The 111038-nt window shown below is 70.9% G+C and carries 113 protein-coding genes and 1 tRNA gene (1 of these 114 running past the window's edge); 69 read left to right on the plus strand and 45 right to left on the minus strand.

Annotated elements, in window-relative coordinates:
• The 4 genes from FK530_RS16400 to FK530_RS16415 all read left to right on the plus strand — a co-directional run.
• Positions 1–227, plus strand: a 227-nt coding sequence (locus FK530_RS16400; protein ID WP_316250495.1) for a pyruvate kinase alpha/beta domain-containing protein, incomplete at its 5' end; no start/stop codon positions are given.
• Positions 228–251: 24 nt separating this feature from the next.
• A complete protein-coding gene (locus tag FK530_RS16405) occupies positions 252–1142 on the plus strand; it encodes an acyl-CoA thioesterase (protein WP_146488067.1) in 891 nt (296 codons plus the stop codon).
• On the plus strand, positions 1139–1690 hold the full coding sequence (locus FK530_RS16410) for a hypothetical protein (protein WP_146488068.1): 552 nt from the start codon (positions 1139–1141) through the stop codon (positions 1688–1690). The genes FK530_RS16405 and FK530_RS16410 overlap by 4 nt, the downstream gene beginning before the upstream one ends.
• A gap of 6 nt (positions 1691–1696) precedes the next feature.
• On the plus strand, positions 1697–2425 hold the full coding sequence (locus FK530_RS16415) for a rhomboid family intramembrane serine protease (RefSeq protein ID WP_146488069.1): 729 nt from the start codon (positions 1697–1699) through the stop codon (positions 2423–2425).
• Between the two features lie 24 nt (positions 2426–2449).
• On the opposite strand, the gene FK530_RS16420 is transcribed toward FK530_RS16415, so the two are convergent.
• Positions 2450–3421, minus strand: a complete 972-nt coding sequence (locus FK530_RS16420) for a cytochrome c oxidase assembly protein (protein WP_146488070.1) — start codon at positions 3419–3421, stop codon at positions 2450–2452.
• A 135-nt stretch (positions 3422–3556) separates the two neighbouring features.
• On the opposite strand from FK530_RS16420, the gene FK530_RS16425 reads away from it, so the two are divergent.
• Complete coding sequence (locus FK530_RS16425; RefSeq protein WP_068533852.1) at positions 3557–3865, plus strand: helix-turn-helix domain-containing protein; 309 nt, start codon at positions 3557–3559, stop codon at positions 3863–3865.
• A gap of 7 nt (positions 3866–3872) precedes the next feature.
• On the opposite strand, the gene FK530_RS16430 is transcribed toward FK530_RS16425, so the two are convergent.
• Entirely contained in the window at positions 3873–4487 is a 615-nt protein-coding gene (locus tag FK530_RS16430; RefSeq protein WP_146488071.1) for an ANTAR domain-containing response regulator, read from the minus strand.
• Between the two features lie 59 nt (positions 4488–4546).
• Between FK530_RS16430 and FK530_RS16435 the strand changes: the two genes are divergently transcribed.
• Both FK530_RS16435 and FK530_RS16440 read left to right on the plus strand, forming a co-directional pair.
• Positions 4547–5662, plus strand: coding sequence for an alpha/beta hydrolase (locus FK530_RS16435; RefSeq protein WP_146488072.1), 1116 nt, complete (start codon positions 4547–4549; stop codon positions 5660–5662).
• Positions 5663–5699: 37 nt separating this feature from the next.
• Positions 5700–5773 (plus strand) — tRNA-Leu (locus FK530_RS16440).
• A gap of 10 nt (positions 5774–5783) precedes the next feature.
• On the opposite strand, the gene FK530_RS16445 is transcribed toward FK530_RS16440, so the two are convergent.
• Complete coding sequence (locus tag FK530_RS16445) at positions 5784–7682, minus strand: DNA/RNA non-specific endonuclease (protein WP_146488073.1); 1899 nt, start codon at positions 7680–7682, stop codon at positions 5784–5786.
• Between the two features lie 69 nt (positions 7683–7751).
• Entirely contained in the window at positions 7752–8477 is a 726-nt protein-coding gene (locus FK530_RS16450) for an SDR family NAD(P)-dependent oxidoreductase (RefSeq protein ID WP_146488074.1), read from the minus strand.
• A 57-nt stretch (positions 8478–8534) separates the two neighbouring features.
• Between FK530_RS16450 and FK530_RS16455 the strand changes: the two genes are divergently transcribed.
• Entirely contained in the window at positions 8535–9077 is a 543-nt protein-coding gene (locus tag FK530_RS16455) for a MarR family winged helix-turn-helix transcriptional regulator (protein WP_231706669.1), read from the plus strand.
• 107 nt (positions 9078–9184) lie between these two features.
• Here the strand turns inward: FK530_RS16455 and FK530_RS16460 are convergent, their stop codons facing one another.
• The 4 genes from FK530_RS16460 to FK530_RS16475 all read right to left on the minus strand — a co-directional run bounded on the left by FK530_RS16460 (position 9185) and on the right by FK530_RS16475 (position 13372).
• Entirely contained in the window at positions 9185–10492 is a 1308-nt protein-coding gene (locus tag FK530_RS16460) for a KasA/KasB family beta-ketoacyl-ACP synthase (RefSeq protein WP_146488075.1), read from the minus strand.
• 100 nt (positions 10493–10592) lie between these two features.
• A complete protein-coding gene (locus FK530_RS16465) occupies positions 10593–11315 on the minus strand; it encodes an MgtC/SapB family protein (protein WP_146488076.1) in 723 nt (240 codons plus the stop codon).
• Entirely contained in the window at positions 11312–12445 is a 1134-nt protein-coding gene (locus tag FK530_RS16470; protein ID WP_146488077.1) for a DUF7802 domain-containing protein, read from the minus strand. Before FK530_RS16470 ends, FK530_RS16465 begins: the two co-directional genes overlap by 4 nt.
• A gap of 3 nt (positions 12446–12448) precedes the next feature.
• Positions 12449–13372, minus strand: a complete 924-nt coding sequence (locus tag FK530_RS16475; RefSeq protein WP_146488078.1) for a metal-dependent hydrolase — start codon at positions 13370–13372, stop codon at positions 12449–12451.
• Between the two features lie 65 nt (positions 13373–13437).
• Between FK530_RS16475 and FK530_RS16480 the strand changes: the two genes are divergently transcribed.
• The 6 genes from FK530_RS16480 to FK530_RS16505 all read left to right on the plus strand — a co-directional run bounded on the left by FK530_RS16480 (position 13438) and on the right by FK530_RS16505 (position 19402).
• Complete coding sequence (locus FK530_RS16480; RefSeq protein WP_146488079.1) at positions 13438–14055, plus strand: TetR/AcrR family transcriptional regulator; 618 nt, start codon at positions 13438–13440, stop codon at positions 14053–14055.
• A gap of 98 nt (positions 14056–14153) precedes the next feature.
• Positions 14154–15599 (plus strand): ethanolamine permease, encoded by a 1446-nt coding sequence (eat, locus tag FK530_RS16485; RefSeq protein ID WP_146488080.1) that lies wholly within the window; start codon positions 14154–14156, stop codon positions 15597–15599.
• Positions 15596–16858 carry an HAD family hydrolase gene (locus FK530_RS16490; protein ID WP_146488081.1) on the plus strand — a complete coding sequence of 421 codons (1263 nt, stop codon included), beginning with the start codon at positions 15596–15598 and terminating at the stop codon, positions 16856–16858. The genes eat and FK530_RS16490 overlap by 4 nt, the downstream gene beginning before the upstream one ends.
• A gap of 25 nt (positions 16859–16883) precedes the next feature.
• Complete coding sequence (locus tag FK530_RS16495; protein ID WP_146488082.1) at positions 16884–18299, plus strand: ethanolamine ammonia-lyase subunit EutB; 1416 nt, start codon at positions 16884–16886, stop codon at positions 18297–18299.
• The gene (gene eutC, locus FK530_RS16500) at positions 18296–19111 is read left to right on the plus strand and encodes an ethanolamine ammonia-lyase subunit EutC (protein ID WP_146488083.1); all 816 of its coding nucleotides are present in this window, start codon (positions 18296–18298) and stop codon (positions 19109–19111) included. Before FK530_RS16495 ends, eutC begins: the two co-directional genes overlap by 4 nt.
• Positions 19112–19138: 27 nt before the next feature.
• Positions 19139–19402, plus strand: coding sequence for an Rv1893 family protein (locus FK530_RS16505; RefSeq protein ID WP_146488084.1), 264 nt, complete (start codon positions 19139–19141; stop codon positions 19400–19402).
• Here the strand turns inward: FK530_RS16505 and FK530_RS16510 are convergent, their stop codons facing one another.
• Entirely contained in the window at positions 19403–20167 is a 765-nt protein-coding gene (locus FK530_RS16510; RefSeq protein ID WP_231706670.1) for a helix-turn-helix transcriptional regulator, read from the minus strand.
• A gap of 76 nt (positions 20168–20243) precedes the next feature.
• Between FK530_RS16510 and FK530_RS16515 the strand changes: the two genes are divergently transcribed.
• Positions 20244–20741 carry a VOC family protein gene (locus tag FK530_RS16515; protein ID WP_146488085.1) on the plus strand — a complete coding sequence of 166 codons (498 nt, stop codon included), beginning with the start codon at positions 20244–20246 and terminating at the stop codon, positions 20739–20741.
• On the opposite strand, the gene FK530_RS16520 is transcribed toward FK530_RS16515, so the two are convergent.
• Entirely contained in the window at positions 20738–21238 is a 501-nt protein-coding gene (locus tag FK530_RS16520; protein WP_146488086.1) for an LppP/LprE family lipoprotein, read from the minus strand. The two genes, FK530_RS16515 and FK530_RS16520, sit on opposite strands and share 4 nt — an antisense overlap.
• 122 nt (positions 21239–21360) lie before the next feature.
• Here FK530_RS16520 and FK530_RS16525 point away from each other — a divergent pair, with 122 nt between their 5' ends.
• Both FK530_RS16525 and FK530_RS16530 read left to right on the plus strand, forming a co-directional pair.
• Positions 21361–22356: a glutathione S-transferase family protein gene (locus tag FK530_RS16525; RefSeq protein WP_146488087.1), complete on the plus strand. Its 996-nt coding sequence runs from the start codon at positions 21361–21363 to the stop codon at positions 22354–22356.
• A gap of 4 nt (positions 22357–22360) precedes the next feature.
• Positions 22361–23383, plus strand: coding sequence for a hypothetical protein (locus FK530_RS16530; protein WP_146488088.1), 1023 nt, complete (start codon positions 22361–22363; stop codon positions 23381–23383).
• 17 nt (positions 23384–23400) lie between these two features.
• On the opposite strand, the gene FK530_RS16535 is transcribed toward FK530_RS16530, so the two are convergent.
• The 3 genes from FK530_RS16535 to FK530_RS16545 all read right to left on the minus strand — a co-directional run bounded on the left by FK530_RS16535 (position 23401) and on the right by FK530_RS16545 (position 26359).
• Positions 23401–24624: an HNH endonuclease gene (locus tag FK530_RS16535; protein ID WP_146488089.1), complete on the minus strand. Its 1224-nt coding sequence runs from the start codon at positions 24622–24624 to the stop codon at positions 23401–23403.
• A gap of 101 nt (positions 24625–24725) precedes the next feature.
• Positions 24726–25541, minus strand: a complete 816-nt coding sequence (locus FK530_RS16540) for an alpha/beta fold hydrolase (RefSeq protein WP_146488090.1) — start codon at positions 25539–25541, stop codon at positions 24726–24728.
• Positions 25538–26359 carry an aminoglycoside phosphotransferase family protein gene (locus tag FK530_RS16545; RefSeq protein ID WP_146488091.1) on the minus strand — a complete coding sequence of 274 codons (822 nt, stop codon included), beginning with the start codon at positions 26357–26359 and terminating at the stop codon, positions 25538–25540. The genes FK530_RS16540 and FK530_RS16545 overlap by 4 nt, the downstream gene beginning before the upstream one ends.
• Before the next feature lie 94 nt (positions 26360–26453).
• On the opposite strand from FK530_RS16545, the gene FK530_RS16550 reads away from it, so the two are divergent.
• On the plus strand, positions 26454–26876 hold the full coding sequence (locus tag FK530_RS16550; RefSeq protein ID WP_146488163.1) for a nitroreductase family deazaflavin-dependent oxidoreductase: 423 nt from the start codon (positions 26454–26456) through the stop codon (positions 26874–26876).
• A gap of 1 nt (position 26877) precedes the next feature.
• Here the strand turns inward: FK530_RS16550 and FK530_RS16555 are convergent, their stop codons facing one another.
• Positions 26878–28356, minus strand: coding sequence for an MFS transporter (locus tag FK530_RS16555; protein ID WP_146488092.1), 1479 nt, complete (start codon positions 28354–28356; stop codon positions 26878–26880).
• Positions 28357–28463: 107 nt separating this feature from the next.
• Between FK530_RS16555 and FK530_RS16560 the strand changes: the two genes are divergently transcribed.
• Positions 28464–29126, plus strand: coding sequence for a TetR/AcrR family transcriptional regulator (locus tag FK530_RS16560; RefSeq protein ID WP_146488093.1), 663 nt, complete (start codon positions 28464–28466; stop codon positions 29124–29126).
• Positions 29127–29196: 70 nt separating this feature from the next.
• Positions 29197–30981 (plus strand): phosphocholine-specific phospholipase C, encoded by a 1785-nt coding sequence (locus tag FK530_RS16565; protein ID WP_146488164.1) that lies wholly within the window; start codon positions 29197–29199, stop codon positions 30979–30981.
• Here the strand turns inward: FK530_RS16565 and FK530_RS16570 are convergent.
• The 3 genes from FK530_RS16570 to FK530_RS16580 form a co-directional block, all read right to left on the minus strand.
• A complete protein-coding gene (locus FK530_RS16570) occupies positions 30956–31942 on the minus strand; it encodes a MerR family transcriptional regulator (protein ID WP_146488094.1) in 987 nt (328 codons plus the stop codon). The genes FK530_RS16565 and FK530_RS16570 overlap by 26 nt on opposite strands.
• Before the next feature lie 16 nt (positions 31943–31958).
• Complete coding sequence (locus FK530_RS16575) at positions 31959–32591, minus strand: HEAT repeat domain-containing protein (protein WP_146488095.1); 633 nt, start codon at positions 32589–32591, stop codon at positions 31959–31961.
• A gap of 82 nt (positions 32592–32673) precedes the next feature.
• Entirely contained in the window at positions 32674–32859 is a 186-nt protein-coding gene (locus FK530_RS16580) for a YegP family protein (protein WP_146488096.1), read from the minus strand.
• 191 nt (positions 32860–33050) lie between these two features.
• Between FK530_RS16580 and FK530_RS16585 the strand changes: the two genes are divergently transcribed.
• The 8 genes from FK530_RS16585 to FK530_RS16615 all read left to right on the plus strand — a co-directional run bounded on the left by FK530_RS16585 (position 33051) and on the right by FK530_RS16615 (position 41657).
• Positions 33051–34223, plus strand: a complete 1173-nt coding sequence (locus tag FK530_RS16585) for an SPFH domain-containing protein (protein ID WP_231706672.1) — start codon at positions 33051–33053, stop codon at positions 34221–34223.
• 86 nt (positions 34224–34309) lie between these two features.
• The gene (locus tag FK530_RS16590; RefSeq protein WP_231706673.1) at positions 34310–35455 is read left to right on the plus strand and encodes a TFIIB-type zinc ribbon-containing protein; all 1146 of its coding nucleotides are present in this window, start codon (positions 34310–34312) and stop codon (positions 35453–35455) included.
• Positions 35456–35479: 24 nt separating this feature from the next.
• Positions 35480–35914, plus strand: coding sequence for a hypothetical protein (locus FK530_RS16595; RefSeq protein ID WP_146488098.1), 435 nt, complete (start codon positions 35480–35482; stop codon positions 35912–35914).
• A gap of 68 nt (positions 35915–35982) precedes the next feature.
• Positions 35983–38658, plus strand: coding sequence for a DNA polymerase I (gene polA / locus FK530_RS16600; protein WP_231706676.1), 2676 nt, complete (start codon positions 35983–35985; stop codon positions 38656–38658).
• 198 nt (positions 38659–38856) lie between these two features.
• Positions 38857–40134 carry a reverse transcriptase family protein gene (locus FK530_RS16605; RefSeq protein ID WP_146488099.1) on the plus strand — a complete coding sequence of 426 codons (1278 nt, stop codon included), beginning with the start codon at positions 38857–38859 and terminating at the stop codon, positions 40132–40134.
• Positions 40135–40240: 106 nt separating this feature from the next.
• Positions 40241–40600, plus strand: a complete 360-nt coding sequence (locus tag FK530_RS25885) for a hypothetical protein (RefSeq protein ID WP_158645117.1) — start codon at positions 40241–40243, stop codon at positions 40598–40600.
• Positions 40601–40611: 11 nt separating this feature from the next.
• Positions 40612–41220 (plus strand): HAD family hydrolase, encoded by a 609-nt coding sequence (locus tag FK530_RS25890; protein WP_158645118.1) that lies wholly within the window; start codon positions 40612–40614, stop codon positions 41218–41220.
• A gap of 92 nt (positions 41221–41312) precedes the next feature.
• Positions 41313–41657 carry a helix-turn-helix domain-containing protein gene (locus tag FK530_RS16615; protein WP_146488101.1) on the plus strand — a complete coding sequence of 115 codons (345 nt, stop codon included), beginning with the start codon at positions 41313–41315 and terminating at the stop codon, positions 41655–41657.
• Between the two features lie 10 nt (positions 41658–41667).
• Here FK530_RS16615 and FK530_RS16620 read toward each other — a convergent pair whose 3' ends face one another.
• The 3 genes from FK530_RS16620 to FK530_RS16630 all read right to left on the minus strand — a co-directional run bounded on the left by FK530_RS16620 (position 41668) and on the right by FK530_RS16630 (position 43476).
• On the minus strand, positions 41668–42066 hold the full coding sequence (locus tag FK530_RS16620; protein ID WP_146488102.1) for a hemophore-related protein: 399 nt from the start codon (positions 42064–42066) through the stop codon (positions 41668–41670).
• Between the two features lie 40 nt (positions 42067–42106).
• A complete protein-coding gene (locus FK530_RS16625; protein WP_146488103.1) occupies positions 42107–42460 on the minus strand; it encodes a hemophore-related protein in 354 nt (117 codons plus the stop codon).
• A 230-nt stretch (positions 42461–42690) separates the two neighbouring features.
• The gene (locus FK530_RS16630) at positions 42691–43476 is read right to left on the minus strand and encodes a class I SAM-dependent methyltransferase (RefSeq protein WP_146488167.1); all 786 of its coding nucleotides are present in this window, start codon (positions 43474–43476) and stop codon (positions 42691–42693) included.
• 166 nt (positions 43477–43642) lie between these two features.
• Between FK530_RS16630 and rpsA the strand changes: the two genes are divergently transcribed.
• The gene (rpsA, locus tag FK530_RS16635) at positions 43643–45127 is read left to right on the plus strand and encodes a 30S ribosomal protein S1 (protein WP_068568982.1); all 1485 of its coding nucleotides are present in this window, start codon (positions 43643–43645) and stop codon (positions 45125–45127) included.
• Between the two features lie 72 nt (positions 45128–45199).
• Here the strand turns inward: rpsA and FK530_RS16640 are convergent, their stop codons facing one another.
• Genes FK530_RS16640 through FK530_RS16660 form a run of 5 tightly spaced genes read right to left on the minus strand, consistent with a single transcriptional unit; the run spans position 45200 to position 50487 of the window.
• Positions 45200–46306 carry an ABC transporter ATP-binding protein gene (locus FK530_RS16640; protein ID WP_146488104.1) on the minus strand — a complete coding sequence of 369 codons (1107 nt, stop codon included), beginning with the start codon at positions 46304–46306 and terminating at the stop codon, positions 45200–45202.
• 32 nt (positions 46307–46338) lie between these two features.
• Entirely contained in the window at positions 46339–47178 is an 840-nt protein-coding gene (locus tag FK530_RS16645; protein ID WP_146488105.1) for a carbohydrate ABC transporter permease, read from the minus strand.
• Complete coding sequence (locus FK530_RS16650; RefSeq protein WP_146488106.1) at positions 47178–48125, minus strand: carbohydrate ABC transporter permease; 948 nt, start codon at positions 48123–48125, stop codon at positions 47178–47180. The genes FK530_RS16645 and FK530_RS16650 overlap by 1 nt, the downstream gene beginning before the upstream one ends.
• Positions 48122–49507: an ABC transporter substrate-binding protein gene (locus FK530_RS16655; RefSeq protein WP_146488107.1), complete on the minus strand. Its 1386-nt coding sequence runs from the start codon at positions 49505–49507 to the stop codon at positions 48122–48124. The genes FK530_RS16650 and FK530_RS16655 overlap by 4 nt, the downstream gene beginning before the upstream one ends.
• Positions 49504–50487, minus strand: a complete 984-nt coding sequence (locus FK530_RS16660; protein ID WP_146488108.1) for a sugar-binding transcriptional regulator — start codon at positions 50485–50487, stop codon at positions 49504–49506. Before FK530_RS16660 ends, FK530_RS16655 begins: the two co-directional genes overlap by 4 nt.
• Before the next feature lie 99 nt (positions 50488–50586).
• Between FK530_RS16660 and FK530_RS16665 the strand changes: the two genes are divergently transcribed.
• Positions 50587–51612, plus strand: coding sequence for an NAD(P)-dependent alcohol dehydrogenase (locus tag FK530_RS16665; RefSeq protein WP_146488168.1), 1026 nt, complete (start codon positions 50587–50589; stop codon positions 51610–51612).
• The gene (locus FK530_RS16670) at positions 51609–53093 is read left to right on the plus strand and encodes a mannitol dehydrogenase family protein (RefSeq protein ID WP_146488109.1); all 1485 of its coding nucleotides are present in this window, start codon (positions 51609–51611) and stop codon (positions 53091–53093) included. The genes FK530_RS16665 and FK530_RS16670 overlap by 4 nt, the downstream gene beginning before the upstream one ends.
• Here the strand turns inward: FK530_RS16670 and FK530_RS16675 are convergent.
• A complete protein-coding gene (locus FK530_RS16675) occupies positions 53090–54511 on the minus strand; it encodes an FGGY family carbohydrate kinase (protein WP_146488110.1) in 1422 nt (473 codons plus the stop codon). The two genes, FK530_RS16670 and FK530_RS16675, sit on opposite strands and share 4 nt — an antisense overlap.
• 93 nt (positions 54512–54604) lie before the next feature.
• On the opposite strand from FK530_RS16675, the gene FK530_RS16680 reads away from it, so the two are divergent.
• Positions 54605–55867, plus strand: coding sequence for a hypothetical protein (locus tag FK530_RS16680; RefSeq protein ID WP_146488111.1), 1263 nt, complete (start codon positions 54605–54607; stop codon positions 55865–55867).
• A 9-nt stretch (positions 55868–55876) separates the two neighbouring features.
• Entirely contained in the window at positions 55877–56773 is an 897-nt protein-coding gene (gene coaE, locus FK530_RS16685; protein WP_146488112.1) for a dephospho-CoA kinase, read from the plus strand.
• Here the strand turns inward: coaE and FK530_RS16690 are convergent.
• Positions 56749–57309: an SWIM zinc finger family protein gene (locus FK530_RS16690; protein WP_146488113.1), complete on the minus strand. Its 561-nt coding sequence runs from the start codon at positions 57307–57309 to the stop codon at positions 56749–56751. The two genes, coaE and FK530_RS16690, sit on opposite strands and share 25 nt — an antisense overlap.
• Position 57310: 1 nt before the next feature.
• A complete protein-coding gene (locus FK530_RS16695; RefSeq protein WP_231706674.1) occupies positions 57311–58903 on the minus strand; it encodes a DEAD/DEAH box helicase in 1593 nt (530 codons plus the stop codon).
• A 188-nt stretch (positions 58904–59091) separates the two neighbouring features.
• Here FK530_RS16695 and FK530_RS16700 point away from each other — a divergent pair, with 188 nt between their 5' ends.
• Positions 59092–59874, plus strand: coding sequence for a TetR/AcrR family transcriptional regulator (locus FK530_RS16700; protein WP_146488115.1), 783 nt, complete (start codon positions 59092–59094; stop codon positions 59872–59874).
• Here FK530_RS16700 and FK530_RS27300 read toward each other — a convergent pair.
• On the minus strand, positions 59861–60670 hold the full coding sequence (locus FK530_RS27300; RefSeq protein ID WP_410468457.1) for a ribonuclease FAU-1 family protein: 810 nt from the start codon (positions 60668–60670) through the stop codon (positions 59861–59863). The genes FK530_RS16700 and FK530_RS27300 overlap by 14 nt on opposite strands.
• A gap of 101 nt (positions 60671–60771) precedes the next feature.
• Between FK530_RS27300 and FK530_RS16710 the strand changes: the two genes are divergently transcribed.
• The 3 genes from FK530_RS16710 to FK530_RS16720 all read left to right on the plus strand — a co-directional run bounded on the left by FK530_RS16710 (position 60772) and on the right by FK530_RS16720 (position 64617).
• Positions 60772–61803 carry a TRM11 family SAM-dependent methyltransferase gene (locus FK530_RS16710; protein WP_146488116.1) on the plus strand — a complete coding sequence of 344 codons (1032 nt, stop codon included), beginning with the start codon at positions 60772–60774 and terminating at the stop codon, positions 61801–61803.
• 54 nt (positions 61804–61857) lie between these two features.
• Positions 61858–64020 carry an excinuclease ABC subunit UvrB gene (gene uvrB / locus FK530_RS16715; RefSeq protein ID WP_146488117.1) on the plus strand — a complete coding sequence of 721 codons (2163 nt, stop codon included), beginning with the start codon at positions 61858–61860 and terminating at the stop codon, positions 64018–64020.
• 153 nt (positions 64021–64173) lie between these two features.
• A complete protein-coding gene (locus FK530_RS16720) occupies positions 64174–64617 on the plus strand; it encodes a universal stress protein (RefSeq protein WP_146488118.1) in 444 nt (147 codons plus the stop codon).
• An 8-nt stretch (positions 64618–64625) separates the two neighbouring features.
• Here the strand turns inward: FK530_RS16720 and FK530_RS16725 are convergent, their stop codons facing one another.
• The 4 genes from FK530_RS16725 to FK530_RS16740 all read right to left on the minus strand — a co-directional run bounded on the left by FK530_RS16725 (position 64626) and on the right by FK530_RS16740 (position 69073).
• Positions 64626–66941: a HelD family protein gene (locus FK530_RS16725; protein WP_500486567.1), complete on the minus strand. Its 2316-nt coding sequence runs from the start codon at positions 66939–66941 to the stop codon at positions 64626–64628.
• 79 nt (positions 66942–67020) lie between these two features.
• Positions 67021–67293 (minus strand): hypothetical protein, encoded by a 273-nt coding sequence (locus tag FK530_RS16730; RefSeq protein ID WP_146488119.1) that lies wholly within the window; start codon positions 67291–67293, stop codon positions 67021–67023.
• Entirely contained in the window at positions 67290–68468 is a 1179-nt protein-coding gene (locus FK530_RS16735) for an FAD-dependent monooxygenase (RefSeq protein ID WP_146488120.1), read from the minus strand. The genes FK530_RS16730 and FK530_RS16735 overlap by 4 nt, the downstream gene beginning before the upstream one ends.
• A 38-nt stretch (positions 68469–68506) precedes the next feature.
• Positions 68507–69073 carry a CGNR zinc finger domain-containing protein gene (locus FK530_RS16740; RefSeq protein ID WP_146488121.1) on the minus strand — a complete coding sequence of 189 codons (567 nt, stop codon included), beginning with the start codon at positions 69071–69073 and terminating at the stop codon, positions 68507–68509.
• Positions 69074–69175: 102 nt separating this feature from the next.
• Here FK530_RS16740 and FK530_RS16745 point away from each other — a divergent pair, with 102 nt between their 5' ends.
• Positions 69176–70345 carry an epoxide hydrolase family protein gene (locus FK530_RS16745; RefSeq protein WP_146488122.1) on the plus strand — a complete coding sequence of 390 codons (1170 nt, stop codon included), beginning with the start codon at positions 69176–69178 and terminating at the stop codon, positions 70343–70345.
• Between the two features lie 94 nt (positions 70346–70439).
• Entirely contained in the window at positions 70440–71483 is a 1044-nt protein-coding gene (locus tag FK530_RS16750) for a DNA polymerase IV (protein ID WP_146488123.1), read from the plus strand.
• A 4-nt stretch (positions 71484–71487) separates the two neighbouring features.
• Here FK530_RS16750 and FK530_RS16755 read toward each other — a convergent pair whose 3' ends face one another.
• Positions 71488–72144 carry an MBL fold metallo-hydrolase gene (locus FK530_RS16755; RefSeq protein ID WP_146488124.1) on the minus strand — a complete coding sequence of 219 codons (657 nt, stop codon included), beginning with the start codon at positions 72142–72144 and terminating at the stop codon, positions 71488–71490.
• 48 nt (positions 72145–72192) lie between these two features.
• On the opposite strand from FK530_RS16755, the gene uvrA reads away from it, so the two are divergent.
• The 3 genes from uvrA to nrdH all read left to right on the plus strand — a co-directional run bounded on the left by uvrA (position 72193) and on the right by nrdH (position 77380).
• Complete coding sequence (gene uvrA, locus FK530_RS16760; protein WP_146488125.1) at positions 72193–75051, plus strand: excinuclease ABC subunit UvrA; 2859 nt, start codon at positions 72193–72195, stop codon at positions 75049–75051.
• Positions 75052–75095: 44 nt separating this feature from the next.
• Positions 75096–76901 (plus strand): gamma-glutamyltransferase family protein, encoded by a 1806-nt coding sequence (locus tag FK530_RS16765; RefSeq protein ID WP_146488126.1) that lies wholly within the window; start codon positions 75096–75098, stop codon positions 76899–76901.
• 227 nt (positions 76902–77128) lie between these two features.
• Entirely contained in the window at positions 77129–77380 is a 252-nt protein-coding gene (gene nrdH / locus FK530_RS16770; protein WP_146488127.1) for a glutaredoxin-like protein NrdH, read from the plus strand.
• 82 nt (positions 77381–77462) lie between these two features.
• On the opposite strand, the gene FK530_RS16775 is transcribed toward nrdH, so the two are convergent.
• Together FK530_RS16775 and FK530_RS16780 are read right to left on the minus strand one after the other, a co-directional pair.
• Positions 77463–77807: a hypothetical protein gene (locus FK530_RS16775; protein WP_146488128.1), complete on the minus strand. Its 345-nt coding sequence runs from the start codon at positions 77805–77807 to the stop codon at positions 77463–77465.
• An 83-nt stretch (positions 77808–77890) separates the two neighbouring features.
• A complete protein-coding gene (locus FK530_RS16780; RefSeq protein WP_146488129.1) occupies positions 77891–78277 on the minus strand; it encodes a recombinase RecA in 387 nt (128 codons plus the stop codon).
• 328 nt (positions 78278–78605) lie between these two features.
• On the opposite strand from FK530_RS16780, the gene infC reads away from it, so the two are divergent.
• From infC to FK530_RS16805, 5 genes are read left to right on the plus strand one after another with little or no spacing between them, the layout of a single operon-like run.
• Positions 78606–79196, plus strand: a complete 591-nt coding sequence (gene infC / locus FK530_RS16785) for a translation initiation factor IF-3 (protein ID WP_191834189.1) — start codon at positions 78606–78608, stop codon at positions 79194–79196.
• 47 nt (positions 79197–79243) lie between these two features.
• Positions 79244–79438 (plus strand): 50S ribosomal protein L35, encoded by a 195-nt coding sequence (rpmI, locus tag FK530_RS16790; RefSeq protein WP_068531598.1) that lies wholly within the window; start codon positions 79244–79246, stop codon positions 79436–79438.
• Between the two features lie 53 nt (positions 79439–79491).
• Entirely contained in the window at positions 79492–79872 is a 381-nt protein-coding gene (gene rplT / locus FK530_RS16795; protein ID WP_146437342.1) for a 50S ribosomal protein L20, read from the plus strand.
• A gap of 15 nt (positions 79873–79887) precedes the next feature.
• On the plus strand, positions 79888–80685 hold the full coding sequence (locus FK530_RS16800) for a TrmH family RNA methyltransferase (protein ID WP_146488130.1): 798 nt from the start codon (positions 79888–79890) through the stop codon (positions 80683–80685).
• Positions 80686–80741: 56 nt separating this feature from the next.
• Positions 80742–82118 carry an acyltransferase family protein gene (locus FK530_RS16805; RefSeq protein ID WP_146488131.1) on the plus strand — a complete coding sequence of 459 codons (1377 nt, stop codon included), beginning with the start codon at positions 80742–80744 and terminating at the stop codon, positions 82116–82118.
• Positions 82119–82206: 88 nt separating this feature from the next.
• Here the strand turns inward: FK530_RS16805 and FK530_RS16810 are convergent, their stop codons facing one another.
• Complete coding sequence (locus FK530_RS16810; protein ID WP_146488132.1) at positions 82207–83694, minus strand: nucleobase:cation symporter-2 family protein; 1488 nt, start codon at positions 83692–83694, stop codon at positions 82207–82209.
• A 138-nt stretch (positions 83695–83832) separates the two neighbouring features.
• On the opposite strand from FK530_RS16810, the gene FK530_RS16815 reads away from it, so the two are divergent.
• Together FK530_RS16815 and FK530_RS16820 are read left to right on the plus strand one after the other, a co-directional pair.
• Positions 83833–84105: a hypothetical protein gene (locus FK530_RS16815; protein WP_126197464.1), complete on the plus strand. Its 273-nt coding sequence runs from the start codon at positions 83833–83835 to the stop codon at positions 84103–84105.
• 20 nt (positions 84106–84125) lie between these two features.
• Positions 84126–84530: an MmcQ/YjbR family DNA-binding protein gene (locus FK530_RS16820; protein WP_126197465.1), complete on the plus strand. Its 405-nt coding sequence runs from the start codon at positions 84126–84128 to the stop codon at positions 84528–84530.
• Here the strand turns inward: FK530_RS16820 and FK530_RS16825 are convergent.
• Positions 84499–84918 (minus strand): DUF5360 family protein, encoded by a 420-nt coding sequence (locus tag FK530_RS16825; RefSeq protein WP_146488133.1) that lies wholly within the window; start codon positions 84916–84918, stop codon positions 84499–84501. The genes FK530_RS16820 and FK530_RS16825 overlap by 32 nt on opposite strands.
• The gene (locus FK530_RS16830) at positions 84915–85247 is read right to left on the minus strand and encodes a DMT family transporter (protein ID WP_146488134.1); all 333 of its coding nucleotides are present in this window, start codon (positions 85245–85247) and stop codon (positions 84915–84917) included. The genes FK530_RS16825 and FK530_RS16830 overlap by 4 nt, the downstream gene beginning before the upstream one ends.
• A 69-nt stretch (positions 85248–85316) precedes the next feature.
• Between FK530_RS16830 and FK530_RS26330 the strand changes: the two genes are divergently transcribed.
• The 3 genes from FK530_RS26330 (at position 85317) to pheT (ending at position 89600) form a co-directional block, all read left to right on the plus strand.
• Complete coding sequence (locus tag FK530_RS26330) at positions 85317–85946, plus strand: TetR family transcriptional regulator (RefSeq protein WP_205124216.1); 630 nt, start codon at positions 85317–85319, stop codon at positions 85944–85946.
• Positions 85947–86021: 75 nt separating this feature from the next.
• Entirely contained in the window at positions 86022–87077 is a 1056-nt protein-coding gene (gene pheS / locus FK530_RS16840; RefSeq protein ID WP_146488135.1) for a phenylalanine--tRNA ligase subunit alpha, read from the plus strand.
• A 54-nt stretch (positions 87078–87131) separates the two neighbouring features.
• Complete coding sequence (gene pheT / locus FK530_RS16845) at positions 87132–89600, plus strand: phenylalanine--tRNA ligase subunit beta (RefSeq protein WP_146488136.1); 2469 nt, start codon at positions 87132–87134, stop codon at positions 89598–89600.
• Between the two features lie 68 nt (positions 89601–89668).
• On the opposite strand, the gene FK530_RS16850 is transcribed toward pheT, so the two are convergent.
• A complete protein-coding gene (locus FK530_RS16850) occupies positions 89669–91501 on the minus strand; it encodes an FAD-dependent oxidoreductase (RefSeq protein ID WP_146488137.1) in 1833 nt (610 codons plus the stop codon).
• A gap of 139 nt (positions 91502–91640) precedes the next feature.
• Here FK530_RS16850 and FK530_RS16855 point away from each other — a divergent pair, with 139 nt between their 5' ends.
• The 5 genes from FK530_RS16855 to FK530_RS16875 all read left to right on the plus strand — a co-directional run bounded on the left by FK530_RS16855 (position 91641) and on the right by FK530_RS16875 (position 96485).
• Entirely contained in the window at positions 91641–92843 is a 1203-nt protein-coding gene (locus FK530_RS16855; RefSeq protein WP_231706675.1) for a helix-turn-helix domain-containing protein, read from the plus strand.
• A 93-nt stretch (positions 92844–92936) separates the two neighbouring features.
• A complete protein-coding gene (locus FK530_RS16860) occupies positions 92937–93707 on the plus strand; it encodes an acetoin reductase (protein WP_146488139.1) in 771 nt (256 codons plus the stop codon).
• Positions 93708–93727: 20 nt separating this feature from the next.
• Positions 93728–94921, plus strand: coding sequence for a GAF domain-containing protein (locus tag FK530_RS16865; protein WP_146488140.1), 1194 nt, complete (start codon positions 93728–93730; stop codon positions 94919–94921).
• Positions 94922–94948: 27 nt separating this feature from the next.
• Positions 94949–95608 carry a PIG-L deacetylase family protein gene (locus FK530_RS16870; RefSeq protein ID WP_166443303.1) on the plus strand — a complete coding sequence of 220 codons (660 nt, stop codon included), beginning with the start codon at positions 94949–94951 and terminating at the stop codon, positions 95606–95608.
• Positions 95609–95708: 100 nt separating this feature from the next.
• Positions 95709–96485, plus strand: a complete 777-nt coding sequence (locus FK530_RS16875; protein ID WP_146488142.1) for an enoyl-CoA hydratase/isomerase family protein — start codon at positions 95709–95711, stop codon at positions 96483–96485.
• A gap of 18 nt (positions 96486–96503) precedes the next feature.
• Here the strand turns inward: FK530_RS16875 and FK530_RS16880 are convergent, their stop codons facing one another.
• Positions 96504–96725 carry a hypothetical protein gene (locus tag FK530_RS16880; RefSeq protein ID WP_146488143.1) on the minus strand — a complete coding sequence of 74 codons (222 nt, stop codon included), beginning with the start codon at positions 96723–96725 and terminating at the stop codon, positions 96504–96506.
• Positions 96726–96879: 154 nt separating this feature from the next.
• Between FK530_RS16880 and argC the strand changes: the two genes are divergently transcribed.
• Genes argC through argH form a run of 8 tightly spaced genes read left to right on the plus strand, consistent with a single transcriptional unit; the run spans position 96880 to position 105542 of the window.
• The gene (gene argC, locus FK530_RS16885; RefSeq protein ID WP_146488144.1) at positions 96880–97914 is read left to right on the plus strand and encodes an N-acetyl-gamma-glutamyl-phosphate reductase; all 1035 of its coding nucleotides are present in this window, start codon (positions 96880–96882) and stop codon (positions 97912–97914) included.
• On the plus strand, positions 97911–99140 hold the full coding sequence (argJ, locus tag FK530_RS16890; protein WP_146488145.1) for a bifunctional glutamate N-acetyltransferase/amino-acid acetyltransferase ArgJ: 1230 nt from the start codon (positions 97911–97913) through the stop codon (positions 99138–99140). Before argC ends, argJ begins: the two co-directional genes overlap by 4 nt.
• Complete coding sequence (gene argB, locus FK530_RS16895) at positions 99137–100042, plus strand: acetylglutamate kinase (RefSeq protein ID WP_146488146.1); 906 nt, start codon at positions 99137–99139, stop codon at positions 100040–100042. The genes argJ and argB overlap by 4 nt, the downstream gene beginning before the upstream one ends.
• Before the next feature lie 5 nt (positions 100043–100047).
• A complete protein-coding gene (locus tag FK530_RS16900) occupies positions 100048–101229 on the plus strand; it encodes an acetylornithine transaminase (protein ID WP_146488147.1) in 1182 nt (393 codons plus the stop codon).
• Entirely contained in the window at positions 101226–102164 is a 939-nt protein-coding gene (gene argF / locus FK530_RS16905) for an ornithine carbamoyltransferase (protein ID WP_146488148.1), read from the plus strand. The genes FK530_RS16900 and argF overlap by 4 nt, the downstream gene beginning before the upstream one ends.
• Positions 102161–102646, plus strand: coding sequence for an arginine repressor (locus tag FK530_RS16910; RefSeq protein WP_410468456.1), 486 nt, complete (start codon positions 102161–102163; stop codon positions 102644–102646). The genes argF and FK530_RS16910 overlap by 4 nt, the downstream gene beginning before the upstream one ends.
• A 35-nt stretch (positions 102647–102681) precedes the next feature.
• A complete protein-coding gene (gene argG, locus FK530_RS16915) occupies positions 102682–104103 on the plus strand; it encodes an argininosuccinate synthase (protein ID WP_146488150.1) in 1422 nt (473 codons plus the stop codon).
• A gap of 8 nt (positions 104104–104111) precedes the next feature.
• The gene (argH, locus tag FK530_RS16920) at positions 104112–105542 is read left to right on the plus strand and encodes an argininosuccinate lyase (protein WP_146488151.1); all 1431 of its coding nucleotides are present in this window, start codon (positions 104112–104114) and stop codon (positions 105540–105542) included.
• A gap of 59 nt (positions 105543–105601) precedes the next feature.
• On the opposite strand, the gene FK530_RS16925 is transcribed toward argH, so the two are convergent.
• The 4 genes from FK530_RS16925 to FK530_RS16940 form a co-directional block, all read right to left on the minus strand.
• Positions 105602–106219, minus strand: a complete 618-nt coding sequence (locus tag FK530_RS16925; RefSeq protein WP_146488152.1) for a TetR/AcrR family transcriptional regulator — start codon at positions 106217–106219, stop codon at positions 105602–105604.
• A complete protein-coding gene (locus FK530_RS16930) occupies positions 106216–106974 on the minus strand; it encodes an ABC transporter permease (protein ID WP_205124217.1) in 759 nt (252 codons plus the stop codon). The genes FK530_RS16925 and FK530_RS16930 overlap by 4 nt, the downstream gene beginning before the upstream one ends.
• Entirely contained in the window at positions 106971–107702 is a 732-nt protein-coding gene (locus tag FK530_RS16935) for an ABC transporter ATP-binding protein (RefSeq protein WP_146488153.1), read from the minus strand. The genes FK530_RS16930 and FK530_RS16935 overlap by 4 nt, the downstream gene beginning before the upstream one ends.
• Positions 107703–107786: 84 nt before the next feature.
• Positions 107787–108575: an SDR family NAD(P)-dependent oxidoreductase gene (locus FK530_RS16940; RefSeq protein WP_146488154.1), complete on the minus strand. Its 789-nt coding sequence runs from the start codon at positions 108573–108575 to the stop codon at positions 107787–107789.
• A 107-nt stretch (positions 108576–108682) separates the two neighbouring features.
• On the opposite strand from FK530_RS16940, the gene FK530_RS16945 reads away from it, so the two are divergent.
• The 4 genes in view from FK530_RS16945 to FK530_RS16960 are tightly spaced (at most 9 nt apart) and all read left to right on the plus strand, a layout consistent with a single transcriptional unit that may run on beyond the window.
• A complete protein-coding gene (locus FK530_RS16945) occupies positions 108683–109174 on the plus strand; it encodes a DUF4334 domain-containing protein (RefSeq protein WP_146488155.1) in 492 nt (163 codons plus the stop codon).
• Positions 109171–110244, plus strand: coding sequence for an NAD(P)-dependent alcohol dehydrogenase (locus FK530_RS16950; RefSeq protein ID WP_146488156.1), 1074 nt, complete (start codon positions 109171–109173; stop codon positions 110242–110244). Before FK530_RS16945 ends, FK530_RS16950 begins: the two co-directional genes overlap by 4 nt.
• Positions 110245–110253: 9 nt before the next feature.
• Positions 110254–110460, plus strand: coding sequence for a Trm112 family protein (locus FK530_RS16955; protein WP_146488157.1), 207 nt, complete (start codon positions 110254–110256; stop codon positions 110458–110460).
• Positions 110457–111038 carry the 5' portion of a DNA-3-methyladenine glycosylase gene (locus FK530_RS16960; RefSeq protein ID WP_146488158.1) on the plus strand. The gene runs 3 nt beyond the window's last position, so only the first 582 of its 585 coding nucleotides appear in the window; the start codon lies at positions 110457–110459; its stop codon lies beyond the right edge, outside the window. The genes FK530_RS16955 and FK530_RS16960 overlap by 4 nt, the downstream gene beginning before the upstream one ends.

Consider the following 111038-nt stretch of genomic DNA (forward strand, 5'->3'; position numbering starts at 1 on the left):
TGCCGGAGGTGCGTAGTCAGTTGGCGTTGTCGTGGGGGACGGAGACCTTCCTGGTGGACGGCGCGGACAGTACTGACGCGATGATCAAGCAGGTCGACCACTCGTTGGAAGGCATCGGCCGGTACTCGAAGGGCGATCAGGTCGTCATCGTCGCGGGTGCGCCCCCCGGGACGATCGGCTCGACCAACCTGATCCAGGTGCACCGGATCGGCGAGGACGACCACTAGGAGCCGCCCAGTAGGCTTCGCGTCATGACGGAGACACTCACCGACTTCGACGAGTTCCTCGGCACCCTGGATCTGGCGCAGGCGGGGGAGGACCGGTTCCTCGGTCGCCACCCCGCCAAGACCGCCTCCCGGACCTTCGGCGGCCAGATCCTCTCGCAGGCGATCGTCGCGTCGGGCACCACTGTTCCGGGCGCACGGGACTCGTTGTTCCTGCACGCGGCGCACACGCACTTCATCAACGGCGGCGAGACGAACGCCGACCTGGAGTTCGTGGTGCGGCGCCTGCGGGACACCCGCAACGTCGCGAACCGTCTGGTCTCCGTGGAGCAGGACGGCACCGTGCTGGCCCTGATGCAGCTCGCGTACCAGACCGACGGCCGGAACCCCCTCGTGCACGGCGACCCCGCGCCGCAGGTGCCGGGCCCCGACGGGCTGCCGAACATCCAGGACACCCTGGAGGGCTACGAGGACGTGGTCACGATGTTCGTCGACGCGCCGCAGCCGATGGACATGCGGTTCACCAACGATCCCGCGTGGATCGCGAAGGGCAAGGGCCTGATCCAGGAGGACAACAACGTCTGGATCAGGACCGCCGGGCCGCTGCCCGACGATCAGGTCATCCACGACGCGGCGCTGGCCTACGCGTCGGACACCACGATCCTCGACTCGATCATCACCCGCCACGGCCTTTCCTGGGGATTCGACCGGATCATGGCGGTCACCCTCAACCAGTCGCTGTGGTTCCACCGCCGCGTCCGATTCGATCAGTACAACCTGTATTCCTCGCATTCCACGGTCGCCGACGGCGGCCGCGGTATGTCGAACGGGCAATTCTTCGATTCGGAAGGCATTCTGGTAGCAAGCACCACCCAGGAGGGTGTGCTCAAGTACTTCCCGTCGAAGGGGGCGAAGTGACGAGCCAGGACACGCAGCAGCGTCCGATCCCGAACGTGCCGGAGGGCACGCCCGGCCGCGATTGGCGTGCGGACCTGCCCCCGGCGCTGCCGTCGGGCGCGCAGCAGCCGTGGCGCCGCCTCGGCCCCGGATCCCGCGCGTGGGTCGCCATCGTCACCGCGGTCGCGTTGGTGCTCATGGCCATCGCCGGTGTCTTCGCGCTGTCCTTCGGCTTCGCGACCACGGCGTTCGAGCGGAACGGCGTGGTCGTGCTGACCCCGTCCGAGTACGTCGCCACCACCACGTCCTGCTCCGGCGCCCGGGACGCCGCCGGCGTCCGTGAGGGGGCGCGGATCGTCTTCAAGAGTGGGCCCGACAGCTTCGGCACGGACCTCGGCAAGGGCGTGCTGCGCTCGGGCCGCTGCGTCTTCCCGTTCACGCTCTCCTCGGTGCACGCGGACCCCGATGTGAACTACGCCGTGACCGTCGGCGACGCCTCGGCGACTCCGGTCGCGGGCAGCGAACTCGCCTCCACGTCGGGCACCCTCATGGTGTCCCTCGCGGGCTAGCCGCCGGTGACCGCACTCGGATCGACGGTCCGCCGCGACTGGCAGCCCGTCGTCACCTACTCGCTGATCGCGGTCAACGTGATCGCCTTCGCGTTCAGCGCGAAACAGTCGGGCAGCATCGACAACAACATGGCCTCGTACGAGGTCGCGCGCCTCGCCCTGTCCGAGCCCGCCACCGCCAACGGCTGGTGGTGGACGGCGGTGACCTCGGGTTTCCTGCACTTCGGGCCGTTCCACCTGCTCGTCAACATGTTCACGCTGTACGTCTTCGGACGTAACGTCGAGCAGGCACTCGGGCGAGCGCGGTTCGGTGCGATCTACGCACTCTCGCTGCTCGGCGGCAGTGCGGCGGTGCTGTGGTTCGGGCTGGAGAACACGATCACCGTGGGCGCGTCGGGCGCGATCTTCGGGCTGATCGGGGCGGAGCTGGTGCTCTTCCTCAAGCTCAAGCTGAACCCGACGTCGCTGCTGGTCCTGATCGGCGTCAACGTCGTCGCCTCGTTCACCTTCTCCGCCATCTCCTGGCTGGGCCACCTCGGTGGCTTCGTCATCGGCGCCGCCGTGACGGCGGGTTTCGTCTACGGGCCCGAGCTGCTGCCCCGGGACAAGCGCACACGGCAGCAGGTGGAGGGCATCGGCTGGGCGTGCGCGGGTGTCATCGCGGCCGTGGTCGTCGCCGCGATCGCCGTCCGGTTCGGTACGTTCCCCGGCGCGCAGGTCTACTCGCTGCGCTAGCCGCCCTCGTCACTGACGGGCCCGTCAGTGGCCCCGGTTCATCTCCCGCAGGCGCGCGTTGTAGGCGGCCAGGGCGGCCTCGTCGTCGTCGATGTCCACGTCGTCGCCGCCCTCGCCCATGAGCTGACCGCGGCGCGCCGAATCGAGCCACGAGCCCATGCCGCCGCCGCGCTTGCCGGTGGCCTCCGCGGTGATCCACTGGAAGGCCACGACGAGCAGCAGGATCATCATCAGGCCGTCGCCGCCGAACCACATGATCGCGCCGGCCGCCGACTGATCCTCGAGCCCGGTGGGGCCCCAACCCAGGCGCGACGCGGCGTAGCCGGGAGCCAGCTCGGTGGTGGTCATCATGAGCGTGACACCGACCAGGGTGTCCGGGCCCATCGCCAGCAGGAACGAGGCGAAGCGCAGCGGGTGCGAGAGCTTGGTGGGCCCGCACAGTTCGTTCCCGATGAGCGGCAGCATGAAGATCCAGCCGACCACGAAGTAGCCGGTGTACTCGAGCTGCTTGAGCCACGGATTGTCGAGCGCGAGATCCTGGAACCCGGTGAGGTGCGTGCTGATCAGCGCGAAGGCGTACAGCGGCAGGCCGACGATCGGGCTGGTGATCAGTCGTACCACCCGGTGGCCCAGGAACGCCCGCACGCGCCGGTCGCCCGTCTCACCCGTCGCCGTGGCCAGCAGCCGGATCGGCTCGGCGAGCACCAGGAACATGGGCACGACCGTGATCAGAACCAGGTGCACCACCATGTGCGCCCAGAAGAGGTGCTTGGCGAGCTCGGCCATCACGCTGTTGACCGCGAGCACGAGGAGCGCCATCGCGACGAACCACGACAGGATGCGGGAGATCGGCCAGGCGACTCCGGCGCGCCGCGCGCGAATCGTGCCGTACACGTAGAGGATGGAGGCGACGACCATGAGCCCCGTCACCACGGGTGTGAAGACCCAGGTGTGAAGCACGTCCGGCGACTGGGTCGCCACAGCTGAGGGAGACATCGATGCCCGTTGTACCACCCCTGGCAAACTAATCCAACCGGCGTGTAACAAACCACGGCGGACGGTCGATGTACGGTCGAACGCCCCTATCAGCTGCCTGGGTACCCGCCCCGGGCTAGAACTCACGGAGTAGAGATGCCGAAGGTCCCCGAGCCCACGCCTCAAGAGGTCCGCGACTTCCTCAGCCCGATCTCGCACTGGTCGCACCTGAAGGCGAACGCTGAGGAGCAGTACCGCAAGACGATCCTCGCCGCGTACGCCGCGCGGATCCCGATCGTGCACATCGCGCGTTACACGGGGACGTCGCCGCAGGCCGTCAAGAAGGTCATCGACCGGCAGAACGACAAGGCCACGGGCGACGCGCCCGCCTTCCAGAACATGCCGCGCACCGGGTACTACCGGGGCCAGCAGCTCCCGCCGTCGCGGTCGGTCCGCGCGGTCTGACCGACCGTCAGGGCGCTCCCGCCGAGTCGGAGGGAGTGCCCAGCGTGTCGATCACCAGGTGCGCGACGGTGCGCATGTCGGTGCGGCGGTCCATCGCCGTCCGCTGGATCCACCGGAACGCCTCCGGTTCCGAGACGCCGTGCGCCTGCATGAGGATGCTCTTCGCCCGGTCCACCAGCTTGCGGGTCTCCAGCTGACCGGAGAGCGTCGTGACCTCCTTCTCGAGCGCCTTGAGCTCGGCGAACCGGCTGATGGCGATCTCGATCGCGGGCACGAGGTCGGCCTTGGTGAAGGGCTTGACCAGGTAGGCCATCGCGCCCGCCTCGCGGGCCTTCTCGACGAACTCGCGCTGACCGAAGGCGGTCAGCATCACGACGGGGGCGATCCGCTCGCGGGCGATGTCCTGTGCGGCGTCGAGCCCGGTGCGGACCGGCATCTTGACGTCCATGATGACGAGGTCGGGCAGCAGCTCCCGGGCCTTCTCCAGGGCTACCTGGCCGTTCTCGGCCTCGCCGACCACGTCGTACCCCTCCTCCCGCAGCATCTCGGTGAGGTCCATGCGAATGATCGCCTCGTCCTCGGCGACGAGCACGCGGTGCGGGGTGGGCTCGGTGGCTTTCATCAGGGGGTACGTTACCGGGCCGCGGAGATCGGGCCCGCCGCGCGCGGTACTGTGAGCCCATGAACGTATTGAGCCTGACTCAATTGCGCGAGCGCGCCGGCAATCTCTGGGCGCTGACCTTCGGCGAGGGTATCCGCCCCGTCGAGCGCACTCCGCACGTCGTGGTGGCCGACGGTGCGCATCGCACGCTCCGCCGATTCGGCTCGGATTCCGATCGTGATGGTGCTGCGATTCCCGGCGCCGCGCCGGTGCTTCTGGTTCCGCCGATCGCCGCGCCCGCCACCTGCTACGACCTCTCGCCCGAGACCTCCGTCGTTGCGCACCTGGTGGCGGCGGGGCGCGTTCCGTACGTCATCGACTTCGGCGAGATGGGCTACGGCGACCGTGGGCTCGGCTTCGAGGACTTCGCGCTCGACATCATCCCGCAGGCCATCGCTCGGGCCCTGGAGGACTTCTGGGGTGGGGAGGTGCCCGACGGTGCCGGCGTCGACCTGTACGGCTGGAGCCTGGGCGGGACGCTGTCCTTCCTCACCGCCGGTGCGTCGACCGACTCGATCCGCTCGATCGTCTCGATCGCCACGCCGCTGAAGTACGCCGCGCAGCCGCCGTACCCGCTCGTGACCTCGCTGATGAAGCCGATCGATGGTTTCGGTCCGGGCGCGCTCATCGCGCTCCTCGGCGGCATCCCCGCGCCGATCGTGCAGGTGGCCTACCGCGCGACGTCGTGGGACCGGGAACTGAAGAAGCCCAAGTTCGTGCTCGAGAACCTCGGCGAGCCCGAGAAGCTCGCGCGCATGGAGGTCATCGACCGTTTCCAGCGGACCTTCCCCGGTTACCCGGGCAAGCTGGCGACCCAGCTGTGGGAGCGCCTGATCTTCCGCGGTGAGCTCGCCGCCGGCGAGGTGCACCTGGGGGAGCGGACGATCGATCTGCACTCCATCGACGTGCCCATCCAGCTGTTCGGCTCGCACCGGGACGCCCTGTGCGCGTGGGAGACCGCGCGGCACGGCGTGGATCTGTTCACCGGTTCGCCGCGGGTGGAGTTCGCGACGGTCGAATCCAGCCACCTCGGCCTCGTCGCCGGCCCCGACGCCGTCCGCGAGACCTGGCCCGTGATCGACGCCTTCCTCGCGTCCGTGGACGCCGAGTCCGAGGCCGCCGACCCCGCCCGGTAAGCTGGCTCGGCTGGCCGTTTCCGACGGTCCGCCGGACGCCCCCGTAGCCCAATTGGCAGAGGCAACGGATTCAAAACCCGTCCAGTGTGAGTTCGAGTCTCACCGGGGGCACAGCGAAGGTCTACCAGGCGATGTCGCCGACGCTGGCGAGCGGCTGGTGCTCAGCGAGACTCTCCGGTGCGTTGTAGGTGTCGCCGCCGTGGAGGTCGTCCGCGAAGCGCAGCTTGGTCCGCTCCTCGATGGTCGCCAGGCTCACCTGGTAGGCGCGGAACTCGTCGAGATCGAGCGCCTCGAGCCGGTCGAGGTTCTGTGTGAGCAGGAATCCACGGGCGACGAGCTTCCCGTCGCTGACGAAGGCGACGACCTTGAAGAACTCGCGGGGGAGTGCGACGCCCCGGTAGGTGCGGTCGTCGTCGCCGAAGACCGGCCCGCCGAAGACGCTGACCTTCAGGTTCTCCGCCTCGGCGTCGGTCAGGACGGCGTTCTCGATCAATCCCCAGATGCCTTGGCGGGCACTCTGGTTGAAGTCCTCGACCTGGGGGGAGATGTTGGTGTAGTAGAACGAGTCGGTGTTCGCCTGCTCGGCTTCGGCGGTGCTGCCCCAGGTCAGGTCGGCGCGGCGCGCAACGTGTCCGCGGTCGATGCGGTTGCCGGAGTACAGCTCGTTGCCGACCTGCGTGTCCGCCGGGAGGCGGGGGTCGAGGACGAACTTCGATCCGCTCCGTTCGATGTTCTTGAGAGTGGTGCCGTCGATGTTCCAGGCGACCCAGCGGGTGAGGCGGCGCGACCGGCTCTGCGTCAGCGAGAAGTGCGTGTAGTCGATGATCGGGCTGCCGTCGACCTCGACCGCGTCGTCGGCCACGCTCGCATCCACCCCGGGCACCGGCACCGCAGCACCGAGGAAGTCGGGGTCGTATCCGGCGCCGATCCGAGCCGCACCCGCGGCCTGCGCCGCGGGGGCACCGTCGGGCGGCGTGAGGGTGATGCCGAGCTTCGTGAACACGGACTTGCCGAGGCACGCGAGTGCGTGGTCGTCGGGGCTGCCGGCGGCTTCCCCGCCGAAGTGCAGGCCGGCGAAGACTCCGGTGGGGCGGCCGTTCGCGGCTTTGAACAGCCACACGGCTCCGGAGTCGCCGCCTTCACTGATCTGGTTGTCGGGCGCGGGGTTCCGCGGGTCCGGCCCGATCTCGAAGCCGCCGATCTGCTGTTCCCCGACGCTGCCGCCGTAATCGATCTTCACGACGACGTCGATGCGGCGCACGAGGCCGTGGGTGACGCCGGTGGTGCGGCCGCTCTTGATCACCTTGTCACCCAGCTCGGGCTCGCCGAGCTCGGTGGGCGCGACGGTCAGCCCGAGCGGTTCGGGAGCGTAGCCGCGGTCCTCGATGGTGGCCACGGCGCAGTCGCCGGCGGCGCCGAGATGCGAGCGGTACAGCGCCCCGAGGCGATTGTCGTCGACCCGGTCATCGTCGTACGCGCCCGGCTGGACGACGGTGTCGCCGATCTTCCCGTCGGGGCCGTTGAGGACGTGCCAGTTCGACAGGACGAGCGGGGTGCCGTCGGTGCGGTCGTAGACGATCGCACCGATGGTGCCCGCGGAGACCTTCACGTTGCCGACGCTGATGCCCGGCCGGATCGGGTCCAGGCGGGCCTTCGCCTCTGCCGGTGCCGCCTCGGGTTCGGCGACGATCCGGTACGAGGCCTCGTAGCTGCGCTCGAGCACATCCGTGGGCACCGCGACACCGTCGACCTCGACGGACTCCGGCAGCAACGAGGTCCCCAGGCTCTCGAGCGCCTCGGGCGCGACCTTCCGGCGCACGGTGAACTGCACTGCGACGGTGTCGGTCGGCTTGCCGTCGACGACCTTGTAGCCGATCCCCACCGAGGTCACGTTCGGGTCGGCCAGGTAGTCGGTGGCGCGTGCGCGGACGAAGCTGCGCAGCGCCTCCGCGGACGCGCGAGACGCGTCCTTGGCCTGCTTGGTCGACGGTGCTGCGGGCTTCCGTTTGTTTCCGGCCATAACTTCGACGGTAGGCGAAATCACGGAACACGGCCGGGTGAGCGAGAACGCGAGCCCCCCGGGGCGGCCTCAGCGGGAGGGGCACTCGCCCCCGTTGACCGCGAAGGTCTGCGCGGTGATCTGGCGCGCGTCCGGGTGTGCGAGAAATGCGACCGTGTTCGCGATGTCCGCCGGAACGCCGGCGCGCTTGGTCATCGCTGCGTCGATCAAGGAGGCGCGGCGGGCGTCGGTGAGGGCATCCCGGAAGAACTCGGTGCGGGCGATGTACCCGGGGGAGACCACATTGGCGGTGATCCCGCGCTCCCCGACGCGTCGGGCGAGGCCGATGTTCCACGACGCGAGACCCGCTTTGGCGGCCCCGTACGACTCGGCTCCTTTGTCGGCGGCGATCGAGCCGATGGAGATGATGGCGCCGCCGCCCGTCATGGTCGGTAGCACCGCCTCGGTCATCAGGACGGCGCTGACGAGGTTGCTCTCGAGGTTGCGCCGCCACGCTGTCGCGAGCGCGGCGAGGTCACCCGGTTCGGGGTGGTCGAAATCGGTGTTGCCGCCCGCGTTGTTGACCAGGACGGTCGTCTCGGTGATCTCGCGGTCGACGAACGCCTGGATCGCCTCGGGATCGGTGCCGTCGAGAGTCGCGGCCCGGACGGTGCCGGTGATCTCGGCTGCTGCGGCGGACACGACGTCGGCACGGCGGCCGGTGATGACGACCTCCGCACCCTCGGCGGCGAGGCGCGCGGCGATCGCCCGGCCGATACCGGTTCCGCCGCCCGTGACGATTGCGATGGTGGACATCTCGATCCTCCTGCACTAGATTACGTTTAGACCTAAACGTAGACGGAATGGTGCGCGGTGACAAGAGAATTGAGCGAGTCCGATCCGGTCGACGCGATCGCCCTCGCATGGCAGCGCGAACGCCCGGACCTTCCGGTTCAGTCGATCGGCGTCATCACGCGAATCTGGCAGGCCGCCAAGATGCTCGGCGACGAACGGACGCGGCTGCTTCGCGAGCAGGGGGCGGACACGGCGACGCTGGACCTGCTGTCGACCCTCCGTCGGTCCGGGCAGCCCTACCGGCTGACCACTCGGGAGCTCGGGCAGGCTGCGATGGTGACGGCGGGCGCGATCTCGCAGAGGGTCGAGCGCGCCGAACGCGCGGGTCTCGTGCGTCGCGCGAACAGACCCGGAAGCCGCACGGTCGACGTGGAACTCACCGAAGCCGGCCACCGTGAGGTGGACCGACTCGTGACGGAGGTTCTCACCCGCGAACAGTCCCTCCTCGCAGGATTGTCGCCGGACGGTATGAGCGACCTCGCCGAGTCGCTTCAAGACCTACTGGAGCACCTGCACGGCGAATTGGGCCGGACGAGACCGAGTCAGGTCGGAGACGGATAGGTACCGCAGGGTGGGGTGCCCGCGGAGCGTGTGCATCCGTGCCGGGACCGAACGACGCCGCCCGCCCTGAAAGCCAGGGCGGGCGGCGTCGTCAGAAGAGTTGCGGCTCAGTACTTGCCGAAGGCGAGTGCCACGTCGTGGCCGCCGAAGCCGAACGAGTTGTTCAAGGCGTACTTGTAGTCACCCTTGCGCGCCTCGCCGTGCACCACGTCGAGCTCGATCTCGGGGTCCTGGTTGTCCAGGTTGAGGGTCGGCGGGATGATGCCGTCGCGGAGCGACAGCACCGTCAGCGCGGCCTCGAGGGCGCCGACGGCACCGATCGAGTGGCCCAGCGCGCCCTTGGGGGCGTAGATCGCTGCGTCGGTGCCGACGACCGCGTTGATGGCCTTGGCCTCGGCGGTGTCGCCGATCGGGGTCGCGGTGGCGTGCGCGTTGATGTAGTCGATGTCCTCGCGCGTGAGGCCGGCCGTCTCCATGGCGCGCTTCATGGCGCGAGCGGCGCCGCCGCCCTCCACGTCGGGGGAGACCATGTGGTAGCCGTCCGAGGTGATGCCGGCGCCGAGCAGGCGCGCGATGGGCTTCGCGCCGCGGGCGAGGGCGTGCTCCTCGGTCTCGATGATCATCAGCGTCTGGGCCTCGCCGAAGACGAAGCCGTCGCGGTCCTTGTCGAACGGGCGTGATGCGGCCAGCGGATCGTCGTTGCGGGTCGAGAGGGCGCGCATCATGGCGAACGGGGCGATGACGGGGCTGTCGATCTTGCCCTCGATGCCGCCGCAGACCGCGATGTCGGCGTCGCCGAGCACGATCTGGCGCCAGGCGTGCGCGATGGCCTCGTTGCCGGTCGAGCAGGCCGAGACCGGTGCGATGGCACCGGCGCGGGCGCCGATCTCCAGGGCCGAGACCGCGCAGGCGCCGTTGGGCATGGCCATCTGCACGGTGAACGGCGAGACCTTGCGGACGCCGTGGTCGCGCAGCGCGTCGACGGCCTCGACCATCGACTCGCCGCCGCCGAGCCCGGTACCGACGACCGCGGCGAGGCGCGTCGGATCGACGTCGGGGCGGCCGGCGTTGTCCCACAGCCGCTTGGTGATCACGTGCGCAGCCTGCTCCACGTAGGACATGCGCCGCTTCGACACGTGCTGCTTGCTGATGTCGCCCGCGTACTTGCGGTCGGGGCGCTCGGGGACCTCGGAGGTGGGATCCTCGAGCAGCTGGCCGCCGAAGCGGACCGGGAGGTCGGCGATGTCGACGCCGATGAAATCGCCCTTGAGCTCGCGAATGCCGCTCTTGCCGGCCAGAAGGCCCGCCCACGTGGACTCGGTGTCGGTGCCGATCGAGGTGGTCATCTCGATCGCGGTGACGACGACGTTGGGGAACTGTCCGCCGAGCGTGCTGAAACTCCGGATGTCTGCCATGCCTTCCATGAAACAGGATCGAAACGTCCATCCGGCTGTTCTCAGGTGAGAACTTCACAGCCGTCTCTTGTGGGATCGTCACGAACCGTTCGGTTCACCCTCAGTCCTCGTCCGCCCCGCGGTCGATGCGCAGCACGCCGTCGACGCCGCCCAGAGCGGCGCCCGCCTCGGTCACACCCCGCCCCACCAGGGATAACGCGACGGTTACCTCGTGGCCGTCGTCAGCGTCATCGGCGGGGCCGTCGACCACCGTGAGCGACGCCACACTCCAACCACGCCGCGAGCACGCGCCGAGGAGTTCCCGCAGAACGCCGGCCCCGTCGCGGTAGGTGACGGTGAAAGCGCGCTCGGCGGTGCCCCGCGCCGCGACCATCCGCCCGACGGGGGTGAAGCCGAGGACCGCCACGAAATGCAGGACGGTCACGGCGACCGCCAGGATCTCGAGCCCGGCCCCGGCCGCCATGCCGATCGCGGCGGTCTCCCACACCGCTGCGGCGGTGGTGAGCCCCCGGATCGCGCCCCGCCGCGTGATGATGAGCCCCGCGCCGAGGAAGCCGATGCCCGAGACGATCTGCGCCGCGACGCGGGACGGGTCGAGGATGACCGTGTCCGGGTCGAGAACATTGCCGAAGCCGTACTTGCTGACCAGGAGGATCAGCGCGGACGTGGTCCCCACGATGGCCTGCGTGCGCAGGCCGGCACTCTTCCCGCGGAACTCGCGCTCGAGCCCGACCACGGTCGACAGGGCGAACGCGAGGACGAGCTGCTCGATCTGGCGCCACCCCTGGCCGGCGCTGATCCATGAGTCCGCGAGCGTGCTCACACCTCCATGGTGCTCCCGATCGGCTCCGATGCAACCGGTTCTCGGCCGCGGATACGGAAGGTCAGGGCGACCGCGCCGGCGCCGATCACGAAACAGAGCAGCGTGAAGGGCAGATTCCCGATCGGGTCCCCGGCCGCCGTGACGCCGTTGTTCGCGTCGAAGAAGTCGGGGAGCGCCGCGATCCAGAGACCCGCGAAGACCACGAGGTAGAGCGTGGCGTACGTCTGGACCAACGGGTTCCGGTGCGCCGGGATCGACGGTGCGCCGGGGGCGGGGGACAGGCACCGTCGGACCGCGTAGAGCGCCGCCGCGGCCATGACGGCGAGCTCCAGCGCGTAGACGGTGCCGCGCACCGTGTCGCCGGCGAGGCCGATGACCGTCGCCGGGAGGGGGAGGATGAACGTGCCCACCGAGGCCGCGAGGCCGATGACGACGGTCCGCCACACCAGCTGCGGGCCCGTGAACCGGGCGGCGTCGACGTGCCGCCCGACCATGAACTGCACGCACAGCGCCAGCGACATCGGCCAGAGCGCGGCGAAGACCACGACCGAGCCCATCGGAACGGACGCGAAGAAGGGCAGGTTGATCGGATTGTCGGGCGCCCACTCCCACCAGCGCAGTTGCGGCCCGATGTGATCGAAGATCTCGTAGAACGCCCCGTGCACCAGCCCGACGGTGCACGCGCCCAGGATGATCCCGCACCGCCGGAAGACGCCGAGCATGCGGACGATCTCGAAGGACATCGTGGCCATCAGGGGGTAGATCGCCACGATGTACAGCGGCAGCCTGCCCCACAGGAACTCGACGGTGAAGAGGTTGTGCGCGAACATCGTGTCCACGTAGTCCTCGATGCCGAAGGCGCCGGGGAAGTACAGCGGCGGCTCGATGACGAAAAGGTAGGCGGTCGCGCCGAACCACACGGCGAGGTTCGTCGCATCGCCCCGGCGCCAGCGCCGGAAGGCGTGCACCAGCATCAGCACCGAGCCGACGATGATCGTCAGCTCCAGCACCGGCAGGGTCCAGTTCTCCAGCTGGAACGGGCTGCGGACCGAGACGAGGCCGCCCGTATCGTCGCAGGTGAAGCCCATGCGGCGCGCGAGGGCGTCGAAGGTGGGGGTGCACATGTCCATCGGTCAGGCCCCGATCGCCGCGTCCGAGGTGTACCACCGGGTGCAGTCGACGCCGTCGTCGTAGCGGCGCAGCCACTCGCCGGCGAGGGCCGGCAGATTCTCATGCGCGGGATCGTGCAGGGGCATCTGGCTGCGGATGATGCCCTTCATGGCGACGGCCTGTTCCGCCTTGGGGAGCACGTCGAAGGCGCGGGGCATGGCGCCCTTCGTCAGGTGCGGCGCCACCGCGACCAGCATCTTCTGCTTGAGCCGGTAGCGGCCGAACATCGAGAGTGCGTCGACCTTGCGGTCCTTGAGCGGCACGTGCTGGTTGAAGCCGGCGCAGGCGATCCGGATCACCTTGAGCACGTGCGCGAAGATCGACGGTGCCATCCGCATCCGGTACACCTCGCTGCCCACCAGCGCGTTGTAGATGATGAGCGCGGAGCTGCGGTGCTCCACCTCCTCGACGAAGTGCCACAGGAACATCGACGCCACCCGGTCGTCGCCGGGGCGGAACAGCGCCTCCTCGTTGTCGAGCATGAGCTTGAAGACCGGCGTGAACGTGGCCTCCAGGTCGGCCGTGTAGGCCAGCCGGTAGTCCGTGGACGTCGCCTCGGTGAGGAGGTCGAACTCGCCGATCACCGCGTCGAGGGTGTTCTCCAGGCCCGGGTACCGATCGATCAGCGCCTGCACGTGTCGACGGTGCGCGGTCGAGTGATGCCCCTCCTGCTGCATGAACGCGGTCGCCTCGGCGGCCACCTCGGGGTCGGGGAACTCCTTGCGCACCTGCAGGATCAGCTTGACGATCATCTTCTCGAAGCCGACGGCGAGGAAGGAGACCGCGTTCATCATCGACGAGAAGGCGGGGTTGTCGGGGTTCCACAGGAAGGGCACGGGAGCCTCGTCGAAGTGGAAGTCCATCTTGCGGGGGTGCAGGTCGGTCATGGCGTCAACATACACATAGAACACGTTCTGTATGGTGAGAACGCGCGAAGCTGTAGCCTGGGGCGATGGCACGCAGGGGATGGGGTGGCTCGCCGCCGGCCAGCGACGAGGAGGCGTCCGCACGCATCGTGGCGGCCGCGGTGGAGATCATCGGCGACCGCGGCACCACGTCGATCGCGGAGGTCGCCGACGCGCTCGGTGTGATCCGGCAGACCGTCTATCGCTACTACCCGACCGTCGACGCGCTGCTCCAGGCGGCGGCGGTCCAGTCGGTCGGCGCCTTCCTCGATCGACTCGCGGCGCACGTGCGGGGTATGCGCGACCCCGCGGAGGCGGTGGTCGAGGGCATCGTCTTCACGCTCGATCAGGTACCGCGGGCGCCACACCTGCGTCTGATGCTCGCGGGGGAGCACTCGCACACCGAGGCGATCGCGTCCGGCCAGGCGATGACCTTCGGCATGACCATGATCCGCCGCTTCGACGTGGACTGGCCCGCCCACGGTTACGACGAGGCGCGGCTGCGGGAGCTGGTCGAGTTCCAACTGCGCATCATGCAGTCCTTCTTCATCTCCCCGGGCGACCCGCCCCGCACGCCCGACGACCTGCGTGCCTACCTCCTCCGGTGGGTTGCGCCCGCCGTCATCGACCTGCGCTGCAACCCTGCTGCAACTCTTGACTCGTAGTGTTCCAGATCACACCGACACGATCCGTCGGTGAAACACGCCGATACCGCCCCGGAAACACGCCGGGAACAGGATCGACCGTGATCAGGAAGGCCCACATGAGTACTGAGCGCCAGGCGCCGCACCAGCTCCACCACGACGGTGTGGACGCGACCATCGAGTCCGACGACTACCTCGCCAAACGCACCCTCCGGTCGGGTTCCGCCGGCTGGGTGCTGCTGGCGGGGCTGGGCGTGAGCTACGTGATCTCCGGCGACTACGCCGGCTGGAACAACGGACTCGCGCAGGGCGGCTGGGGCGGCCTCGCGATCGCCGCCGTGATCATCGCCGGCATGTACCTCGCGATGGTGCTCGGCATGGCCGAGATGTCCTCGGCGCTGCCCGCAGCCGGCGGCGGCTACACCTTCGCTCGGCGTGCGCTCGGCCCCTGGGGCGGCTACGCCACCGGCATCGCGATCCTCATCGAGTACTCCATCGCCCCCGCGGCGATCGCGACCTTCATCGGGGCGTACGTCCAGTCGCTCAACCTGTTCGGGATCACCGACGGCTGGTGGGTCTACCTGTTCGTCTACGCGCTCTTCATCGGCATCCACCTGACGGGCGCCGGCGAGGCGCTCAAGGCCATGTTCGTGATCACCGCGATCGCCCTCGTCGGCCTCGTGATCTTCGCGATCTTCGCCATCGGGAAGTTCGACGCCCACAACCTCACCGACATCGCCGTCACCGATGCCGCGGGCGCCTCGAGCTGGCTCCCGCACGGCTACCTCGGCATCTGGGCCGCCGTGCCCTTCGCGATCTGGTTCTTCCTCGCCATCGAGGGCGTCCCGCTCGCCGCCGAGGAGGCGCGCGAGCCCGAGAAGAACGTGCCCCGGGGCATCATCGTCGCGATGCTGATGCTCGTCGTCACCGGCGCGACGGTGTTCTTCCTGGCGCCCGGCGCCGTCGGAGCGCAGGCGATGTCCACCTCCGGCAACCCGCTGGTCGAGGCACTCGGGGACGGCACCGCCGCCAAGGTGGTGAACTACATCGGCCTCGCCGGCCTGGTCGCGAGCTTCTTCTCGATCATGTACGCCTACTCGCGCCAGACCTTCGCGCTCTCGCGGGCCGGCTACCTCCCGAAGAGCCTCTCGGTCACCAACGCCCGCAAGGCACCGGTCCTCGCGCTGATCGTGCCCGGCGTGATCGGCTTCGCGCTGTCCCTCACCGGGGAGGGCGCGATGCTCCTCAACATGGCCGTCTTCGGCGCCGCCGTCAGCTACGTGCTCATGATGATCAGCCACATCGTGCTGCGCCGCCGCGAGCCCGACATGCCGCGCCCGTACCGCACGCCCGGCGGCATCGTCACCACCTCGTTCGCCCTGGTCGTCGCCTGTATCGCCGTCGTGGCGACCTTCCTCGTCGACCCCACGGCCGCGGGCCTGACCCTCGCCGCGTTCGCCGCCTTCCTCGTCTACTTCGGGGTCTACAGCCGACATCACCTGGTGGCGAACTCGCCCGACGAGGAGTTCGCCGCCCTCGCCGATGCCGAACGGGACCTGCAGTGAGCCGCGCCCGCGCGGCGCTGCTCGCCGCCCTGCTCGCCGTCGCCCCGGCTGCCGTCGCCTGTTCCTCGAGCGACGCGGACTCGAAGGCGGCCGAGTGCCGCACCCTGGCGTCCGACAAGGGCTGGTACGGCGACAACCACGATCGCCTCCAGAACCTCATCACCGAGCGCGGCCACTGCGGCACCACGCCCGACGGTGCCGCCCCCGTCGCCCTGTTCGACTGGGACAACACCGTCGTGCGCAACGACATCGGCTCGGCGACCGCGTACTGGATGATCCGCACCGGCAAGATCCGCCAGCCCGCGAACGGCGACTGGCGGACCACGAGCCGCTACCTCGTCCCCGAGGCGGCGCAGGCCCTCGCCGAGGCGTGCCCCACGGCGCTCGCCGCTCCCGGCTCGCCACTGCCCACCGACCGGGACACCCGCTGCGCCGACGCGCTCGTCGCGGTCGTCGACGACGGCGAGATCGGCGGCAAGGCAGCCTTCGCCGGCTACGACCACCGTCGGATGGAGCCCGCGTACGCCTGGGTCGTCCAACTCATGGCGGGATACACCGAGGCTGAGATCGAGGACTTCGCGAAGAGCGCCCGCAGCGAGGCGCTCGCCGCGGCGGAGGGCTCGAAGCAGCGCGTCGGGACCACGGAGGTAACGGCCTGGGTGCGCTACTACAGCCAGATCAAGGACCTGATCGGGACGCTGGTGGACAACGGCTTCGACGTGCGGATCATCTCCGCCTCCGCGCAGCCCGTCGTACGGGCGTGGGCGCCCGAGGTGGGGCTCGCCCCCGACAAGCTGATCGGCATCCGCCCCGTCGTCACCGACGGGAAGATCGTTCCGCACCTGCGCGGATGCGGCGACGTGCCCGACGGCGACGACTCGATGATCAACTACATCGACGGTAAGCGCTGCCTGGTCAATCAGGAGGTCCTCGGCATCACCGGGGCACAAGCCTGGCAGCAGGCGCCGGAGGCTCGGCGGCAGGTGCTCTCCGCCGGGGACTCCGTCACCGACATCACCTTCCTCGGCGATGCGACCGGCCTGCGGCTCGTGATCAACCGCAACGTCCCCGAGCTGATGTGCACCGCCTACGCGGACGCCGACGGCAAGTGGCTCGTCAACCCCATGTTCATCGAGCCGAAGCCGCAGGCGAAGCCCTACGCGTGTGCCGCCGCCGGCACCGACGCCGCGGGTGCGAAGGTGCCGGTCCGCGGCGCCGATGGCGCCCCGCTGGGCTCCGTCGCGGATACCGTCTACTAGAAGTCACGTCTGAATCGGAGCAATCATGATCCGCAGCCAATCCGTCCGCGGGGAGACTTTCACCTTCACGTCGATGGCCGACCTGCTGGCCAAGGCCACGCCGCTGCGCTCGGGCGACGAGCTGGCCGGGTGCGCGGCCTCCTCCGACGCCGAGCGCGCCGCCGCGAAGTGGGCCCTCGCCGAGGTCCCGTTGACCGCGCTGCTCGAGGAACTCGTGGTGCCCTACGAGTCCGACGAGGTCACGCGCCTCATCATCGACACGCACGACCGGTCGGCCTTCGCCCCGATCGCGCACCTCACCGTCGGAGACCTCCGGGACCTCCTCCTGCGTATCTCCGTCGCCGACGATGCCGGTGCCCGACTCGCCGCCCTCGGCCCCTCCCTGACGCCGGAGATGGTAGCGGCGGTGAGCAAGCTGATGCGCAACCAGGACCTCATCGCCGTGGCCCGGGCAGTCCGCGTCACCGCGGGTTTCCGCACGACGGTCGGTCTGCCGGGCACCCTCGCAACCCGGTTGCAGCCCAACCACCCCACGGACGATCCGCGGGGCATCGCGGCCGCCACCCTGGACGGCCTGCTGCTCGGCTGCGGCGACGCGGTGATCGGGATCAACCCCGCCACCGACTCGCCGCACGCCACCTCGGACCTGCTGCACCTGCTCGACGAGGTGCGCACCCGGTTCGACATCCCGACCCAGTCGTGCGTGCTCAGCCACGTGACCACGACGCTGGGGCTCATCGAGCAGGGCGCTCCGGTGGACCTGGTCTTCCAGTCGATCGCCGGGACCGAGGGTGCCAATTCCGCTTTCGGCGTGACGATCCCGCTGCTCGAGGAGGCGAACGCGGCCGCGCGCGAGCTGGGGCGCGGCACCGTCGGGAACAACGTCATGTACCTGGAGACCGGGCAGGGCTCGGCGTTGTCGTCGGGCACGCATATCGGTACCGACGGTGCGCCCGTCGACCAGCAGACGCTCGAGACCCGTGCGTACGCGGTCGCGCGGCACCTCGATCCGTTGCTCGTCAACACCGTGGTCGGCTTCATCGGGCCCGAGTACCTCTACGACGGCAAGCAGATCACGCGCGCCGGACTCGAGGACCACTTCTGCGGCAAGCTCCTGGGCCTGCCGATGGGCGTCGACGTCTGCTACACCAACCATGCCGAGGCCGACCAGGACGACATGGACGACCTGCTCACGCTGCTCGCCGTCGCCGGGGTCTCCTTCGTCATCACCGTCCCCGGCGCCGACGACGTGATGCTCGGCTACCAGTCGCTGGCCTTCCACGACGCGCTGTACGTGCGCCGCGCGCTCGGCCTGCGCCCCGCGCCCGAGTTCGACGCCTGGCTCGCGCGGCAGGGGATGACCGATGAGTCCGGCGGCCTCCGCGACATCGCCGTCGAGGCGTCCCCGCTCCGCGAACTCGCGGCGGGAGTCGGGCGATGAGCTCACCCGAGCGCGCCGACGGCGCGGCCCGTCGGCCCGCCGACGGCGCCTTCTGGGACGCCCTGCGCGCGACCACCCAGTCCCGGATCGGCCTGGGGCGCACCGGCGATGCGCTGCCGACCCGCCGAGTGCTGGAGTTCTCCGCCGCCCACGCCGCGGCCCGCGACGCCGTGCACCAGCCCCTCGACGCCGACGACCTCGTCGCCCGCGCCCGCGACCTGGGACTCGGCGAACCCGTCGTCGTCACCAGCCGCGCGGCGGACCGCGGCGAGTACCTCCGCCGTCCCGACCTCGGCCGGGAGCCCGCGGACCTCTCCGGCGTGTCGACGGTGACCGCCGGTGCCGACGTCGCTCTCGTCCTCGCCGACGGCCTCTCACCGAAGGCGCTGACCGATCACGGCACGGCGCTGGCGGGAGCGATCCTCGCCGCCCTGCCGCCCGACCTGACGGTGGCGCCGCCCGTCATCGCGACGCAGGCGCGCGTGGCACTGGGCGATCATGTGGCCCGGGCGCTCGGCGTACGCACCCTGCTCGTGCTGATCGGGGAACGCCCGGGCCTGTCGGTCGCCGACAGTCTGGGGATCTACCTGACCCACCGCGCCGACCCCGAGGACTTCGGGGCGGGCGTCACCGACGCGCATCGCAACTGCATCTCCAACATCCACCCGCCCGAGGGACTCGGCTACACCGACGCCGCGCGGATCGCGGCGGGCCTGGTCGTCGGCGCGCGGCGGCTCGGGCGTTCCGGAGTGGATCTCAAGGACACCTCGCGGGCGGAACTGGAGGGCCCTGACCAGCGCGGACTAGACTGAGGTCAGTCCGAAAGAAGGAGTCGGAAGATGATCGGCAAGCGGATCCAGCAGAACATCGACGCGGTCACCCGCATCGCGGCCGATTCGGTACGCAAGTCCGGAGAGATCGTCGAGGGCGCCGGCGAGGCGCTGAAGGGCGACGTGATGGGCGGCGTCAGCCGGATGGCGACCGGCGCGGCCGACATCGCGACCTCCGCCACCGCCGAGGGGGTCAAGCTCGCGGGCGAGAACCTCTCCGCCGCACGCGAGGCCTCCGATGCGGTGGCCGACAAGGTGACCCGGAAGGACTGATCACAGCGCGGTCCGTCGGTACCCGCCGGGCGTGAAGCCGAGGACCTTGCGGAAGTCCCGGACCAGATGCGGCTGATCGGCGTAGCCCAGGTCCGCGGCGATGTCCGCGATCGCGATGTCCGGCTCGGTGCTGAGCAGGTGCGCCGCCTGCTGCAACCGGCGCCGGTGGATCAGCGCCAGCGGGGTCAGACCCACGTACCGGCGGGTGAGGCGCTGCGCCGTCCTGGGAGAGACGCCGATCGCCGCGGCCGCGTCCTCGACGGTGATGATCGACTCGTCCTCCTCGATGGCGACGACGAGTCGATTGGCGAGCGCCGCCTCGTCGGGCACCGTCGGAACCCTTGCGGTGAGCCAGGATTCGACGGTGCGGCAGGCCCCCGTGATGTCGCCGCGTGCCATCGCCGCGGCGACATCCGTGTGCAGGTCCGGTGCGTCGACGGTGGGGTAGTCGTCCAGGACCGCACGGGCGTCGTCAGTGACCGCGGGCGTCGCGGCTGGGCGCAGGAGCGCGCCCACGGCCCATCCCGTGCCGACGAGGTCGCGGTGCGAGCGCTCGGTCGTCGCGCCGGCGAGCCCGACGAGGTCCGTCTCGACAACCAGGTTGAGGGCGGGGAAGGCGAGTACGTCCTGGCGCGACGTGCGGCCGGGCGCGATCTCCCACTGCGAGATCCAGAACCAGCGCACGAGCGCATCCACTCCCGGTGACGGGGCACGGCGCTCGAAGGTCGGCAGCTGCGCCGGATACAGGATGCCGCGGGGGTTCACGGATCGATCCTAGGCGCGAGGGATCTGTCGCGAATGTTCAATCGGCGGTGCGGTGCGCCCTCATAGCGTCAGTGGCATGACAGAGAACACCACCGCCGCGAACGGCGAACACACCACCGACGGCGTCCCGAACTCCTTCTCCTCGCTGACGCCCTTCCTGGCGATCCCGAACGCGAAGGGCGCCATCGACTTCTACGTCTCCGTGCTCGGGGCCCGCTCCCTCGGCGTCACCGAGATGGGCGGTGTGGTCGTCCACGCCGAGCTCGACTTCGGGCACGGGCGCCTCCAGCTCGGGGAACCGAACGAGCAGTTCGGCCTCATCGGGCCGCCCGAGGGTGACGCCGACTGCTACTCGCTGGGGCTCTACTGCAGCGATGTCGACGACGTGGTGGCCCGCGCCGAGGCCGCGGGTGCCACGATCCGCGAGCCCGTCGCGAACTTCGTCTCCGGGGACAGGTTCGCCAGTATCCGCGACCCGTTCGGCGTGCGCTGGTCGATCATGACCCGCGTCGAGGACCTCAGCGACGAGGAGAGCGCCGCGCGGGTCGAGGAGTGGGCGGCGGCCCAGGGCTAGTCCGCGACCTGCGGCGGGATCGGATCCAGTGGCTGCGGGGTGTCCTGCGGCATCGTCTGGAACCGGACGTCGGCCGAGCCCGTGGGATTGGCATTGGCGTCACCGGGGTTCAGCCACTTGAACCGCACGGTGATCTGGCCGGGGCCGTTGCTCCCGACCACCGAGGTGAAGGCGTCTCCCTTCGGCGTCGGCGTGCCGGCGAACTTCTGGTGGTCGAAGAGCAGGATCTGCACGGGCGAGCTGCCGGTGCCGCGGTCGGTGTCGAGACGCACCCAGTTGAGGGTGCAGTCGACCGAACCGCCCATCGCCGTCACGCGCCACGGGACACCGAGCAGCGGCGGCGCGATCGTCCGGATCGCGCCGTCGATGCGGTCCTGCGGGAGCTCGGGGCAGGCGAGCGGCGCGGCGCCGGCCGCGCCGGTCCCGACGGCCGTGGATCCGACACCGGCGGCGACAGCCGCAGCGGAGAGGGCGAGCGCGATCAGAGGCTTGCGCATGGCTTCGTTCCTTCCATCACGGGAGGTCGACGCGGGGCTCCATCGACGGGCACTGCTTGTATCGGGTAACGATCCGTCGACGTTACCTCGCAGGAGTGCCCGCTGGTCATTAGCCTGAGGTCATGAGCGAGGAACAGGGCAGCTACGTCACCGAGAACCAGCCGTACGAGCGCGACACCCGGTACATCGAAACCCGCATCACCCGCGACGGTCGGGACGGATACCCCGTCGAAGCGGGCCGCTACCGGCTCGTCGCCTCGTACGCCTGCCCCTGGGCCACCCGCACCATCATCGTGCGGCGGCTGCTGGGCCTCGAGGACGCGATCTCCCTGGGCATCGCCGGCCCCACGCACGACAAGCGGTCGTGGACCTTCGACCTCGATGAGGGCGGGCTCGATCCCGTACTCAAGATCCCGCGCCTGCAGGACGCGTACTTCAAGCGGGTCCCCGACTACCCGAAGGGGATCACGGTGCCCGCGATCGTCGACGTCCCGACGGGCGCCGTGGTCACCAACGACTTCCCACAGATCACGATCGACTTCTCGCTCGAGTGGACCGACTTCCACCGCCCCGGCGCGCCGCAGCTCTACCCCGAGGACCTGCGTGGCGAGATCGACGAGGTGAACAAGCTGGTCTACCGGGACGTCAACAACGGCGTCTACCGCTGTGGTTTCGCGGGCTCGCAGGAGTCTTACGACGCCGCCTACGACCAACTCTTCTCGCGTCTCGACTGGCTCACCGAGCGGCTCTCGACGCAGCGGTACCTCGTGGGCGACACCATCACCGAGGCCGACGTGCGGTTGTTCACCACGCTGGCCCGGTTCGACCCGGTGTACCACGGCCACTTCAAGTGCAACCGGGAGAAGCTCAGCGAGATGTCGGTGCTGTGGGCCTACGCCCGCGACCTGTTCCAGACGCCCGGCTTCGGCGATTCCACGCACTTCGACCACATCAAGCGGCACTACTACGAGGTGCACCGCGACATCAATCCGTCGGGCATCGTCCCGAAGGGACCGGACCTGCGGAACTGGTTCACCGAGCACGGCCGGGAGAAGCTGGGCGGCAGCCCCTTCGGAGCAGGCACCGCACCCGCGCCGCTACCGGTTCCCGCCGGCTGAGTCCATGACCGAATGGATCGAGGTTCTGAAATCGCTGGTGGACGGCCCGGGTCTGCCTGTGCACGGGATCGTGCGTACGCGGAACGCCGAAGCTCTCGGCAGGACCGAAACGGTCGGGTTCATCGGGGCACCTCCGATGTGGGTCGGAATCGGGGGAGACGACGTCAGGGTATGGCGAGACGGCCGCCGAGTCCGGGTAGAACTGCCCGACGGGTCCCCCTACTTCATTAGTGACGGAGTCACCTCCTGGCAGTTCGACGATGCCGAGACGCCGCCGACGTTCGTCGGTGCTGATCGCGTGTATTACCACGGCCCGGGCGCGGAGCTGCTGATCTCCCGCAATGCGCAGGACTGGTTGCGTGGCGACGATTTCACGCAGCCGACGCGTCCGGTGGCAGAGATCGAGTTCCTCGGGAGGGACTGCTGGTCAGTGGAACTGGCACCGCCGCCGCACAAGCCTGCGCCGCTGCAGATGATCGTCGACCGGCAATCAGGGGCTGTGCTGCAACAGGGGAGCGAGGAGTTCGACGTGTCCGTCGAATTCACCTCGCTCGATGTCGGCGGCCAAGTCGATGATTCGCTGTTCACGTGGGACGGTGCTGCCGTGTCGTTGGACGAGCGTCGTGCGGTTGACGCGCGCGCGGAGCGGGCCGCGTACGAGGAAGCGCAGGCTGACCGCCTGGCCTGGCTCGAGTCCGATCTAGGCGCACGCTCGCTCAACATCCGCGTACCCGTCGAGCTCGCGATCACCGATGTCTACGAACTCGATGAGGGGGACGGCAGCTACTTCGTGCGGATCAGATCCGGATCGGGCGCACACATCGAGGGATGCCTGTGGCGACGGCCGCATCAGCCGGGACGGTGGCGGATCGACAGCACCGATCACACGGTCCATCATTGGTCAGCGGCCGGCTTCGACTGGGCCGTCTGGTTGTACGGCCTCGATGTCAACGGAGACGTGCTTGTCCAGCTTCAGGAGCAACTCCATCCGTCCGAATCGGCCACCGGTTCGTACAGCTCGCGCTGACCACCTGATTCACGCGGTCACGCTGCCAGATCGGGTGCCGTGGATCGGTGCACATGCCCGGTGGGAGTGCGTGTTTCGACGGTGTGCCGTCCGCTCGGGTCGGGGATGACGGTGCTGTGCCAGCCGGCGGCTTCCTTGGCGTAGTTGCACGCTGCGCACAGTCCCTGGCCGTTGTCGAACTCGGTGGGGCCTCCGGCGGCGTGGGGGACGATGTGGTCGGTGTGGGCGATGGGTGCGTCGCAGTACGGGGTGCGGCAGTACCGGTCCCGCGCGCGGATCATCTCCGCCAGTCCGTCGGGGAAGCACCGCTGTCGCGAGTCCATCGCGACCACTGCCCCTGTCTCAGGGGAGATGTAGAGGCGTTTGACCCAGGCGAGACCCGCCGCGGTGGCTTTGCCGACGAGGTTGCGGGCGATCTCCGCGGGTATGGTGCCGCCGCCGTCGAGGTGCCCGGTGCCGGGCTGACCGCCGAGGAGCACTGTGGCGGGGACGGTCAGGTTCACCGTGACCGGTTGCCCGGTGGCGGCCTCGCGGCCGGTGATCCGGGCGAAGGCGGTGTCGGCCATGATCTGCCCTCGTGTGCGGAGGTCCGCGCCGATGCCGATGCGGGTGTCGGCGTGCTTGCGCAGGGCTGCGTAGACGCCGACGCCCTGCGCGACCGGCAGCAGCAGTGACACCCGGGCCATGCCCTCCGGGAGGGGGCGGATAGTGACGGTACGGTCCTTCTCCGCGGCGGCGTTGCGGTCGATGGTCGCCTGTGCGTCGAGCTCGTAGGCGAGCTTCTTCACCAGGTCCGAGATCCGGCCCGGCCCGCATCCGGCCAGGGTGGCGGGGTCGGCGCACAGCAGCTCGTCCGCCCGCTCCCGATCGCAGATGTCCAGATGCGACAGGCCCGCCACCAGGATCGGGATCGCCTCCGGCGCCAGATCACCGCTATACAGTCGGGCGCGGGCGTGGGGCATGGTGCGTTCCAACTCCACCGCCCTCGCCAGGAACCTCGCGGCCGTGTGCGGCGACATGTGCAACGCCAGCCCGATCTCCGCGGCCACGCCCTGCCGCCACCGGTCCTGCGGCAGTCCGGCCGCGACCCGCTCACACACCCGCTCCCGCAGCAGCTCCGCCGCCAACCGGTACTGCTCGAACACCGTCCGACAGCGCTGTCCCTCCATCGAACGCAACCGCTCCACCACCGACACTCCATCAGGAGGCGGGTCTTCCTCTACCGCAACGATTTCATCCATACCCGGACGCTACGCCGACCCCCTGACAAGTTTTCGAAATCGCAAGAGTCGTGGAACTGGAAGCCGAAAGTCGGAGTCGTCGCTTCCCGGCCGATCGGGGCTCACGCTGGCCGATTGTCTCCACACTCGTCGTGGCGGTCGAGGAACCAGAGGATGGCCTGCGCTGCGGCGTCAGGCTCCTGCTCGGTGGGGTAGTGGCCGGACTGCTCCAGCACCACCCCGGTGACGTCCGCGGCCACGGCGCGAAGGCCCTCCTCGACGGCGGTGCTCATGGCGTAGCGACCGCCGAGCGCGAGGACGGGCGTGCGGATCAGCCGGTCCCGCAGGCGCGCGACATCGGCGAGATCGCTGGAGCGGCTGCGGTAGTGCGCGAGCCCGGCCGCGTGCACGACCGCCGGCCGGTAGGCGTCGACGTACGCCGCGAGCGCGGTGGCCTCGAGCCCCGCGGGTCCGGCGCTCTGTCGGAGGAAGGCGCCGTAGTAGGCGTCCTCCCGGCCCGGGACGAGGGTCTCGGCGAGGCCCGGGGTTCGGTTGAACGCGCCGTGCCAGTCCGGATAGTGCGCGCTCCCCGGGGCGGGCACGTTCACGTCGATACCGGGCAGGATCTCCTCTTCGACGACGAGGGCGGCGACCAACTCCGGCGCAGCCGCGGCCAGGTGCACGGCGACCGTGCCGCCCCAGTCGTGGCCGACCACGGCGCACCGTCGAACGCCCTCCGCCGCGAGCCGATCACGCAGTCGCGCCGCGAGCGCGCTCTTGCGGAAGTCGACGGCACCGTCGGCCCCGGCACCGAGACCGGGCAGCGTCACGGGGAGCGGATCGAAGCCCGCGTCGCGCAATCGCGGCACCAGGCCCCGCCAGTGCGCGTCCGTGACGGGCCAGCCGTGCAGTAGGACGACGGGAAGGGCGTCGGTCATGAGGCCGAGCCCAGGTGGGTCGCCGCCAGGCCGGCGACGTCGAAATCGCTTTCGCGCCTGTCGGTCTCGCCGTCCTCGTCGAACCACGCGGCGGACAGGCCCGCGAAGGCGAGCACCCACCGAAGCAGGCGCTCGCGCGGCAGCCCGGACTCCGCGACGATCACGTCGAGCTGCCGGGCGAACCGTGCGGGATCCGCCGCCGTCGGCAGGTCCGGGTTGGTGAGCAGGTTGGCGTAGTCGTAGCCGCGATCCCCGACGACGCACTTCGGATCGATCGCGAGCCAGCCCCGCTCGCCGAAGTCGAGGACGTTGTCGTGGTGCACGTCGCCGTGCAGCACCACCTCGTCGCGCGGATCGGCGAGCAGGGACTCGGCGGCCTCCCACGACCTGCGGTACCGCGGGTCTGCGTCGCGCACCTGCGCGAGCGAACCGAACCAATCCCGCAGCGGAACGAGCACGGTCGCGGGAGCGCCGGGACGCGACCGGTGCAGGTGTTCGACGGTGCCGCACAGGATCCGGGTCGCCTCGTCGTCGCGCCCGCCGAGCGCCATGTTCATCAGATCGCCGGTGCCGGTCGCTCGCTCCATGAGCACGGTGTCGCCCTCGTGCGCGAAGACCTCGGCGGCACCGTCGCCGCCCCACCACCGCAGGACGGCTGCCCCGGCCCGCTCCTCGGCGGTGTTCGCGCGCTTGAGCATCGCGGCCCTGCCATCGAGGCGGACCGGCAGCAGATCGCTGCCGGGCGTGGCGAAGGGCGCACCGTCGGGGGAGAGGCTCCAGCGATCGAGTACGCCGCGCCAGGAATCGAGGGGATCCACGGCTCCCGACCCTAGCCGGGCGCATGATGGTCGGATGAGCGACAGGGACGAGACGTCGGTGGCGATGGCGCGGGTACGGGCGCATGATGAAGCCGTGAGCGACTTCAATCAGGGCATCATCGACGAGTTCCGCGCGAACAACGGCACCGTGACGGCGATGGGCTTCGGCCGCGCGCTGGCCCTCGTGCACAGCGTGGGCGCCAAGTCCGGCGAGCCGCGGGTCAACCCGCTCGCCGCGATCCGCGACGACGAGGGCTGGCTCCTGCCCGCCTCCGCGGGCGGCGCGCCCAAGAACCCGGCCTGGTACCACAACCTCAAGGCGCACCCGGAGATCGAGATCGAGTACCCGGATGAGAACGGCGGCATCTCCACGGCGCAGGTCACCGCGACCGAACTGACCGGTGCCGCGCGCGACGAGGCGTGGGCCCGGTTCAAGGCCCGCTCGTCCGGCTTCGCGGAGTACGAGGAGAAGGCACAGGGCCGGGTGATCCCGGTCTTCCGATTGACCCCCCGCTGACTCAGACGCTCACCGGCTCCGGGGCCGGACGCCGGTCGCGCATCACGACGAACGCGGCGATCGCGGTGGCGACCAGCAGGACGCTGGACACGCCGACGGTCGTGGTGACCGCGTCGACCCAGGCGGACCGGGCGGATTCGGCGAGCGCGGGCGCATCGGGGCCGGTCAGCTCATCGACGCGGGCGAGAGTGTCGCCCAGCGTGCGCGACATCCCGTCGTGGCGGGTGAAGACGGCCGTGGCGACCGAGCCGAGTACGGCGAGTCCGAGGGCGGTGCCCAGCTCGAAGCTCATCTCGGACATCGCCGAGGCCTGGCCCGCCCGCTCCGGCGGCGCCGCGTCGAGCGCGACCGCGGAGACGAATGTGAACAGCGTGCCGTAGCCGACGCCCGCGACTACGGTGCCCAACACGTACAGCCACGACGGGCCGTCCGTGCCGAGCCCGACGAGCAGCAGCTGTCCGGCGGCGGCGAACAGCAGCGCCGTCACGAAGGTCGCGCGCCGGCCCAGGTACTGCTCGATCCACGGCGCCCGCATCGAGAAGTAGGCGACGACGGCCGCCGCGGGCAGGCCGAGCAGCGCGGCGGCGAGCACGTCGAAGCCCACGACCGACTGCAGGTAGATGCCTGTGAGGTAGGACATCGAGCCCAGCGTGGACATCGCGAGGATCGTGCCGGCGATCGCCATGGCGAAGACGCGGTTGCGGAACAGGTCGAACGGGATCAGCGGGTACGGCGTGCGGCGCTGCTGCGCGATGAAAGCCACGAGCATCACCGCACCCGCGGCGCCGATCGCGACCGTGGAACCGTGCACGCCGTGGCCCGCGGCCGACTTGACGGCGTAGACCAGTGGGAAGATCGCCGCCATCGACAGAGCGACGCCGACCAGATCGAAGCGCGCGCTGGAGCTGTTCCGGAAGTCCGGGATGAGGAGCGGCCCGGCCACCAGGAAGGCCAGGAAGACCGGCGCGTTGATGAGGAACACCGAACCCCACCAGAAGTGGTGCAGGAGAACGCCGCCGATGACGGGGCCGACGGCCATGCCGAAGGAGAAGGCGGCGGTCCAGATACCGATGGCGACCCCACGGGCCTTCGGATCGCGGAAGATGTTCGCGATCAGCGCGAGGCTCGCGGGCAGCAGGGTGGCGCCGCCGACGCCCATGAGAGCGCGTGCAGCGATCAGCAGGTCGGGCGACGGTGCGAACGCCGCGATCACGGACGCGATGCCGAACAGTCCCGCACCCCAGGTCATGAGGCGGCGCCGGCCCCAGCGGTCACCGAGGTTGCCCATGGTGATGAGGAGGCCGGCCAGCATGAAGGGGTAGATGTCCAGGATCCATAGCTGCTGTTCCGGGCTCGGATGCAGCGCGCCGGTCAGGTGCGGCATCGCCAGGTACAGCACCGACGCGTCCATCGAGACCAGGAACACCGGCAGGAGCAGTGCGGCGAGACCGGCCCAGGCACGGCGCGGGGTGGTGGACACTTCGAACTCCTCGGGGTGACGACGGCATGCGCGTACGGTGTACGCAGAGGCGGCTGGGTACACTGTACGCAGAATCGCCGATCACGGTCAACGGAGAAAGGGAGCGGGTGTCCGAGACCACGCTGACCCGCGAGGCCATCGTGGCCGAGGCCGTACGCCTCGCCGACGAGGGAGGCCTCGAGAAGGTCTCCATGCGACGGATCGCCGACGCGCTCGGCGCGGGCGCGATGTCCCTGTACCGGCACGTGCCCGACAAGGACAGCCTCGTGCGCGAGATGGCGGCCACCGTCGGTGCGGAGTACCTGTACCCGGCCGAGCTGATGGGTGACCCGGACTGGCGGACCCGCGCGCACGCCGCGGCGGAGGCCGACATGCGGCTCTACCTGCATCATCCCTGGGTGCTGCTCGCGCACTCGATGCCGCGCGCCGCGATGGCGCCGTCGGCGGTCTCCTGCTTCAACTGGCTCGTCGAAGCCTTCACGCACCTCACGGGCACCGTCCCCGAGGCCGCCGAGCTCACCCTGCACGTCTGGAATCACGTCCAGGGCGCCGGCGTCGGGGCCGTCGGCCGGCTGCTGCTGGCTCCGGGCTCGTCGCTGGAGGGCGCCGGCTTCGTCGCGGACCTCGCCGACAACCCCGTGATCGAAGAGCTGCCGCTGCTGCAGGAGCTCGTCGCGGTCGACCGTCCCGATCTGTGCGCCGCCATGCCGCTGCTGCACTCCGGCGTCGAAGCCCTCTGCGACGGATTCGCGCAGCGCTACCGGCGCTGAACCGTCGATCGCCGTTCAGTGTCGCGCCACCGCCGATTCAATCCGATGGGCCAGCGTGGCATTCGTGAGCATGGCGAATCGACGCACCTTCCTCAGGGGAGCCCTGGGCGGCGGTATCGTCGCCGGTATGGGCCTGCTCCCGTCGTCGTTGACCGAGGCGCTGGCCGAGCCCGCACCGTCCGGCGGGCTGGGCGGTCTCGAGCACGTGATCTTCCTGATGCAGGAGAACCGCTCGTTCGACCACTACTACGGCAGCCTGCGCGGCGTGCGCGGTTTCGGTGACCCCGCCGCGATCCGGCTCCGCTCCGGCCACGACGTCTTCTTCCAGCCCACGCGGTCCGGTCTGACGGTGCCGCCCTTCCCGGTCCGCGGCGCCGCCGACCGGCAGCGGATGGACGCGGAGAACATCGACGCGCTGGACCACACCTGGAAGGGCGGCCACGCGGCGCTCGCGGACGGCTGGCACGACGGCTGGATCGCCGCCAAGACCGACTCGACGATGGCGTACTACGAGCGCGAGGACATCCCCTTCCACTACGCGCTCGCCGACGCCTTCACGATCTGCGACCACTACTACTGCAGCTCGCCGACGTCGACCTCGCCGAACCGGAACTTCTTCTTCTCCGGCACCACGGGCTACGAGCCGCTCACGGGCGAGCGGGCGGTCGAGAACACCGCCTACGACCGCGGCCATCCGGGCTACGACTGGCCCTGCATCGGCGAGATCCTGCAGACCGCGGGCGTGCCCTGGCAGGTCTATCAGGAGTGGGACAACTTCACGGACAACAACATCGAGTTCTTCCGCCGGTTCAAGACCGTGTCGAAGGCCGTCTTCGGCGACTTCGGCACCGAGATCGACGACTTCTACCAGGGCCTGCGGCGCCTACCCGCGACGGAGGCTCACCGTCGGTCCGGGGAGGTCGACGCCCGGGCGCGGGCGCTCCCGCAGACCGACCGCGACCTCTTCTTCCGCGGTCTGCGGCGTACCGCCACAGGCACCCTCACCGACCGGATCACGGCCGACATCGCCGCGGGAACCCTTCCCGCCGTCAGCTACGTCGTCGCGCCGGAGCGCGAATCGGAGCACCCCAGCGGCTCCTCGCCCCGAGCCTCGGCGAACCTGGTGTACCGGATCCTCGACGCCCTGGGCCGCAACCCGGAGGTGTGGCGGAAGACCGCGCTGTTCCTGCTCTACGACGAGAACGACGGTTACTTCGACCACGTTCCACCGCCGCGCCCGCCGCGCGACCACGCCGACGAGTGGGTGGGAGACCTGCCGCTCGGACTCGGGGACCGCGTCCCGATGACGGTCGTCTCGCCGTGGACCGTCGGCGGCAACGTCGCCTCGGAGACCTTCGATCACACGTCCACGCTGCGCTTCCTCGAACGCTGGCTGGGCATCGCGGTGCCCGCGATCTCACGCTGGCGGCGCACCGTCTGCGGCGACCTCACCAGCGCTTTCGACTTCCGCGCCCCACAAGTGCTTCCGACGCAGTCGCGCCCCCGCTCCGTCGGATCGCTCAGCCCGCGGTGGAAGCCGCACGCACCGGCCGTCGGCCGGCGCCCCGCCCAGGAACCCGGCGACCGGCCGGCGCGGCCCGTGCCCTACGTCCCCGGAGCCTCTGCGGTCCCGGTGGCCGACGGTGTCCGCGTGCGCCTGACCAACGCGGGGACGCGGAGCGCGCACTTCATCGTCTTCCCCTACCACGCGCCGGATTCCGTGCCGTTGCACGCGGACGTCCTCGGTGCGGAGGAGGTCGTGGTGCCCGCGCCCGGAGGGCGCTTCGACCTGCTGGTGCTCGGCCCCGCGGGCGAGCACTGGACGTTCGTCAGCGATCCGTCCGCCGCAGGATGAAGCCCGCGGTCCCGGCGATACGGGGATCGGGGTCGCGGGCGAGTACACGCAGCGCCGCCTCGGCCCCGGCAGTGGGGACCTCCGCGAGCGCCTGCACCACGCGCTGTCGTACCGCGTAGTCGTCGGTGCCCGCGGCCATCGCCGCCAGCTCGGCGCTGATCGTCTCGGGTGCGGGCGCCGCGACGGCGATCACTCCGAGCGCCTCCGCCGCGTCGACGTCCTTCTGCCCGGTGCGCACCATCGTGAGCAGCTCCGGCGCGGCGGCCGGGTCGCCACGCCGCCCGAGGGCCACGGCCGCGAGCAGTCGCACCGCACCGTCCTCGTGAACGAGCGCCGTCCGCAACGCGTGGTCCTGGCCGGGAATCTCCGCGAGCGCCTCGACCGCGCGGTGCCGGACCTGGGGGGCGGGGGAGTCGAGCGCGGCGACGAGTGAGGTGAGGTCCGCCCCGTCGGCGCGCGCGAGCGCCCAGCGCAGCGCCCCGGCGACGTTCGTGCTCTCCTCGTTCAGGAGCGCCCCTGCCAGCGCGTCGGCGGGAGCGCCGGCCCCCGCCGTCAGAGCCGCGCGCTGCCGGGCGCCGGGGGAGCCGGTGTCGAGCTCGGAGAGCAGCGCGACGACGGCGAGCACCTGTTCCCAGTCCGACGGACCCGTTCCGGCGACGTGCTGCAGCCGTTCCAGGAGCTCCGATTCGAGGCGGATGCGCTCGCGGCTCCGCTCGATCATGTCCGCGACGAGCCGGTCCGGCGCGAACGAGGGATCATCGAGTGCGCGCCCGATCTCCTTGAGCGACAGTCCTAGTGAGCGGAGACTCTCGATGTGGAAGATGCGGCGGATGTCGCCCTCGGAGTACTCCCGGTACCCCGACGACGACCGCTCCGAGGGGTGGACGAGGCCCAGTGCCTCGTAGTGCCGCAGCATGCGCGCGCTCACGCCCGAACGGCGCGCCACCTCGCCGATCCGCATACCCACCGCTCTCCGTTCACTCCGTGCGGCCGAGCGCCGCCACCCGCTGCGCCTCGTGGATCGCGCTCGCGAATCCGGCATCGGGATCGTCCAGAAGCCGCAGGGTCTCCGCGATGTGCCAGCGGACGTCGTCGGTCGTCGCGGGCGCGGTGTGCAGCGCCTGCACGCCCTCCTCGCCGAGGCCGAGGATCGCGCGACTGAGGCTGCGCCGGGCCTCGGCATCGCCTCGCCCCAGCCTGCCGACCAGGGCCGCGGCGGCGGACCGTCGGGCGGCCGAGTCCGGGGCGAGGGCCACGGCCGTACGCCAGGCGGCCTTCGCGACCTCGGCGTCGTCGTCCGCGGCGAGAGCGAGCACCTCGCCGAACGCCGCCGCGGCCTCGGCACCGCCGACCTTCGACAGGGAGTGCAGCGACTGGCTGCGGGCCTGCGGGACGGCGGACGTCAGCTCGGCGCGCAGCAACGGCACCGTCGTCGCCGCGGGCAGCCGGGTCAGAGCCCAGGTCAGCATGTCGCGGACGAAGAAGTCGGGCTCGACCGCGCACCGGGCGACGAGCTCCGCGGCGTCGACGGTACCGGGGTTCGTCCCCGCGTCGAGCGCCGCGCGCAGCCGGATCGAGGCGTTCTGATGATCGAGCAGGGTCCGGGCCATGGTGGCCACCTCCGTTCCTTCGTCGGTGGCACCATGGAAGACCCTGTCACGATGTCAAGGTCAAGAGTCGCTGGTCAGCGACTCACTCCTTGTCGGTGTCGACCACCTTGGCGCCCTCGGCGGCACGCTGCACGGCGGCGGCACCGTCGTGGGCGCCCTTGCGGGTGGCGTAGGCCTGGCCCGAGGCCACGACCTCTCCGTTGCCGGCCTTGAGCCGGAACCGGAACTTGCCGGCGTTGTCCTCGTACACCTCGAACTTGCCTGCCATGTGGAGCACCTTTCTCGTGGTGATCCCCGTCGTCGGGGCCGGATGCAGCGTATGACGCCGCCCACGGGAATGTGAGGTGAAGCGATCGACACGCCGAGAGTCGATCGCCGCGATCTGAACGCCATCAGCCGGCGCTCAGCCGTTCCCAAGCCGCGTGGCTATCGTGGGTGCGACGGCAACGAACGACAGGGGTGGCAGCGCAGATGGGGATCATGGACCGGGTCCGAGGCGAGCTCGTCGACATCATCGAGTGGTTGGAGGACAACCGCTCGACCATGGCGTGGCGGTTCCCGCGCTACAACAACGAGATCAAGAACGGCGCGCAGCTGATCGTGCGCGAAGGGCAAGAGGCGCTGTTCGTCTACCGCGGCCAACTCGCCGATCGCTACGGGCCGGGGAACTACCAGCTGGTCTCGGAGAACATGCCGATCATGTCGACGCTGCAGGGCTGGCCGCACGGCTTCAAGAGTCCGTTCCGCAGCGAGGTCTACTTCGTCAACACCCGCCCCATCACCGACCTGCGTTGGGGCACGGCGAATCCGATCACCATCCGGGACCAGGATTTCGGCATGGTGCAGGTGCGCGCTAACGGACTCTGCGTCGTGCGGGTGGTCGACTCGCCGACCTTCCTGCGTCAGGTGATCGGCACCGACTCCAACGTCGACTCCGACGAGATCGCCGAGCTACTGCGCCGCACCATCACCACGGCGTTCTCCGAGATGCTCATCGAGACCGGCGTGGGCGCGATCGACCTGCAGGCCCGGCAGCGGGAGCTCGCCGCGAAGCTGCAGGAGTACGTGCAGTCGAAGGTCAATCAGCAGTACGGGCTCGCCTGCGAGGCGATCGAGCTGAACATCTCACTGCCGGACGAGATCACGCAGGCGATGACCCGCGGTGTCGCGCGCGGCGTGGAGGAGAAGGGCTACTACGGGAACGTCGGCGACATGAACCGCTTCCAGCAGGGCCGCGCCGCCGACGCGATGCTCGGCGCCGCGACCAACGAGGGCGGCGGCGGTGCGGGGGACTTCCTCGGCGCCGGGATGGGCATGGCGATGGGCCAGCAGTTCGCTCAGAACTTCCAGTCGCAGCAGGGCCAGGGCGGGGCCGCGCAGGGCGTCCCGCCGCGGACACCGGGCGGGCCGCAGCAGGGACCGCCGCCGTTGCCCAACGCGCAGGTCTTCCACGTGGAGCAGAACGGGCAGTCCGCGGGGCCGTTCCCGATCGAGCAGCTGCGCGGCATGAACCTCACTCCGCAGACTCTGGTGTGGTCGCCCGCGATGTCCGAGTGGACTCCAGCGGGACAGGTGCCCGCGTTGGCGCCGCTCTTCGGGCAGACCCCGCCGCCGCTTCCGCCCCGGTCGTAGCGATGTCGGTGCCGCCGCCGCTGCCCGGGCAGCAGCCACCCCCACCGCCCGGAAGCCGGCCGCGCCCGCCGGTTCCCGGGCCGGCCGTGCCTTCGCCACTCGTGCCCGGCGTCCCGTCGGCGAACGACCGCGAGATGCTGCAGGTCACGGAGCAGACGCGCACGTACCCGTGCGGGAACTGCGGCGACGCGCTGATCTACGACCCGGCGATCGGTCAGCTGCGCTCGCCGAGCTGCGGCAGCACGTATCCGGTGCTGCTCGACACACGCAAAGCGCTGATCCCGCACCCGCTGGGCCCCACCATGAACGCGCTGTACGCGCGGGCCGCATCCACCGAGCAGGTGCGGGTCGTGGACCACGAAGTGGTGTGCCAGAACTGCGGCGGACGCACGCTGTTCAGCGGCACCCTCACCGCGGTGCGTTGCCCGTACTGCAACACCCCGATCCAGCGGACCGATGTCCAGGTCGCGCCCGCGCGGCTGCCCGTCGACGGCATCCTGCCGCTCCGCATCGGCGAGGATCGGGCTCGGCAGAACATCGAGGCCTGGGTCAACAGCCGGTGGTTCGCGCCGCGCGAGTTCAAGAAGTACCGGGTACTGGGCTCGTTCACGAGCGTCTACCTGTCGTACTACAGCTACGACGCCGAAGTGACGACGGACTACTCGGGTGCGCGCGGCGTCCACCGGACGCGACGCGACCGCGACGGCAACATCGAGACGTACACGGACTGGTGGCCGGTGAGCGGGCGCGTGCACGACAGCATCCGGCAGCTCGCGGAGTCCGCCAACACCGGTCTCGACGGCGACCGCGTGCGCGATCTCGAGCCCTGGCCCACGGAACAGGCCGTGACGTACACGCCCGAGTTCGTGGCGGGCCACCTGGCGCGCACGTACGACGGCGACGCGGCGCAGGTCTTCGAGGCGCAGGCCCGGCCGCGGATCGAGGGCATCATCGAGCACACCGTGCGTCGCGACATCGGCGGCGACGAGCAGCGCATCAGCCGGATGAACCCGGCCTACCAGTCGATCGACTTCCTCTACCTGCTCATGCCGGTCTGGCTCCTCACCGTCACCTTCGCGAACAAGCCCTTTCAGGTGTTCGTCAACGGCGTGACGGGAGAAGTGCAAGGTCAGCGTCCGTGGAGTGCGATCAAGATCGCCTTCGCGGTCACCCTCGGGTTGCTGCTCGTCGGGCTGGCGGTGTACCTGTACATGCAGGCCCGCGGCGGGTAGCCGCCGCGGCGGAGGAGGTAGGTCGTGTCCTGGATCATCGTGGTGCTGCTCGCCGTCGTCGTGCTGGCCGTGCTCGCGGCCACCGGTTTCGCCATCGCGCTCGTGCGCAACAGCCGCCGGCAGCAGCAGGCCGAGGCCGCCATGCCCTTCCCGTCCCGCGCCCCGCTGTCGTGGTCGGGCTCGCACGTCCCCGAAGCGCGGCTGCACCGCCGCATCCGGACGGCGCTGCGCGCGTTCGAGCAGCCCGCCGGCGCGCTGTCCGCGGCGCAGTTGGACGCGCAGGTGACTCTGACCGTCGCGGCCCAGGAACTCGACGACCGGCTCGTGGCGATCGCCTCGCTGCCCGAGACGGAGAAGACCGCGGCGATCGAGGCCGCCACCGCGGACGTCGCCGACCTCGAGAAGCGCATCGCCGACACCGTCGTCGTGCGGCCCCAGCTGCCGCCCACGACGACCTGACGAAAGCTGTCGGGGGCCATCACTAGACTGCCGGTGTGACTTCTGCGAACTCCTCGACCAAGCCCACGATGCTGCTGATCGACGGGCACTCGATGGCGTTCCGCGCCTTCTTCGCCCTCCCGCTCGACGGGGGACGCTTCCGCACGAAGTCGGGGCAGCCGACCAACGCCGTGTACGGCTTCACGTCGATGCTGATCAAGCTCCTCAAGGAGGAGGCTCCCGGCTACGTCGCCGCGGCCTTCGACGTCTCCCGCCAGACCTTCCGCGCCGAGATGTACCCGGAGTACAAGGCGCAGCGCTCATCCGCACCGGACGACTTCCGCGGCCAGGTCGACGTGGTGAAGGACGTCCTCGCCGCGATGGGCATCCCCACCATGGCGCAGGAGGGCTACGAGGCGGACGACATCATCGCCACGATGACCACGCAGGCCCAGGCGCAGGGTTTCAAGGTGCTCATCGTCACGGGCGACCGGGACGCGCTGCAACTGGTCAACGACGACGTCACGGTCCTCTATCCGCGCAAGGGCGTCTCCGATCTGACCCGGTTCACCCCGGAGGAGGTGGAGTCGAAGTACGGCCTGAGCCCGTCGCAGTACCCGGACTACGCGGCCCTGCGCGGCGACCCGTCGGACAACCTGCCGGGCATCCCGGGCGTCGGCGAGAAGACGGCCGCGAAGTGGATCCGCGAGTACGGGAACCTCGAGGGTCTGGTCACGAACGTCGACAAGGTCAAGGGCAAGGTCGGCGATTCGCTGCGCGAGAATCTCGCGACGGTGCAACTCAACAGGCAGATCACCGAGATGGTGCGCGATATGACCCTGCCGTACGTGCCGGAGGACCTGGCGCTGCAGCCGTGGAACCGCGAGGCCATCCACCAACTCTTCGACGATCTCGAGTTCCGCGTCCTGCGCGAGCGCATCTTCACCGAACTCGCCAGCGCCGAGCCGGAGGCCGACGAGGGCTTCGAGATCTCGGGCGGCATCGTTGCGCCGGGCACCGTCGCCGAGTGGCTCGCCGAGCACGGCGCTTCGGGCGAGCGGTCGGGGCTTGGCGTGATCGGCCCGGAGGTCGTGGTCGACGGCGACGCGGAGGCGGTCGTCATCGCCGCACCCGACGGCGAGGGCGGGTACATCGAGCTGTCGTCGCTGACCCCGCACGACGAAGCGGCGCTCGGCGCCTGGCTGGCGGACGAGGCACAGCCCAAGGCCGCGCACGAGGCCAAGTGGGCCATGCACGCGCTCGCGAGCCGCGGCTGGACCCTCGGTGGTCTGACGTCGGACACGGCGATCGCCGCCTACCTCGTGCGACCGGGCCAGCGGACCTTCAACCTCGACGACCTCTCGGTGCGGTACCTGCACCGGGAGCTGCGGGTCGAGGCGGCCGGTGACGATGCACAACTGTCCCTTCTGGACGACCCGGACGATTCCGCGGGGGAGAAGGCGCAGCAGGCGATCCTGCGGGCACGCGCCGTCGCCGACCTCGCCGCCGCGCTCGACGACGAGCTGGACAACATCGAGTCGCGCCCGCTGCTCGCGGAGATGGAGCTGCCCTTGCTCCGCGTCCTCGACGTCATGGAGGGCACGGGCATCGCGGTCGACACCGCACACCTCGAGGCGCTGCACAGCGAGTTCAGCGAGCGGATCCGCGCCGCGGAGGCGGCAGCGTTCGAGGAGATCGGGGAACAGATCAACCTCGGCTCGCCCAAGCAGCTGCAGGTGATCCTGTTCGAGAAGCTGGGCCTGCCGAAGACGAAGAAGACCAAGACCGGCTACACCACCGACGCGGCCGCACTCGAGGCGCTGTACGAGAAGGAGCCGCACCCTTTCCTGCAACACCTGCTCGAGCACCGCGACGCGATGCGGCTCAAGGTCACGGTCGAGGGCCTGCTCAAGACCGTCGCCTCGGACGGCCGGATCCACTCCACGTTCAACCAGACGGTGGCAGCCACCGGCCGGCTCTCGTCGACCGACCCGAACCTGCAGAACATCCCGGTGCGTACGGAGGCCGGTCGTCAGATCCGGCACGCCTTCGTCGCGGGCGAGGGCTACGAGACGCTGATGACGGCGGACTACAGCCAGATCGAGATGCGCATCATGGCGCACCTGTCGGGCGACGCGGGACTCATCGAGGCCTTCAACACCGGCGAGGACCTGCACAATTTCGTCGGTTCGCGCGCCTTCGGCGTCCCGATCGACGAGGTCACCCCCGACATGCGCCGCCGGGTGAAGGCGATGTCCTACGGGCTCGCCTACGGGCTCTCCGCGTTCGGCCTGGCCGCGCAGCTGAAGATCTCGCGGGACGAGGCGAAGGAGCAGATGGAGGCGTACTTCTCCCGCTTCGGTGGCGTGCGCGACTACCTGCAGGACGTCGTCGTCGAGGCGGGCCGCAACGAGTTCACCGAGACGATCTACGGCCGCCGTCGCTACCTCCCGGATCTCACCTCGACCAACCGGATGCGCCGGGAGGCGGCGGAGCGGATGGCGCTCAACGCGCCGATCCAGGGCAGCGCCGCCGACATCATCAAGGTGGCCATGATCCGCCTGGACGAGAAGATCCGGAACGCCGGCCTGAAGTCCCGCAAGCTTCTCCAGGTGCACGACGAACTCGTGCTCGAGGTCGCGGCGGGGGAGCGGGAGCAACTCGAGGTCCTCGTCCGCGACACGATGGGCGGCGCCGCCGAGCTCTCCGTGCCTCTCGAGGTCTCGGTCGGGTACGGCCGCAGCTGGGATGACGCAGCGCACTAGTACGCCGGGCCTGTGGCAATCTGGAATCATGCGACGTCGCTCGGGTGAGGCGGGATCCGCGCGATCCGTCCCAGCGGTAACCGCTGGGAGCACTGCACAGTCACTCCCTGCGTCCCGCGCCGGCCTGTGCGCTTCGCGCACCTCGCGGCGCTCCGGGACTCTGTTCCAGGTCACCCGAGCGGCGTTCGCATCCCGCGCATGACGGCCGTCGAGATCGTCCGGGGGCTGCCGCGGGCACAGCGGTACGCCGTCGCCGGCCGCGTCGTCTCCCTGACGGAGGACCTCTGGGCCGCCGACGTGATCGCGCCGCTGATCCGCGGCGCGGTGCCCGACGAGCTGGTGGATGCCGCCGTGCAGGCGCTTCTCGCCGGGCACCCGGAGCCGCCGGTCAGGTTCGTCGACGGCGACGTCCTCCAGTCTGGCCCGGGTCCGCTCGTGGCCGCGCTCGACGGGGTCCGCATCGTCGTCGCGCTCGAGCCCGCCGGCCCGGGCGACGTGCCCGGTCTGGCTCTGCCCGATGTCGCGGCGGTGACGCGACTGCTGGATCTGACCGTCCCCGAATTGGAGTGGTTCGCCGACCACGGGATGTGGTTACGGCACGCGCGGCCCCCTCTGCGGCATTACCGCGTCTCACGGATGGACAAGCCGGCCGGCGGGATCCGGATGATCGAGGCTCCCAAGCCGCGGCTCGCCGAGGCGCAGCGGCGGATCCTGCGCCGGGTGCTGGACCCCGCCGGCGCGCACCCGGCGGCGCGCGGTTTCCGGCCCGGCGGCTCGGTCCTCGCCTACGCGGCACCCCACGTCGGCGCGAGGTCCGTAGTCCGGCTCGACCTCCGCGACTGCTTCTCGACGGTGACGGTGCCCCGCGTCCGGAACGTCTTCCGTCGGTTGGGCTACTCGGCCCCGGTGGCGGGCGTCCTGGCGGACCTGTGCACCGTATCGACACCCGCCGACGAGCTCCACGGCCTCGACCCGTGGCAGGCGGCGACGATGCGATCGCGACATCTCCCGCAGGGCGCCCCCACCTCGCCCGCGTTGGTGAACCTCGCACTCCACCGGCTGGACGCACGGCTGACCGGTCTGGCCCGCGCGCAGGGCGCGCGGTACACCCGGTACGGCGACGATCTCGCCTTCTCCGGCGCGCTCGACCCGGCGCTGATCGCCGCGGTGGTACCGAAGATCGTGGCGGCGGAGGGTCTGTCGGTGAATCCCCGGAAGACCCGGATCATGCGGGCGGGCGCGCGGCAGGAACTCGCGGGCCTGGTGGTGAACGCCCGCGCCCAGATCCCGCGCTCCGAGTACGACGCTCTGCGCGCCCTGCTGCACAACGCGGCCCGGTCCGGCGGCGAGATTCAGAACCGCGACGGGCACGACGACTTCCGCGCCCACGTCTACGGCCGGATCGCCTGGGTCGCGCAGGGCAACGACGCCCGGCGCGAGCGCCTGCTCGCCATGGCCGCGCGCGTGCGGTGGTGAGCATCCGCGGCCCGGCGCGACCGCGCGGAGAATGTCGGTGGCGTGTGGCATCTTCTCCCGCATGACCGATCGAACACTAACCCTTCTCGGCCTGCGGATACCGCGCATGCCGAAGCCGGACCCGATGCGGGTCGCCTGGTACGCCCAGATCCCGGTCGCCGCGGTGATGTTCGCCGCCGCCCTGTCTCCGGTCCGGTTACCGTCGGTCGTCATCGGTGTCGGCATCGGCGCCTGCGTGTTGGGCGTGGCATCGGTGTTCCTCGCGTGGCGCCGCCGTCAGGTGTCGTCCTTCGCGGCGCCCGTGGCGGCCACGGTCGTCGCGCAGGCGCTCCTGAACGCCGTCGTCTTCGCGTCGATGCCCTTCCGGGGCGGTGGCCCGACTACGGAGAGCCGGATCCTCTGGGGATTCTGCGCGGTCGTTCTCGTCATCAACAGCGCCTTCACCCTCGGCACCTGGCGCCGGTAGCGTTGGGCGCTGTGTTCACCATCGGCTTCGACCTGGACCTGACGCTGATCGATTCGCGGCAGCGCATCCTGACCGCCGCCCAGCGCGCGTTCGCCGACCTCGGGCACGCGGTGGACGATGCGCCGCTACTGCCGCACATGGGCGTTCCGATCGACGTCGTCGCGCGTGAGGTGGTACCGGGTATCGATGGCGAGCGGTTCCTGCGGCGCTACCGTCTGCACTACGACACGGACACGACCACTCCGGTGCCCGTACTCCCGGGCGCGGAGGAACTGCTCGCGGCCATCCGGGCGGCAGGCGGAACGTCGGTGGTCGTGTCGGCGAAGCAGCAGGCGGCGGCCGAGCGGGCGGTCGCGGATGCGGGACTCGACGTCACCGCCGTCGTGGGTGGCCACTTCGGTGAGCGCAAGGGCGAGGCGCTACGGCGTTTCGGGAACGTCCGCGCCTACCTCGGAGATCACGTCGAGGACGCGTCGGCGGCCCGGGCGGCGGGGTGCCCCTTCATCGGCGTCACGACGGGCGAGTTCGACGACGACGCCCTCACGCGGGCCGGGGCGGCGTGCACCGTCGGGCATCTGGCGGACGTCGTCGCCCTGCTCCCGGGGTACGCGCGCCGCTGAAACCGTCCAAGAGCTGGACATTCACCGGCGGATTTGATATTGCATAACCTATGGGGCAGACAATCGGGGGGACATCGGACACCGTATATCCGATGAAGGCGCGGAAGATCGAGTGGAACACCTACGGGGACTCACTGGCCCGCCGCCTGGTGACGATCCGGAAGGCGCGGGGCCTGTCACAGGAGAAGCTCGCCGAGCTGGCGGGCCTGCATCGCAACCAGATCTCGAACATCGAGCGCAACGTGAGCTCGAACGACGGGGTCTCGGACCCGCACATGTCCACCGTGTACCGCCTCGCGGCGGCGCTGGACGTGCAGCCCGCGCTGCTCATGCCGGACATCGACCGTCGCGTCGCGAACCGTTCCCCGGAGCAGGCGTCGGGAAAGGCGATCGCGACGGTCGAGGCGGCGCTGCGCTCGGCCCTCGCCGAGGGCTGAGCGGACGGGCCTACTTGGCCTTCGCGGACGAGCAGGTGCGGTACGCGTCGGCGACGGCGCGCTGCACGTTGGCCTGCTCGCCGGCCAGGCTCATGGCGGAGCCGGTGCCGCGGAACGCGAGGGCTGCCACGCGGACCTGCCGAGCCAACCCGTCCGACGCCGCGATGTCCGCGAACTCCTGCGGTCCGCCCGCGGCGTCCTCGAGTCGCTTCGCGAGGCCGGGCGACGAGCGGTCGATCGCGGCCCGCAGCTGTCCCACCGTGCACGAGGTACCCGGCACCGCGCGGGCCGATGCGGCGTTCGGCTTGGGGGCGGGCTTCGGCGTCGGGGCGGCGGCGGCGAGCGGCGCGCCGGCCAGGGCGATCGCGCCGAGGACGGCGGCGGTGGCGGCGGTGCGGCGGAAGGTCATGCGGAGGTGCCTTTCGGTGGCGACTGTCGGAGGTGTGGGATCAGTACTTGTCGCAGGTGGCGATGACCTTGGCGATCTTCGCGTCGACCTCGGTGCGGTTGGCCTTGTAGTACGCGGCCGCGGCCGGGTTCTCCTTGGTCAGCCGGTCGATGATCTTCTGGCGATCCTCGGGCTTGGCGGTGAGGAGCTCGACGGCCTGGTCGCGGCCGCCGGGAGTCGCGTCCATGACCGCGATCGCCTCGGGGGCGATGACCTGGGTGGCGCGCTCGACCTGCGCGACGGTGCACTTGGTTCCGGGCACCTTGTCGTTGGGCGCGGCCGAAGCGACGGCGGGGGCGAGCGCGAGAACGCCCGCGAGGGCGGCCACAGCGGCGGAGATGCGGATCCGGTTCATGACTTCCCCTATCGGGCGGTTGACGATTGCCCCGCGAGACTACCGGTTCGCCGGGGGCCGCGAAAGCGCCGTGACAGGCAAAACCAACCCGATGCGGACCGACTGAAACCCGGGTAGGTGCTGTGGTTGCCCGCCGGTTCCGGAGACTGCGCGATGTCGCTGAACTGGGCGTTCACCCGGGTACGGCAGGTCCGGCCCGGTGCGTTCGTCCATGCGGTGAGTGCTACGAATCAGTCCGGCTTCACGCAGACGAAGATCGCCGTTCCGGGGAAGATCTCGCCGCGGAGCGGGCTCCACTGGCCCCATTCCTGAGTGAATCCCTCCGGCCACTCCGGTTCGATCACGTCCGCGACCCTCAGGCCCGCACCCACGATCTCCCGGATCCGGTCGCCCATCGTTCGATGGTGCTCGACGTAGGTGGGGACGCCGTCGTCGTCCGTCTCGACGTAGGGGGACCGGTCGAAGTAGGACAGGGTCGCGACGAGGCCGTCCGGCCCGGGGTCGTCGAGGAACATCCAGCGCATCGGATGGTTCACCGAGAAGACGAAGCGGCCGCCGGGGCGCAGCACGCGGTGCGCCTCCGTCATCACGCGCGCGGAGTCGGCCACGAACGGGATCGCGCCGAACGCGGAGCAGACGATGTCGGCGGCGCCGCCGGCGACCGGAAGGTTCTCCGCCCCGGCCTGGACCAGGAGCGGGTTGGTGCCACGGACATGGGGAAGGCCGCGGCGCAGCATCCCGGCCGAGATGTCGACCCCGAGGACGGTGGCGCCCTGCGCGGCGAGCCAGCGCGCGCACGGGGCGCTGCCGCAGCCGATCTCCACCGCGAGGGTGCCCGGTCCGACGGGGCCGAGGAGCCCGGCCTCGGATTCGCGCAGCCCCTCGGGGCACCAGACGAATTCGCCGTCGGCGGTGTCGACGCCCAGGAACGCTGCGTGTTCGGCGTGGTAGGCCTCGGCATCGGAGTCCCACCACGAGCGGTTCGCGGCCTCGGAACCGGCGCTGTCCCGGCGCATGTCCGGTTTGGGGCGGTGGGACACGGGAGTGAACCTCTCGACGGTGGGGGTGGAGAGGGCGGTTTGCCCAGGTTGCACGCGGTGGAGTAGCCTGGACTCCGCGTGTGCCCATGCGTGCGCGATCTCGACCCACACTACTAGCACCCTGTCCGGAGCAACTTACCCAATGCCCACCACCACCGTTACGTCCCCGCAGGTCGCCGTCAACGACATCGGCACCGCGGAGGACTTCCTCGCCGCGATCGACGCCACGATCAAGTACTTCAACGATGGCGACATCGTCGAGGGCACCATCGTCAAGGTCGACCGTGACGAGGTCCTGCTCGACATCGGTTACAAGACCGAAGGTGTCATCCCCTCCCGCGAGCTGAGCATCAAGCACGACGTCGACCCGTCCGAGGTCGTCAACGTCGGCGATGCCGTCGAGGCCCTCGTCCTCACCAAGGAGGACAAGGAAGGCCGCCTGATCCTGTCGAAGAAGCGTGCGCAGTACGAGCGCGCCTGGGGCACGATCGAGGAGCTCAAGGAGAAGGACGAGGCCGTCAAGGGCACCGTCATCGAGGTGGTCAAGGGTGGTCTCATCCTGGACATCGGCCTCCGCGGCTTCCTCCCGGCCTCGCTGGTCGAGATGCGTCGTGTGCGCGACCTCCAGCCGTACATCGGCAAGGAGATCGAGGCGAAGATCATCGAGCTCGACAAGAACCGCAACAACGTGGTCCTGTCGCGCCGTGCGTGGCTCGAGCAGACCCAGTCCGAGGTCCGCAGCGAGTTCCTGCACCAGCTGCAGAAGGGCCAGGTCCGCAAGGGCGTCGTGTCCTCGATCGTCAACTTCGGTGCCTTCGTGGACCTGGGCGGCGTCGACGGCCTCGTGCACGTCTCGGAGCTGTCCTGGAAGCACATCGATCACCCGTCCGAGGTGGTCACCGTGGGCGACGAGGTCACCGTCGAGGTCCTCGACGTCGACCTGGACCGCGAGCGCGTCTCGCTGTCGCTCAAGGCGACCCAGGAGGATCCGTGGCGTCAGTTCGCCCGGACCCACGCCATCGGCCAGATCGTGCCCGGCAAGGTCACCAAGCTCGTCCCGTTCGGCGCGTTCGTCCGCGTCGAGGAGGGCATCGAGGGCCTCGTCCACATCTCGGAGCTGGCCGAGCGCCACGTCGAGGTCCCGGACCAGGTCGTCTCGGTCGGCGACGACGCCATGGTGCGCGTCATCGACATCGACCTCGAGCGTCGTCGTATCTCGCTGAGCCTCAAGCAGGCCAACGAGGACTACACCGAGGAGTTCGACCCGTCGAAGTACGGCATGGCCGACAGCTACGACGAGAACGGCGAGTACATCTTCCCCGAGGGCTTCGATCCCGAGACCAACGAGTGGCTCGAGGGCTTCGAGAAGCAGCGCGAGGAGTGGGAGGGTCGCTACGCCGAGGCGGAGCGCCGTCACAAGATGCACACCGCGCAGATGGAGAAGTTCGCGGCCGACGAGGCCGCCGAGGCCGCTGCCGGTGGTCCGGCCGCGGGTGGCGCGAACTACTCGAGCGAGTCGTCCTCGAACGACCGCGGCGGCAACGAGGCCCCGCAGAGCACCGGCGGTTCGCTGGCCAGCGATGCGCAGCTCGCCGCTCTCCGCGAGAAGCTGTCGGGCAACGCCTGATCCGCTTCGCCGCACAGCCGGGAACGCCCCGCATCCTCCTCGAGGATGCGGGGCGTTCCCCGTTCGCGGGCCCTAGTTGAGGCGGTCGCCCGTGTCGGGATGGAAGAGGTGGACCGCCGGCTCCACCTGAGCCAGTCGCACCCCGTCGCCGATCCGCGCGGCGGTGCGTCGCGGGCACCGCGCGACGAGCGTGACCGGGGCGCCGTCGACGGAGGTCACGTCCGGATCCTCGACCCGCGCGTAGACGAAGGTGTCGCTCCCGAGGTCCTCGGTGATGGCGACGGTGCCCCCGACGCCCGCGTCCGGCCCGGCGAGGCCGAGGCTCTCCGGCCGGATGCCGACGGTGACCCGCTCCAGCCCGGAGGTGCGGACCGCGGCCTGGGCATCCGCGTCGAGGTCGACGGTGCCGCCGGCCACCGCGATCGCCCCGTCACGCACGGGCGCCGTGAACAGGTTCATCGCGGGCGAGCCGATGAAACCGGCGACGAAGGCGTTGCGCGGCCGGTCGTAGAGCTCCGCCGGTGTCGCGAACTGCTGCAGCACGCCGAACTTCAGCACCGCCACTCGGTCGCCCATCGTCATGGCCTCCACCTGGTCGTGGGTGACGTACACGGTGGTGGTGCCCAGCCGCCGCTGCAGCGCGGCGATCTGCGTCCGGGTCTGCACCCGGAGCTTCGCGTCCAGGTTCGACAGCGGCTCGTCCATGCAGAAGACCTGCGGTTCACGGACGATCGCGCGGCCCATCGCGACGCGCTGCCGCTGCCCGCCGGACAGGCGGGCCGGCTTGCGGTCGAGGTAATCGGTGAGGTCGAGCAGTTTCGCCGCCTCGGCGACCTTCCGCTTGCGCTCGTCGAGCGGGACGCCGCGCATCTTCAGCGCGAAGCCCATGTTCTCGCCGACCGTCTTGTTGGGGTACAGCGCGTAGTTCTGGAAGACCATCGCGATGTCACGGTCCTTGGGGGCGACGCCCACCATGCTGCGGCCGCCGATGGAGATCGCGCCGGAGTCGATATCCTCGAGGCCGGCGAGCATACGCAGCGCCGTGGACTTGCCGGAGCCGGACGGCCCGACCAGAACGACGAACTCGCCGTCGGCGATGTCCAGATCGAGGGAGTCGACGGCGAGGGTGTCGGCGCCGGGGTAGACGCAGCACGCCTGGTCGTAGGTGATGGAAGCCATGTCTCGCTCCTAGATTCGGATGTGGGGTGCGGCTACTTGATGGCGCCGAAGGACAGGCCGCGGACCAGTTTGTTCTGGGCGATCCATCCGCAGATGACGACGGGGAGGGCGGCCAGTACGGACGCGGCGGAGAGCTTCGCCCAGAACAGGCCCTGGCCGGACATGAAGCCGGTGAGCGCCACCGGCATCGTCTGGGCGTTGACCGCGGTGAGGTTCACCGCGAAGAAGAACTCGTTCCACGAGAAGATCACGCAGATCAGCGCGGTAGCGGCGATGCCGGGGGAGATGATCGGCAGGATCACCTCGCGCACCGACGTCCACAGTCCGGCACCGTCCATCCCCGCGGCCTCGAGCAGTTCGCTCGGCACCTCGAGGAAGAACGAGCGCATCATCCACACGGCGATCGGCAGGTTCATCGCGGTGTAGAGGATCACGAGCGTCCAGATGTTGTCGAGCATGCCGATCCGGCCGACGATCACGTACAGCGGGATGATCGCGGCCACGATCGGCAGCATCTTGGTGCTGATGAAGAAGAACAGCGCGTCCTGCGTCTTGCGCACGGGCCGCAGCGAGAGGGCGAACGCCGCGGGCACACCCAGCACCAGCACGAGCGTCGTCGAGATGATTGTGGCGAAGACCGAGTTGAGCAGCGGCACACCGATACCCGAGTCGAAGACGGCCTTGAACTGGTCCAGCGTCGGAACGAAGAAGACGGTCGGAGGCCGGGTCGCCGCGTCGCTCTCCTGCTTGAACGCCGTGAGCACCATCCAGAGCACGGGGAAGAAGAAGCCGATGGCGATGATCCAGGTCAGCGCTGTGAGGGCTCCGCCCTTGGGGTTTCGCCGCCGGCGGGGGACGATGGTCGTGGACATCAGGCTGCTTCCTCTCCGGCGCCGAAGCTCTTGAAGATCAGTCGGATCGCGAGTGTTGAGACGACGATCGTGCCGACCACGGTGACGACGCCCATCGCGGCGGCCTGACCGATGTCGAAGCCCAGGAAGGCGCGCTGATAGATGTAGAAGGGCAGGTTGGAACTCGCGACGCCCGGACCACCCGAGGTCATCATGTACACCGCGTCGAAGGTGTTGACCAGGTAGATCGCCCCGAGGACCGCCCCGAGCTCGATGAACCGCCGCAGGTGGGGCAGCGTCAGCTCCCGGAACAGGCGCACGCTGGTGGCGCCGTCGACCCGTGCCGCCTCCTGGACGTCGCGGGGCATGGACTGCAGGCCCGCGAGGATCAGCAGCATCATGAACGGTGTCCACTGCCAGACGAGCTCGGCTACCACGGACGCCAGCGGGTACTCGGAGAGCCAGTCGACGTGAATGCCGAGCGGGCTCAACACCCATGCGAGGAGGCCGTTCGTGGGGGAGAGCAGGCTCGTCTTCCACAGCAGGGCGGCGGCCACCGGAGTCACGAGGAAGGGGGTGATGAGCAGCGTGCGGACCACGCCGCGCCCCAGGAACTTCCGGTCCAGCAGCAGGGCCAGGATCAGCCCCAGGATCACCGACAGGACGACCGTGCCCACGATGAGCAGCACCGTGTTGAGCGTCACCGTCCAGAACTGGGTGTCGCGGAAGACCTCGACGTAATTGTTGAGCCAGTTGAACTTCCGCGAGCCGGGACGCACCAGGTTCCACGACTGCGTGGAGTAGTAGAGCGTGACCAGGAAGGGGATCTGCGTGACGATCACCATGAAGACCAGTGCCGGCAGCAGGGGGCCGCGCCGTCGCCACGCCTCGGCGCGGGTGATCCGGTCGCGCTTGGAGCGCAGGGGTGTCGCCGGCGGCGCTGCAGTCGGCGTGCTGGTCGTGGTCATCGTGCTGCTCCCGTCCGGTCCTGGCTGTCGCGATAGCTCTTCCCGACGACCTCGGCGTACTTCTGGGACTGGGCCAGCGCGTCGGCGACGGAGATCTGTCCGGCGATGGCGGCACTGATCTGCTGACTCACCCGGGTACCGAGGTCCTGGAACTCGGGAATCGCGAGGAACTGGATACCGGTGTAGGGCACGGGCTCCAGCGTCGGACGCGATTGGTCGGCGGCGAGCATCGAATCGAGCGTCTGCTTCGCGAAGGTCGACGACAGCTCCTTGTAGGCGGGAAGCTCATAGGTGGACAGGCGGCTGCCGGGGGGTACGCGGCTCGCCCCCAGCTTGTCGGCGACGCCGGCGATGTACTGCTTGCTCGTCATCCAGGAGATGAACTTCCACGCGTCACCGGCGCGGGTGCTCTTGGCGGGGATGCCGAGCGACCAGGTGTAGAGCCAGCCGTTGCCGGACTTCGCCATCCGCGGCGCGGGGAGATATCCGACCTGTCCGGCGATCTTCGAGGTTTCGGGGCTCTCGAGGGAGGAGACCGCAGCCGTGGAGTCGTACCACATGGCGGCCTGCCCCTGCGCCAGCAGATTCCCGCACTCCTGGAAGCCGGTGGAGGCGGCGCCCGCCTCGCCGTAGTCGCGCACGGTGTCGACGTAGAACTGCACCGCGTCCCGCATCTGCGGGGAGTCGAACTGCGGGTGCCACTGCTCATCGAACCAGCGACCGCCGAAGGCGTTGATCACGGTGTTCAGCGGCGCCAGCACCTCGCCCCAGCCCGGCTTACCGCGCAGGCAGATGCCCGCCACGTCGCGCGAGTGCAGCGTGCGGGCCGCGTCCGCGACCTCGGGCCACGTCGGCTCGGCGGGCAGGGTGATGCCTGCCTTCGCGAACATCTGCTTGTTGTACATGAGGAACGAGGACTCGCCGTAGAAGGGCACGGAGTACATCCGCCCCTGATACGAGAGCGCCTCGCGCAGCGTGGGGATGAAGTCGCCCGGATCGTACGACGGATCCCGGTCCATCAGGGTGGACAGGTCCGTGAGCCAGCCGTTCTGCGCCCACATCCGCGTCTCGTAGTTGCTGATCATCACGACGTCGAACTCGCCGCCGCCGGTGGAAACCGACGCGGTGATCTTGGCGCGCGCCTCGTTCTCGGACAGCGTGATGAACTTGAGTTTCACGCCGGGGTTGGCGCGTTCGAACTCGGGGGCCAGGCCCACCGCGTCCGTCATCTGCGAGTTCGACACCATGGCCACGGTGACGGCGGAGTCGCCCCCGTCGGTGAAGACACCCGCGCCGGAGCAGCCTGCGAGCAGTGCCGTCACGGCGGCGAGGCCACCTGCGGCCGCGGCGCGGCGTCGAGCGGATCTGCGGATCACGGTCATCCCTTCTGTTCGGTGAGCAGCCACTGCGCGGTCGGGCGGTCCGTGACCAGGGCGGTCGCGAAGCCGCCCCGCAGGGCGCCCAGGATCGATTCCCGGCGGTGTTCGCCGCCGGAGGTGAGAATCGCTGTGGGGCAACGCCGGATGTCCTCCAGCGGTACAGAGACCGTGCGGTCGACGAGCGACGAGGCGACCGGCGTCCCATCGAGTCCGTAGAAGCGACCGCCGATCTCGCCGACGGCCCCGAGCTCGTGGAGCTCGCCCAGGACCTCGGTGTCGATGTACGCGCCCTCGAAGAGAGTCGTGGAGGTCGAGACGGAGCCGACGCCGAAGAGCATCACCTCGGCGGAGCGGGCCGCCTCGAGCGCCTGCGAGACGATGGAATCGCGCTCGAGCGCGCGGACCGTGTCCGGGTCCGCGAACAGCGGCGCCACGAGCCGGACGGGCCGAGCGCCGAGCCGTTCGGAGAAGCGGCCGAGGGCGTGATCGACGCCGGTGTGGTACTCGACCGAGGTCATCGAGCCGTCCATCTGCACGACCCGGGCGCAGGTCGCGCCGCCGCCGAGCGCGTCCGCGACCGCCACCTGCTCAGGACCCCACGTGAAGCCGAAGGTGTCCGTCGGCTGCAGGCGACGGGTGAGGACCGAAGCGCCCGCGCGGCCCAGTGCGGCGTCTCCCGAGGGCGTCCCGTCGGCGTCTTCGGCGATGATCAGCGCCTCGGCGAGCCCGAACGCGGCCTCCAGGTCGCGTTCGAGGCCGGGATGGATCGAGTCCGCGAGGTGCGCCGGCGCGGCGACGGTCACGGTCACGAGGCCCTGCGCGCGGGCCCGGGCCACGAGGCGCCCCGCGGTGGGGCGGGAGACGCCGAGGCGTTCGGCGATCTGCGCCTGCGTCAGGCCCTCCAGGTGGTACATCGTGGCCGCGCGCACCAACAGGCGCAGATCGTGGCCGGGTTCCCCGGGGGTCCGCTGCGGTGATGTCACGCGATGCTCCGTCGATATCGTGAGCAAATGCTCACTAGCGGTGATAATGCTCACTACGCTAGCATCGAGAGTGTGACCCAGGCAACAGTTCCGAACGAAATGCGCGCCAGCGTGCTGTACCCCGGGGGCCGGATGACCCTCGAGACGAGGCCGGTCCCGAGACCCGATCCCGGGGACGTCCTCATCGAGGTCGCGGCGGTGGGAGTGTGCGGATCCGACACCCACTACCTGCGCCACGGCCGGATCGGCGCCTTCGTGGTGGAGGCGCCGCTCGTACTCGGGCACGAGGCGTCGGGCCGCATCGTGGCGGTGGGGCCGGGCGTCCCGGCGGCGCGGATCGGCGAGCGGGTCTCCATCGAACCGCAGCGCCCCGATCCGCACAGCGCCGAGTCGCTGCGCGGCGAGTACAACCTCTGTCCGGCCATGCGGTTCTACGCGACGCCTCCGGTCGACGGCGCGCTCGCCGAGTACGTGACCATCGGATCGGCCTTCGCCCACGCGATCCCCGACACCGTGTCCGACGAGGCGGCCGCGCTGTTCGAGCCGCTGTCCGTGGGTATCGCGGCGCTCCGGAAAGCGGCGGTCGGTCTCGGCGGCAGCGTTCTCGTCGCCGGCGCCGGGCCGATCGGACTGCTGTGCGCGCAGGTCGCGCGCGCGTCCGGGCTGACGCGGATCGTGGTCACCGACCCGGATCCGGCGCGGCGACGTGCGGCGGAACGGTTCGGCGCCACGATCGCCGCCGTGCCGGGGGAGGCCACCGTCGGGACGGGTTTCGACGCCTTCATCGACGCGTCCGGTGCGCCACCGGCGATCCGCGCGGGCATCCCCGCCGTCCGTCCCGGCGGTCGCATCGTGCTCGTGGGCATGGGCGCCGACGATCTGGCGCTGCCGGTCTCGCTGATCCAGTCCCGCGAGCTGGTCCTCACCGGCGTGTTCCGCTACGCCAACACCTGGCCCGCCGCGATCGCGCTCGCCGCGGCGGGCCGCGTCGATCTCGACGGCATGGTCACGGGCCGATTCGCCCTGGAGGACGCCGAGGCCGCGCTCAACGCCGACCGCGACCCGGGCGGCATCAAGGCCGTGGTGCGCCCCGGCGCCGCGCCGCACACCGAGGAGGAGTCATGACCGCACCCGTCGCACTGACCGCGGCCGCGCTACCCGTCATCCGGGGCGCATCCGTACCCGCGTACGACCGCGCCGCCGTCCGCCCCGGCATCGTTCACTTCGGCGTCGGAGGCTTCCATCGTGCCCACCAGGCCGTCTACGTCGATCGGCTGCTCGCGGCCGGGGCCGGCGCGGCGGGCTGGGGTATCTGCGGCGTCGGGCTACGGCCCGCCGACGCCGCGATGCGCGACGCCCTCGTGCCCCAGGACGGGCTCTACACGCTGACCCTCAAGCATCCCGACGGCGCTGTGGAGACCTCTGTCGTCGGGGCGATCGTCGACTACCTGTACGCCCCCGACGATCCCGAGGCGGTCGTCGAGCGGCTCGCGGCGCCGGAGACCCGCATCGTCTCCCTGACGATCACCGAGGGCGGGTACAACTTCTCCGCGACCACCGGCGATTTCGACACCGAGAACCCCGACGTGCGCCACGACCTGGAGGCGAACGGCGCGCCGCGCACCGTCTTCGGGTACGTCACCGAGGCCCTACGCCGGCGGCGCGCGCGGGGCGTTCCGGCGTTCACCGTGATGTCCTGCGACAACATCGAGGGCAACGGCCATGTCGCGCGACGGACGTTCACCGCCTTCGCCCGGCTCGCCGATCCGGGGCTCGCCGCGTGGATCGAGGGGACCGTCCGGTTCCCGAACTCCATGGTCGACCGGATCACGCCCGCGACGCCGGACGCGCTGCGCGCGGAGGTCGCTGCGCGCGCGGGAGTGGACGACCGCTGGCCGGTCGTCGCCGAGCCGTACACCCAGTGGGTGCTCGAGGACGATTTCGGCGCCGGGCGCCCGCACTTCGAAGACGTGGGGGTGCAGGTGGTCGACGACGTCGCTCCCTACGAGCTCATGAAGCTTCGTCTGCTCAATGCGGGGCACCAGGCGCTCGGACATTTCGCCCGCCTCCTGGGCTACGAATTCGTGCACGACGCGGCCGCCGATCCCGACGTCCGGACGCTGTTGCGGCGGTACATGCAGGATGAGGGCCGTCCGACACTGCGGCCGGTTCCGGGGATCGATGTCGACGACTACATCGACACCCTGCTGGAGCGGTTCTCCAACCCCGCGATCGCCGACACCGTCGCGCGCCTGTGCCAGGACGCCTCCGACCGGATTCCCAAGTGGCTCGTGCCCGTGATCACCGCGCGCCTCGACGACGGCGCCGCCGCCCCCCTGGTGGCGGCGGTGGTGGCGGCGTGGACGCGCGGCTGCGAGGGGACCGACGATGCCGGCGCGCCGATCGTCCTGAACGATCGCCACGCGCCGGATCTCGCGGAGCGCGCATCCCGCTCGCGGAGCGAGCCGCTCGCCTTCGTCGCGGTGCCCGACCTCTTCGGGGACCTCGCGCACCGGCCGGGCTTCACCGAGCCCTACCTGGCGGCGCTCGCGTCGCTGCGGGAGCGTGGAGCGCGCGCGACGTTGCGGGCGCTCCTGGCCGGCTAGCTCGGTCGGCGCTCCAGGACCAGGCCCATCGCCCTCCGGTAGCGGTGGTAGACCTCGTGCGTGGGGGCGGCGGAGAAGGTCTCGGCCGTGGGCCGCGGCCAGGCGGGTGCCGGTCCGTCGCCCCGGAGCGCCCACGCCGCCTGCCGCGCCGCACCGCGGGCGACGTACTCGCCGTCCGCGGGGAAGGCGACGTCGCGGCCGAGGATCGCGGGCGCGATCGCCCGCACCGCTGCGGAGCGTCCGCCGCCGCCCACCAGGAGGATCCGCTCCACCACGGTGCCCTGCGCGGTGATGGCGTCGAGGCAGAACCGCAGCGAGCACAGCAGGCCCTCCACGGCGGCCCGGGCGATGTTCTCCCGGGTGAGGTTCGCGCCGGTGACGCCCTGCAGCGCTCCTGTGGCGTTCGGCAGGTTGGGGGAGCGCTCCCCGGCGAAGAACGGGACGAGGACCAGGCCCTCCGCGCCGGGCGGGGCGGCCTGGGCGAGTCGTGCGAACTCCTCGAGGTCGGCCCCCAGCATGCGCGCGGTCGCCGCGAGCACCGGCGCGCCGTTCAGGGTGCACACGAGCGGGAGCTGATGCCCCGTGGCGTCCGCGAACCCGGCGACGATGCCCGACGGGTCCCGCGGCGCGGTCCCCGTCACGGCGCTCACCACGCCCGACGTCCCGAGGGAGACGATGCAGTCGCCGGGCCGGGCGTCGAGGCCCAGTGCGGCACCGGCGTTGTCGCCCGCGCCCGCGCCGAGCAGTGTGCCCCGGCGCAGCGGACCGTCGCCGATCCGGACCGGCACCGAGTCGGCCGGGCCGAGTACCCGGGGCAGTGCGGGGCGGCGCCCGCGGAGGGTGAGTTCGAGGATGTCCGTGCGGTACTCGCCGCTCGCGGCGCTGAAATAGCCGGTCCCCGACGCGTCGGAGCGGTCGGTGACGAGGGAGCCGAGGTCGCCGCCGCCGAGTCGCCAGGTCAGCCAGTCGTGCGGGAGGCAGACCGCCGCGGTCGCGTCCGCGTGGTCGGGCTCGGTGTCGGCGAGCCAGCGCAACTTCGCCGCGGTGAACGCGGCTACCGGTACCACGCCGACCGCGTCGGCCCACTGCTCCGCTCCGCCGAAGTCCGCGACGAGCTGATCCGCCGCGGTGGACGACCGGGTGTCGTTCCACAGCAGTGCGTCTCGCACGACCGCGCCGTCCCGGTCGAGGCACACCATGCCGTGCTGCTGCGCACCCACGGAGGCGGCCGCGACGTCGTCGAGACCGCCCGCGGATCGCGCCGCCGCGGCGAACGCCTCGAGCCACGCGGCGGGGGCGACCTCGGTGCCCGGCGGATGCGGGGCGGACCCGGAACGCACGACCTCGCCCGAATCCGCGTCGCACACCACGACCTTGCAGGATTGGGTGGACGAATCGACGCCGGCGACGAGGGGCATGGACGCGATCCTCTCAGACCGCCGAGCGGCACATGCACGTATCGCCATGGTGATCTTTGACAATGATTTTCATCACCGATTACACCTGTCGTCATGCCCAAGCACCTGCACCTCGCCGCACCCCTTCTCGCCGCCGCAGTCCTGGTCGCCGGATGCGGTTCCTCCCAGCCCGATCCGGCACCGTCGTCCGCCGCCTCCGACGGGTCCGATGCGGACGCCCCCGGGGGCGCGACCGAACAACGCCGTGCCGCACCGCGGCTCGCGATCACCTACGAGGGCGGGGTGCAGATCGTGGACGCGGGAACCCTGCGGGGGATCGCCGACATCCCCGGTGAGGGCTACCTCCGAGTGAATCCGGCGGGCGACGGGCGCCACGCCTTCCTGTCCGAGGGCACCGGCTTCCGGCTGCTCGACCTCGGCGCGTGGTCGGTGCCGCACGGCGATCACCAGCACTTCTACACCGCGGCGCCCCGTCGTACCGACATCCGGATCGAGGCACCCGAGCCCGGTCACGTGGTCCGCCACGACGGCCGCACGGTGCTCTTCTCCGACGGCACCGGCGCGGTCACCTCCATCCCGTCGGACAAGATCGGTGACCCGAACGCACCCCGCGCGACGTACACCGCCCCGAAGCCGCACCACGGCGTCGCCGTCGAGCGCGCCGACGGCTCGATGCTCATCACCCTCGGTGATGAGAAGACCCGCACCGGCGTCGCGATCCTCGACAAGGACCGCAAGGAGATCGCGCGCAACGAGGAGTGCGCGGGCGTGCACGGCGAGGGTGCGGCCGAGGGCGGCGTCGTGCTCTTCGGCTGCGAGGACGGCGTACTCATCGTGCGCGGCAATGAGATCGTCAAGACCGCGGCGCCGACCCCGGGCTACGCGCGCACGGGGAACGTCGCCGCCACTGAGGCGCACGCCGTGGTGCTCGGCGACTACAAGGTGGACAAGGCCGCGAAGCCGGAGCGACCCACGCGGGTCAGCCTGATCGACACCCGCACCGGCGCCGTGAAGCTCGTCGACCTGCCCGCCTCGTACAGCTTCCGGTCCCTCGCGCGGGGCCAGTTCGGCGAGGCGCTCGTGCTCGGTACCGACGGGGTGCTGCGCATCCTCGACCCGGAGACCGGTGCCGTCGTGCGGGAGGTCAAGGCGACCGCGCCGTGGACCGAGGACGCGAACTGGCAGGAGCCGCGGCCCGCCGTGTTCGTGCTGGGCTCCACCGCGTTCGTCACGGAGCCCACCACCAAGACGATCGTCGCGATCGACATCCCGTCGGGGAGCGAACTGCGCCGCGGCACCCTGGAGCACACCCCCGACGAGGTGTCGGGCGTCACCGGGGTCAGCGCGACTCACTAGTGTGAGGGCATGTTGCGGATCGGACTCACGGGCGGCATCGGCGCTGGCAAGTCGACGGTGGCGAAGGAACTCGCGGCGCTCGGCGCCGTCATCGTGGACGGCGACAAGATCGCTCGCGAGGTGGTCGAGCCCGGCACACCCGGCCTGGCCGCCCTGGTGGAGGCATTCGGGGAGGGGATCCTCGCCGAGGACGGCAGCCTGAACCGGCCCGCCCTCGCGGCGATCGCCTTCTCCGACGACGAGTCCCGCGCGAAGCTCAACGCGATCACGCACCCGCTGGTGGGCGCCCGCTCGGCCGAGCTGATCGCGGCTGCCGGACCGGACGCCGTGATCGTGCAGGACATTCCGCTGCTCGTCGAGAACAAGGTGGCGCCGATGTTCCACCTCGTGATCATCGTCTGGGTCGACGCGGAGGAGCGGGTCCGCCGCCTCGTGGGCTCGCGCGGGATGGCGGAGGACGACGCCCGCGCCCGGATCGCTGCCCAGGCCACCGACGAGCAGCGGCACGCCGTCGCCGACGTCTGGCTGGAGAACACCGGCACCGAGGACGCCACGCGGTCCGCGGTCCGCAGCCTCTGGGCGGACCGGATCGCGCCCTTCGCGGCGAACGTCGCCGGGCACCGTCCGGCCGCCGGTGCCCCGCGCGTCGCGGATCCCGCCTACGACGAGCGGTTGGTCGGCCGGCTGTGGGTCACCCTGGGCGCCGACGCCGCCTCCGTCACGGCCGACGGTGCCGTGGCCTCGGTGCTGCTCGCCGACGGCGTGACCGTCGACGCGGTCACCGACAAGCTCGGGGATGCGGGCTTCGCGGCGACCGGCGCCGGAGCCGGCGAGTTCGCGGGCTCCGACCCGGGGCGCGCCGTGACCGTGCGGGTGCGGCCTCAGACCGGTTCGGGTACCGCGTAGTAGTCCCGCACGTGCAGCGCCGCGAGCGGCGTCCAGCGCGGCGCCGGGCGCTCGGCCTCCGCCTCGCCCGCCGGTGCCGATGATCCGTACGACTGGAGCATCAGGGCGGTGACGGGTTCGTGATCGACGAGCGTCGCCAGCGCGTACGCCGCGGCGAGCACGTGCACGCACATGGTGCTGCGTGCCCTGCAGGAGCAGTCCGCGGCCTCCAGCGCGGGAGCGGGGCGCAACCCGCGCGCGATCAGCGCCGCGTGGATCGCGTCGTCGGGCTCGGTGCGCGACCCCAGCGCGTCGCGGAGCGCGGTCGCGACCGCCGGTGCCATCGGGGCGAATTCGAGGTGCGCCACCGAGGCGCTCGCGCCGCTGTGCACCAGGGCCGTGACACGCCGGTCGTCCAACTGCAGCGTGACGCCCCCGTTCCGGGCGAGCATACGGGCCCGGGGAGCGTGGGTGTTCGGGCTGCTCGCCGTGATCGGCTCCGCGATCCGGACGAGGTCGGCGCCCCAGGTCGTGAATCCGAAGGGGTTCGTGGCCATCTCAGTTCTCCCGGTTCCGACGCAGGACGTCCATCAGGCGCTCGTCGTCGAGCGCGGCCAGTTCGGTGACGATCGACCCGTCGTCGGCGTGCACACCGAGAAGCGCCTTGCGGCGGTGCATCTCGTCGATGTGCTCTTCGATGGTGGTCGCCGTCGTCAGCGTGGTCACGGTGACGGGCCGGTCCTGACCGATGCGGTGCGCGCGGTCCGTCGCCTGCGCCTCGACCGCCGGATTCCACCATCGGTCGTAATGCAGTACCTCGCTCGCCCGGGTGAGGGTGAGGCCGGTGCCGCCCGCCTTGAGGCTCATCACGAGGATCCCCGGACCGGCACCGGACTGGAAGTCGTCGGCGATCGCGGATCTCTCGGCGAGGGACAGGCCACCGTGGAAGAACGGGACCGTGGTCCCCAGCACGGAGCCGGCGGCCGCCGCGAGCAGCTCGCCCGTCTCCCGGTACTGGGTGAAGACCAGAGTCGGCCGGTGCGCCGCGACGTTCGCCCCGAGGATCTCCATCGCGACATCGAGCTTGCCGGACCGTCCCGGCTCCCAGGACGGCGCGGCACCGTCGAGCAGGCCCGGATGGTTGCAGATCTGCTTGAGTCCGGTGAGCACCGCGAGGAGACGGCCGTGGCGCTCGAGCCCGCTGCCGAAGCCGTCGTCCGCGGCGCGGGCGAGGACCGCGTCGTAGCGGCGCGCCTGCTCGTCGGTGAGGTCGCACAGCACGGGGTTGTCGATCTTCGGGGGCAGGGCGCCGGCGGCGCGGTCCTTGGTGCGGGCCAGCATCACCGGTGCGACGGCGGCGCGCAGGCGTCGCAGGGCACCGTCGTCCCCGGATTCGACGGCCCGGGTGAAGCGGCGCCGGAAGACCGCCTTCACAGGGAACATTCGCGGCGCGACGACCCGCAGGATCGCCCACAGGTCATCGAGCGAGTTCTCGATCGGCGTGCCGGTGAGGGCGATCCGGAACCCGGCGTCGAGATCTCGTGCTGCGCGCGACACCTGCGTCCGCGGGTTCTTCAGGGTGTGTGCTTCGTCGAAGACGACCGCTGTCCACCGGGTGGTCGCGAGCTCCGCCGCCGAGAGGCGGAGCCGGGCGTAGGAGACGACCGTGACCTCGCCCTGCAGCGCCGGCGCGAACCGGGCGATCTCCCGCCGCCAGTTGGTGGCGAGGCTCGTGGGGCACACCACCAGGTGGGGCCCCGGGCCGAGGCGGGTGAGCGCGCCGATCGCCTGCAGGGTCTTGCCGAGGCCCATCTCGTCGGCGAGGAGCGCGCCGCCGTGATCGTGCAGCGTCCGCAGCAGCCAGGCGACGCCGGCGGACTGATAGGGGCGCGGCTTCGCGTCGAGGTCGCCGGCGAGCGATGCCGCCGTGGCGGCGGTGTCGGCGAAGGCGCGGACCGCGTAGGCGGCGGACGTGACGGCGGTCCCCGTCGGATCGGGCTCGGCGTGCGCCGCGATCGGCAGCAACGCCTCCTCGCCGCGGCCCCGCGCGCTCCACGCGGTGAGCGAGGCGGACGGTCGTGCCCGCTCGGGCAGGGCCGTGACGTCGACGACGTCGCAGCGCACGTCCCGGACGGCGAGCGCGCCGTCCACGGGAACGACCAGCGGGAGAACGGTGCTGCGCGCCGGATCGTCGAGATGGTGCGAGGACCAGAGGGCGAACTGGTGGAGGTCGGGGAGGTACGTGACTTCGAGGCTCAGGGCGTGTCCTTCGCGGGAGTCTAATAGAGTACGTTGTACGGAGTACTCGAACAGTGTACACAGTACGGAGAATGATGTCGATGAATCCCGAGGACGAGGGTCGCGCGCTGGTCAGGCTCCTGTGGAGGTCCGAAGCGGAGGAGCCCGTCCGGGCCCGCAAGGGGCCCAAACAGCGGCTGACCGTCGACGAGGTGGTGGACTCGGCCATCGATCTCGCCGACGCGGAGGGCCTCGGCGCGGTGACCGTGCGCGCCCTCAGTGCGCGCCTGGGAGTAGGGCCGATGAGCGTCTACACCTACGTGCCGACCCGCGACGTGCTCGTGGCCCTCATGGTGGACGCGGTCGCGCTCGCGCAGCCTCCGGTCGAGCGCCTGGCGACGCTGCGCGACTCCCTCGTGGCCGCCGTCCGGGCGCGGCGGGACGAGTACCTCGCGCACACGTGGCTGCTCGACGCGCCGTCGTGGCGCGACGTCCTCGGGCCGGGACGGATCGGGCAGTACGAGGCGCAGCTCGCGCTGCTCGAGGAGCTACCGATCAGCGATCTCGAACGCGACTGGCTGATCGTGCTGTTGGAGAGTTTCGCCGCCGGCGCGGCGCGCAGCTCCGGTGCGCGCGGGGCCGCCTCGCGCCCCATGACCGACGCGCAGTGGTGGGAGGTCGTGGGTCCGGAGCTGGCGGCGATCATGCCGCCCGGCCGGTACCCGCTCGCGGGGCGTGTCGGCACCGCGGTTGGCGAGCACTACAGCGCGCCCGGCGATCCCGACGCCGGCTTCGCACTGGGGCTCGAAGTGCTGCTCGACGGCCTCGAGGCGCGGATCCCGGGTCTGCGGGAGGGGACCGCGCGGGACCTCAGCGCCACGTGATCGGCGCGCCCTCCGCGGCGAGCCAGGCGTCGACGCTGTGCCCGTGCGCCGCCGTGCCGGCGACGGCTCGCGCTGCCGCGTGCACCGCGCGCTCCGCATCCGGCGCGCTCACCAGTTCCGCGGCGGACGCGGCGAGCAGCTCGTCGACGTCGATCAGCTCGATCGGCCGGCCCGGGTGCTCGACCAGGTCGAGGTACCAGTCCTCGGTGTGCCAGACGTTCCCGTCGCGCCACACGCGGGCGACGTCGAGGTACACCCGCTGGTCGCGCTCGTTGCCCCGCGTGAAGTGGAAGACCGTCGCGCGCAGGTCGAACGCGGGCAATAGCCAGGACTCGATGGCATCGAAGCGGGGGTGGTCCGCGCGACGGAAGACGTACAGGCCGAAGGGCGTCTCCCGGAACTCCTCGACCTCGCGGACGAAGCCCTTGGGGTCGGTGTTCGTCATGGCCGGCGGGTCGAAGACCTCGCGCTTGGGCGGGTGCACCGCGCCGTCGTCGAGCGCGGCGTCGTCCGCCAGGCGCAGCACCAGCGTGACCTCGGTGCTTCCCCGAGGCCGGCCGGCGACGGCGCCCGACGGCCGGAACCCGTGGCGGCGCAGCAGCGCGCCGAGCTCGTCGTCATGCGAGCGCACGAGGATCCCGTCGAGGCCGGACGCCCGCTCGCGGGCCGCCGCGAGGAGCGCGGGCACGGCGTCCTCGGCCGCGTCGAGCACGGTCAGGTCGAGCCAACCGCCGCCCACCGCGCCGATGGCCGCCGCCCCGTCGACGGTGAGCTCGAAGGTCTCGTCCGTATCCATTCGTCCACGATACGACCCCTCGCGGGGATTCCCGGACGGCCGCGTCGCCCGGGGGCCAGCGTGGGACTGCCGGCCTGGACACCCCACGTACGATCTCAGCCGTGCCCCAGTACCTGCTCCTGACCGCACCCGCCGCCAACCGCGTCTACGCCGAGGCCGCGGCGTCGATGGTGCGCGCCGAGCTGACCGTGCTCAGCCGCGCCGCGCTGGCCGGCCGGGTCGGCCCCGTCGAGACCGCGACCGTCGCCGGCGTCGAATACCTCGCCTTCGAGGCCGACGAGCTGACCGCCCGTGACTTCGCCTTCCTCGGCCTGGCATCGGCGTTCTACGCGCTGTACGAGGCCGACGGTGAGCTGTTGCGTCCCGTGGCGGTGCCCTCGCCCGACCGGTATCCGTCGGATCTGCTCACGATCCTCAAGTACCAGGGCAAGACGAACGAGCAGTTCACGCGCCTCGTGCTCAACGTGACCGCGGCATCGACCGCCCGGCCCGGCGGACTGCTCGACCGCACGCTGCGCGTGCTGGACCCGGTGTGCGGCAGGGGCACGACGCTGAGCCAGGCCGTCATGTACGGCCTGGACACGGTGGGCATCGACGTCGACACCAAGGACTTCGAGCTCTACAGCTCCTTCTTCACCACGTGGCTCAAGGACCACCGGTTCAAGCACGCGGCGTCCACCACGCCGGTGCGGCGCGAGAAGTCGGTGATCGCCAAGAAGTACGAGGTGGACTTCGCGGCGGAGAAGGCCGACTATCTGGCGGGGAAGAAGCAGTCCCTGACCTTCTACGCCGCCGACACCCTTGTGACCTCCCAGCTGGTGAAGCCCGGCACCGTCGACGTGGTGATCGGGGACCTGCCCTACGGCGTCCAGCACGGCAGCCGCGGCCCCCGCGGACTGGTGCGCAACCCGCTCGATCTGCTCGAGGCCGCGCTGCCGGGCTGGGCCGGCAGGTTGCGCACCGGCGGCGCCATGGGACTGGCGTGGAACACCCGCGTCGCGCCCCGGGTGCGGGTGGCGGAGCTGCTCGAGTCCGCGGGCCTGACGGTGCTCGACGGCCCCGGCTACGACGATCTGCGGCACCGCGTGGACCGGGCGATCACCCGGGACGTGATCGTCGCGCGCAAGGACTGAGGGAGCGCCGCCGCTCGCGGCGAACTTGTCGGTGGGGCGGCCTAGGCTGGTCCCATGGCATTCGCGGCAGAGCAACCGGTGGTGGCGCACTCCGAGCATCGGCCCATCGGGGAGATCGAGCGGGCGTCGGCCGAGTTCACGGTGGTCAGCGAGTACGAGCCGGCGGGCGACCAGCCCACGGCCATCGCCGACCTCGAACGCAGGCTGAAGGCGGGCGAGCGGGACGTGGTGCTGCTGGGCGCCACCGGAACGGGCAAGTCGGCCACCACGGCCTGGCTGATCGAGAAGGTGCAGCGGCCCACGCTGATCATGGCGCCGAACAAGACCCTCGCGGCGCAGCTGGCGAACGAGTTGCGGGCGATGCTGCCGCACAACGCGGTCGAGTACTTCGTCTCGTACTACGACTACTACCAGCCCGAGGCGTATATCGCGCAGTCCGATACGTACATCGAGAAGGACTCGTCCATCAACGACGACGTGGAGCGGCTCCGGCACTCCGCCACCTCGTCGCTGTTGTCGCGGCGGGATGTCGTGGTGGTCGCCTCGGTGTCGTGCATCTACGGTCTCGGCACCCCGCAGAGCTACCTCGACCGGTCGGTCCAGCTCGAGGTGGGGCAGGAGGTCGACCGGGACGCGCTGTTGCGCCTGCTCGTCGACGTGCAGTACAGCCGCAACGACACGGCCTTCACCCGGGGCTCGTTCCGCGTCCGCGGCGATACCGTCGAGATCATCCCCTCCTACGAGGAGCTCGCGATCCGGATCGAGTTCTTCGGAGACGAGATCGAGGCGCTGTACTACCTGCACCCGCTCACCGGCGACATCGTGCGCCAGGTCGACGACCTGCGCATCTTCCCCGCCACGCACTACGTCGCCGGTCCCGAGCGGATGGCCCGTGCGATCGAGGGCATCGAGGCCGAGCTCGAGGAGCGTCTGGCGGAGTTCGAGCGCCAGGGGAAGCTGCTCGAGGCCCAGCGGCTGCGGATGCGCACGCAGTACGACGTGGAGATGATGCGCCAGGTCGGCTTCTGCTCCGGCATCGAGAACTACAGCCGGCACATCGACGGGCGCGAAGCGGGCTCCGCGCCGGCCACCCTCATCGACTACTTCCCGGAGGACTTCCTCCTGGTGATCGACGAGTCCCACGTGACGGTTCCGCAGATCGGTGCGATGTTCGAGGGCGATGCATCGCGCAAACGCAACCTCGTGGACTTCGGCTTCCGGCTGCCCTCCGCCGTCGACAATCGCCCGCTGACCTGGGAGGAGTTCGAGGGCCGGATCGGGCAGACGGTGTACCTGTCCGCGACGCCGGGCCAGTACGAGCTCGGCCAGACCGGCGGCGAGTTCGTCGAGCAGGTGATCCGCCCCACGGGGCTGGTGGATCCGCAGGTGGTCATCAAGCCGACCAAGGGGCAGATCGACGACCTCATCCACGAGATCCGCGATCGCACCGAGAAGGACGAGCGGGTCCTCGTCACCACCCTCACCAAGAAGATGGCGGAGGACCTCACCGACTACCTGCTCGAAGCGGGTATCCGCGTCCGGTACCTGCACAGCGACATCGATACGCTGCGCCGCGTGGAACTGCTGCGGCAACTGCGGCTCGGCGAGTACGACGTGCTGGTCGGTATCAACCTGCTCCGTGAGGGCCTCGACCTCCCCGAGGTCTCGCTGGTCGCGATCCTCGACGCCGACAAGGAGGGCTTCCTCCGTTCCACCACCTCGCTCATCCAGACGATCGGCCGCGCGGCCCGCAACGTCTCGGGGGAGGTGCACATGTACGCCGACAAGGTGACCGAGTCGATGCGCGTCGCCATCGAGGAGACCGAGCGCCGACGGGAGAAGCAGATCGCCTACAACAAGGAGATGGGCGTCGACCCGAAGCCGCTGCGCAAGAAGATCGCCGACATCCTCGACCAGGTGTACACGGAGGCCGACGACACGGAGCAGGCGATCGGCGGCTCGGGCCGCAACGCTACTCGCGGCCGGCGCGCCCAGGGCGAGCTGCGCTCGGCGTCCGCCGTGAGCGCCGGCATGTACGAAGGTGAGGACGTGAAGTCGATGCCGCGGGCCGAGCTCGCGGACCTGATCTCCGAGCTCACCGATCAGATGATGAACGCGGCGCGCGAGCTGCAGTTCGAGCTCGCGGGCCGCATCCGCGACGAGATCGCCGATCTGAAGAAGGAACTGCGCGGAATGGACGCCGCCGGTTTGCAATGACCTGCGAATCGCGTTACACAGGTCGCACCGGTGTGTCCCCTGCCGCAAACTGCCTGTTCCCGGGGACAATGAGGCTATTGTGTCGGAGAAGTATTGCCAGGGCATTCCCGTGGCAGAACTCCGCTGGAGAAATGTAGAGAAAGAGGAGACTCGATGAGTGGCTACAGCACGATCGTCGTCGGCACCGACGGCTCGGAGTCGTCGCTGCGCGCCGTGGAGCGCGCCGCTGCACTGTCCGGCGACGCGAAGCTGGTGATCGCCTGCGCCTTCCTGCCCAGCGAGGGCGCCGATCCCGCGGCCGCCGACATCCTGGGCGCCGACGCGTACCAGCTGCAGGGTGCGAACCCCGTCAACGACATGCTGCGCACCGCCGAGGGACGCGCCGTCAAGGCCGGCGCCACCAACGTCGAGAAGCGGGCCATCAAGGGGCAGCCGGTGGACGCCCTGCTCGATCTGGTCAAGTCGCTGCCCGAGCCGGCTCTGCTCGTCGTGGGTAACAAGGGCATGAACTCCCTCACCGGCCGGCTGCTGGGCTCGGTGCCCTCGGATGCGGCCCGCAAGACGTCCGTGGACATCCTCATCGTCCACACCACGTAGTACCCGCCTCAGGCCTCCAGAGCGCGCAGCGCGCGCGGCAGCGACCCGGACGTGACCACGGTCAACGTCTGGGTCGCTCGCGTCAGGGCCACATACAGGTCGCGGAGCCCGCGATCGAACTCCACCTCGGCGGGCTCTCCCACGATCAGGCCCGGTTCCACCACGATCACGTGATCGAACTCCAGGCCCTTGGAATCCCGCACGCTCATCACCCGCACGCTCGGGGCCGTCAGGCGGCGCAGCGGGGCCACGAGGCTCGACGGAGCCAGCACCGCCGTCAGGCGGTCCTCGTCGCGCGGGAGCTCGTCGCGCACGGCTTCGACGAGAGGGCGGTCCCCGTCGACCCGGACCAGCCGCGGTGGTTCGGCTCCCGCTCGCACCGAGGTCGGCGGCGACAGCGCCGGATCGATCTCGGCCAACACGTCCGCCGCGAGGTCCATGATCTCCTCGGGCGTGCGGTAGTTCACCGTCAGCTCCGATACGGAGAACCGGCCGGGGACGTACGGGTCGAGGGCCTCGCCCCAGCTGGTCATCCCCGCCGCGTCGCCGGTCTGCGCGGTATCGCCGACCAGCGTCATCCAACGGTTCGGGCTGCGTCGCATCAGCATTCGCCACGCCATCGCCGAGAGTTCCTGCGCCTCATCGACGATGACGTGGCCGAAGGTCCACGTCCGGTCGTCGCGGGCGCGGTCGGCGGTGGAGTTGAACTCGCGCACCGTCTGCCGCTGTGCGAGCTGCTCGGCATCGATCAGGTCGTACGCCATGAGGATCTCGGCGTCGAACTCGTCGTCCAGGTCCTGGGGCGCCGAGCCGGTCAGGATGTCGAGTGCCTCCTGCGCCTCCTCGAGACGCTGCCGCCACTGGCGCTCCGCCTCGTCGGCGTCCGCGTCGTCGTCCCCCAGGAACTCGGCGATCTCGTCGAGTAGCGGTGCGTCGGCGGGGGAGAAGGCGGGCTTGCCGTCCGCCCCCGTCGTGGGCGCCCGGCGGAGTTCGGCGCGCTCCGCATCGGTCAGGTCCGGGGCGGCTTCGGTGAGCCGGTCCTCGTCGCGCAGCAGCTCCGTCAGGACGCGCTGCGGCGTCAGGGCCGGCCACAGCTGATCGAGGGCACCGAGGACCTCGCGATCCTGCGCCAGTTCGTCGCGGATGTCGGAGATGTCGGTGCGGGAGAGCAGCATCGTGTTGTCCACCACTGAGGAGCCGATCGTCGCCGCGTGCTGTGCGGCGAGGGCGTCCAGCGCGGACTGCCGGAAGATCGCGCGCGCCGTGTTGTGGGGCCGCCGCGACGAGCGGGCGCGCCCCCGCGCCCGGGTGGCGAGCTTCTTGTCGATCGTGAGGGGGTAACCGTCGAACTTCAGCACGATGGGCTCGTCGGGCACCGTCTGCCACCCCCGGACCGCCTGCTTGAGTACCTCGACCATGGCGGTCGAGCCCTTCAGGCGCGCGGCCGCCGCCGTGTCCTCCAGTGTCGCGACGACCCCGGGGAACAGGTCGCCGATGGTGCTCAGCAGGACACCCGTCTCACCGAGGCTGGGGAGCACCTGACTGATGTAGTTGAGGAAGGTCTCGTTGGGACCGACGATGAGGACGCCCGTGCGGGAGAGGTTCTGCCGGTAGGTGTAGAGCAGGTACGCGGCGCGGTGGAGCGCAACGGCCGTCTTGCCCGTGCCCGGCCCGCCCTGCACGACGAGGACGCCGCGGTGCTCGGACCGGATGATCGCGTCCTGCTCCCGCTGGATCGTCTCGACGATGTCGGCCATGTGTCCGTTGCGCGCCCGGTTCAGCGCGTCCACCAGCGCGGACTCCCCGGCCACGTTCGAGCCGAGGCCCTGCCCGGCGTCGTCGAACTCCGCACCGGTCAGGGTGAGCCGCTCCGCGACCACCCCGGTGAGGTCGCGGCCCCGTGTCCGGACGTGCCGGCGCACCGCGACGCCCTCCGGCTGCGCGGGCGTCGCCAGGTAGAACGGGCGGGCCAGCGGCGCCCGCCAATCGAGTAGGAGCGTGGAGAGGTCGTCGTCGTCATCGAGGACACCGATGCGGCCGATCCGCCGGACGGCGTCGGCAGTGCCGCCGTGTGCGCCGTCGGCCATATCGAGCCGGCCGAAGTAGAGGTTCTGCTCCGCCGCGTCGTACTTCGCGATGTCGTCCGTGTAGAGCTGGTGATACGAGTCCCGCTCGGAGATCTCCTGCGGGTTCTCTCCGACCTCCTGCAGGTTGTCGGCCCGTCGGCGGTTCGCGGTGCTCCGCATGGCATCGATCCGGGCGTACACGCGATCGAGGTGGGCCTGCTCCTCGGCGAGCAGGGGATCGACGGCGTCGGTGGTCACGGGGCTCCTCGTGGACGGCAGCGATGAATCAGACCGTCCATTGTCCACGATCCGCGGAATCCGCGCTGTGACCCCGACGTCACCGCCGGATGATCGTCCTCACCATGAGGTAGCCGAGCAGGAGGGTGAAGGCCAGGAGGATGAGTCCGACCGCGAGACTCGTTCCGTCCTGGCGGTCGACGAAGGCGTAGCCGACGGAGGGCACACCGATGAAGGCGAGGAGGAACAGTATCGCCGCCGCGCGCCGCGTCCGCCGGTTGTCGGGCGGGGGAGTCTCGACGTCGCCCGTGCTGAGGCGCTTGCGTGCGCTGACCGGGTCGACCCGGGTTTCGTCGTCCGGAGCGGGGTTCACGCCGGATCCGTCCCGGCGTAGTCGGGCAGGTCGAGGCCGTTGATCGCGCGCTCGATGACGGCCATGTCCCAGTCCTCGGGCGACGTGGCCGGCGGTTCGCCGGGAGCGGGGACGGTGCGACTGGCCGCGTTCCACTGTCCGACCTGCTGGTTCGCGTCGACCATCGGGCGTAGGAGGCGCTCGTACGCGGCGAACGCCGGCTCCGGCTGCCACTGCGCGGCTGCGAGTTCCCCGGCGAGCACGTAGGCGCCCACCAGCGCGAGGCTGGTGCCCTGCCCGGACATCGGCGACGAGCAGAACGCGGCGTCGCCGAGCAGCGCTACGCGTCCGGTCGACCAGCGGTCCATCACGACCTGCGCGACGGCGTCGAGGTAGAAGTCCTCGGCGCCGTCGGCGTGCGCGAGGATCTGCGGCGTGAGCCAGCCGAGGCCCGCCATCTTGTCGCGGAGCAGGGCCTTCTGGCCGTCGGGATCGCGCCGAGCGAGCTCCCCCTCGGTGGCGCTGAACGAGAACAGCGCCATGCCGAGCGCGGCGTCGCGGATCGGGCGCAGGCCCGCCGACCTGCCCGGGACCACGCAGTCGAGCAGCCAGCGGTCGAGCCCGAAGTCGTTGGGCACGGTGTAGAAGGCCATGGCGTGGCCGAGGTGCCGGAGGTACCGCTCGGGCGGCCCGAAGGCGAGCGCACGGAGCGAGGAGTGCAGGCCGTCGGCGCCGACGACGAGGTCGAACCGGCGCGTGGGACCGTCCGCGAAGGTGACGTCGACCCCGTCGGCGTCCTGTGTCAGCGCGGCGATCCGATCGCCGAAGACGTACCCCACCCGGTCGCGGGTGGCGTCGTGGAGCACCTGCGAGAGGTCGCCGCGCAGGATCTCGATGTCGGCGATGAAGCCGTCGCCGCCGTCGTCCTCGGCGCTGAAGGTCTGCAGGACGGCACCGTCCTCGTCGACGAACCGGGCGCCCGCCGTCTCGGTGCGTGCGGCGCGGACCTGCTCGTCGAGCCCCATCCGGCGGATCACCTCCCGCGCGACGCCGCGCGCGTCGACCGCCTGCCCACCGGGGCGGAGCGCGGGTGCCCGCTCGACGACGGTGACCTCGGCGCCGTAGTGCGTGAGCCAATGCGCGAGTGCGGGACCGGCGATGCTCGCGCCGGCGATCAATACCCTGGGGCCGGGCATGGGGTGTCCTCGATCGTTCGTGGAAACAACGGTGGGGATCATTGTGGCCCAGGATCGCCGTGCGCGGCGTTGTACCGCGCCTTCTTCTCCTTGTTGCCGCAGGTGTTCATCTCGCACCAGCGCCGGCTGCGGCTGCGGCTGGCGTCGAAGAACGCAGCCCGACAGGTGGGCGATGCGCACAGTGCCCAGCGCCCGTCCCGTTCGCCGCTGAGCAGCGCGATGGCATCGGCGGCGACCACGCCGAGGGCGTCCTCGGCCTCGGCGCCGCGCGTGAGCCTCCAGTGGCGTTCGCGGTGCGGGCTCAGGACAGCGGCGGCGCGGCCGCGGGCGCTGTGCGCGTTGATGACGCGCACAGCGCTCTGCGGGAGTGGCTCGTCCTGCGCGGCGGCGGTCGCGGCACGGTGGATCGCTTCGCGCAGTTCCAGCGCACGCGCCCGGGCGTCGTCGTCGCACGACCCGATGGGCAGCCCGACGGCCTCGAACCAGTCGGCCAGCCGGTGCGCCGTCGGCACGCGCTCCACGGGATCGCCGGCGCGTTCCGTGAGCGTCGCGGTGAAGCTCGTGGCCAGGACGCTGCCGAGGCGGAAATCGGGTGACGGAGCCATGGAACCACCATAGCCGGTTGTCGAGAGGTCCGAGGTGATGATAGAACCGGCATAGACGGTTCAGAACGCAGCCGCTTCAGGGTGACGTTCAGGAGGTCGGTCATGCCCCGTTCCGATGACATCGAGACGTTCGAGATCCACGTCGCCGACGCGGACCTCGAGGATCTGCGCGCGCGGTTGGGCGCCGCGCGGCTCCCGGAGCCCGAGACCGTCCGCGGCTCCGCGGAGGGGCGGCGGCGCTGGGATCAGGGGGTTCCGCTCGCCGACCTCGTCGAGCTCGTGGCCTACTGGCGCACCGACTACGACTGGCGACCGTTCGAGGACCGTCTGCGGCGCATCGGTCAGTTCCGCACCACCATCGACGGCCTCGGCATCCACTTCCTGCATCGGAGGTCGCCGCGCACCGACGCGACGCCGCTGCTGATGACGCACGGCTGGCCCGGGAGCGTCGCGGAGTTCGTCGACGTCGTGGACGCGCTGACGGATCCTGCGGACGAAACCGCTCCCGCGTTCCACGTCGTGATCCCGTCGCTGCCCGGGTTCGGGTTCAGCGACAAGCCGTCAGCGCCGGGGTGGGGGACGGAGAGGATCGCCGCCGCATGGGTCGAGCTGATGGGACGACTCGGCTACTCCCGGTTCCTGGCGCACGGCGGCGACTGGGGCGGGAACATCACGACAGTGCTGGCGGGCCGATTCCCGGACCGCGTCCTGGGCATCCACACGACCTTCGCGGAGGGACCGCCCGGACTGACCACGGAGGGACTCACCCCGGTGGAGCGCCGCTGGGCCGCGGAGACCGCGGACTTCTGGACGAACCGCGCCGGGTACGCCAAACAGCAGGCGACCCGGCCGCAGACCATCGGGTACTCGCTCGTCGATTCGCCCGTGGGACTCCTCGCCTGGATCCTCGACAAGTTCGCCGAGTGGTCGGACACCGAGGACAGCCCGTTCGAGACGCTCTCGCGCGACCGTGTTCTCGACGACGTCACGCTGTACTGGCTGACCCGCTCCGGGGCCTCCGCCGCGCGGATCTACGCCGAGAGCCACGCGTCGCTCGACCCGGATCTGCGCGTCGACGTCCCGGCGGCGATCACGATCTACCCCCGCGATATCGAGAAGTACCCGCGACCGTGGTCGGAGCAGCGGTACCGGCGCATCGTCCGATGGCGGTCACCCGCGCGCGGGGGTCACTTCCCGTCATTGGAGGTTCCCGAACTGTTCGTCCAGGACCTCAGAGAGGGGCTCGCGGCGGTACTCGCCGGCGCACGGTGATCCCACGGCGTGAACGTGGGTACGGCCCGGCTCCTGTTGCGTGACGTCGGCGAACCCGAGGCGGTTCATCGCGGCCGCGCTGCACACTGGACGCATGACGCGGTGGGTGCTGCACGTCGACATGGATCAGTTCTTGGCTGCGATCGAGATGCGGCGTCGCCCCGAGCTGGTGGGCTTGCCGGTGGTCGTCGGCGGACGCGGCGACCCGACCGAACGGGCCGTGGTGTCGACGGCGTCGTACGAGGCCCGCGCGTTCGGCATCCGGTCCGGCATGCCGCTGCGTATCGCCGCCAAGCGATGTCCCGACGCCGTCTTCCTCCCGGTGGACTTCCCGGTCTACGAACAGGTGTCCGCCGAGGTGATGGGCACGCTGCGGGCCCTCCCGGACGCGGACGTGCAGGTGCTGGGCTGGGACGAGGCCTTCGTCGGGCTGGTCACTGAGGACCCGGCCGCGGCGGCCGCCGCCATCCAGCGGGCCGTGCTCGCGAAGACCGGCCTGCATTGCTCGATCGGGATCGGCGACACCACTGTCCGTGCGAAGAACGCCACCGACCTCGGGAAGCCCCGGGGAACGTTCCAGCTCACGCGCCAGAACTGGCTCCCGGTGATGGGAGGCAGGCCCGTGCGCGACCTGTGGGGAATCGGCTCGCGCCTGTCCCAGCGCATGGCCGGACTGGGCATCGCCACGGTCGCGGATCTCGCCGCGGCGGACGAGATCGCCCTTGCCGCGGAGTTCGGTCCGCGCACCGGCCCGTATCTGCTGGGGTTGGGGCGGGGCGCGGGGCCCGACCGGGTCGACGAGACGCCGTGGGTCGCTCGTGCCCACGGGCACGAGCGGACGTTCCAGGAGGACCTCGCGACACCCGAGCAGGTCCGCGCCGCGCTCGACGAGCTCGCGGGCGCAGTCGCGTCGGATCTGCGGGACGAGGGCCGCCCATGCATGCGGGTGCACGTGAAGGTCCGGTTCGCGCCATTCTTCACCGTCAACCGCGTGCGGAAGCTGCCCGAGCCGACCTTCGACCCGGCGAGCATCGCCGATACCGCCGAGGCGCTGTACCGAGCCCTCGACGACGATCGCCCGGTTCGGCTGTTGGGCGTGCGTGGTGAGATGGTGCCGCCGGAGGGCGGCTACCCCTGATCGACTACCAGCCGCGCTCGCGCCACTCGGCGAGGTGCGGGCGCTCGGCGCCGAGCGTGGTGCCCTTGCCGTGCCCGGGGTGCACGACGGTGTCGTCGTCGAACCGGTCGAAGAGCTTGGTGGTCACGTCGGCGTAGAGGCGGTCGAAGTCGCCCGGCTCCCACGTCTTGCCCACACCGCCGGGGAAGAGGCAGTCGCCGGTGAACAGGTGCACCGGCGCACCGTCGAACTCGGGGCGCAGGGCGAGGGCGATCGACCCGGGCGTGTGCCCGACCAGCTCGATGACGTCGAAGGTCAGATCGCCCACCCTGAGCACCTCGCCGTCGGACAGCGCGCGATCGGTCGCCACGGGGATGCCCTCGGCGTCGTTCACGCCGGCCGCCGACGGGACGTCCAGACCGGCCTTGACCTCGGCGAGGGCCTGCCAGTGATCGGGGTGGCGATGCGTGGTGAGCACCAGCTCGACGCCGCCGATCTCGCGCGCCGCGCCGAGCACCTCCTCCGCGTCGTTCGCCGCGTCGATGAGCAGGGTGTGCCCGGCGGAATCACTGACCAGGTACACGTTGTTGTCCATGGGGCCGACTGACAGCTGGCTGATCGTGGTGGTCACGGCCACACGGTACCGCGCGGGGAAAAACTTGTCGGTGGGCTTCTCTAGCATTGATCCGGGCTCGTCCGTGGGCCTGCACGCTCGGATGGAAGGAAGACGGTGGCTGATCGCCTGATCGTGCGCGGAGCGCGCGAACACAACCTGCGGGGTGTCGATGTGGATCTCCCGCGCGACAGCCTGATCGTGTTCACCGGCCTGTCCGGCTCCGGCAAGTCCAGCCTCGCGTTCGACACGATCTTCGCGGAGGGGCAGCGGCGCTACGTGGAGTCGCTCTCCGCGTACGCGCGGCAGTTCCTCGGACAGATGGACAAGCCCGACGTCGACTTCATCGAGGGGCTCTCGCCCGCCGTCTCGATCGACCAGAAGTCGACCAACCGCAACCCGCGGTCGACGGTCGGCACCATCACGGAGGTCTACGACTACCTCCGCCTCCTCTACGCCCGCGCCGGGACGCCGCACTGTCCCGAGTGCGGCTCCGTGATCGCGCGGCAGACGCCGCAGCAGATCGTCGACCAGGTGCTGGACATGGAGCAGGGCACCCGCTTCCAGGTGCTCGCGCCCGTCGTCCGCACCCGCAAGGGCGAGTTCGTCGACCTGTTCAACCAGCTGCAGACGCAGGGCTACTCGCGCGCCCGGATCGACGGGGTGGTGTACCAGCTCGCCGAGCCTCCGAAGCTGAAGAAGCAGGAGAAGCACGACATCGAGGTGGTGATCGACCGCCTGGCCGTGAAGGCGACGGCCAAGCAGCGTCTCACCGACTCGATCGAGACGGCCCTCCGGTTGGCCGACGGCATCGTCGTGCTCGATTTCGTCGACCGCGAGGAGAACGACCCCGAGCGGGAGCGGCGCTTCTCCGAGAAGATGGCCTGCCCCAACGGCCACCCGATCGCCGTGGACGATCTGGAGCCCCGCTCCTTCTCCTTCAACTCGCCGTACGGCGCGTGCCCGGAGTGCGACGGCCTCGGCGTCCGCAAGGAGGTCGATCCGGAGCTCGTCGTGCCCGACCCGCTGCTCTCGCTGGCCGACGGTGCCATCGCGCCCTGGTCGTCCGGGCAGAGTGCCGAGTACTTCCTGCGCCTGCTCTCCGGCCTCGCCGACGCGATGGGCTTCGACCTCGCGACCCCGTGGAAGGACCTGCCGGCGAAGGCCCGCAAGGCGGTCATCGAGGGCTCCGAGCATCAGGTGCACGTCAAGTACCGGAACCGCTACGGCCGCACCCGCTCGTACTACGCCGAGTTCGAGGGCGTGATGCCCTTCCTGCACCGCCGCCTCGAATCCACCGAGTCGGAGCAGATGAAGGAACGGTACGAGGGCTACATGCGCGACGTGCCGTGTCCTGCGTGCTCCGGCGCACGCCTGCGGCCCGAGATCCTCGCCGTGACGCTCGACCACCCGCGGTTCGGCGAGAAGTCGATCGCCGACGTCGCCGGAATGTCCGTGGGTGAGTGCTCCGACTACCTCTCGGACCTCAAGCTGGGCGCCCGCGAGGCCGCCATCGCCGGCCGCGTCCTCAAGGAGGTGCAGGCCCGGATCGCCTTCCTGCTGGACGTGGGGCTGGAGTACCTCTCGCTCTCCCGTGCCGCGGGCTCGCTGTCGGGCGGTGAGGCGCAGCGCATCCGGCTCGCCACACAGATCGGCTCCGGCCTCGCCGGGGTCCTGTACGTGCTCGACGAGCCGTCGATCGGCCTGCACCAGCGTGACAACCGACGCCTCATCGACACCCTCGTGCGGCTGCGCGACCTGGGCAACACGCTCATCGTCGTCGAGCACGACGAGGACACCATCCGTACCGCCGACTGGGTGGTCGACATCGGCCCGTACGCGGGCGAACACGGCGGCAAGGTCGTGCACAGCGGCACCTACAAGGCGCTGCTCAAGAACAAGGAGTCGCTGACCGGCGCGTACCTGTCGGGGCGGCGCGCCCTGCCGGTGCCGGCCGTGCGGCGACCCGTCGACAAGAAGCGCCAGCTCAAGGTCGTCGGCGCGCGCGAGCACAATCTCCAGAACATCGACGTGACCTTCCCCCTGGGCGTGCTGACGGCGGTCACCGGCGTCTCGGGTTCGGGCAAGTCCACCCTGGTCAACGACATCCTCGCGACCGTGCTGGCGAACAAGCTCAACGGCGCGCGGCAGGTCCCCGGCCGGCACAGCCGCGTCACGGGACTCGACGGTCTCGACAAGCTCGTACAGGTCGACCAGTCGCCGATCGGCCGGACCCCGCGGTCCAACCCGGCCACCTACACGGGCGTCTTCGACAAGATCCGCACGCTGTTCGCGGCCACCACCGAGGCGAAGGTGCGCGGCTACCAGCCGGGACGCTTCTCCTTCAACGTCAAGGGCGGCCGGTGCGAGGCGTGCTCGGGCGACGGCACCATCAAGATCGAGATGAACTTCCTGCCGGACGTCTACGTGCCCTGCGAGGTGTGCCACGGCGCGCGCTACAACCGCGAGACGCTCGAGGTGCACTACAAGGGCAAGAACATCGCCGAGGTGCTCGACATGCCGATCGAGGAGGCCGCGGAGTTCTTCGAGGCGGTCACGTCGATCCACCGGTACCTCAAGACGCTGGTCGAGGTCGGGCTCGGCTACGTCCGGCTGGGGCAGCCCGCCACCACCCTGTCCGGTGGCGAGGCCCAGCGCGTGAAGCTCGCGGCCGAACTGCAGAAGCGGTCCAACGGGCGCACCGTCTACATCCTGGACGAGCCCACGACGGGCCTGCACTTCGAGGACATCGCGAAGCTGCTGCAGGTGATCGACGGTCTGGTCGACAAGGGCAACTCGGTGCTCGTCATCGAGCACAACCTCGACGTCATCAAGACCGCCGACTGGATCGTCGACATGGGACCCGAGGGCGGCAGCGGGGGCGGCACCGTCGTCGCCCAGGGCACGCCCGAGGACGTCGCGGCGGTGCCCGAGTCGTACACCGGGAAGTTCCTGGCGGAGGTACTCGGGGCCTGACAGGGTGGGGCACACCCGACGGCCAGCGCTCAGCGGAGGTACCCATGAGCTTCACCCCACCCGACGCCTTCACCACCCGGCCGACCCTGCGGGGATCCTTCGGGATGAGCGCGTCCACCCACTGGCTCGCCACCGCCGCGGCGCAGGCCGTCCTCGAGCGGGGCGGCAACGCCTTCGACGGTGCGGTCGCCGCCGGTTTCGTGCTCCACGTGGCCGAGCCGCATCTCAACGGGCCCGGCGGTGACCTCACGGGCGTCTTCTTCGACGTTCGCATCGGTGTGCCGCGCGTGCTGATGGGACAGGGGCCAGCCCCCGCGGGTGCCACCCGCGAGCACTTCCTCGACGCGGGCCTGGAGATGGTGCCCGGCGCGGGCGCCCTGGCGGCGGCGGTCCCCGGGGCGGTCGACGCGTGGCTGCATCTCCTGGCCGAGCACGGCACCTGGGAATTGTCCGAGGTGGTGGAGTTCGCCGTCGGCTACGCCCGGGACGGCTGCCCCATGGTGGGGCGGGTCGGCGAGACGATCGCCGCGGTCCGGGACCTGTTCGCATTGCACTGGCCGACGTCGGCGGCGGTCTGGCTGCCCGGCGGCCGCGTTCCGACCGACGGGGAGATCCTGCGCAATCCCGCTTACGCCCGCACGCTGGAACGGCTGGTCAAGGCGGGGGCGACGGTGGCCGGCGACGGGGAGGAGGCGCGTGTCGCCCGGATCGAGGCCGCGCGCGCGGCCTGGTCGACGGGCTTCGTCGCCGCGGCCGCGGCCGACTTCGTCGCGGCGCCGCACCGGCACTCGACGGGCACGGATCACGCGGGCGTGATCGCCAGGAGCGACTTCGCCGGATTCCGGGCGGGCGAGGAGGAGCCGGTCAGCATCGTCTTCCGCGGTCACACCATCGCCAAGACCGGCCCCTGGGGGCAAGGGCCCGCGCTCCTGCAGGCGCTGCGGATCCTCGAGGGCTACGAGGACCACGAACTGGATCCGTCCACCGCCGACGGAGCGCACCGGATCATCGAGGCCCAGAAACTGGCCTTCGCCGACCGCGAGGCCCACTACGGCGACGCGACGGCCGTCCCGTTGGATCGGCTGCTGTCCCCGGAGTACGGCGCGGAACGTCGCGCCCTGATCGCGCCGACGGCCTCCTTCGACCTGCGCCCCGGCGCAGTCGACGGACGGGCGCCCTTCGTCCCGCCCCTGCGCGAGGATTACGACACTCCCGCGGGCGGCGGTGCGGGGGAGCCGACGGTGCGCGTCACGGGCGAGGTCCGCGGCGACACCTGCCACCTCGACGTGGCGGATCGGCACGGGAACATGGTGTCGATCACGCCGTCGGGCGGCTGGCTGCAGTCGTCCCCGTTGATCCCCGAGCTCGGCTTCTGCCTGGGGACCCGACTGCAGATGACCTGGCTGGAGCCCGACGGCCCGGCGACGCTGACTCCCGGCCGGCGCCCGCGGACCACGCTGACTCCCACCTTGGTCCTCGTCGACGGGCTTCCCGTCACCGCGCTCGGCTCGCCCGGCGGCGATCAGCAGGACCAGTGGCAGCTGCTCTACCTGCTGCGCACGATCGTCGGCGGATACAGCCCGCAGGAGGCGATCGATGCGCCGGCCTTCCACACCACGGCGGTGCCGGGCTCGTTCTGGCCGCGCACCTGGACGCCGGGCGGCGTCGTCGTCGAGGACCGTCTCGGAGACGACGTGATCGCCGCTCTCGAAGCACGGGGCCACCGCGTCACGCGCGCGGGGGACTGGGCCCTGGGCCGGCTGTCGATGGCGGGCCGGGAACGCCGGACCGGACTGCTCTGCGCGGCCGCGAACCCGAGGGGCGCGCAGGGGTACGCCGCAGGACGGTGACGCAGTGCTCCCGCTCCGCAGAAGCCGTGGGGCGGGCGGGACGGTCGGACGCGACCGATCGGTGCACATCCGGTTCGCGTCGATTCCTCCACAGACCGGACCCGATCCGCGTTCCCGCCTGCTCCGGGATGCACTCGGGTGGGGACCGAGCTGTGGAAGAAATGTGCATCAACCCCTTGATCTTGTGCAAATTGCAGAGATGTAACACAAGATGTAGTGTTGAAGGCATGAGCAACGTGACCGTCTACACCAAGCCCGCGTGCGTGCAGTGCACGGCGACCTACCGTGCGCTCGATAAGGCGGGTATCGAGTACACCTCGATCGACATCAGCCTCGACGACGAGGCGCGGGAGTACGTCCTCGCGCTCGGCTACCTGCAGGCTCCCGTCGTGGTGGTCGACGGCGCCGACCACTGGTCCGGCTTCCGTCCGGACCGCATCAAGGCGCTCACCGCGCAGGTCGCGGCCGCCGGCGCATAGTCGGACCGGCACGTCGAACGGGCCCTCAGTCGCGGGGATGCGACTGAGGGCCCGTTCGTTCGGCCGTGAAGGGTTGTTCGACTCAGCGGTGCGGGTAGCACCGGCCGGGCTCCCACCGGCCGGGAACCCAACGGCCCTGCTCGTACCAGCCGTTGTGCCAACGCGGCTGCACCCAGTAGCCCGGGTGCCAGCCCCAGCGATCCACCCAGCCCGGCCGCCAGTAGCCGCGCTCCCACCAGCCCGGGTGCCAGCGGCCCTGGGTCCAGTAGCCGCCCACCCAGCGTCCCGGTTCGCACCACCCGTGCCCGGGGTGCGAGACCGCGGGGGTCGGGGCGGCCGCCGCTGTTGCGGCGGTGACGCCCCCGAGGGGTGCCATTACTCCTGCAGCGACCAGTACGCCGGCCGCAAGCGCTCTCATCCTTGTCATGCCGTGACGGTACGCCTCGTGTGACGTGGAACACTAGACCTATTTACACAGGTCAGGGTGTTTTTGGGGGATAACCCTGAGAGTTAGCTGTACACCGGTCCCGTGTACTTCTCGCCCGGACCGTGCCCCGGCTCGTCGGGGTAGCTGCTGTATTCGCGGAACGCGAGCTGCAAGGACTTCAGTCCGTCGCGGTACGGGCCCGCGTGGGGGCCGAGGTACTCGACCGATGCCGTGGTCAGGCCGGCCAGTGCGGTGATGAGCCTCCGGGCCTCGTCGAGATCGAAGTGGGGGCTCTCGCGCGGATCGAAGGCCGAGGCCTCGTCGCTGTCGGCACCTGTGAGGCCGAGCTTCTCCGCCGCCGCGCTCATCAGCAGCATCCAGGCGCTCGAGATCACCTCGATCGACGGCGAGTCCGCGACCAGGCGTTCCAGGGTGTCGGGCTCGGGGGACGAATTCGGATTCTCACTCACGACTGCTACACTGTCATGTGCGACCGCTCCGGCTGTGCCCGGGGCAGCAAGTGGAGTCCACTCCCACCACGTCGACCTCCGGTCGGCTGGTCCGGTCGCCGCCGCGGATTCCGTGAGGAATTACCGCGGCGGTCTCCTTGTTTCAGGAGGGGTCGATCGTCGGCGTACGCCGGCGGGGCCCGAATCGGTCGGTGTGGGCCCCGTCAGGCGAATTGCCTGGTCGGGGCCTTTTCGCTGTATGGGACTTGGTGGGCCTCGTCGGCTGCGCGGCGGTCTACGAGTGAAGACCGCTCGCAACGAGACACGAGCACCTATCCAAGGAGGCCCCATCAGCACTGAGACACGCACCAACGGTCAGATCCGCGTTCCCGAGGTCCGACTAGTCGGCCCCGGCGGCGAGCAGGTCGGGATCGTGCGAGTTGAGGATGCGCTCAAGCTGGCGTACGAGGCGGATCTCGACCTGGTCGAGGTGGCGCCGAACGCCCGCCCGCCCGTGTGCAAGATCATGGATTACGGCAAGTTCAAGTACGAGGCCGCGCAGAAGTTGCGCGAGTCGCGGAAGAACCAGCAGCTGACCGTGATCAAGGAGCAGAAGCTCCGCCCGAAGATCGACGACCACGACTACGAGACCAAGAAGGGTCACGTCGTCCGGTTCCTGGAGCAGGGCTCCAAGGTCAAGGTCACGATCATGTTCCGCGGTCGCGAGCAGTCGCGTCCGGAACTGGGTTTCCGTCTGCTGCAGCGCCTGGGCGCCGATGTCGCCGAGTACGGCTTCGTCGAGACGTCCGCGAAGCAGGACGGCCGCAACATGACCATGGTCCTCGCCCCGCACAAGGGCGCGAAGACCCGCGCCAAGGCGCAGCAGGACAAGGAAGCCCCGGTGGCACGGCCCGCCGCGCCCGAGGCTCCGGCCGAGTAGCGACGCACGTCGCGCCCGGCAGAAGAACGACACAGAGAGACGAACACATGCCGAAGAACAAGTCCCACAGCGGTACCTCGAAGCGCTTCAAGCTCTCGGGGAGCGGCAAGGTCCTGCGCCAGAAGGCCGGCCGTCGCCACCTGCTCGAGCACAAGAGCTCGCGCGTGACCCGTCGCCTCGACGGTGTGGCCGAGGTCGCGCCCGCCGACGTGCGTCGCGTCAAGAAGCTGCTCGGCAAGTAAGCCGTTCCCCGGTACCCGCTAGAACTTTTTTCATCACGTAAGGACGAAGACCTATGGCACGCGTCAAGCGCGCAGTGAACGCTCAGAAGAAGCGTCGTTCCATCCTCGAGGCCTCGAAGGGCTACCGCGGTCAGCGGTCGCGGCTCTACCGCAAGGCCAAGGAGCAGCAGCTCCACTCGCTCACCTACGCGTACCGCGACCGTCGCGCGCGCAAGGGCGACTTCCGCAAGCTGTGGATCACGCGTATCAACGCCGCCGCGCGGGCCAACGACCTCACCTACAACCGTCTGATCCAGGGCCTGAACCTGGCCGGCGTCGAGGTCGACCGCAAGAACCTCGCCGAGATCGCCGTCTCGGATCCGGCCGCCTTCACCGCGCTCGTCGAGATCGCCCGTAAGGCGCTCCCGGCCGACGTGAACGCGCCTGTCGCGTAATTCGGCCCCACCAGGTTGAATCAGCACTCGCAACGACCCGCGGACCAGCTCTTCACGGAGCGGACCCCGCGGGTCGTTGCTGCGTCCAAGCTCCTGCGTGCGGCAGGTCGCCGCAAGGCGGGCCTGTTCCTCGCCGAGGGCTCCAACGCCGTCACCTCCGCCCTCGAGGCCGGCCTCGTCGACGAACTCTTCGTCACCGAGGAGGGCGCTGAGCGGTACGCCTCGCTGCTCACCGGGCGCGAGGCGTACGTGACCGAGCGCGCGATGCGGGGGCTGTCGGACACCGTCACCCCGCCGGGGATCGTGGCCGTCTGCCGCGCTCTCCCCGAGGCCCGCGTGCCCGATGGTGCGCGTCTGGTCGCCGTTCCCGTCGATGTCGCCGAGCCCGGTAACGCCGGGACCGTGATCCGGGTGGCCGATGCCGTCGGCGCCGATGCCGTGCTCCTCGCGGGCGACGCCGTCGACCCGATGAACGGTAAGGTCGTTCGCGCCTCGGCCGGCTCCGTCTTCCATCTGCCCGTCGTGCAGGATCGCGACCCCGCCGCCGCGATCGCGCAACTCCAGGACTCCGGCCTCACGGTGCTGGCCACCGCCGCCGACGGGGAGGTCTGCCTCGACGACGCCGACGAGATGCTCTCCGGCCCCACGGCATGGCTGTTCGGCAACGAGGCGCACGGCCTGCCGCGCGAGCTGCAGGCTCTCGCGGATCACCGGGTCGCCATCCCGATCCGCGGCCGTGCCGAGTCCCTGAATCTGGCCACCGCCGCGTCGATCTGCCTCTACGCCAGCTCCCGGGTGCAGAATCGCGGATAGGTCCTCATCGGTTCCGGGTAGGACTACTCATTCCTGACGGCGCCCGCGCCGGAAGCATGGTGACCATGAGATTCCTGCCCCCCCGCGCCGCCGTTCTCGACAGCACCCCGGAGACACGCGACCGCGCGATCGACGTGGCCCGCCTCGTGAGCCTGCTCGTCGTCCTGTTCGGGCACTGCGTGCTCCTGCTGGCGACCGTCACTCCGTCGGGCGTGTGGGTGGGCAACACGCTCGGCGCGCAGCCCTCGCTGCAGCCCATCACCTGGTTGCTGCAGGTGATGCCGCTCTTCTTCCTCGCCGGCGCGGCATCGTCGGCCTACGGTCTGAAGCCGGGGACACCCTGGGGCGGATGGCTGTTCGGGCGCGCGCAGCGCCTCGCCCGGCCGGTGTTCTGGTACCTGGCGTTCTGGTCGCTCGCGCTCGGCGCGACTCGGGTGCTCCTGGGGGAGTCGAGTGCCGCACGGCTCGGCGGCGAGTCCGTCGCACTGCTGTGGTTCATCGGCGTGTACCTCCTGGTCCTGCCGTTCGTGCCCTTTCTCATGCGGTGCGGCACGGCCGCGCTCGCCGGGGTCGTCGTGGCGCTGCTGGCCGCGTCCGCCCTGGTCGACGGTGCGCGGCTCGCCTCCGGAGCGATCGAGTGGGGATTCCCGAACTTCCTCATCGTGTGGCTGATCCCCGTCGTCATCGGGGTCGCGTATGCGCGGCGGCAGATCCGCACGCGGTTCGCACTCGTGATCGCGGCGGTCGCCTTCGCCGCCGCGCTCGCCGCAGTCGTTCTCGGACCGTACGACGTGCCGCTCGTCGTGACCGGCACCGAGACCTTCTCCAATACCACGCCGCCGACCTTCCTGCTGGGCCTGCATTGCGTGTGGGTGAGCCTGCTCTTCGTCGCGGCGGCGCCCGCGATCGGCCGGTGGGCCAGGATCCCGCGGGGCTGGTACCCGATCGCCGTCGGCAACAGCGGCGCGATGACTCTCTACCTCTGGCACATCCCCGCGATCGCCGTCGCCGCCTTCGCCCTGCACGCCGTGGGCATCGACGCCGTCGACCCGGCCCAGGCGGGCTTCTGGGGCCTGATGGCGCTGCGCGCCATGGTGTTCGCCGTCGTGATGTTCGCGCTGTTCGTCCTGCTCTCGCCGCTGGAGCACCGGCGTCTGCCCTGGTGGGATGCGCGCGTGACGATCCGCGGCGTGCGCGGCGCCGGCGCCGGCGTGCTCGTGTGCGTCGCCGGGGCGGCGGCGTTGCTCATGGCGAAGGAGGGACTCGGCTCGGCGACGGGGTGGTCGGCCCTTGCCGTGTTCGTGGTGACAATGGTCGCTGCGCGCGCACTGGCCGGTGCCACCGCTCCGCGGGACGCATTGCGAGACGCCGCCTCGGCGCCCGGACTCACACGCCCGGGGGCGCAGGCCGGGGGGTCAGCGGGCGCGGCGTGACGTGGCCGGAGACGGACCACGTTCGGCGTGACGTGGCCGCCATGCCGCTGCGAATTCCGACGCCCATGACCAGCAGGGCCGGGGCCCCTCAGACGGATGTGCGCGCGCCCTGGGCCTCCGTGGCCGACGGTGCCGCCGCGGCACCGTCGGACGCCTGACCGGTGCGTTCGACCTCGTCGGGGACCCCGGCCGCTGGGCCCGCCGCCACGATCGACGGCTGCTCGGGCGCGCCGGGGAGAAGGACGTTGAACAGCAGGTTGAGGACCACCGCCACGATCGCGGCTGCGCTGATGCCCGAATGGAAGATCACCACGAACCACGACGGGAAGGCGTGCCAGAAGTCCGTGGAGACGACCGGGATGAGCCCGAAGGCGATCGACGCCGCGACCACCAGCAGGTTGTTGTTGCCCTGGTAGTCGACCTTGGCGAGGGTGCGGATCCCGCTGGCCGCGACCGTGCCGAACAGCACGATCCCGGCACCCCCGAGCACCGGCCCGGGGATCACGCTGAACGCGGCCGCCGCCATCGGCGACAGACCGAGGAGTAGGAGGATCGCGCCGCCCGCCGCCACGGCGAACCGGCTCGTGATCCCGGTGAGCGCGACCAACCCGACGTTCTGCGCGAACGCGGTGGCGGGGAACGAGTTGAACACGGGCGCGAGCAGCGAGGAGGCCATGTCGGCCCGCAGTCCGTCCGCCACCCGCCGCGAGTCGACTTTCGTGCCCACGACCTCGCCGACCGCCAGGATGTCCGCGGTGGTCTCGACCATCGTCACCAGGATCACGACGGTGAGCGAGACGATCGCGCCGATCTCGAACATCGGCCCGCCGAAGGCGAACGGGTGGGGGAGGGAGAACACCGGCGCGGATCCCACGGCCCCGACGTCGGCGCGGCCGACGATCAGCGCGGCGACGGTGCCGACCACCAGCCCCAGCAGCACCGACAGCCGGGAGAACACACGCACCTTGCTGAGCAGGACGACGGCGAGGAACGTGAACATCGCGAGGCCGATGTTCGGGAGCGCGGCGAAATCCGGATTGGCCACCTTCCGCCCGTCGACGGTGACCGTCGGCTGCCCCGTGATCCATCCCGCCGCCACCGGCATGAGCGACAGGCCGATCACCGAGATGATCGATCCGGTGACGACCGGTGGGAAGAAGCGGATCACGCGCGCGAAGAACGGAGTGATGGCCAGACCGATCGCCGCGGCGACGAGCAACGACCCGAAGACGACGCGGAGCCCGTGCTCGGGGTCGCCCGCCAGGATCGTGAGGATCGTCGAGACCGTCGCGAAGCTGGTGCCCTGCACGAGAGGAAGCCGGCTGCCGAAGAACGGCACGGCGAGCGTCTGCAGCATCGTCGCCAGGCCGCTGACGAACAGCCCGCTCGCGACCAGGAGCGCCTTCTGCGTGGTATCCAGACCGGCCGCGCCGCCCACGATCAGCGGAACGGCGATGACACCGCCGAACATCGCGAGGATGTGCTGGATCCCGTATCCGAGAGTCTTCCCGACGCCCAGGTACTCGTCCTCGGGCCGCGTGTGCGGCGTGCCGCCGTCCGTCGTCGTGATCGCCATGGCCCGACGGTAGGCAGCCCGATCCGCCGATCGATTGCCTCGATGTGACGACGGTGTTGCATCACGCCAGGGCGATGTTGCCCGGGTGCGCGCGGACCGAGGACGGTGTGTGGTGTGATAAACACAGAGTGTCGAATCATGTGGAGGGAGATCGGGATGAAGCGGATCGTCATCGCAGGAATCATCGGAATGGGCGCGATCGCCGTGCCGGCCGCAGCGGCTCAGGCGGCTCCGGGTGCACCGGTCACGGTCACCTGTGACGTGTACGCGCAGCAGTTCGGCAACCAGTTCGCGTCGTTCGCGGGGACTGTGCACGGGACCGGGCCGAATCGCGCAGCCGCGCGCGCGAACGCGGAGTCGAAGATCTGGGGCCCGTACGGGTCGATGCCGTACGTGGCGAACTGCCGCTGAGCCGGCGTACCGTCGGGGCCGTGACGAGGGCGGCACGCATCGAGGACGTGGCCGCGGTCGCGCTCGCCCTGCCGCGGGTGGTGGAGGTCGCGGCGTGGGGTGGCCGCCCGGCGTGGCAGGTGGGCAAGAAGGTGTTCTGCGGCAACCGGTCTCCGCGCCCGGACGCCGTCGACGATGCGGGCGTCCGGTTGGATGACGTGATTCTCATCCGCACGCCGGACGAGTCCGACAAGCTCGCTCTCGTCCAGGCCGAGGGCCCGTTCTTCACCACGCCGCATTTCGACGGCTACAACGCGGTTCTGATCCGGGCGTCGCGCCTCGGTGAGATCACCCGCGACGAACTGGCCGAGGTCATCGAGGACGCGTGGTGCGCGTGCGCCCCGAAGACGGTCGTCAGGGCCTGGTTGGCTGAGCGCGCCCGCTGACGTCCGGCGGGGTTCGGACGAGGCCGGCGACGACGATCGCCGGGGCCGCCATCAGCGCGATATTCGGTCCCCACCACGCGAGGTCGACATCGCCCGCGAACGCCCAGAACGAGATCGCCATGAGGCCCGCGCAGAACGTCAGGGTGCAACCGGCGGTGAGGACGATCCGCCCTGCCGCGGGGCGCGTACGCACGAGCCGCAGGCCCGCCGCGCCGAGACCGACGGCGAGCGCGTCGAGCGGGAGGAAGGACCAGTTCCACGCCTGCACGACGGGGTTCGAGTAGTCGCGGAAGCGCCACTGCTCGGGGAGGGCGCCGGCGATGATCGCCGCCCAATAGGCGGCGAGGGCCAAGTCGACAGCGAGGAGCAACGCCTTCGCGGCCCTCATTCGGCGGCCGTCGACAGATTGATGATCGCGACACCGACCACCGTGATCGCCATGCCGAGGATCGTGCTCGCCGAGACGCGATCGCCGAACAGGACCGCCGCCGCAGCGGTGATCAGCACGGTCCCGGCCGCAGACCAGACCGCGTAGGCCACACCGACGGAGACCTCGCGGAGCGACAACCCGAGGAAGGCGAACGCGCCGAGGTAGCCGGGTATCACGACGAGGAGTGGCCAGAGGTTCTTGTACCCGTCCGTCGCGCGGAGGGCGAGGGTGCCGGCGACCTCGCAGGCGACGGCCGCGGCGAGGAGTAGTGCAGCTGTGCGGGACATTCCACCTCCGAAGAACCAGACCGGTTGGTATGTTTCAAGATGAATCACGGACTGTCAAGAGGGGGACGGATGCAGGAGAGGGCGGCGCGCACACGGGAGTCCCTCCTCGATGCGGCGGCGGAGATCGTCGATGCGCGAGGCTACGACGGTGCCGCGCTCACGGACGTCCTCGCGCGCGCCGGCGTGACCAAGGGGGCGATGTATCACCATTTCCCGTCCAAGGCCGCCCTGGTCGGCGCCCTGGTCGAGGAGCAGTTCGCGCCCGCGCTGGCGGACCCGAGCGTTCCGGGGATGCCCGTCCTGCACGCGGCCGAAGTCACGTTCCAGGCGCTCGCCGCCAGTGTCGACGACGTCCGGTTCCGCGCCGCCCTCGGCGTGGTCATCGATCGCCCGCATCCCGACCTCGCCCCGTGGGCGCGCCCCGTCGCCGACTGGTCCCACGTGTTCGCCGGTCTGTTCGCGGCCGCGCGGGACGCGGGCGACCTCGCCGCCGACGTCGACGTGACGGCCGAGGCGGAGGCGATCGTCGCGATGACGATCGGGGCCTTCTGCGTGGCCCGCGCCGTCGGCGAGCCGGCTCGCGCCCTCGCGGTCGCGACGACGGCCTGGGGGATGGTCGTCGATCGTGCCGTCGCGACGGACCGCCGCGCCGCGCACCGTCGGGCGCTGAGCGACCTGGTGGGCGCGTACCAGCGGTAATGCGATTCCGTCCGGGGAACGCCGTCGACTACTCTGATCGGGTACCGTCCCACCCGCACCGAGGAGCCCAGAGCAGTGTCGGAAGACCAGATCGCCCCCGTCGACGACCTCAGCGAAGCCGCGCTCGACGCGTTCGCCGACGAGGCCGCGCGGGCGTTCGACGCCGCGTCCGACCTCGAAGCCCTGAACGCCGCCCGGCTGGCCCACCTGGGGGAGAAGTCGCCGCTCGCGCTCAGCAAGCGCGCCCTCGGCTCCATCCCCAAGGACGAGCGCAAGGACGCCGGCAAGCGCGTCAACGTCGCGCAGGGGCGTGCCCGCGCGGCCTACGAGCAGCGCAAGACGGTGCTCGACGCCGAGCGCGACGCCGCCGTCCTCGTCTCCGAGTCCATCGACGTGACCCTGCCGTCGGCACGCGCCCCGCAGGGCGCCCGCCATCCGGTCAGCATCATCGCCGACGAGGTCGCCGACTTCTTCGTCGGCATCGGCTGGGAGATCGCCGAGGGGCCCGAGGTCGAGACGGAGCACTTCAACTTCGACGCGCTCAACTTCCTCCCGGACCACCCGGCGCGCTCCATGCAGGACACCTTCTACATCGCGCCCGAGGGCTCGCGGCAGGTGCTCCGCACCCACACCTCCCCGGTGCAGGTGCGGTCGATGCTCACGCGCGACGTGCCGATCTACGTGGCCTGCCCGGGTCGCACCTTCCGCACCGACGAGCTCGACGCCACCCACACCCCGGTGTTCAGTCAGGTCGAGGGGCTCGCCGTCGACAAGGGGCTGACGATGGCGCACCTGCGCGGCACCCTGGAGGCCTTCGCCAAGGCGATGTTCGGTCCCGAGACCACCACCCGCATGCGGCCGAACTACTTCCCGTTCACGGAACCGTCCGCGGAGGTCGACGTGTGGTTCCCGAACAAGAAGGGCGGCGCGGGCTGGATCGAGTGGGGCGGCTGCGGCATGGTCAACCCGAACGTGCTGCGCGCGTGCGGCATCGACCCCGAGGAGTACTCCGGCTTCGCCTTCGGCATGGGTCTCGAGCGGACGCTGCAGTTCCGCACCGGCCTGTCCGACATGCGCGACATCGTCGAGGGCGACGTCCGCTTCACGCTGCCCTTCGGCGTCCGCGGCTAGACCCGGCAGCTCAGAAAACCAGCACACAGCCACTCCAGGAGAAGGACTTCCACCGTGCGCGTTGCACAGTCATGGCTCACCGAGATCCTCCGTCGCGACACCCCCGAGTGGGGCGTCACGGCCGACGAACTGGACGCCGGGTTCGTGCGCGTCGGCTTCGAGGTCGAGGAACTCGACTCGCTCGACACCGTGACGGGCCCGCTGAAGATCGGTCGCGTCGCGCACATCGAGGAGCTCACGGAGTTCCGCAAGCCCATCCGCTTCTGCCAGGTCGACGTGGGCGAGGCGGAGCCGCGCGGCATCGTCTGCGGCGCACGGAACTTCGCCGAGGGCGACCTCATCGTGGCGGCGCTCCCGGGCGCCGTCCTGCCCGGCGGCTTCGAGATCGCCACCCGCAAGACCTACGACCACATCTCCGACGGCATGATCTGCTCGGTCTCCGAGCTGGGCCTCGGCACCGACCACTCCGGCATCCTCGTGCTGCCCGAGGGCACGGCGCAGCCGGGTGACGACGCCAAGCCGGTGCTCGGGATGGACGACACCGTCATCGAGCTCAACGTCACGCCCGATCGCGGGTACGCCTTCTCGGTCCGCGGCCTCGCCCGCGAGCTGGCCTGCGGGTACGACCTGCCGTTCACCGACATCACCACGCCGTCGGCGAAGGCCGGGAGCGGCACGGGCGGGGTGGACGTCACCGTCGAGCCCGAGTCCGGCTGCACCCGCTTCACGGCGCTGCGCGTCGAGGGCATCGACCCGAAGGCGGTGACGCCGTGGTGGATGCAGCGCCGCCTGCTCACCTCCGGCGTCCGGCCGATCAGCGCCGCGGTCGACGTGACCAACTACCTCATGCTGCTCAGCGGCCAGCCGCTGCACGCCTTCGACGCCGACACGGTGCAGGGCGGGCTGACGGTGCGTGCCGCGCGCGCGGGCGAGACGCTCGAGACGATCGACCACGTCACGCGGAAGCTCGACCCCGAGGACGCGGTCATCGTCGACGAGACCGGACCCGTCTCGCTCGCGGGCGTCATGGGCGGCGCGACCACCGAGGTCGGCGACGAGACCGTCAACGTGATCCTCGAGGGCGCGATCTGGAACCCCGTCAAGGTCTTCCGGACCGGTAAGCGGCACAAGCTCAGCTCGGACGCCGCGAAGCGGTACGAGCGCACCGTCGACCCCGCGATCTCCGTGTGGACGGTCCGCGAGGCGGCCCGCCTGCTCACCGAGATCGCCGGCGGCACCGTCGTCGGGGAGATCACCGATCTGGGGTCCTACGACGACCGCCCGCAGGTGACCATCGCCGCGGACCGCCCCGACCGCGTCGCCGGCATCACCTACGCGCCGGGGACGACGGTGCGCCGCCTCGCCCAGATCGGCTGCGCCGTCCAGGGCGAGAGCAGCCTGACGGTGACCCCGCCGACCTGGCGGCCCGACCTGACGATGGTCGCCGACCTGGTCGAGGAGGTGCTGCGGCTCGAAGGGCTGGAGCAGATCCCGCCCGTGCTGCCGGCCGCCCCCGGTGGGCGGGGCCTGAACGCGCGCCAGCGCCGCCGCCGCGTCGTGAGCCGCTCGCTCGCGCACACCGGCCACGTCGAGGTGCTGACCAGCCCGTTCCTGCCCGCCGACGTCTTCGACACCTGGGCCCTCGACGCCGACGACCCGCGCCGCACCACCACCACGGTGCTCAACCCGCTGGAGTCGGATCGGCCCTCGCTGGCGACGACGCTGCTCCCGGGCCTGCTGGAGATCCTGGCGCGCAACGTCTCCCGCGGCCAGCGTGACCTCGCGCTGTACACGATCGCCCAGGTCGTGCTCCCGACGGATCAGACGGTCGCCGTCGACCCGATCCCCGTCGACCGGCGGCCCACCGCCGAGCAGGTCGCGGAGCTGAACGCCTCGCTGCCGCAGCAGCCAGAGCACGTCGCTCTCGTCTTCACCGGCGCCCGCGGCACCGCCGGCCCGTGGGGTCCGGCGCGTCCGGCGGACGCCACGGACGCCTTCGAGGCCGTCCGGGAGATCGGCCGGGCGAGCAACATCGCGCTCACACTGCGCGCCGCGCAGTACGCGCCCTTCCACCCCGGCCGGTGCGCCGAGGTCCTGGCGGGGGAGACGGTCGTCGGGCACGCCGGCGAGCTGCACCCCGCGGTGCTCGAGCGCGCCGGGCTCCCGGCGCGCACCTGCGCCGTCGAGATCGACCTCGACGCGGTCCCGCTCGTGGAGAACCTGCCCGCACCGGTGGTCTCGCCGTTCCCGGCGGTACTGCAGGACGTGGCGGTCGTCGTGGACGCCGCGGTGCCGGCGCAGGCCGTCGAGGCCGCGCTCGCCGACGGTGCCGGCGAGCTTCTCGAGGCGATCTCGCTGTTCGACGTCTTCACCGGCGCGCAGGTGGGCGAGGGGCGCAAGTCCCTTGCCTTCTCGCTGCGCTTCCGGGCGGGCGATCGCACGCTGACCGAGGACGAGGCGTCGGCCGCTCGCGACGCCGCGGTGGCGAAGGCGTCGGAGGCCGTGGGCGCCGTCCTGCGCTGACCCCCCGGACATGGAGCCGGCCCCGGCGACCAGTGTTCTGGTCGCCGGGGCCGGAGTCTGTGCGGTGGCTAGCTGGTGTGGTGCACCTCGGCCAGCTTGTAGACCGGGGTGTCGATGCCCTCGTAGCGGGCCTTGAGCTGCAGTGCCAGGTACAGCGAGTAGTGCCGCGACTGGTGCAGGTTCCCGCCCATCATCCAGAGCGCCGGCACCTGTGTCGGCTTCCACATGTTCCGCTGCTCCCCCTCCCACGGACCGGGGTCCTTGGTGGTGTCGGAGCCGAGGCCCCAGCACTTGCCCAGCTTGTCGGCCACGTCCTGGCCCATGAGGTCGGCGGCCCAGCCGTTCATCGAGCCGTATCCGGTGGCGTAGACCACCAGGTCGGCGGGGAGCTCGGTGCCGTCCTTCAGGACGACGCTGTTCTCCGTCAGGTGGTCGACCTGACCCTTCGCGAGCTTGATCGAACCGTCGATGATGAGCCCGGCGGCGCCGACGTCGATGTAGTAGCCCGAGCCCCGTCGGAGGTACTTCATGAACAGGCCGGAGTCGTCGTCGCCGAAGTCCAGTTCGTAGCCGGCGTCCTCGAGCCCCCGGTAGAAGTCGGCGTCGATCTCGCGGACCTTGTCGTAGATCGGCTTCTGGAACTCGTTCATGATCCGATAGGGCAGCGACGCGAAGATCATGTCGGCCTTGTCGGTGGTCACGCCGCTCGCGACGGCCCGCTCGCTGTACAGGTCGCCGAGGCCGTGCTCCATGAGGGACTCGGACTTGATGATGTGCGTCGAGCTGCGCTGCACCATGGTCACTTCGGCACCCGCCTCGATCAACGCCTTGCTGATGTCGAGGGCCGAGTTGTTCGCGCCGATGATCACGACCTTCTTGCCCGCGTAGGCGTCCGGTCCCGGGTGCTTCGACGAATGGTGCTGCTCGCCGGCGAAGACGTCCATGCCGGGGAAGTCCGGGATGTTCGGCTTGCCTGACATGCCGGTCGCCAGTACGAGCTGCTTGGGGTGCAGGGTCAGCTTCTCGCCGTCCTTGTTCACCTCGACGGTCCACTCGCCCTTCGCCTCGTCGTACGACGCAGACAGCGCCTCGGTGCGCGACCAGTACGGCACCTCCATGACGCGCGTGTACATCTCGAGCCAGTCGCCGATCTTGTCCTTGGGGGCGAAGACGGGCCAGTTCGCCGGGAAGGGCAGGTAGGGGAGGTGGTCGTACCAGACCGGATCGTGCAGGCACAGGGACTTGTAGCGGCCGCGCCACTGGTCGCCGGGGCGGTCGTACTTGTCGACGACCAGCGCGGGCACGCCGAGCTGCCGCAGACGCGCCCCGAGCGCGATGCCACCCTGCCCGCCGCCGATGACGAGAGTGTCGGGCTGGATCGAGCGACCCAGCTCGGCCTCCTCCTGCTCGCGGCGCTCCGCCCACGTCGGCGCCGCGTTGTGCGCCCCGTGCACCGCACCCATCGGGCGCCGGGTGCCGAAGGACTCCTCGTGGCCCTTGAGCTCACGCAGGGTGGTGAGCAGCGTCCAGGCGCGGTCGACGCCGTCCTCACCCTGCCGGATGCGCACGTGTCCCTTGCCGCGGCCCACGCCGGTCTCGAACCCGAGGAAGGCTTCGGCCACGTCGTCGCCCGACGCCGGGTCCGTCGTCACGAACCCGCTCGGGGCCGCGTCGGCCAGACGCTCGGTCAGCATCGCGGCGATCTGGTCGCGCCCCTCGCTGGTGTGCAGGTTCCAGGTGAACGAGACCAGATCGCGCCAGAAGCCGCCGGGCTCGAACAGTTCCGCCGCCGCGGCGACGTCCCGCGCGACCAGCGCCGCCTCGAACTTCGCGAGCCAGGCGTCCACCCGCTCCTGGGGCCCGGTGGCGACGTCCTGTGCCGATTCCGCGATCGCGGTCATGTCCTACTCCTTCACGTTCGGTGTGGTGCTGTGGTGTGAATCACACGCCGGGTGTGACGGGGGTTACAAGGGTTGCGCCCCGTTGCACCGTTCTGGGCGATCGCGCCTGCCGCGACGGGCGGCGATGCAGAATCGAGGGGTGGCACACGCAGTGGAGCCGGCTGTGGCGCACGGAGAGGACCCCCGGACCTACGCGCGTCTGCTGGCCGAGGTGTACGACGCGACGATGGCCGGGGAGCGGCCGCCCGCGCGTCCGCGAGAGGTGATCGGCGACTCCTGGGAACGTGTCATCGCCGCAGGGCTGCGGCCCGATTCCGGAGCCGGCCCTGCGATCCACGCGGCCGCGCTCTCGCGGCTGCGCCGCGAGTCCGGGCTGACGGGGCTCATCGACGACTTCGCCGCCGGTCTGGCGCCGATCACCGACGCCGGGTCGAGCATCATGGTCGTCTCCGACACCGAGGGCCGGCTGCTGTGGCGCAGCGGCTCGACCCGAGTACTGCGCGAGGCCGATCGGCTGGGCTTCGTGGAGGGCGCCGCGTGGTCGGAGAACGACGTGGGCACCAACGCCATCGGGACGGCGCTCGCCTCGCGCGCTCCGGTGCAGACCTTCTCGGCGGAGCACTTCGCCCGCAACCAACACCCGTGGACCTGCTCCGCCGCGCCGATCCGGGACCGTCGCACGGGCCGCGTGCTCGGCGTCGTCGACGTCAGCGGGCCGGCCTCGACCGTGCACCCCACGACGCTGGCGCTGGTCGCCGCCGTCGCGGGCCTGGCGGAGGCCTCGCTGCGTGAGGCGCACCTCGCCGGCCTCGATCAGCTGCGCACCGTCGCCGCGCCGCTGCTCGCGCGCCTCGCCGGCCCGGGGCTGGTCGTGGACTCCCACGGCTGGGTCGCCGCCGTCGGGCAGCTCGCGCCGTGCACGCGCGTCACCCTTCCCGGCACCGTGGACTCGGCGCATCTGTGGCTCCCCGAGCTCGGACAGTGCACCGTCGAGCCGCTGCCCGGCGGCTGGCTGTTGCGGCCCGTCGCCGACGAGCCGCGCGACGGCGCCACACGCGTGACGCTCGACCTGCGGGCGGGGCGGACTCCGGCGGTGACCGTCGCGGGTGCCACCGGCGAGTGGCGGCACCAGCTGACGCCCCGGCACGCGCAGATCCTCGAGCTGCTGGCCGACGGGCGCGGTCACACCGCCGCGCAGGTGGCCCAGTCGATCTTCGGCGACCCGGCGCGGGTGGTCACCGTGCGCGCGGAGATCTCCCGGCTGCGCCGGGTGCTCTCAGGGCTCATCGCTGCGCAGCCCTACCGGTTCGCCGACGCCGCGGTGGTCGAGACGCTCCGCTGATCCCGTCGCGCGACCGCAACCCCGCGCAACCTTTGCCGTGTGTGTCCCGGGTCACATAGACCGGAGGCGATCACGTCGACGAAGGGACACACGATGGCACGGATCGCACTGGTGACGGGCGCGGGACGAGGGATCGGGGCGGGGATCGCCCGGCGGCTCGCCGCGGACGGCTTCGACCTGGCGCTCGTCGACCTCACCGCCGACGGTGTCGCGGCCGTCGCGGAGGAGGTGACGGCGACGGGCCGTCGTGCCGTCGCACTCACCGCCGACGTCTCCGATCGCGACGCGGTCTTCGGCGTCGTCGAGGCAACGGTCGAGGCGCTCGGCGGGCTGGACGTCATGATCAACAACGCCGGCGTGGCGCTCGTCGGACCCGTCGCCGACGTGACACCCGACCAGCTGCGGCGCTTGTTCTCGGTGAACGTCGACGGCGTGCTGTGGGGCATCCAGGCCGCGGCGGCCTCGTTCATCGAGCGAGGAGTGTGCGGCAAGATCGTCAACGCCGCCTCGATCGCCGGACACGAGGGCTTCGCGATGCTCGGCGCCTACAGCGCCACCAAGTTCGCCGTGCGGGGCTTCACCCAGGCCGCTGCGAAGGAGTACGCGACGCACGGCATCACCGTGAACGCGTACTGCCCGGGCGTCGTCGGAACCGACATGTGGGTCGAGATCGATCGCCGGTTCGCCGAGCTCACCGGGGCGGCGGTCGGTGCTACCTACGACCAGTTCGTCGGCGGCATCGCGCTGGGCCGGGCCCAGACCCCGGAGGACGTCGCCGCGTTCGTCTCGCACCTCGCGTCTCCCGATTCCGACTACATGACCGGTCAGGCCGTACTGATCGACGGTGGCCTCGTCTACCGCTGACGCGAGCAGGAGGGAGTGAGATGGCCGAACCGGCGATGTCCGCGGGCGAGGACCCGCGGCACTACGCGCGCCTGCTGTCCGAGGTCTACGACGCGACGATGAGCGGAGTGCGGCCGCCCGCGCGGCCGCGCGGCGTGATCGGCGACTCGTGGGAGCGCGTGCGGGCCGCGGGGCTCGCGCCCGACTCCGCTGCGGGACCGGCGATGGGCTGGATGGACGTGGAACTGAGCCGGCAGGAATCCGGTCTCGGCCCCGTGCTCGACGAACTCACGGCGGGCCTCGCGCCGCTGACCGCCGATGGCGACAACATCCTGGTGGTGGCGGATCGGTTCGGGCGGGTGCTGTGGCGCTCCGGTGCGACGCGGGTCCTCTCGCACGCGGACCGGCTCGGTTTCGTCGAAGGCGCGGGCTGGGCCGAGGAGCAGGTGGGGACGAACGCGATCGGCACCGCGATCGCCTCGCGCACGCCCGTCCAGATCTTCTCCGCCGAGCACTTCGCGCGCAGCCACCACTCCTGGACCTGCGCCGGCGCGCCCATCCGCGACGTCCACACCGGGCACATCCTGGGTGTGGTCGACGTCTCCGGTCCTGCCGCCACGGTGCATCCGACGACTCTCGCGCTGGTGTCCACGGTCGCCAAACTCGCCGAGGCACGACTCCGCGAGGTGCACCAGGCCGGCCTGGAGCGCCTGCGGTCGGTGGCCGCGCCGATGCTGGCGGGACTCGGCCGCCCGGGCATCGCCGTCGACACCAACGGCTGGGTCGCCGCGGTGGGCGACCTGCCGCCGCGTTCGCGCGTCGCGCTGCCCGCCGACCTGACCGGTCCAGCCGTCCGCCTCCCCGAGCTCGGGCTGTGCACCGTCGACGCGCTGCCCGGCGGCTGGCTCCTGCAGCCCGACCCGGGAGACGGGCCGGACACGATCACCCGGGTGACTCTGGACCTGCGGCCCGGCCGCGCACCGGAGGTCGCGGTCACCGGCGGGGGAGGTGCGTGGCGGTACCAGCCCTCGCCGCGGCACGCGCAGATCCTCGCCCTCCTCGCCGACGGTGCGGGCCGCACGGCCGCGCAGCTCGCCGAGGCGCTCTTCGGGGACCCGGGCCGGGTGGTCACCGTGCGGGCCGAGATCTCGCGGCTGCGCCGTGTGCTGTCCGGCGTGATCGCGGCGCAGCCCTACCGCTTCGCCGACGGCGTCTCGGTCGAGTTGCTGCGCTGACCGGCCGCGGGCTCTAGCGTGGAGCCCGTGAGCGAGCCGGAGATCTTCCCCGAGGACTGGACCACGGCGCTCGTCCTGGTGGCGCACCCGGACGACCCCGAGTACGGAATGGCGGCGGCGGTCGCCCGCTGGACCTCCCAGGGCAAGACGGTGGTCTACGGCCTCGCCACCTCCGGCGAGGCCGGTATCGAGGGGATGTCGCCCGGTACCGCGGGGCCGGTGCGCGAGGAGGAGCAACGACGGTCCGCCGCCGTCGTCGGGGTCGACGAGGTGCGCTTCTGGGGCTACCCCGACTCGCGCGTCACGAACACGCCGGAGCTGCGGGAGTCGGTGCGCAAGTCCATCGCCCGGTACGAGCCCGACATCGTGATCACCCTGTGGGGCGGGCCCGAATGGGCGCCCGGCGCGCCGAACCAGAGCGATCACATGGAGTTCACCCGTGCGGTCGCCGAGGCCGCCGCGGCGGCGGGCATCACGGCGTACCAGACCGCGCCCGACCCGGCGTACATCGTCGACGTCACCGGCTTCACCGAGCGCGCCGTCGAATCGCTCGCCGAGCACCGCCAGTACCTGTCGGTGCTGGATCCGGTCACGCCGGTGATCGAGCAGGCGCGCGCGCAGGTGGCGTCCGCGTGCCTGCCGCGCGGCGAGTACCGCCACACCGTGGGCTTCCGCGATCTCGCCTGAGGGACCCGCCCTCGTCGGCGGGGACCTGCCCTCGTCGGCGCGGCGCGGCGCCTGTGAGATGCTCTGCGCGACGCGGTCCCGACGACGGAAAGGTCGACCGATGACGCACGGACAGGGCGGCGACGACGCCGGTCTCGGCTTCGGAGTGGACGAGCGGGGTGTCGCGACCATCACGCTGCGGCGGCCCGACGCGGCCAACGCGCTGAACCAGCCGCTGGCGGATGCGCTGGTCGACGCGACCCGGGCGATCGCGGTCGACGCCACCGTGCGCGTCGTGGTGCTGCGCGCCGAGGGGCGGTTCTTCTGTGCGGGCGGCGATGTCAGGGCGATGGTCGCGGCCGAGGATCGCGGGGCGATGCTCGATCGGCTCGCGGGCACGATCCACGACGCCCTCGCGGAGATGGATCGGCTGGCGGTGCCCGTCGTCGCCGCGATCCAGGGGCCGGTCGCCGGCGGCGGGCTCGGTCTGGTCCTCGCCGCCGACGTAGCGATTGCTGCCGAGACGGCGCACTTCTCCACCGCGTACGCGGGGGTCGGCCTCAGCCCCGACTGCGGCGTCTCGGCGTTGTTGCCGAAGGCGGTGGGGATGCGGCGTGCGCTGCGGATGCTCCTGCACGGGGAGCGGATCGATGCGCCGACCGCTGCATCGTGGGAGTTGATCGACCGGGCCGTCCCCTCGGGCGACCTCGACGCCGAGGTGGGCGCGACGGTCGACGGACTGCTCGCCGGGCCGTATCCGGCGCTCGGTGAGGCGCGCCGATTGGTGCGGGCCTCGTACGCGCGCAGCTACGGCGAGCAACTCGACGACGAGCGGCGCACGATCGCCCGGATGGGCGGAACCGACGCGGCTGCGGCGCGGCTCGCGCGCTTCGCCTGACCGCGACGGATCGTCGGGTCAGCCCAGGTGGAACGCCTGGGTGATGTGGTTGCCGCGGCGGTGGTCGCCCACCAGGCTGGGGCGGCCGCGGCCCATCTTCACGAGCATGGCGCGGTTCTCCACGCGCGGCGCGAAGCCGTCGAGGACGCGGTTGACGGTGCCTCGCAGGCCCCGCTGCGGACGCGGTAGCGTCAGCGGCTGGGTGAGGGCGTCGGGAGTGTGCTGGTGGTCGTTGCGCATGTGAGGTCCTTCGGGTGCGGGGCACGTTTCGTTACGTGTTCCCCAGAGTGCCGACGGCTCCTGAAGAGCGGCTGGGCACAACCTGTGGGGACGTCGGGGACCCTCTCGCCGTATCCGCTGTGAATAGGCTTGCATGATGGTGCATAATCATTGCATGACTGTTTCCGTGGCGATCGCGGGCGCCAGCGGCTACGCCGGGGGAGAGATCCTCCGGCTGCTGCTGAACCATCCGCAGTACCTGTCCGGTGAGCTCACCATCGGCGCGCTCACCGCCGGCGGCAATGCCGGCAGCACACTCTTCGAGCACCACCCGCATCTCCTGCCCCTCGCCGACCGCGTCCTGCAGGAGACCACGCCGGACACGCTGCGCGGCCACGACGTGGTCTTCCTCGGCCTACCGCACGGCAAGTCGGCCGAGATCGCCGAGGCGCTGCCTCCGTCGACCCTCATCATCGACTGCGGCGCCGACTACCGGCTCAAGGACCCCGCCGAGTGGGAGCACTACTACGGCAGCGCGCACGCCGGCACCTGGCCCTACGGCCTGCCGGAGCTCCCGGGCAACCGGGAGGTGCTCGCCGGCGCGTCCCGCATCGCGGTCCCGGGCTGTTACCCGACGGTGTCGACCCTCGCCTTCCTGCCCGCCGTCGCGGCCGGCATCGTCGCCCCCGAGGTCGCCGTCGTCGCCGTGAGCGGCACCTCCGGCGCCGGGAAGTCCCTGCGGACGGACCTGCTCGCCTCCGAGGCGATCGGCTCCGCGCGGGCCTACGGCGTCACCACCCACCGGCACACTCCGGAGATCACACAGAACCTCTCGGCGGCCGCGAACTCGCCCGTCACCGTGTCGTTCACGCCGATCCTGGTGCCCATGGCCCGGGGCATCCTCGCCACCGTCTCCGCCCCGACGACGGTGACCACCGCGCAGGCCCGGGAGGTCTACGCGAAGGCCTACGCCGACGAGCCCTTCGTGCACCTGCTCCCCGAAGGAGCGCAGCCGCAGACGAAGTCGGTGCTCGGCAGCAACGCCGTGCAGGTCCAGGTCGCGGTCGACGAGCGCGCCGGGCGCCTCATCGCGACCGCGGCGATCGACAACCTCACCAAGGGCACCGGTGGTGCCGCCGTCCAGTCCATGAATCTCGCGCTCGGCTGGCCCGAGACCGCCGGCCTCTCGACCGTAGGAGTCGCACCGTGAGCGAAGCGAAGACGTCCACCACGCCGAACACGTTCAAGCTGGTCCGGAACCAGGGCGTCACCGCGCCACTGGGTTTCAAGGCCGCCGGCATCGCTGCGGGGATCAAGGCCTCCGGCAAGCCCGACCTCGCGCTGGTCTTCAACGAGGGCCCGCACTACGCGGCCGCGGGCGTCTTCACCCGCAACAAGGTGCGCGCGGCGCCCGTGCTGTGGAGTGAGCAGGTCTTGGGGGACGGCCACCTGCGTGCGGTGATCCTCAACTCGGGCGGCGCCAACGCGTGCACCGGGCCCGGCGGCTTCCAGGACACGCACGCGACCGCCGAGAAGGTGGCGGAGGCCCTGAGTCACTGGGGGACCGAGACCGGCGCGGGCGAGGTCGCGGTCTGCTCGACCGGCCTCATCGGCGACCGGCTGCCCATGGACAAGGTGCTCGCCGGTGTGACCGAGATCGTCCACGAGATGGGCGGTGGGCTCACCGGGGGCACCGACGCCGCGCACGCGATCATGACGACCGACACCGTGCCGAAGGAGGCCGCGCTGCACCACGGCGGCGGCTGGAACGTGGGCGGCATGGCGAAGGGGGCCGGCATGATGGCGCCCTCGCTCGCGACGATGCTCGTCGTGCTCACCACCGACGTTCACGCCACCCCGGAGCAGCTGGACCAGGCCCTTCGGTACGCCACGGGCTACACCTTCGACCGGCTCGACGTGGACGGTGCCACCTCCACCAACGACACCGTGCTCCTGCTCAGCAGCGGCGCGAGCGAGAAGACCTGCACCCAGGAGGAACTCAACGCCGCCGTGCGCGAGGTCTGCGACGATCTGGCGGCGCAGCTGCAGGGCGACGCCGAGGGCGTCACGAAGCGGATCCTCATCACCGTGACCGGCGCCGTCTCCGAGGAGGAGGCGCTGATCGGCGCCCGCGCCATCGCCCGCGACAGCCTGGTGAAGACCGCGCTGTTCGGCAGCGACCCCAACTGGGGCCGCGTCATGGCCGCGATCGGCATCGCCCCGATCGAGCTGGTGCACGACAAGCTCACCGTCTCCTTCAACGGGCAACCCATCGCCGAGCACGGTTGCGGCGTCCCCGGGGCCCGCGACGTGGACCTCTCCGGCCCCGAGATCGACGTCACCGTCGACCTCGGCCTCGGCCGTGGCACCGCGACGATCCGCACCACCGATCTCTCGCACGCGTACGTCGAAGAGAACTCGGCGTACTCCTCATGAGCGCCCCTGACCTCACGCCGCTCGACAAGGCCGGCGTCCTCGCCGAGGCGCTGCCCTGGTTGCTCGACTTCCACGGCAGGACCGTCGTGGTCAAGTACGGCGGCAACGCCATGATCGACGACGAGCTCAAGCGCTCCTTCGCGCAGGACATGGTCTTCCTGCGCACCTGCGGCCTGCACCCCGTGGTCGTGCACGGCGGCGGCCCGCAGATCACCGCGATGCTGAAGCGCCTCGGCATGGAGGGCGAGTTCCGCGGCGGCTTCCGCGTGACCACGCCCGAGGTGATGGACGTCGTCCGGATGGTGCTGTTCGGGCAGGTCGGGCGTGAGCTGGTCGGGCTGATCAACTCCTACGGTCCCTTCGCCGTCGGCATGTCCGGTGAGGATGCGCACCTCTTCACCGCCACGCGGCGGCAGGTCGTCGTCGACGGTGCCCCCACCGACATCGGTCTCGTCGGCGACGTCACGGCGGTCAACCCCGAGGCGGTCAACGACCTCATCGCCGCCGGCCGCATCCCCGTGATCTCCACGATCGCGCCGGACGCGGAGGGCGTGGTGCACAACATCAACGCCGACACCGCCGCCGCCGCACTCGCGGAGGCGCTCGGGGCGGAGAAGCTCGTGGTGCTCACCGACGTCGAGGGCCTCTACACGAACTGGCCGGACCGGTCCTCCCTGACCTCCGAGATCGACACGGACGCGCTGACCGAGCTGCTGCCGAGCCTCGACTCCGGCATGGTCCCGAAGATGGAGGCGTGCCTGCGAGCCGTGCACGGGGGCGTTCCCACCGCGCACGTCATCGACGGGCGGGTGCCGCACTCCGTGCTCCTCGAACTGTTCACGAGCAAGGGCATCGGCACCATGGTGACCCCGCCGAAACCTCCTTCAGAGACCTGGATCTGACACACATGAGCAACGAAGCAATGCAGTCGCGGTGGAACGCCGCGGTGATGGACACCTACGGCACCCCTCCCATCGCGCTGGTCTCGGGGCGCGGCGCGGCGGTGACCGACGCCGACGGCAAGGAGTACGTCGACCTGCTCGGCGGCATCGCCGTCAACGCGCTCGGCCACGCCCATCCGAAGATCATCGAGGCGGTGACGCATCAGGTCTCGACCCTGGGACACGTCTCCAATCTGTACATCAGCGAGCCCGTCGTGCGCCTCGCCGAACGCCTCACCGAGGCCGTGGGCGTACCGGGCACCCGCGTCTTCTTCAGCAACTCGGGCGCCGAGGCCAACGAGGCCGCGATCAAGATCGGCCGGCGCACGGGTCGCACCCGGATGGTGGCCGCCGACGGCGCCTTCCACGGCCGGACCATGGGCTCGCTCGCGCTCACCGGCCAGCCCGCTAAGCGGGAGCCCTTCGCGCCCCTCATCGAGTCGGTCACCCACGTGCCCTACGGCGACGCCGCGGCCCTGCGCGCCGCCGCCGAGGGAGCGGCCGCGATCTTCCTGGAGCCGATCATGGGGGAGGGCGGCGTCGTCGTCCCGCCCGCGGGTTACCTCGCGGAGGCCCGCGCCGCCGCCACCGAAGCCGGCGCGCTCCTCGTCCTCGACGAGGTGCAGACCGGGATCGCCCGGACCGGAACACTGTTCGCGTACCAGCGGGCCGGCGTCACGCCCGACGTCTTCACGCTCGCCAAGGGACTCGGTGGTGGCCTGCCGATCGGTGCGACGGTGGCCGTCGGCGCCGCGGGCGAGCTGCTCACGCCCGGCCAGCACGGCACCACCTTCGGCGGCAACCCCGTCGCCGCGGCCGCCGCGAACGCCGTCCTCGACGTGATCGAGGCGGAGGGCCTCGCCGAGCGCGCCGACGCCCTCGGCAAGCACATCGCCGCCACCGTCGAGGGCTTCGGCCACCCGCTCGTGACCGGCGTCCGCGGCTCCGGCCTCCTGCTCGGGATCACCCTGTCCCGGCCCGCCGCCAAGGCGATCGAGGCCGGTGCCCGGGACGCCGGCTTCCTGCTCAACGCCGCCCAGCCCGACGTGGTCCGCCTGGCCCCGCCCCTCGTCCTCACCGACGAGCAGGCCGACCGCTTCCTCACTGCACTCCCGTCCCTCCTCGATTCAGCCCAGGAGAACCCATGACCCGCCATTTCCTCCGCGACGACGACCTCAGCCCGGCCGAGCAGCGGGAGGTGCTCGCCCTGGCCGCGGAGCTGAAGGCGCAGCCCTTCTCGCGGCGTCCCCTCGACGGCCCGAAGGGGGTGGCGGTGCTGTTCGACAAGAACTCCACGCGCACCCGGTTCAGCTTCGACGTGGGCATCGCGCAGCTCGGCGGCCACGCCGTCGTGGTGGACACCAAGTCCACCCAGATGGGGCGCGACGAGTCGCTCGCCGATACCGCGCGTGTGCTCTCCCGGTTCGTCGATGCCATCGTCTGGCGCACCTACGCGCAGGAGGGCCTCGAGGAACTCGCCCGGTACTCGACGGTGCCCGTCGTCAACGCCCTCTCCGACGACTTCCACCCGTGCCAGATCCTCGCAGACCTGCAGACGATCGCGGAACGCAAGGGGGCGGAGGGGACGGGCTCCGTCGCCGGCCTGAAGCTCACCTACCTCGGCGACGGCGCGAACAACATGGCGCACAGCTACATGCTCGGGTGCGTCACCGCCGGCATCGACGTGACCATCAGCGCACCGTCGGGCTTCGAGCCGGACGAGCGCTTCGTGAACGCGGCCCGGGAGCGCGCGAAGGAGACCGGGGCCGAGGTCAGTGTGATCTCCGATCCGGTGCTCGCGGTGGCGGGCGTGGACGTGGTGGTCACCGACACCTGGGTCTCGATGGGGCAGGAGGACGACGGCGTCGACCGCAACGCGCCCTTCCGGCCCTACCAGATCAACGCCGAACTGCTCGCCCACGCCGATCCCGATGCGATCGTGCTGCACTGCCTGCCGGCGCACCGCGGTGACGAGATCACCGACGAGGTGATCGACGGTCCGCAGTCCGCCGTCTTCGACGAGGCCGAGAACCGGCTGCACGCACAGAAAGCGTTGCTCACCTGGCTCCTGGAGCGGTCGTGAGCGAGCAACCGCTCGCCACGCGCGCCGGGCGGCAGGCGGCGATCGTCGAGATCTTGGCGAACCACCAGGTGCGCAGCCAGGCCGAGCTGCAGGCGCTGCTCGTCCGCGGTGGCTACGAGGCGACGCAGGCCACCATCTCGCGCGACCTCGACGAGCTCGGCGCCGTGAAACTGCGCGGCGCCGACGGCGGCACCGGCGTGTACGTGGTCCCCGAGGACGGCTCGCCCGTGCGCGGCGTCTCGGGCGGCACGGAGCGGCTCTCCCGCCTCCTGGGCGAACTGCTCGTCTCCACCGACCACAGTGGCAACATCTGCGTGCTGCGCACCCCGCCCGGTGCCGCCAACTTCCTCGCCAGCGCGCTCGACCGCTCGTCGCTCCCGGAGGTCGTCGGCACCGTCGCCGGCGACGACACCGTGCTCGTCGTCGCGCGCGAGCCCCTGACCGGCAAGGACCTCGCCGAGCGCCTCGTGGCGCTCGCCTGAATCCGCACACTCACCACCAGATAGGCTTATCGACCATGTCCAAGGTCCTCTCCACCCTGCCCATCGGCGAGCGCGTCGGCATCGCCTTCTCCGGCGGCCTCGACACCTCCGTGGCCGTCGCCTGGATGCGCGACAAGGGCGCGGTGCCCTGCACCTACACCGCCAACATCGGCCAGCCCGACGAGCCGGACATCGACGCGGTCCCGGATCGCGCCAAGGAGTACGGCGCCGAGATCGCGCGCCTGGTGGACGTGCAGCCGCTGCTGGTGCAGGAGGGCATCGCCGCCCTGCAGACCGGCGCCTTCCACATCCGCTCGGGCGGCAAGACCTACTTCAACACCACCCCCATCGGCCGCGTCGTGACCGGCACGATGCTGGTGCGGGCCATGAAGGAGGACGGCGTCGACATCTGGGGCGACGGCTCCACCTACAAGGGCAACGACATCGAGCGGTTCTACCGCTACGGCCTCATGGCGAACCCAGCCCTGCGGATCTACAAGCCGTGGCTCGACTCGCAGTTCGTCACGGAGCTGGGCGGCCGCAAGGAGATGAGCGAGTGGCTCGTCGCGCACGGCTTTCCGTACCGCGACTCCACCGAGAAGGCGTACTCGACCGACGCCAACATCTGGGGCGCCACCCATGAGGCCAAGGACCTGGAGTACCTCAACACCGGCGTCGTCATCGTCGAGCCGATCATGGGCGTCGCCCCGTGGGACGAGTCCGTCGAGATCACGACCGAGGACGTCACCGTCACCTTCGAGGCGGGCGTGCCGGTCGCGATCAACGGCGTCGAGTACTCCGACCCGGTCGAGCTGGTCCGCGAGGCCAACCGCATCGGCGGCCGCCACGGCCTGGGCATCTCCGACCAGATCGAGAACCGGATCATCGAGGCCAAGTCGCGCGGCATCTACGAGGCCCCCGGCATGGCGCTCCTGCACGCGACCTACGAGCGGCTCGTCAACGCGATCCACAACGAGGACACCATCGCGACGTACCACAACGAGGGCCGCCGCCTGGGCCGCCTGATGTACGAGGGCCGCTGGCTGGATCCGCAGTCGCTCATGCAGCGCGAGGCGATCATCCGCTGGGTGGCCTCGGCCGTCACCGGCTCGGTCACGCTGCGCCTGCGCCGCGGCGACGACTACTCGATCATCGACACGAGCGGCCCCAACCTGAGCTACCACCCCGAGAAGCTCTCGATGGAGCGGGTGGGCGACGCCGCCTTCGGCCCCGACGAGCGCATCGGCCAGCTCACCATGCGCAACCTCGACATCGCGGACTCGCGCTCGCGCCTCGAGCAGTACGCCGCGCAGGGCATCGTCGCGGGCGAGACCGCCGCGCTGGTCGGCGAGCTCGAGCAGGGCGGCGCCGACGCCATCGTCTCCGGCGGCGAGAAGATTCCGTCCGCCCTCGACGAGGCGAGCAACCACGCCGCGTTCGACCTCGGCACCGACTAGGAGATCCGTTGAGCGAGAAGCACGGCACCAACGAGGGCAGCCTGTGGGGCGGGCGCTTCGCGTCCGGACCCGCCGAGGCGATGGCCGCGCTGAGCAAGTCCACGCACTTCGACTGGGCGCTCGCCCCGTACGACGTGCGCGCGTCGAAGGCGCACGCCCGCGTGCTGCACCGCGCCGGGCTGCTGTCGGAGGAGGACCTCGAGGCCATGCTCGCGGCGCTCACGCGTCTCGGGGACGACGTGGCCTCGGGCGCCTTCCAGCCGGCGGATTCCGACGAGGACGTGCACGGCGCGCTGGAGCGCGGGCTGATCGAGCGCGCCGGTGCCGAGGTGGGTGGGCGGCTGCGCGCGGGCCGGTCGCGGAACGACCAGGTGGCCACGCTGTTCCGCCTGTGGCTGCGCGACGCGGTGCGCCTCGTGGCGGTCGGCGTGCTCGACGTGGTGGACGCCTTCGTCGCCCAGGCGCAGGCGAATCCCGAGGCGATCCTGCCGGGCAAGACGCACCTGCAGGCGGCGCAGCCGATCCTGCTCGCGCACCACCTGCTCGCCTACACGCACCCGCTGCTGCGGGACGTGCAGCGGCTGCAGGACCTGGACAAGCGGATCGCGGTCTCGCCGTACGGTTCCGGCGCGCTCGCCGGATCGTCGCTGGGCCTCGACCCCGACGCGATCGCCGCCGATCTGGGCTTCGACTCCGCCGCGGACAACAGCCTCGACGCGACGGCCTCGCGCGACTTCGCGGCGGAGGCGGCCTACGTCTTCGCGCAGATCGCCGTGGACCTGTCGCGCTGGTCTGAGGACGTGATCCTGTGGAGCACGGCCGAGTTCGGCTACGTGACCCTCGCGGACGCGTGGTCCACCGGAAGCTCGATCATGCCGCAGAAGAAGAACCCGGACGTCGCGGAGCTCTCGCGTGGCAAGGCGGGCAGGCTGATCGGCAATCTCTCGGGCCTGCTGGCGACCCTGAAGGCGCAGCCGCTCGCGTACAACCGCGATCTGCAGGAGGACAAGGAGCCGGTCTTCGATTCGGTCGAGCAACTGCGCCTGCTGCTGCCGGCCGTCGCCGGCCTGACCGCGACGCTCACCTTCCACCCGGAGCGCATGGCGCAGCTCGCCCCCGCGGGCTTCACGCTGGCGACCGATGTCGCCGAGTGGATGGTGCGACAGGGCGTTCCGTTCCGTGTGGCGCACGAGGCGGCGGGCGAGTGCGTCCGCGCCGCCGAATCGCGGGGCGTCGGCCTCGACGGCCTCACCGACGAGGAGTTCGCCGCGATCCACCCGGCGCTGACCCCGCAGGTCCGCGAAGTGCTGACGGTGCGCGGCTCCGTCGCCTCCCGCGACGCCCGCGGCGGCACGGCGCCGTCGGCCGTCGCCCGTCAGCTCGAGACCGTCACCGCCGCCGTCCCGCCCCTGCGCACCTGGGCCACCGCCACCCCGTGACCGAATTGAACACCGTTTCTGACACGAAAACCGCAGGTCGGCGTGAGCAGAAACGGCGTTCAATCGCGGGTGGGGTGGGGGAGCGGTCCGGTGATGACCTGTTGCAGCGCGGGCGCGGCGAGGTCGACGACCTCGTCGACGGTGAGCGAGGCGAGCGGCTCGAAGCCGACGACGTAGCGGGAGACCAGGAGTCCGAGCACCTGCGCGATCATGAGGTTCGCCCGGACGGGGCCGTCGCCGTGCTCCGCGTTGATCCGGTCGACCAGTTCGGCGAGCACCAGCTCCATGAGGAAACCGCGCACGATCGCGGGATCGCCGCCCGCGCCCAGGTTGGTGCGCACCACGGCGACGCCGATCTCGCGCAGCGGTCCGTCCCACATGGGCAGCAGCGCGCTCAGTAGAGTGCGGGCCGCGACGTCGAGCGGTGCCTCGCGCAGCGGTGCGCGCACGAACTCCGGGTCGACGGGGATCGCCAGCGCCGCGAGGTAGAGCTCCTGTTTCGTGCCGAAGTAGTGGTGCACCAGCGCCGAATCCACGCCCGCGGCCTCCGCGATCGAGCGCACCGTCGTCCCGCCCAGGCCGCCGCGGGCGAACGCGGCCCGGGCGGCGGCGAGGATCTCGGCCCGCGTGTCCGGGCTGCCCGTGCGCCGGCCGGACCTCCGGCCCGCGCCGCTCACGCGACCTTGCGCGGCAGGGTGGCGGCCGCCAGGGCCAGGGCGGCGATCGCGAAACCGGCGACCACCGCGAGCGAGGTCCACATGGTGGTGGTCGCGGCCCCGTGGGCACCCACCTCCTGGAGCGCCTTCACCGCGTAGGTCATCGGCAGGACGTCGGCGATGCCCTGCAACCAACCGGGCATCGCGTCGTGCGGGACGAGCAGCCCGCACAGGAAGATCTGCGGCACCACGACGATCGGCATGAACTGCACGGCCTGGAACTCGGTGCGGGCGAAGGCGCTGAACAGCAACCCGAGCGCGACGCCCAGCCAGGCGTCCACGACGGCGATCAGTACCACCAGCCACACGCTCCCGGCGGTCTCCATGCCGAGCAGGTAGGCCGCTACGGTCGTCGCGACCGCGGCCTGCACCGTGGCGGCCGCCGAGAAGGCGATCGCGTAGCCGAGCAGGAGATCCGCCTTGGCGAGCGGCGTGGTGAGCAGCCGCTCGAGCGTGCCGGAGACCCGCTCGCGCTGCATCGCGATCGACGTGACGATGAACATCAGGGCGAACGGCAGAACGCCCAGGAGGACCAGTGCGATGCGGCTGAACAGCGCTGCGCCGCCGGGGGAATCGCGGTAGAGGAAGTACATCAGCGTCAGCAGTGCCGTCGGCACCACCACGATCATGGCGATCGTGCGCGGATCCGCGCGCAGCTGGCGCAGCACGCGGACCGTCGTCGCGCGGGTGATGCTCGGATTCAGGACGGTGCTCATGCGGTGGCCTCCTGCTCGCGGACGAGCGCGAGGAAGGCGTCGTCCAGGGTGGGTGCGCCGGTGCGCGTCAGCAGGTCCGACGGTGCGAGCTCGGCGACCAGGCGCCCCTCGCGCAACAGGAGGAGGCGGGCGCAGTGCGCGGCCTCGTCCATGACATGGCTCGAGACGAGCAGCGTGGTCCCGGCGGCGGCCATCGCGGCGAACCGCTCCCACAGCTCGGCGCGCAGCAGCGGATCGAGCCCGACGGTCGGCTCGTCGAGGATGAGGAGCTCCGGATGCGCCACGAGCGCGCAGGCGATGCTCACGCGGGAGCGCTGCCCGCCCGAGAGGGCGTCGGCCCGGCGACCGGCGAGGGCGGCCAGCCCGACGGCGTCGATGGCCTCGGCGACGTCGGCCCCGGCGGTGCCGCGTCGCGCGGGGTAGAGCGCCGCGAAGTACTCGACGTTCTGCGCGACGGTGAGATCGCCGTAGACGGCGGGGGATTGGGTGGTGTATCCGACGCGGGCCCGCAGGTCCGGACTGCCCGCGGGGCGGCCGAGCACCGTCGCGCCGCCGCCGGTGATCCGCTGCGCGCCGACGATCACGCGCATGAGCGTGGTCTTGCCCGAGCCCGACGGGCCGAGCAGACCGGTGATCGCGCCGGCGGGGATCTCGGCGTCGAGGCCGTCCAGGACGGTAGCGCCCGAGCGGACCACGGTGAGCCCGGACAGGGTGATCGCACTGGTCATGGCGCCTCCAAAGAATTCACTCGACGATGAATTCATCGTCGAGTGAATTATGCGCCCGGGATTCCGGAGACGTCAAGAGGTGGGTCAGTCGCGCTGCCTGCGATCGCCGAGTCGTCGCATCGCGCTCAGCGCGGCGAGACCGACGGACGGCGCCGCGTCGGTCGACCGGGCGAGGGCGCCGCGCCAGCGCGGCACCACCCGGAAGATCTGGCGTGATCGCAGGAGGCGCAGTCCGGCGGCCGCGACGTCGTCGGCATCGAGCGGCCGCGGCCCGGCGAACAGCAGAGCGGCACCCGGATCCTGCTCCCGGGCCGTGACCATCGCGGTGCGGACCACGTCCGGGCACAGCGCGCGGGCCCGGATCGGCAGGCCGGCGTGGTCCAGGTCGCCCTGGAGCGAGGTCGTGTACGACAGCACGGCGGCCTTGGTCGCGGCGTACAGGGCGAGACCGGGCACCGGCGAGAGGGCGGAGAGCGAGGCGACGTTGAGGATCGCCCCGCCGCGCGCGCCCATGGCGTTCACCGCCGCGGCGGATCCGCCGATCGGACCGCGCAGGTTCACGTCGAGGATCGCGGTCACCTGATCGTCGGCGTGCTCCCAGCTGTCGCCGGCGATCAGGATGCCCGCGTTGTTCACCCACACGGCCAGCCGCCCGAGCTCCTGGGCGTGCTCCGCGACGGTGCGGTGGGACTCGAGGTCGCGCACGTCCTGCGCGAGGCCGACCGCGTCCCGTCCGACCTGCGCGGCCGCCGCTCGGGCGGCCGCACCGTCGATGTCGGTGAGGATCACACGATGGCCCTCGTCCGCCAGGCGGTGGGCGAATCGGAGGCCGATGCCGCGGCCCGCTCCGGTGACTACTGCGATGGATGTCATGTCGACGAACCTAGGCGGTGCGCGGCGACGGGGCCACACCCCTCGCTCCGCTGAAACGTGTTCCGTTTCCGGGCCTGCGGTCGGAGAACATCGGATAACATCGCGGCATGACCGCAGAGCGCACCGTCCGCGGGCTCATCGACGAGCCACAGCACTCCGAACCCGCCGAACTCGCCGGGCTGTTCGCGCAGCTCGAGCCCGTCACGATCGACTTCATGCTCGGCGATTGGCACGGCGGCGAGCTGCCCTCGGGGCACCCGATGGACGGCGCCCTCGGCAAGGCGCGCTGGTACGGCAAGAGTTTCCGGTCCGCGAACGACGTGCAGCCGCTGGTGTGCCTGGACGACGCCGGCGAGAAGTACTCGAACGTCGCCCTCGGCAAGGGCGAGGCCTCGCTGCGGCTGATCGACTTCGGCGGCACGGTGACCGCGTCGATGGTCTACGACGGCCAGCCGGTGATCGATCATTTCGCCAAGGTCGACGACGACACGGTCATGGGCGTCATGACCGGGAAGAAGCTGGCCGCGCCGTACTTCTACTTCTACCTCGAACGAGACGCCGCATCCGGTACGTCCGGCGGCTGCCTGGCGGACCGGTGACGGGCACGCTCGCGCGGGTCGTCGCCGCGCCCGGCGAGGCACCGTCGCCCCTGGAGATCGACGTGCCGGCGCCGACCGGAAACCAGGTGCTGGTGCGGATCCACGCGGTCGGGGTCTGCCACACCGACCTGACCCTCGCCGCGCAGTGGCCCGAGCAGGGGCTGCCGGTGATCCTGGGCCACGAGGGCGCCGGCGTCGTCGAGGCGCTCGGCCCCGATGCGCGGGGCCTGGCCGTCGGCGACCGCGTATCGCTCACCTTCGACAGCTGCGGCACCTGCGAGTTCTGCACCGCCGGCACGCCCGGCTACTGCGAGCAGTCGATCACCCGCAACTACTTGGGCCTGCCCGGAATCCGATCGGGTGAGACCCCGGTGACCGGCGGGTTCTTCGGCCAGTCGAGCTTCGCGGGCCTGGCGTTGGCGACCGACCGGAACACCGTCCCGATCGGCGACCTGCCCTTCGAATTGGCCGCCCCGCTCGGCTGCAGCGTGCAGACGGGCGTCGGCACGGTGACCCGCGCGCTGAAGGTGCAGCCGGGGCAGTCGGTCGTGGTCTTCGGGACCGGTGCCGTCGGGCTCGCCGCCGTCATGGGCGCGAAGCTCGCCGGCGCGACCACGATCATCGCGGTCGACCCGCGGGAGGACCGCCGCGACCTCGCCCTGTCGCTCGGCGCGACGCACGCGGTCGAGGCGGGGCCGGAGGCCGCGCAGCGCGTGATCGAGGCGACCGGCGGCGGGGCGCATGCGGCCGTCGACACCACCGCGCGCGCCGACGTCCTCAGCCAGGCGATCCTCGCCCTGCGCCCGCGCGGCACACTCGCGGTGGTCGGGTTGGGCGCGCCGTCGGCGGACCTGCCGGTCATGGTGATCATGGCCCGCGGCCTGCGCGTGATCGGCGTGATCGAGGGCGATTCGGAACCGTCGGAGTTCCTCCCGGAGCTGTCGGCCGCCGTCGCGGCCGGCCGACTGCCCGTCGACCGGCTGGTGACCACCTTCACCGACTTCGACGAGGCCTGGGCCGCGGCCCGCGAGGGCACCGCGGTCAAGCCCGTCTGGCTCCCCGCTGGGTAGCATGGCGCCATGGCCATCGACGCGACGCTGCTGAAGATCCTCGCCTGCCCGCAGGACAAGGGGCCGCTGCTGTACGTGCCGGACGAGCTGTTCTACAACCCGCGCCTTCGTCGCGCCTATCCGATCGAGGACGGCCTGCCGGTGCTGCTCGTCGGCGAGGCCCGCGACGTCGACGACGCGGAGCACGAGTCGATCCTGGCGCGCGCCGCGCAGTGACCCCGGGCCGGGCGCGGGAGCGCCTGTCCGGGCATCCGCTCGCAGCCGCGCGGCTGGTGCTGGGCTCCGTGCTCGACGTGGGTGGGGTCCGGGCCCGGATCGTCGAGGTGGAGGCGTACGGATCTCCCGCCGACGGGCCCTGGCCCGATCCCGCCGCGCACACCTACCCGGGGCCGACGCCGCGCAATGCGGTGATGTTCGGGCCCGCCGGCCACCTGTACGTCTACCTGTCCTACGGCATCCACCAGTGCGTGAACATCACCGCGGGACCCGACGGCGAGGGCGGGGGAGTGCTGCTGCGCGCCGCCGCCATCGAAGCCGGGATCGAGCTCGTCCGCGACCGGCGTGCGGTCCGCGACCCCGATGCACGCCTCGCCGCCGGCCCCGGCCGGCTCGGCCAGGCACTGGGGATCACCGTGGCGGACAAGGGGATCGACGTGCTCGCCCCGGCCTCCGCGGTGCGCCTGGAGATCGCCGCTCGCCGGGGTCCGGTCGCGTCCGGACCCCGGATAGGGATCAGCAAGGCCGTCGACCTGCCGTGGCGGCTGTGGCTGGCCGGGCACCCGTCGGTGAGCCGC

It is taken from the genome of Tsukamurella conjunctivitidis, from assembly GCF_007858475.1.
GTDB classification, from domain to species: domain Bacteria; phylum Actinomycetota; class Actinomycetes; order Mycobacteriales; family Mycobacteriaceae; genus Tsukamurella; species Tsukamurella conjunctivitidis.

Excerpts from the sequence above, each read along its gene's own strand:
- argC (WP_146488144.1), top strand. The coding sequence starts at position 96,880 with ATGACTGTTTCCGTGGCGATCGCGGGCGCCAGCGGCTACGCCGGGGGA.
- FK530_RS16520 (WP_146488086.1), bottom strand. The coding sequence starts at position 21,238 with ATGCGCAAGCCTCTGATCGCGCTCGCCCTCTCCGCTGCGGCTGTCGCC.
- FK530_RS16690 (WP_146488113.1), bottom strand. The coding sequence starts at position 57,309 with ATGGCCACGAACCCCTTCGGATTCACGACCTGGGGCGCCGACCTCGTC.
- FK530_RS16495 (WP_146488082.1), top strand. The coding sequence starts at position 16,884 with ATGATCCGCAGCCAATCCGTCCGCGGGGAGACTTTCACCTTCACGTCG.
- rpsA (WP_068568982.1), top strand. The coding sequence starts at position 43,643 with ATGCCCACCACCACCGTTACGTCCCCGCAGGTCGCCGTCAACGACATC.
- FK530_RS16875 (WP_146488142.1), top strand. The coding sequence starts at position 95,709 with ATGACGCACGGACAGGGCGGCGACGACGCCGGTCTCGGCTTCGGAGTG.
- FK530_RS16525 (WP_146488087.1), top strand. The coding sequence starts at position 21,361 with ATGAGCGAGGAACAGGGCAGCTACGTCACCGAGAACCAGCCGTACGAG.
- rpmI (WP_068531598.1), top strand. The coding sequence starts at position 79,244 with ATGCCGAAGAACAAGTCCCACAGCGGTACCTCGAAGCGCTTCAAGCTC.
- eat (WP_146488080.1), top strand. The coding sequence starts at position 14,154 with ATGAGTACTGAGCGCCAGGCGCCGCACCAGCTCCACCACGACGGTGTG.
- nrdH (WP_146488127.1), top strand. The coding sequence starts at position 77,129 with ATGAGCAACGTGACCGTCTACACCAAGCCCGCGTGCGTGCAGTGCACG.
- FK530_RS16940 (WP_146488154.1), bottom strand. The coding sequence starts at position 108,575 with ATGACATCCATCGCAGTAGTCACCGGAGCGGGCCGCGGCATCGGCCTC.
- FK530_RS16900 (WP_146488147.1), top strand. The coding sequence starts at position 100,048 with ATGAGCAACGAAGCAATGCAGTCGCGGTGGAACGCCGCGGTGATGGAC.
- rplT (WP_146437342.1), top strand. The coding sequence starts at position 79,492 with ATGGCACGCGTCAAGCGCGCAGTGAACGCTCAGAAGAAGCGTCGTTCC.
- FK530_RS16765 (WP_146488126.1), top strand. The coding sequence starts at position 75,096 with ATGAGCTTCACCCCACCCGACGCCTTCACCACCCGGCCGACCCTGCGG.
- FK530_RS16535 (WP_146488089.1), bottom strand. The coding sequence starts at position 24,624 with ATGGATGAAATCGTTGCGGTAGAGGAAGACCCGCCTCCTGATGGAGTG.
- FK530_RS16570 (WP_146488094.1), bottom strand. The coding sequence starts at position 31,942 with ATGCGGATCGGCGAGGTGGCGCGCCGTTCGGGCGTGAGCGCGCGCATG.
- FK530_RS16810 (WP_146488132.1), bottom strand. The coding sequence starts at position 83,694 with ATGGCGATCACGACGACGGACGGCGGCACGCCGCACACGCGGCCCGAG.
- FK530_RS16420 (WP_146488070.1), bottom strand. The coding sequence starts at position 3,421 with ATGTCTCCCTCAGCTGTGGCGACCCAGTCGCCGGACGTGCTTCACACC.
- FK530_RS16475 (WP_146488078.1), bottom strand. The coding sequence starts at position 13,372 with ATGACCGACCTGCACCCCCGCAAGATGGACTTCCACTTCGACGAGGCT.
- FK530_RS16435 (WP_146488072.1), top strand. The coding sequence starts at position 4,547 with ATGAACGTATTGAGCCTGACTCAATTGCGCGAGCGCGCCGGCAATCTC.
- FK530_RS16815 (WP_126197464.1), top strand. The coding sequence starts at position 83,833 with ATGTGGAGGGAGATCGGGATGAAGCGGATCGTCATCGCAGGAATCATC.
- FK530_RS16745 (WP_146488122.1), top strand. The coding sequence starts at position 69,176 with ATGCCCCGTTCCGATGACATCGAGACGTTCGAGATCCACGTCGCCGAC.
- eutC (WP_146488083.1), top strand. The coding sequence starts at position 18,296 with ATGAGCTCACCCGAGCGCGCCGACGGCGCGGCCCGTCGGCCCGCCGAC.
- FK530_RS16955 (WP_146488157.1), top strand. The coding sequence starts at position 110,254 with ATGGCCATCGACGCGACGCTGCTGAAGATCCTCGCCTGCCCGCAGGAC.
- FK530_RS16630 (WP_146488167.1), bottom strand. The coding sequence starts at position 43,476 with ATGCGCCGGGACAGCGCCGGTTCCGAGGCCGCGAACCGCTCGTGGTGG.
- FK530_RS16580 (WP_146488096.1), bottom strand. The coding sequence starts at position 32,859 with ATGGCAGGCAAGTTCGAGGTGTACGAGGACAACGCCGGCAAGTTCCGG.
- argG (WP_146488150.1), top strand. The coding sequence starts at position 102,682 with ATGTCCAAGGTCCTCTCCACCCTGCCCATCGGCGAGCGCGTCGGCATC.
- FK530_RS16565 (WP_146488164.1), top strand. The coding sequence starts at position 29,197 with ATGGCGAATCGACGCACCTTCCTCAGGGGAGCCCTGGGCGGCGGTATC.
- FK530_RS16650 (WP_146488106.1), bottom strand. The coding sequence starts at position 48,125 with ATGACCACGACCAGCACGCCGACTGCAGCGCCGCCGGCGACACCCCTG.
- FK530_RS16540 (WP_146488090.1), bottom strand. The coding sequence starts at position 25,541 with ATGACCGACGCCCTTCCCGTCGTCCTACTGCACGGCTGGCCCGTCACG.
- FK530_RS16865 (WP_146488140.1), top strand. The coding sequence starts at position 93,728 with ATGGCCGAACCGGCGATGTCCGCGGGCGAGGACCCGCGGCACTACGCG.
- FK530_RS16880 (WP_146488143.1), bottom strand. The coding sequence starts at position 96,725 with ATGCGCAACGACCACCAGCACACTCCCGACGCCCTCACCCAGCCGCTG.
- FK530_RS16700 (WP_146488115.1), top strand. The coding sequence starts at position 59,092 with ATGAATCCCGAGGACGAGGGTCGCGCGCTGGTCAGGCTCCTGTGGAGG.
- FK530_RS16605 (WP_146488099.1), top strand. The coding sequence starts at position 38,857 with ATGACGGCCGTCGAGATCGTCCGGGGGCTGCCGCGGGCACAGCGGTAC.
- polA (WP_231706676.1), top strand. The coding sequence starts at position 35,983 with ATGCTGCTGATCGACGGGCACTCGATGGCGTTCCGCGCCTTCTTCGCC.
- argF (WP_146488148.1), top strand. The coding sequence starts at position 101,226 with ATGACCCGCCATTTCCTCCGCGACGACGACCTCAGCCCGGCCGAGCAG.
- FK530_RS16670 (WP_146488109.1), top strand. The coding sequence starts at position 51,609 with ATGACCGCACCCGTCGCACTGACCGCGGCCGCGCTACCCGTCATCCGG.
- FK530_RS16640 (WP_146488104.1), bottom strand. The coding sequence starts at position 46,306 with ATGGCTTCCATCACCTACGACCAGGCGTGCTGCGTCTACCCCGGCGCC.
- FK530_RS16825 (WP_146488133.1), bottom strand. The coding sequence starts at position 84,918 with ATGAGGGCCGCGAAGGCGTTGCTCCTCGCTGTCGACTTGGCCCTCGCC.
- FK530_RS25885 (WP_158645117.1), top strand. The coding sequence starts at position 40,241 with ATGCCGAAGCCGGACCCGATGCGGGTCGCCTGGTACGCCCAGATCCCG.
- FK530_RS16450 (WP_146488074.1), bottom strand. The coding sequence starts at position 8,477 with ATGTCCACCATCGCAATCGTCACGGGCGGCGGAACCGGTATCGGCCGG.
- FK530_RS16655 (WP_146488107.1), bottom strand. The coding sequence starts at position 49,507 with ATGACCGTGATCCGCAGATCCGCTCGACGCCGCGCCGCGGCCGCAGGT.
- FK530_RS16755 (WP_146488124.1), bottom strand. The coding sequence starts at position 72,144 with ATGCTAGAGAAGCCCACCGACAAGTTTTTCCCCGCGCGGTACCGTGTG.
- uvrB (WP_146488117.1), top strand. The coding sequence starts at position 61,858 with ATGGCATTCGCGGCAGAGCAACCGGTGGTGGCGCACTCCGAGCATCGG.
- FK530_RS16935 (WP_146488153.1), bottom strand. The coding sequence starts at position 107,702 with ATGACCAGTGCGATCACCCTGTCCGGGCTCACCGTGGTCCGCTCGGGC.
- FK530_RS16445 (WP_146488073.1), bottom strand. The coding sequence starts at position 7,682 with ATGGCCGGAAACAAACGGAAGCCCGCAGCACCGTCGACCAAGCAGGCC.
- argB (WP_146488146.1), top strand. The coding sequence starts at position 99,137 with ATGAGCGCCCCTGACCTCACGCCGCTCGACAAGGCCGGCGTCCTCGCC.
- FK530_RS16720 (WP_146488118.1), top strand. The coding sequence starts at position 64,174 with ATGAGTGGCTACAGCACGATCGTCGTCGGCACCGACGGCTCGGAGTCG.
- FK530_RS16735 (WP_146488120.1), bottom strand. The coding sequence starts at position 68,468 with ATGCCCGGCCCCAGGGTATTGATCGCCGGCGCGAGCATCGCCGGTCCC.
- FK530_RS16665 (WP_146488168.1), top strand. The coding sequence starts at position 50,587 with ATGCGCGCCAGCGTGCTGTACCCCGGGGGCCGGATGACCCTCGAGACG.
- FK530_RS16750 (WP_146488123.1), top strand. The coding sequence starts at position 70,440 with ATGACGCGGTGGGTGCTGCACGTCGACATGGATCAGTTCTTGGCTGCG.
- FK530_RS16830 (WP_146488134.1), bottom strand. The coding sequence starts at position 85,247 with ATGTCCCGCACAGCTGCACTACTCCTCGCCGCGGCCGTCGCCTGCGAG.
- FK530_RS16405 (WP_146488067.1), top strand. The coding sequence starts at position 252 with ATGACGGAGACACTCACCGACTTCGACGAGTTCCTCGGCACCCTGGAT.
- FK530_RS16620 (WP_146488102.1), bottom strand. The coding sequence starts at position 42,066 with ATGACCTTCCGCCGCACCGCCGCCACCGCCGCCGTCCTCGGCGCGATC.
- FK530_RS16480 (WP_146488079.1), top strand. The coding sequence starts at position 13,438 with ATGGCACGCAGGGGATGGGGTGGCTCGCCGCCGGCCAGCGACGAGGAG.
- FK530_RS16505 (WP_146488084.1), top strand. The coding sequence starts at position 19,139 with ATGATCGGCAAGCGGATCCAGCAGAACATCGACGCGGTCACCCGCATC.
- FK530_RS16615 (WP_146488101.1), top strand. The coding sequence starts at position 41,313 with ATGAAGGCGCGGAAGATCGAGTGGAACACCTACGGGGACTCACTGGCC.
- FK530_RS16805 (WP_146488131.1), top strand. The coding sequence starts at position 80,742 with ATGGTGACCATGAGATTCCTGCCCCCCCGCGCCGCCGTTCTCGACAGC.
- FK530_RS26330 (WP_205124216.1), top strand. The coding sequence starts at position 85,317 with ATGCAGGAGAGGGCGGCGCGCACACGGGAGTCCCTCCTCGATGCGGCG.
- FK530_RS16530 (WP_146488088.1), top strand. The coding sequence starts at position 22,361 with ATGACCGAATGGATCGAGGTTCTGAAATCGCTGGTGGACGGCCCGGGT.
- FK530_RS16860 (WP_146488139.1), top strand. The coding sequence starts at position 92,937 with ATGGCACGGATCGCACTGGTGACGGGCGCGGGACGAGGGATCGGGGCG.
- FK530_RS16645 (WP_146488105.1), bottom strand. The coding sequence starts at position 47,178 with ATGTCCACGACCATCGTCCCCCGCCGGCGGCGAAACCCCAAGGGCGGA.
- FK530_RS16575 (WP_146488095.1), bottom strand. The coding sequence starts at position 32,591 with ATGGCCCGGACCCTGCTCGATCATCAGAACGCCTCGATCCGGCTGCGC.
- FK530_RS16470 (WP_146488077.1), bottom strand. The coding sequence starts at position 12,445 with ATGGACATGTGCACCCCCACCTTCGACGCCCTCGCGCGCCGCATGGGC.
- FK530_RS16425 (WP_068533852.1), top strand. The coding sequence starts at position 3,557 with ATGCCGAAGGTCCCCGAGCCCACGCCTCAAGAGGTCCGCGACTTCCTC.
- FK530_RS16850 (WP_146488137.1), bottom strand. The coding sequence starts at position 91,501 with ATGACCGCGATCGCGGAATCGGCACAGGACGTCGCCACCGGGCCCCAG.
- FK530_RS16625 (WP_146488103.1), bottom strand. The coding sequence starts at position 42,460 with ATGAACCGGATCCGCATCTCCGCCGCTGTGGCCGCCCTCGCGGGCGTT.
- FK530_RS16930 (WP_205124217.1), bottom strand. The coding sequence starts at position 106,974 with ATGAGCACCGTCCTGAATCCGAGCATCACCCGCGCGACGACGGTCCGC.
- coaE (WP_146488112.1), top strand. The coding sequence starts at position 55,877 with ATGTTGCGGATCGGACTCACGGGCGGCATCGGCGCTGGCAAGTCGACG.
- FK530_RS16430 (WP_146488071.1), bottom strand. The coding sequence starts at position 4,487 with ATGAAAGCCACCGAGCCCACCCCGCACCGCGTGCTCGTCGCCGAGGAC.
- FK530_RS27300 (WP_410468457.1), bottom strand. The coding sequence starts at position 60,670 with ATGGATACGGACGAGACCTTCGAGCTCACCGTCGACGGGGCGGCGGCC.
- FK530_RS16945 (WP_146488155.1), top strand. The coding sequence starts at position 108,683 with ATGACCGCAGAGCGCACCGTCCGCGGGCTCATCGACGAGCCACAGCAC.
- FK530_RS16515 (WP_146488085.1), top strand. The coding sequence starts at position 20,244 with ATGACAGAGAACACCACCGCCGCGAACGGCGAACACACCACCGACGGC.
- FK530_RS16460 (WP_146488075.1), bottom strand. The coding sequence starts at position 10,492 with ATGGCAGACATCCGGAGTTTCAGCACGCTCGGCGGACAGTTCCCCAAC.
- FK530_RS16775 (WP_146488128.1), bottom strand. The coding sequence starts at position 77,807 with ATGACAAGGATGAGAGCGCTTGCGGCCGGCGTACTGGTCGCTGCAGGA.
- FK530_RS16680 (WP_146488111.1), top strand. The coding sequence starts at position 54,605 with ATGCCCAAGCACCTGCACCTCGCCGCACCCCTTCTCGCCGCCGCAGTC.
- FK530_RS16740 (WP_146488121.1), bottom strand. The coding sequence starts at position 69,073 with ATGGCTCCGTCACCCGATTTCCGCCTCGGCAGCGTCCTGGCCACGAGC.
- FK530_RS16675 (WP_146488110.1), bottom strand. The coding sequence starts at position 54,511 with ATGCCCCTCGTCGCCGGCGTCGATTCGTCCACCCAATCCTGCAAGGTC.